General features: G+C 39.5%; 94 protein-coding genes and 4 tRNA genes (2 of these 98 cut by a window edge). 53 read left to right on the top strand and 45 right to left on the bottom strand.

What is annotated here, in order from left to right; all coding sequences use genetic code 11:
- Together J8L86_RS01915 and J8L86_RS01910 are read left to right on the top strand one after the other, a co-directional pair.
- Positions 1 to 397, top strand: the end of a protein-coding gene (locus J8L86_RS01915) for a DUF5009 domain-containing protein (protein WP_247663162.1). It extends 716 nt beyond the left edge of the window; the window shows 397 of its 1,113 coding nt (coding positions 717-1,113); the start codon falls outside the window, past its left edge; it ends in the stop codon at positions 395 to 397.
- Between the two features lie 252 nt (positions 398 to 649).
- Positions 650 to 1,951 (top strand): sugar MFS transporter, encoded by a 1,302-nt coding sequence (locus J8L86_RS01910; RefSeq protein ID WP_065109069.1) that lies wholly within the window; start codon positions 650 to 652, stop codon positions 1,949 to 1,951.
- A gap of 182 nt (positions 1,952 to 2,133) precedes the next feature.
- Here J8L86_RS01910 and J8L86_RS01905 read toward each other — a convergent pair whose 3' ends face one another.
- From J8L86_RS01905 to J8L86_RS01885, 5 genes are all read right to left on the bottom strand, one after another.
- Entirely contained in the window at positions 2,134 to 3,675 is a 1,542-nt protein-coding gene (locus J8L86_RS01905; protein ID WP_211028460.1) for an arylsulfatase, read from the bottom strand.
- Positions 3,676 to 3,967: 292 nt separating this feature from the next.
- Positions 3,968 to 4,043, bottom strand: a tRNA-Thr gene (locus J8L86_RS01900).
- 7 nt (positions 4,044 to 4,050) lie between these two features.
- Positions 4,051 to 4,126: transfer RNA gene (locus J8L86_RS01895), tRNA-Phe, on the bottom strand.
- Between the two features lie 406 nt (positions 4,127 to 4,532).
- Positions 4,533 to 4,608 (bottom strand) — tRNA-Thr (locus J8L86_RS01890).
- Between the two features lie 7 nt (positions 4,609 to 4,615).
- Positions 4,616 to 4,691: transfer RNA gene (locus tag J8L86_RS01885), tRNA-Phe, on the bottom strand.
- Positions 4,692 to 5,019: 328 nt separating this feature from the next.
- On the opposite strand from J8L86_RS01885, the gene J8L86_RS01880 reads away from it, so the two are divergent.
- Together J8L86_RS01880 and J8L86_RS01875 are read left to right on the top strand one after the other, a co-directional pair.
- Positions 5,020 to 5,574, top strand: coding sequence for a cytochrome b (locus J8L86_RS01880; RefSeq protein ID WP_065109071.1), 555 nt, complete (start codon positions 5,020 to 5,022; stop codon positions 5,572 to 5,574).
- Between the two features lie 88 nt (positions 5,575 to 5,662).
- Entirely contained in the window at positions 5,663 to 6,238 is a 576-nt protein-coding gene (locus J8L86_RS01875) for a YceI family protein (RefSeq protein WP_211028458.1), read from the top strand.
- Between the two features lie 114 nt (positions 6,239 to 6,352).
- Here the strand turns inward: J8L86_RS01875 and J8L86_RS01870 are convergent, their stop codons facing one another.
- From J8L86_RS01870 to mutY, 6 genes are all read right to left on the bottom strand, one after another.
- Positions 6,353 to 7,213, bottom strand: coding sequence for a CBM9 family sugar-binding protein (locus J8L86_RS01870; protein ID WP_247663135.1), 861 nt, complete (start codon positions 7,211 to 7,213; stop codon positions 6,353 to 6,355).
- Positions 7,214 to 7,366: 153 nt separating this feature from the next.
- Positions 7,367 to 9,745: a hypothetical protein gene (locus J8L86_RS01865; RefSeq protein ID WP_211028454.1), complete on the bottom strand. Its 2,379-nt coding sequence runs from the start codon at positions 9,743 to 9,745 to the stop codon at positions 7,367 to 7,369.
- Between the two features lie 3 nt (positions 9,746 to 9,748).
- Positions 9,749 to 11,188 carry an MFS transporter gene (locus tag J8L86_RS01860; protein ID WP_247663134.1) on the bottom strand — a complete coding sequence of 480 codons (1,440 nt, stop codon included), beginning with the start codon at positions 11,186 to 11,188 and terminating at the stop codon, positions 9,749 to 9,751.
- Between the two features lie 553 nt (positions 11,189 to 11,741).
- Positions 11,742 to 13,544: an aryl-sulfate sulfotransferase gene (locus tag J8L86_RS01855; RefSeq protein ID WP_211028450.1), complete on the bottom strand. Its 1,803-nt coding sequence runs from the start codon at positions 13,542 to 13,544 to the stop codon at positions 11,742 to 11,744.
- Between the two features lie 310 nt (positions 13,545 to 13,854).
- The gene (locus tag J8L86_RS01850) at positions 13,855 to 14,133 is read right to left on the bottom strand and encodes an oxidative damage protection protein (protein ID WP_055026356.1); all 279 of its coding nucleotides are present in this window, start codon (positions 14,131 to 14,133) and stop codon (positions 13,855 to 13,857) included.
- Between the two features lie 9 nt (positions 14,134 to 14,142).
- The gene (gene mutY / locus J8L86_RS01845; RefSeq protein WP_211028448.1) at positions 14,143 to 15,252 is read right to left on the bottom strand and encodes an A/G-specific adenine glycosylase; all 1,110 of its coding nucleotides are present in this window, start codon (positions 15,250 to 15,252) and stop codon (positions 14,143 to 14,145) included.
- 268 nt (positions 15,253 to 15,520) lie between these two features.
- On the opposite strand from mutY, the gene trmB reads away from it, so the two are divergent.
- From trmB to J8L86_RS01820, 5 genes are all read left to right on the top strand, one after another.
- On the top strand, positions 15,521 to 16,237 hold the full coding sequence (gene trmB, locus J8L86_RS01840; RefSeq protein ID WP_055026354.1) for a tRNA (guanosine(46)-N7)-methyltransferase TrmB: 717 nt from the start codon (positions 15,521 to 15,523) through the stop codon (positions 16,235 to 16,237).
- Positions 16,238 to 16,295: 58 nt separating this feature from the next.
- Complete coding sequence (locus J8L86_RS01835; RefSeq protein ID WP_055026353.1) at positions 16,296 to 16,622, top strand: 50S ribosome-binding protein YggL; 327 nt, start codon at positions 16,296 to 16,298, stop codon at positions 16,620 to 16,622.
- 8 nt (positions 16,623 to 16,630) lie between these two features.
- A complete protein-coding gene (gene glsB, locus J8L86_RS01830; RefSeq protein ID WP_055026352.1) occupies positions 16,631 to 17,545 on the top strand; it encodes a glutaminase B in 915 nt (304 codons plus the stop codon).
- A gap of 483 nt (positions 17,546 to 18,028) precedes the next feature.
- Positions 18,029 to 18,859, top strand: coding sequence for a YggN family protein (locus tag J8L86_RS01825; RefSeq protein ID WP_211028447.1), 831 nt, complete (start codon positions 18,029 to 18,031; stop codon positions 18,857 to 18,859).
- Between the two features lie 499 nt (positions 18,860 to 19,358).
- Positions 19,359 to 20,300 (top strand): LysR family transcriptional regulator, encoded by a 942-nt coding sequence (locus J8L86_RS01820; RefSeq protein ID WP_055026350.1) that lies wholly within the window; start codon positions 19,359 to 19,361, stop codon positions 20,298 to 20,300.
- A gap of 641 nt (positions 20,301 to 20,941) precedes the next feature.
- Here the strand turns inward: J8L86_RS01820 and J8L86_RS01815 are convergent.
- The 8 genes from J8L86_RS01815 to J8L86_RS01780 form a co-directional block, all read right to left on the bottom strand.
- A complete protein-coding gene (locus J8L86_RS01815) occupies positions 20,942 to 22,789 on the bottom strand; it encodes a DUF885 domain-containing protein (protein ID WP_211028446.1) in 1,848 nt (615 codons plus the stop codon).
- A 530-nt stretch (positions 22,790 to 23,319) separates the two neighbouring features.
- Complete coding sequence (hemW, locus tag J8L86_RS01810) at positions 23,320 to 24,459, bottom strand: radical SAM family heme chaperone HemW (protein WP_065109080.1); 1,140 nt, start codon at positions 24,457 to 24,459, stop codon at positions 23,320 to 23,322.
- 5 nt (positions 24,460 to 24,464) lie between these two features.
- Positions 24,465 to 25,061, bottom strand: a complete 597-nt coding sequence (gene rdgB, locus J8L86_RS01805) for an RdgB/HAM1 family non-canonical purine NTP pyrophosphatase (protein ID WP_211028445.1) — start codon at positions 25,059 to 25,061, stop codon at positions 24,465 to 24,467.
- A 180-nt stretch (positions 25,062 to 25,241) separates the two neighbouring features.
- Complete coding sequence (locus tag J8L86_RS01800) at positions 25,242 to 25,676, bottom strand: DUF4426 domain-containing protein (protein WP_055026346.1); 435 nt, start codon at positions 25,674 to 25,676, stop codon at positions 25,242 to 25,244.
- Positions 25,677 to 25,874: 198 nt separating this feature from the next.
- The gene (gene yggU / locus J8L86_RS01795) at positions 25,875 to 26,168 is read right to left on the bottom strand and encodes a DUF167 family protein YggU (RefSeq protein WP_211028631.1); all 294 of its coding nucleotides are present in this window, start codon (positions 26,166 to 26,168) and stop codon (positions 25,875 to 25,877) included.
- A gap of 104 nt (positions 26,169 to 26,272) precedes the next feature.
- The gene (locus J8L86_RS01790) at positions 26,273 to 26,821 is read right to left on the bottom strand and encodes a YggT family protein (protein WP_065109082.1); all 549 of its coding nucleotides are present in this window, start codon (positions 26,819 to 26,821) and stop codon (positions 26,273 to 26,275) included.
- Positions 26,822 to 26,996: 175 nt separating this feature from the next.
- Positions 26,997 to 27,815 carry a pyrroline-5-carboxylate reductase gene (gene proC / locus J8L86_RS01785; RefSeq protein ID WP_055026343.1) on the bottom strand — a complete coding sequence of 273 codons (819 nt, stop codon included), beginning with the start codon at positions 27,813 to 27,815 and terminating at the stop codon, positions 26,997 to 26,999.
- 210 nt (positions 27,816 to 28,025) lie between these two features.
- The gene (locus J8L86_RS01780) at positions 28,026 to 28,715 is read right to left on the bottom strand and encodes a YggS family pyridoxal phosphate-dependent enzyme (RefSeq protein ID WP_211028441.1); all 690 of its coding nucleotides are present in this window, start codon (positions 28,713 to 28,715) and stop codon (positions 28,026 to 28,028) included.
- A gap of 35 nt (positions 28,716 to 28,750) precedes the next feature.
- On the opposite strand from J8L86_RS01780, the gene J8L86_RS01775 reads away from it, so the two are divergent.
- The 4 genes from J8L86_RS01775 to hemH all read left to right on the top strand — a co-directional run bounded on the left by J8L86_RS01775 (position 28,751) and on the right by hemH (position 32,831).
- Positions 28,751 to 29,788, top strand: a complete 1,038-nt coding sequence (locus J8L86_RS01775) for a type IV pilus twitching motility protein PilT (RefSeq protein WP_055026341.1) — start codon at positions 28,751 to 28,753, stop codon at positions 29,786 to 29,788.
- Positions 29,789 to 29,800: 12 nt separating this feature from the next.
- Positions 29,801 to 30,913 carry a PilT/PilU family type 4a pilus ATPase gene (locus tag J8L86_RS01770; RefSeq protein WP_055026340.1) on the top strand — a complete coding sequence of 371 codons (1,113 nt, stop codon included), beginning with the start codon at positions 29,801 to 29,803 and terminating at the stop codon, positions 30,911 to 30,913.
- A 212-nt stretch (positions 30,914 to 31,125) separates the two neighbouring features.
- A complete protein-coding gene (locus J8L86_RS01765; protein WP_055026339.1) occupies positions 31,126 to 31,668 on the top strand; it encodes a glutathione peroxidase in 543 nt (180 codons plus the stop codon).
- A 149-nt stretch (positions 31,669 to 31,817) separates the two neighbouring features.
- A complete protein-coding gene (gene hemH / locus J8L86_RS01760; protein WP_211028434.1) occupies positions 31,818 to 32,831 on the top strand; it encodes a ferrochelatase in 1,014 nt (337 codons plus the stop codon).
- 145 nt (positions 32,832 to 32,976) lie between these two features.
- Here the strand turns inward: hemH and ruvX are convergent, their stop codons facing one another.
- The 3 genes from ruvX to yciH all read right to left on the bottom strand — a co-directional run bounded on the left by ruvX (position 32,977) and on the right by yciH (position 34,458).
- Positions 32,977 to 33,405, bottom strand: a complete 429-nt coding sequence (ruvX, locus tag J8L86_RS01755; protein ID WP_055026337.1) for a Holliday junction resolvase RuvX — start codon at positions 33,403 to 33,405, stop codon at positions 32,977 to 32,979.
- Positions 33,406 to 33,472: 67 nt separating this feature from the next.
- Positions 33,473 to 34,033 (bottom strand): YqgE/AlgH family protein, encoded by a 561-nt coding sequence (locus J8L86_RS01750; protein WP_055026336.1) that lies wholly within the window; start codon positions 34,031 to 34,033, stop codon positions 33,473 to 33,475.
- A 95-nt stretch (positions 34,034 to 34,128) separates the two neighbouring features.
- The gene (yciH, locus tag J8L86_RS01745; protein WP_065109088.1) at positions 34,129 to 34,458 is read right to left on the bottom strand and encodes a stress response translation initiation inhibitor YciH; all 330 of its coding nucleotides are present in this window, start codon (positions 34,456 to 34,458) and stop codon (positions 34,129 to 34,131) included.
- A 284-nt stretch (positions 34,459 to 34,742) separates the two neighbouring features.
- Here yciH and J8L86_RS01740 point away from each other — a divergent pair, with 284 nt between their 5' ends.
- The 23 genes from J8L86_RS01740 to rfbD all read left to right on the top strand — a co-directional run bounded on the left by J8L86_RS01740 (position 34,743) and on the right by rfbD (position 61,451).
- Positions 34,743 to 35,303 (top strand): DUF4136 domain-containing protein, encoded by a 561-nt coding sequence (locus tag J8L86_RS01740; RefSeq protein ID WP_055026334.1) that lies wholly within the window; start codon positions 34,743 to 34,745, stop codon positions 35,301 to 35,303.
- Positions 35,304 to 35,610: 307 nt separating this feature from the next.
- The gene (gene rfaH / locus J8L86_RS01735) at positions 35,611 to 36,105 is read left to right on the top strand and encodes a transcription/translation regulatory transformer protein RfaH (protein ID WP_065109089.1); all 495 of its coding nucleotides are present in this window, start codon (positions 35,611 to 35,613) and stop codon (positions 36,103 to 36,105) included.
- Positions 36,106 to 36,633: 528 nt separating this feature from the next.
- Positions 36,634 to 39,375, top strand: a complete 2,742-nt coding sequence (locus J8L86_RS01730) for an SLBB domain-containing protein (RefSeq protein WP_211028432.1) — start codon at positions 36,634 to 36,636, stop codon at positions 39,373 to 39,375.
- Between the two features lie 144 nt (positions 39,376 to 39,519).
- The gene (locus tag J8L86_RS01725) at positions 39,520 to 40,494 is read left to right on the top strand and encodes a Wzz/FepE/Etk N-terminal domain-containing protein (protein WP_211028430.1); all 975 of its coding nucleotides are present in this window, start codon (positions 39,520 to 39,522) and stop codon (positions 40,492 to 40,494) included.
- Positions 40,495 to 40,698: 204 nt separating this feature from the next.
- Positions 40,699 to 41,820 (top strand): UDP-N-acetylglucosamine 2-epimerase (non-hydrolyzing), encoded by a 1,122-nt coding sequence (wecB, locus tag J8L86_RS01720; protein ID WP_211028629.1) that lies wholly within the window; start codon positions 40,699 to 40,701, stop codon positions 41,818 to 41,820.
- A gap of 5 nt (positions 41,821 to 41,825) precedes the next feature.
- Positions 41,826 to 43,028 (top strand): hypothetical protein, encoded by a 1,203-nt coding sequence (locus J8L86_RS01715; protein ID WP_211028429.1) that lies wholly within the window; start codon positions 41,826 to 41,828, stop codon positions 43,026 to 43,028.
- A complete protein-coding gene (locus J8L86_RS01710) occupies positions 43,025 to 44,209 on the top strand; it encodes a glycosyltransferase (RefSeq protein ID WP_211028428.1) in 1,185 nt (394 codons plus the stop codon). Before J8L86_RS01715 ends, J8L86_RS01710 begins: the two co-directional genes overlap by 4 nt.
- Positions 44,199 to 45,188 carry a CapA family protein gene (locus J8L86_RS01705; RefSeq protein WP_211028427.1) on the top strand — a complete coding sequence of 330 codons (990 nt, stop codon included), beginning with the start codon at positions 44,199 to 44,201 and terminating at the stop codon, positions 45,186 to 45,188. Before J8L86_RS01710 ends, J8L86_RS01705 begins: the two co-directional genes overlap by 11 nt.
- Entirely contained in the window at positions 45,188 to 46,543 is a 1,356-nt protein-coding gene (locus J8L86_RS01700; protein WP_211028426.1) for an AMP-binding protein, read from the top strand. Before J8L86_RS01705 ends, J8L86_RS01700 begins: the two co-directional genes overlap by 1 nt.
- Positions 46,530 to 47,582, top strand: a complete 1,053-nt coding sequence (locus J8L86_RS01695) for a glycosyltransferase (protein ID WP_211028425.1) — start codon at positions 46,530 to 46,532, stop codon at positions 47,580 to 47,582. The genes J8L86_RS01700 and J8L86_RS01695 overlap by 14 nt, the downstream gene beginning before the upstream one ends.
- Positions 47,560 to 49,014: an O-antigen polymerase gene (locus J8L86_RS01690; protein WP_211028424.1), complete on the top strand. Its 1,455-nt coding sequence runs from the start codon at positions 47,560 to 47,562 to the stop codon at positions 49,012 to 49,014. Before J8L86_RS01695 ends, J8L86_RS01690 begins: the two co-directional genes overlap by 23 nt.
- Positions 49,011 to 50,201 carry a glycosyltransferase family 4 protein gene (locus tag J8L86_RS01685; protein ID WP_211028417.1) on the top strand — a complete coding sequence of 397 codons (1,191 nt, stop codon included), beginning with the start codon at positions 49,011 to 49,013 and terminating at the stop codon, positions 50,199 to 50,201. The genes J8L86_RS01690 and J8L86_RS01685 overlap by 4 nt, the downstream gene beginning before the upstream one ends.
- Before the next feature lie 29 nt (positions 50,202 to 50,230).
- Complete coding sequence (locus J8L86_RS01680) at positions 50,231 to 50,980, top strand: glycosyltransferase family 2 protein (RefSeq protein ID WP_211028416.1); 750 nt, start codon at positions 50,231 to 50,233, stop codon at positions 50,978 to 50,980.
- A 48-nt stretch (positions 50,981 to 51,028) separates the two neighbouring features.
- Positions 51,029 to 51,994, top strand: a complete 966-nt coding sequence (locus J8L86_RS01675; RefSeq protein WP_211028414.1) for a sugar transferase — start codon at positions 51,029 to 51,031, stop codon at positions 51,992 to 51,994.
- Positions 51,995 to 52,071: 77 nt separating this feature from the next.
- Complete coding sequence (locus tag J8L86_RS01670) at positions 52,072 to 53,238, top strand: nucleotide sugar dehydrogenase (protein ID WP_211028411.1); 1,167 nt, start codon at positions 52,072 to 52,074, stop codon at positions 53,236 to 53,238.
- Positions 53,239 to 53,265: 27 nt separating this feature from the next.
- Entirely contained in the window at positions 53,266 to 54,273 is a 1,008-nt protein-coding gene (locus J8L86_RS01665) for an NAD-dependent epimerase (RefSeq protein ID WP_211028408.1), read from the top strand.
- Positions 54,274 to 54,287: 14 nt separating this feature from the next.
- Complete coding sequence (gene galU / locus J8L86_RS01660; RefSeq protein WP_211028406.1) at positions 54,288 to 55,178, top strand: UTP--glucose-1-phosphate uridylyltransferase GalU; 891 nt, start codon at positions 54,288 to 54,290, stop codon at positions 55,176 to 55,178.
- Positions 55,178 to 56,191 carry a UDP-glucose 4-epimerase GalE gene (gene galE / locus J8L86_RS01655; protein WP_211028403.1) on the top strand — a complete coding sequence of 338 codons (1,014 nt, stop codon included), beginning with the start codon at positions 55,178 to 55,180 and terminating at the stop codon, positions 56,189 to 56,191. Before galU ends, galE begins: the two co-directional genes overlap by 1 nt.
- Before the next feature lie 309 nt (positions 56,192 to 56,500).
- A complete protein-coding gene (gene glmM, locus J8L86_RS01650) occupies positions 56,501 to 57,856 on the top strand; it encodes a phosphoglucosamine mutase (RefSeq protein WP_211028402.1) in 1,356 nt (451 codons plus the stop codon).
- 212 nt (positions 57,857 to 58,068) lie between these two features.
- On the top strand, positions 58,069 to 59,136 hold the full coding sequence (gene rfbB / locus J8L86_RS01645) for a dTDP-glucose 4,6-dehydratase (protein WP_211028400.1): 1,068 nt from the start codon (positions 58,069 to 58,071) through the stop codon (positions 59,134 to 59,136).
- Positions 59,133 to 60,041: a glucose-1-phosphate thymidylyltransferase RfbA gene (rfbA, locus tag J8L86_RS01640; RefSeq protein ID WP_211028398.1), complete on the top strand. Its 909-nt coding sequence runs from the start codon at positions 59,133 to 59,135 to the stop codon at positions 60,039 to 60,041. Before rfbB ends, rfbA begins: the two co-directional genes overlap by 4 nt.
- Positions 60,025 to 60,564: a dTDP-4-dehydrorhamnose 3,5-epimerase gene (gene rfbC / locus J8L86_RS01635; RefSeq protein ID WP_348772638.1), complete on the top strand. Its 540-nt coding sequence runs from the start codon at positions 60,025 to 60,027 to the stop codon at positions 60,562 to 60,564. The genes rfbA and rfbC overlap by 17 nt, the downstream gene beginning before the upstream one ends.
- Positions 60,561 to 61,451 carry a dTDP-4-dehydrorhamnose reductase gene (gene rfbD, locus J8L86_RS01630; RefSeq protein ID WP_211028396.1) on the top strand — a complete coding sequence of 297 codons (891 nt, stop codon included), beginning with the start codon at positions 60,561 to 60,563 and terminating at the stop codon, positions 61,449 to 61,451. Before rfbC ends, rfbD begins: the two co-directional genes overlap by 4 nt.
- 83 nt (positions 61,452 to 61,534) lie before the next feature.
- On the opposite strand, the gene J8L86_RS01625 is transcribed toward rfbD, so the two are convergent.
- From J8L86_RS01625 to J8L86_RS01615, 3 genes are all read right to left on the bottom strand, one after another.
- Positions 61,535 to 62,899: an RsmB/NOP family class I SAM-dependent RNA methyltransferase gene (locus tag J8L86_RS01625; protein ID WP_211028395.1), complete on the bottom strand. Its 1,365-nt coding sequence runs from the start codon at positions 62,897 to 62,899 to the stop codon at positions 61,535 to 61,537.
- A 181-nt stretch (positions 62,900 to 63,080) separates the two neighbouring features.
- Positions 63,081 to 64,454, bottom strand: a complete 1,374-nt coding sequence (locus J8L86_RS01620) for a BamA/TamA family outer membrane protein (protein WP_231919071.1) — start codon at positions 64,452 to 64,454, stop codon at positions 63,081 to 63,083.
- A 262-nt stretch (positions 64,455 to 64,716) separates the two neighbouring features.
- The gene (locus J8L86_RS01615) at positions 64,717 to 65,388 is read right to left on the bottom strand and encodes a DUF2461 domain-containing protein (RefSeq protein ID WP_211028393.1); all 672 of its coding nucleotides are present in this window, start codon (positions 65,386 to 65,388) and stop codon (positions 64,717 to 64,719) included.
- Positions 65,389 to 65,923: 535 nt separating this feature from the next.
- On the opposite strand from J8L86_RS01615, the gene J8L86_RS01610 reads away from it, so the two are divergent.
- The 5 genes from J8L86_RS01610 (at position 65,924) to J8L86_RS01590 (ending at position 70,308) form a co-directional block, all read left to right on the top strand.
- Positions 65,924 to 66,355: a RimK/LysX family protein gene (locus tag J8L86_RS01610; protein ID WP_065109246.1), complete on the top strand. Its 432-nt coding sequence runs from the start codon at positions 65,924 to 65,926 to the stop codon at positions 66,353 to 66,355.
- Positions 66,356 to 66,359: 4 nt separating this feature from the next.
- The gene (gene rimK, locus J8L86_RS01605) at positions 66,360 to 67,265 is read left to right on the top strand and encodes a 30S ribosomal protein S6--L-glutamate ligase (protein ID WP_065109116.1); all 906 of its coding nucleotides are present in this window, start codon (positions 66,360 to 66,362) and stop codon (positions 67,263 to 67,265) included.
- Positions 67,265 to 68,275, top strand: coding sequence for a succinylglutamate desuccinylase/aspartoacylase family protein (locus tag J8L86_RS01600; RefSeq protein WP_080915288.1), 1,011 nt, complete (start codon positions 67,265 to 67,267; stop codon positions 68,273 to 68,275). The genes rimK and J8L86_RS01600 overlap by 1 nt, the downstream gene beginning before the upstream one ends.
- 204 nt (positions 68,276 to 68,479) lie before the next feature.
- Positions 68,480 to 69,157 carry a fumarylacetoacetate hydrolase family protein gene (locus tag J8L86_RS01595; protein WP_211028391.1) on the top strand — a complete coding sequence of 226 codons (678 nt, stop codon included), beginning with the start codon at positions 68,480 to 68,482 and terminating at the stop codon, positions 69,155 to 69,157.
- Positions 69,158 to 69,318: 161 nt separating this feature from the next.
- Entirely contained in the window at positions 69,319 to 70,308 is a 990-nt protein-coding gene (locus tag J8L86_RS01590; RefSeq protein ID WP_211028389.1) for a diguanylate cyclase, read from the top strand.
- Positions 70,309 to 70,397: 89 nt separating this feature from the next.
- On the opposite strand, the gene J8L86_RS01585 is transcribed toward J8L86_RS01590, so the two are convergent.
- Positions 70,398 to 70,958 carry a CBS domain-containing protein gene (locus J8L86_RS01585; protein ID WP_055023124.1) on the bottom strand — a complete coding sequence of 187 codons (561 nt, stop codon included), beginning with the start codon at positions 70,956 to 70,958 and terminating at the stop codon, positions 70,398 to 70,400.
- A gap of 248 nt (positions 70,959 to 71,206) precedes the next feature.
- Here J8L86_RS01585 and J8L86_RS01580 point away from each other — a divergent pair, with 248 nt between their 5' ends.
- Complete coding sequence (locus J8L86_RS01580; protein ID WP_065109121.1) at positions 71,207 to 71,881, top strand: PilZ domain-containing protein; 675 nt, start codon at positions 71,207 to 71,209, stop codon at positions 71,879 to 71,881.
- 37 nt (positions 71,882 to 71,918) lie between these two features.
- Here the strand turns inward: J8L86_RS01580 and J8L86_RS01575 are convergent, their stop codons facing one another.
- Entirely contained in the window at positions 71,919 to 72,308 is a 390-nt protein-coding gene (locus tag J8L86_RS01575; RefSeq protein ID WP_065109122.1) for an MmcQ/YjbR family DNA-binding protein, read from the bottom strand.
- A gap of 5 nt (positions 72,309 to 72,313) precedes the next feature.
- The gene (locus J8L86_RS21065) at positions 72,314 to 72,961 is read right to left on the bottom strand and encodes a hypothetical protein (RefSeq protein WP_247663132.1); all 648 of its coding nucleotides are present in this window, start codon (positions 72,959 to 72,961) and stop codon (positions 72,314 to 72,316) included.
- Positions 72,962 to 73,236: 275 nt separating this feature from the next.
- Between J8L86_RS21065 and J8L86_RS01565 the strand changes: the two genes are divergently transcribed.
- Positions 73,237 to 73,656, top strand: coding sequence for a hypothetical protein (locus J8L86_RS01565; RefSeq protein WP_211028387.1), 420 nt, complete (start codon positions 73,237 to 73,239; stop codon positions 73,654 to 73,656).
- Entirely contained in the window at positions 73,643 to 74,074 is a 432-nt protein-coding gene (locus tag J8L86_RS01560; RefSeq protein WP_211028385.1) for a hypothetical protein, read from the top strand. The genes J8L86_RS01565 and J8L86_RS01560 overlap by 14 nt, the downstream gene beginning before the upstream one ends.
- 295 nt (positions 74,075 to 74,369) lie before the next feature.
- Here J8L86_RS01560 and yghU read toward each other — a convergent pair whose 3' ends face one another.
- The 9 genes from yghU to J8L86_RS01515 all read right to left on the bottom strand — a co-directional run bounded on the left by yghU (position 74,370) and on the right by J8L86_RS01515 (position 98,573).
- Complete coding sequence (gene yghU, locus J8L86_RS01555; RefSeq protein WP_211028383.1) at positions 74,370 to 75,227, bottom strand: glutathione-dependent disulfide-bond oxidoreductase; 858 nt, start codon at positions 75,225 to 75,227, stop codon at positions 74,370 to 74,372.
- Positions 75,228 to 75,502: 275 nt separating this feature from the next.
- Positions 75,503 to 77,077: a PAS domain-containing methyl-accepting chemotaxis protein gene (locus J8L86_RS01550; RefSeq protein WP_192022400.1), complete on the bottom strand. Its 1,575-nt coding sequence runs from the start codon at positions 77,075 to 77,077 to the stop codon at positions 75,503 to 75,505.
- A 212-nt stretch (positions 77,078 to 77,289) separates the two neighbouring features.
- Complete coding sequence (locus J8L86_RS01545; RefSeq protein WP_211028381.1) at positions 77,290 to 78,777, bottom strand: CotH kinase family protein; 1,488 nt, start codon at positions 78,775 to 78,777, stop codon at positions 77,290 to 77,292.
- Positions 78,778 to 79,091: 314 nt separating this feature from the next.
- On the bottom strand, positions 79,092 to 79,349 hold the full coding sequence (locus tag J8L86_RS01540; RefSeq protein WP_211028379.1) for a hypothetical protein: 258 nt from the start codon (positions 79,347 to 79,349) through the stop codon (positions 79,092 to 79,094).
- A gap of 47 nt (positions 79,350 to 79,396) precedes the next feature.
- Positions 79,397 to 81,025, bottom strand: a complete 1,629-nt coding sequence (pfaD, locus tag J8L86_RS01535; protein WP_211028377.1) for an eicosapentaenoate synthase subunit PfaD — start codon at positions 81,023 to 81,025, stop codon at positions 79,397 to 79,399.
- Between the two features lie 10 nt (positions 81,026 to 81,035).
- Positions 81,036 to 87,071, bottom strand: a complete 6,036-nt coding sequence (locus J8L86_RS01530; protein ID WP_211028375.1) for a beta-ketoacyl synthase N-terminal-like domain-containing protein — start codon at positions 87,069 to 87,071, stop codon at positions 81,036 to 81,038.
- Positions 87,068 to 89,332, bottom strand: coding sequence for a PfaB family protein (locus J8L86_RS01525; RefSeq protein ID WP_211028373.1), 2,265 nt, complete (start codon positions 89,330 to 89,332; stop codon positions 87,068 to 87,070). Before J8L86_RS01525 ends, J8L86_RS01530 begins: the two co-directional genes overlap by 4 nt.
- Positions 89,329 to 97,779 carry a type I polyketide synthase gene (locus tag J8L86_RS01520; RefSeq protein ID WP_211028371.1) on the bottom strand — a complete coding sequence of 2,817 codons (8,451 nt, stop codon included), beginning with the start codon at positions 97,777 to 97,779 and terminating at the stop codon, positions 89,329 to 89,331. Before J8L86_RS01520 ends, J8L86_RS01525 begins: the two co-directional genes overlap by 4 nt.
- Entirely contained in the window at positions 97,776 to 98,573 is a 798-nt protein-coding gene (locus J8L86_RS01515) for a helix-turn-helix domain-containing protein (RefSeq protein ID WP_119968831.1), read from the bottom strand. The genes J8L86_RS01520 and J8L86_RS01515 overlap by 4 nt, the downstream gene beginning before the upstream one ends.
- 447 nt (positions 98,574 to 99,020) lie before the next feature.
- Here J8L86_RS01515 and fusA point away from each other — a divergent pair, with 447 nt between their 5' ends.
- Both fusA and J8L86_RS21255 read left to right on the top strand, forming a co-directional pair.
- Positions 99,021 to 101,048, top strand: coding sequence for an elongation factor G (gene fusA, locus J8L86_RS01510; protein WP_211028369.1), 2,028 nt, complete (start codon positions 99,021 to 99,023; stop codon positions 101,046 to 101,048).
- Positions 101,049 to 101,409: 361 nt separating this feature from the next.
- Positions 101,410 to 102,132 (top strand): 4'-phosphopantetheinyl transferase superfamily protein, encoded by a 723-nt coding sequence (locus J8L86_RS21255; protein WP_211028626.1) that lies wholly within the window; start codon positions 101,410 to 101,412, stop codon positions 102,130 to 102,132.
- 192 nt (positions 102,133 to 102,324) lie between these two features.
- Here J8L86_RS21255 and J8L86_RS01500 read toward each other — a convergent pair whose 3' ends face one another.
- Positions 102,325 to 104,319 (bottom strand): alkyl sulfatase dimerization domain-containing protein, encoded by a 1,995-nt coding sequence (locus J8L86_RS01500; RefSeq protein WP_211028364.1) that lies wholly within the window; start codon positions 104,317 to 104,319, stop codon positions 102,325 to 102,327.
- Positions 104,320 to 104,448: 129 nt separating this feature from the next.
- Between J8L86_RS01500 and J8L86_RS01495 the strand changes: the two genes are divergently transcribed.
- Positions 104,449 to 105,408, top strand: a complete 960-nt coding sequence (locus J8L86_RS01495) for a LysR family transcriptional regulator (protein ID WP_211028363.1) — start codon at positions 104,449 to 104,451, stop codon at positions 105,406 to 105,408.
- A 38-nt stretch (positions 105,409 to 105,446) separates the two neighbouring features.
- Here the strand turns inward: J8L86_RS01495 and J8L86_RS01490 are convergent, their stop codons facing one another.
- Together J8L86_RS01490 and queF are read right to left on the bottom strand one after the other, a co-directional pair.
- Positions 105,447 to 106,085, bottom strand: coding sequence for a pseudouridine synthase (locus J8L86_RS01490; RefSeq protein WP_211028362.1), 639 nt, complete (start codon positions 106,083 to 106,085; stop codon positions 105,447 to 105,449).
- 86 nt (positions 106,086 to 106,171) lie between these two features.
- The gene (queF, locus tag J8L86_RS01485) at positions 106,172 to 107,026 is read right to left on the bottom strand and encodes an NADPH-dependent 7-cyano-7-deazaguanine reductase QueF (protein ID WP_055023106.1); all 855 of its coding nucleotides are present in this window, start codon (positions 107,024 to 107,026) and stop codon (positions 106,172 to 106,174) included.
- A 59-nt stretch (positions 107,027 to 107,085) separates the two neighbouring features.
- Here queF and syd point away from each other — a divergent pair, with 59 nt between their 5' ends.
- The gene (gene syd, locus J8L86_RS01480) at positions 107,086 to 107,733 is read left to right on the top strand and encodes a SecY-interacting protein (protein WP_211028361.1); all 648 of its coding nucleotides are present in this window, start codon (positions 107,086 to 107,088) and stop codon (positions 107,731 to 107,733) included.
- Between the two features lie 125 nt (positions 107,734 to 107,858).
- Here syd and J8L86_RS01475 read toward each other — a convergent pair whose 3' ends face one another.
- The gene (locus J8L86_RS01475; protein ID WP_211028360.1) at positions 107,859 to 108,632 is read right to left on the bottom strand and encodes a Zn-ribbon-containing protein; all 774 of its coding nucleotides are present in this window, start codon (positions 108,630 to 108,632) and stop codon (positions 107,859 to 107,861) included.
- Between the two features lie 79 nt (positions 108,633 to 108,711).
- On the bottom strand, positions 108,712 to 109,047 hold the full coding sequence (locus J8L86_RS01470) for a hypothetical protein (RefSeq protein ID WP_055023103.1): 336 nt from the start codon (positions 109,045 to 109,047) through the stop codon (positions 108,712 to 108,714).
- A 194-nt stretch (positions 109,048 to 109,241) separates the two neighbouring features.
- On the opposite strand from J8L86_RS01470, the gene J8L86_RS01465 reads away from it, so the two are divergent.
- The gene (locus tag J8L86_RS01465; RefSeq protein ID WP_119968756.1) at positions 109,242 to 109,628 is read left to right on the top strand and encodes a DUF3192 domain-containing protein; all 387 of its coding nucleotides are present in this window, start codon (positions 109,242 to 109,244) and stop codon (positions 109,626 to 109,628) included.
- A 13-nt stretch (positions 109,629 to 109,641) separates the two neighbouring features.
- On the opposite strand, the gene J8L86_RS01460 is transcribed toward J8L86_RS01465, so the two are convergent.
- Positions 109,642 to 109,872, bottom strand: a complete 231-nt coding sequence (locus tag J8L86_RS01460) for a DUF2789 domain-containing protein (protein ID WP_211028359.1) — start codon at positions 109,870 to 109,872, stop codon at positions 109,642 to 109,644.
- A gap of 127 nt (positions 109,873 to 109,999) precedes the next feature.
- On the opposite strand from J8L86_RS01460, the gene J8L86_RS01455 reads away from it, so the two are divergent.
- Complete coding sequence (locus tag J8L86_RS01455; protein WP_065109137.1) at positions 110,000 to 110,629, top strand: GNAT family N-acetyltransferase; 630 nt, start codon at positions 110,000 to 110,002, stop codon at positions 110,627 to 110,629.
- A 57-nt stretch (positions 110,630 to 110,686) separates the two neighbouring features.
- On the top strand, positions 110,687 to 111,010 hold the full coding sequence (locus tag J8L86_RS01450; RefSeq protein WP_211028357.1) for a DUF962 domain-containing protein: 324 nt from the start codon (positions 110,687 to 110,689) through the stop codon (positions 111,008 to 111,010).
- Between the two features lie 1,659 nt (positions 111,011 to 112,669).
- Here the strand turns inward: J8L86_RS01450 and J8L86_RS01445 are convergent.
- Both J8L86_RS01445 and J8L86_RS01440 read right to left on the bottom strand, forming a co-directional pair.
- On the bottom strand, positions 112,670 to 113,056 hold the full coding sequence (locus tag J8L86_RS01445; RefSeq protein ID WP_055023098.1) for a DUF3301 domain-containing protein: 387 nt from the start codon (positions 113,054 to 113,056) through the stop codon (positions 112,670 to 112,672).
- Positions 113,053 to 114,078 carry a DUF3549 family protein gene (locus J8L86_RS01440; RefSeq protein WP_065109139.1) on the bottom strand — a complete coding sequence of 342 codons (1,026 nt, stop codon included), beginning with the start codon at positions 114,076 to 114,078 and terminating at the stop codon, positions 113,053 to 113,055. The genes J8L86_RS01445 and J8L86_RS01440 overlap by 4 nt, the downstream gene beginning before the upstream one ends.
- 120 nt (positions 114,079 to 114,198) lie before the next feature.
- Here J8L86_RS01440 and J8L86_RS01435 point away from each other — a divergent pair, with 120 nt between their 5' ends.
- Complete coding sequence (locus tag J8L86_RS01435; protein ID WP_211028355.1) at positions 114,199 to 114,516, top strand: YqcC family protein; 318 nt, start codon at positions 114,199 to 114,201, stop codon at positions 114,514 to 114,516.
- Positions 114,517 to 114,526: 10 nt separating this feature from the next.
- Positions 114,527 to 115,343: the 5' portion of a tRNA pseudouridine(65) synthase TruC gene (gene truC / locus J8L86_RS01430; RefSeq protein ID WP_055023095.1), read on the top strand. It continues 32 nt past the right edge of the window; only the first 817 of its 849 coding nucleotides appear in the window; it begins with the start codon at positions 114,527 to 114,529; the stop codon falls past the right edge of the window.

Genomic DNA, 115,343 nt, shown 5'->3' with positions numbered 1-115,343 from the left:
AGTGTTGTTACTAATGATTGCGGGTTGCTTGCTGATTTCACTAGCTTGGTTAGTTGATTTTGTCATACCGATTAATAAAGACCTTTGGACAAGCAGTTTTGTATTGGTGACGTCTGGTTGGAGTATCGTATTTTTAGCCATTTTTTATGCGCTTATTGATGTGCTCAAATGGCAGAAGTGGTCGTTATTTTTTGTGGTGATTGGCACGAACGCTATCATCATTTATTTAGCTTCAAGCTTAATGAACTGGCAGTATTTTTCTCAAAGTTTATTGGGTGGAGTCATCACAGCATTACCTCAAAACTGGCAGCAATTAATGTCAGTGGTCAGTTTGTTGCTGGTGCAATGGTTAGTATTGTTATGGTTATATCGACGGAAAATTTTCATCCGAATCTAACTTAAACAGATAAGTGCTTGGCTAGTAGGATAAATTCCTGAGCTTGATTTTCACTTGTTATGGTTCTACCAGTTAAAGGAATGACAGCGTTGTCTTTGTGGTGTGGATGTTTTAACATGAAATGCGCAATGACTATGAAATGAATTAACAATTCGTCATCATAGTGGTGCTAAAACCTCAATAACAATAAGACTCATATGGGGCAGTGATGGATATTGCTGCTGAAAATTAATGACAATAAGAAGCAGGTTTATGGAAACTACAATGAATAACAGTCAGCAAAAAAGCAGTGTGTTGCCGATGGCTATCGTTGCAATTCTCTTTTTCGTATTGGGATTTGCCACTTGGCTAAATGGCTCTTTGATGCCTTATCTGAAGCAAATCCTTCAACTTAGCCCATTTCAAGCATCTCTAATCTTATTCTCTTTTTATATCGCTGTGACATTTACTGCCCTGCCTTCTGCTTGGGTTATTCGTAAAGTCGGCTATAAAAGTGGTATGGCATTAGGGATGGGGATAATGATGATCGCGGGTTTATTGTTTATACCTGCGGCTAAAACCCAAATATTTCCTTTATTCTTATTAGCGCAATTAGTGATGGGTACTGGCCAAACGTTACTACAAACCGCTGTGAATCCTTATGTTGTTCGTTTAGGCCCTGAAGAATCAGCTGCTGCCCGTGTAAGTGTAATGGGCATTCTCAATAAAGGGGCGGGTGTGATTGCGCCTATGGTATTTACAGCACTGATTTTAGATAGTTTTAAAGATCGTGTTGGAACAACATTAACCCAAATTCAAATCGATGAAATGGCGAATAGTCTAATACTTCCTTACTTAGGTATGGCGGTGTTTATTGGTATTTTAGCGTTTGCTGTTAAAAAATCTCCTTTACCAGAACTCGAGCAAGAAGAAGACGAGTCTTCTGAAAAAGGACAGATTAAAGAAGCCCTGGCTAAACCCAACCTTGCACTAGGTGTTGTCGCATTATTTGTTTATGTGGCCGTTGAAGTCATAGCAGGGGATACCATTGGTACTTACGCATTAACCTTGGGTGTCGAAAACTATGGCGTGATGACATCCTATACAATGGTTTGTATGGTTATCGGTTATAGCTTGGGTATTATTTGTATTCCTCGCTTTATTTCGCAACCTAACGCGTTATTAATCAGTGCTATTTTAGGCGTAGTATTATCTTTTGGTATCGTATTTGGTGATAGTGACTCATATACCATTGCTAATATGATATTGGTACCATTTGGTGGAGCTGAGCTGCCAGATACCTTATTACTCATTGCATTTCTAGGGTTGGCTAATGCGATTGTGTGGCCTGCAGTATGGCCGTTAGCATTATCAGGAATGGGTCGATTAACCAGCACTGGCTCTGCTTTGTTAATCATGGGGATTGCTGGTGGCGCGTTTGGGCCGGTATTTTGGGGACTAACAAGCTCTGCGACGTCTTTAGGTATGCAAGGCGGTTATATGGTGATGATCCCTTGTTATCTGTTCATTTTATTTTATGCGGTTAAAGGCTATAAAATGACAAGCTGGAAATAGCTGAGATAAACGTTTTCAATGCAGTGTATGCGTTACCGACAGCCTTATAATACTGTCATGAAAAGGCTTTAAGCCGTAATCCCTTCACAAGAAAGCCACTCTATTGAGTGGCTTTTTTATTACACTAATAAATTTTGGCTCTTACTACATTTGGTTCTTACTACAATTTGCCAATAAACTGATTAATGGTTAGTTGGCTTTTCTAGTTTCTCCATGACTTGCTTCAAACTAAAGCTCGCTGCTTTTTGTCTTGGAGGATATTCTTTAAATGTTTCTAAAAATTGAGCCACATAAGCTTGCGCAGGCACTAATAAAAATGCTCTGTCTATTAACCAGTCATAATAGGTATTAGACGTGCGGTCAGCAGTCTCGTATGGATCCATACGTAGGTTAAATATCTTAGGTAAGCGCAGTTCAACAAAAGGCTCTGCCCATATTTGTAATGTACCTGTCACACGCTGTTCTAAAAATACCGCTTTCCAGTTTTTATAACGCAGAGCGGCTAAATCACCATCATCAGTGAAGTAAAAGATTTCTTCACGAGGCCCGGTATCTGCCTTGCCTGTTAGGTAAGGTAAGAAGTTGTAGCCATCAAGATGATTTTTAAACTTTTTGCCATTTGCGCTATAGCCTTTAAGTAGCTTCTCTTTTACTTTGCTATCGCCAGCCGCTGCAGCGAAGGTAGGTAGCCAATCCATATGGTGCATAATCTCATTGGAAACGCTACCAGCTTCAATCTTACCGGGCCATCTCACCATCGCAGGAACACGGAATGCGCCTTCCCAGCTGGTATTTTTCTCACTTCTAAACGGAGTTAAACCCGCATCTGGCCATGTGTTCATGTGTGGGCCGTTATCGGTTGAGTAAAATACGATCGTGTTATCTTTGATACCTAGTTTATCAACAGTCTTAAGCAGTTGACCAACATGGTTATCATGCTCAATCATACCGTCAGCATAATTACTGACGCCACTTGAGCCTTGTAGTTCAGGTTTAACATGGGTACGGAAATGCATACGTGTTCCGTTCCACCATACAAAGAATGGTTTTTTCGATTTTACACTTTTTTCCATGAAGTCAATTGCCGCCGAAACGGTTTCATCATCAATGGTTTCCATTCGTTTTTTCGTTAATGGCCCAGTATCTTCAATCTTGCCATCAGCTGATGATTTGATAACGCCTCGAGGGCCAAACTTTTTCAAAAATTCAGGATCTTTTGGGTAATCAACGTTTTCAGGTTCTTCTTCTGCATTAAGATGGTACAGGTTTCCTAAAAATTCATCAAAACCATGGGCAGTAGGTAAGAACTCATCTTTGTCACCTAAATGGTTTTTCCCAAATTGACCCGTGGCATAACCCATAGGCTTTAAGATTTCCGCTATCGTGGCATCTTCTGCTTGTAAGCCAATATCAGCGCCAGGCAAACCAACTTTACTTAATCCAGTACGGAACACGCTTTGACCTGTAATAAAGGTAGAACGGCCCGCAGTACAAGACTGTTCGCCATAATAGTCAGTGAACATTAACCCTTCTTTGGCGATACTATCAATATTTGGCGTTTGATAACCCATCAAACCAAAGGTATAAGCACTGACATTTGCTTGCCCAATGTCATCGCCCCATATGACGAGAATATTGGGTTTACTAGCAGCGGTAGCACTGGCTGATAGCATTCCTAATGTTATCGCAGCAGTGACTCCGAGGAGTTTTTTCATTCTTACCATTTTTATTTCCCTATATGATTGAAGAGCTGTGTAGATTTTTTGAACACCAATTATAAGTTAACAGCTAAATTAGCGATTAAACAAGTAACTACGAGATTGTTTACATAAAGATGAGGAAATATCAGTATATGCACTGATAGAAATTTTGCTTAATAAGCCGGCAAATTAGTCAGACAAATAAATGATGAGGTGAATGGTTACTTTATTAAATGATAAAAGGGCAGTTCGGGATGGGTGAAATAGTAAAAATTAGATACAAAAAAGCCACTCATTTGAGTGGCTATTCTGTATATGGTGCCGGCACCAAGAGTCGAACTCGGGACCTACTGATTACAAGTCAGTTGCTCTACCAACTGAGCTATGCCGGCTAAATTGTGGTGCCCGAACCCGGAATCGAACCAGGGACACGAGGATTTTCAATCCTCTGCTCTACCGACTGAGCTATTCGGGCAACTAAACTAAGCGTTAGTTAACTACTTCAAACAAGAAACTAACTTGGTCATTAGTGTCTGTGCCGTTTGGAGTGCGCACATACTATAGTCATGGTGATTTTCGTGCAAGTGCTTTTTACGCTTTTATATTCGATCAATCAATAAAACAGCAATTTTGTGTTTTATTGGATTAAATTTGAACTAAACACACTACGAAATCGTTGTTTGGTACTGTAGGAGTAAGAGTAGGCATAGAAGTAATAGTAAGAATATAAGACTAGGGGAAGCTGGTGCTGTAATTTTGATGAATTCTATTGTTCTCTAGTCGTTAGCGAAATAAATACAACTTTACGATGGGAAATGGGACAAGTTAGCATCAAATTTTAGACACAAAAAAGCCACTCATTTGAGTGGCTATTCTGTATATGGTGCCGGCACCAAGAGTCGAACTCGGGACCTACTGATTACAAGTCAGTTGCTCTACCAACTGAGCTATGCCGGCTAAATTGTGGTGCCCGAACCCGGAATCGAACCAGGGACACGAGGATTTTCAATCCTCTGCTCTACCGACTGAGCTATTCGGGCAACTAAACTAAGCGTTAGTTAACTACTTCAAATAAGAAACTAACTTGGTCATTAGTGTCTGTGCCGTTTGGAGTGCGCACATATTATAGGGATGGTTTTATTGACGCAAGTGCTTTTTACAAGTTTTTTATTGTTCGGCTAGTAAATGTTCAAAATGCATGTTTTTTGTCAATATAAAACTCGGCATTGTTAGAAATAACCAGCTTACTTGGTATTCGGTATTTTATAAATGTTCTAAAAAATCGAATGATTGTAGCGAAATTTAGCCATTTTATTTTATATTTTTATCTATAAACTCATTTCTATCAAATATGAGGGATGACGAAACATGTTGGTCAATACACGAGATGGATATGGCTTATTCACAATATTACTTCACTGGGTTAGCGCATTATCCATTTTAGGTTTGTTTGGTTTAGGTTTTTGGATGGTGGATTTAACGTATTACAGCAGCTGGTATCAAACTGCGCCTAATATCCATAAAAGTGTCGGAGTACTGCTACTTGGTTTAACACTTATACGCATCCTATGGCGTTTTATCTCTGTCACAACACAGGCTAACTCATCACACAAACATTGGGAAAAACAGGCCGCCAAATGGACTCATAGGGCTTTTTATTTATTGATGCTACTGATAATGACAAGTGGCATTTTGATTTCCACAGCCGACGGTAGGGGAATAATGGTATTTGATTGGTTTGAATTACCTAGTTTGGGTAGCTTTATCACTAATCAAGAAGACATTGCAGGTGTTATTCACCAATATCTTGCATACGGGTTAATTGCTTTAGTTGTGATTCATGCCGCTGGAGCGATTAAACATCAACTTATTGATAAAGATAGCACCCTGACAAGAATGATAAAACCCGTAAAACCGAAGTAGCCTATCGAGTACTTATTTCACTCAAGCGTCGGAAAATTATACTTCATCACTTTTAATCACATGATTAATTTATATAAAGGAATACATAATGAAAAAGCAACTGATTAGCACGGTATTTGGCGCCATTTTGTTAGTACCTGCGATGGCCAATGCTGCAGACTACAAAATTGATACCCAAGGAGCGCATGCATCAATTCAATTTAAGGTCAATCATTTAGGCTATAGCTTTGTGACAGGCCGCTTTAACGATTTTAGTGGTGACTTTAGCTACGATGCTAATAAGATCAACGACACTAAGGTTAAAGTAACCATTAATACAACCAGTGTTGATTCAAATCATGCAGAGCGTGATAAGCATTTACGTGGAAGTGATTTTTTAAATACGGGTGAATTTCCTAAGGCCGAGTTTGTATCAACGACAGTTGAAGATAAAGGCAATGGGAAAGTGGTCGTAAATGGTAACTTAACGCTAAACGGCGTGACCAAACCTGTGGCAATCGATGCGACAGTCATTGGTGAAGGTAAAGATCCATGGGGTGGTTATCGAGCAGGTTTTGCAGGTACGACAGAATTTGCAATGAAAGATTTTGGGATAAAAATGGACCTAGGCCCAGCTTCAGCAAATGTGAGCTTAGCTCTCGTCATTGAAGGGATTAAACAATAACGAAACTGCGCAATCGAATATTTAATCGACTGAAAAAAGATTAGTCCGGTTATTCACAAAAGCGCCACTCAGTTATTGAGCGGCGTTTTTTGTATGTCAGTGTAGGTGGATTGGCTAATTTTGCTTGTTAGTTAATATAATATGGCCAAATACATTGGCATCTTTATACCCTCGATTCATATCGCCATTCACGGCTTTGATGGGGTGAGAGCCAATAAAGTTTTCCCTCGTTTTACTGCCGTCGTTATCACAATAAGCCAGCATAAATCCGAGTTTTTTATTACTGCTAAGGGTGACTGGCGATACTTGATGGTCATCAGATGCTGTTAATGAATCATTATAATTGTCAGGGAATACCTTAATTGCCATTTCCCAATATACTTTTTGTGGGTTAGCCTCATCGCGAGACCAAACAGTTGTAATATGTTCATTGAATGTCATTGCTTGTTTTTGAGTTGAAAAATCGGCAACTTGTCTGTCCAAAGCAACATGATAAGCAAAGGCGTTGTGGCTAAATTGATGTTCACCACCCGAGGCATCTTCATCTAAAAACACTTCAACGGTATCGTCATCCCAATACAGTACAGTTGGATCCGCGGTTTGATCAAATAACACATCATCAATGACTTCAGTGAGTAGATAGAGCGTGTCTTCACGCCAAAGCAACTTGTAGCGACCACTAAAATCATTTTTATCTATTGCAGCACCAATGATCATGTTATCAATTGGGTGCCAGTTTGCATGTTGCCAATCCGCGTCATTCTGGACTCCATCAATGTTAATTTCTTCATTGGCATAATTGACCATAATAGGTTGATGGACATACTCAGTGAACCTGTCTTCAGTAGTGGCTTGCACACTGTACGATGAAAAAAACGCTGGGAGTACGAGCAGTGATATCGCTGCTTGTGTCATATGCTTTTGGGTGAATGTCAGTCTTGTTATGAAGGAGACATGTTTGTTGAACCATTCCATAGTGTTAATCCGTGTTAGTTTAACCGCAGACGAGAATTGATATGTTACCGCGGTTGATGTCGATGTTATCAACCGGTAGCTTACCTATATTGAATAGCGTAAAGCTATCAATTCAATCATCTAATTTTTCATATTGGCGAGTCATTTTTGAATCTAGCTTATAGGCAGCAATACTTTTAATCGGTATGTTTGCTTAGGTAAAACATCAAAATTAAACTCGCCTTTGGCATCGCTTTCTAGTGGCACATCATCAACCCAAACTTGTTGTGTAGTAACAGTGGTTGTGTGACTTACCTGCATCGTTATTTGGGCTTGTCTGAATCGTCGACTGACATGTAGCTCTGGCCATGATTTAGGTAACTGAGGCTTTATCTTTATCCCCTTTGAAGTGCCTTTAAGGCCAACGAGTTGCTCAATAACAATGCGATAGATCCATGCAACGGTACCAGTATTGAATAATTGACTCGATTTACCAGCATCTTCAGGGAACTGAAAATACGCTCCACGAAAGTAATTAGGGATAAAGACGGGAAGTTGCCCACGAGAGAGGGCATTTGCTTCTGATTCTGCACAAATCATTGTATGCAGTAATTCAAATGCAGCTTCGGTTTCACCTCGCTCAAATAGGGCGAAAATATAGAAAGCACCAGCATGGTTGTAAACTGAACCGTTTTCACCAGTACCAGGAAATTTCTGAGTTAAGCGACCAACTTCTTCATTCATATGGGTGTAGCTAGGCGCAAGCATCATCATGCCAAACGGCGTTTGAAGTTGTTGTTTTATCTGCAACTTCATTTTCTGCCATTGGTTGTTATCGATAGCACCTGATAGCATTGCAAAACTTTGCGGGTTGAGATAAATCCTACCTTCTTGATTTTGACTCACACCGAAGCAGTTTCCGGCATCGGTAATGCCTCTAGCAAACCATTCACCGTCCCAGCAATGCTGATTCACATCTTGGTTTAATGTACTCGCTTGCTGTGATAATGATTCGGCAAGGCTAGCATTACCTGTTGATTTAGCAACGTTAGACCATAACCTCATGGCGTAAGCACTGGCTAAGCTTAACCAGCTCGATACGCCTTTGCCTTGATATCCCACCATATTCATCGGATCGCACCAATCACCTTGATTGATGTAATTCAGACCACGATGATCTCGTTGAGACCATAAAAATGTCAATGCCAATTCAATATGCTCGAAAACTGTTTTAGGCGCTATGTCATCTGCAAAGGGAATAGGCTGGTGTAAGAATTCATAATCTGCTGTTTCGTCAAGATAGGCGGTAATACAAATAACTAACCAAACACAATGATCCGTATGTGGGATTTGGTTGATATATTTAAGTTCAGACTCTGGGTTTAATAAAATACCATCAGGCATTTTACCGCTACTATTTTGCTGCGATAACGCCTTAACGAATGCGGCTTTTGTTTCATCAGGCTTGAGGTAAACCATTCCCATTGCATCTTGAAGGTAGTTTCTTGTTTGCGGATCTGTACTTAACCGATTGACATCACCATGGTAAAAAACTTGCCTTGGTAACCAGTGATTAATAAAGTTATCAAACTCCATATTAGGGCTAGTTATACTCAGTTGTAGGTCAGCTTGAGCGATGTACTCTTGGTATTGTTTGTTAATTTTTTCTCGTTTCTCAGGAGAGCCCAAATAGTGTTGCTGTAATTGCTTGGCTTCAAACTTATCTTTTACAGGGGCAAAAACAAAGTTGGCTTGAAAGTGCTGCTTCGTCTGCAAAGGTAAATCATAATGCATCACAGCAACCGGTGTTTGGTAATGAGCAGGTTTAGATGCTAATGCTCGATTGATGATAGCATCAGGGTTATTAAGCCCTCCTTCACCTTCAAATACTGCTTGGCGAGTTTCGTAACTTGTCGGGGCAATATCACTCATTAATACCGTTGTGTCTTTAAAATTTTGATGGGCAAAGTATTGTTCTATTTTTTGATACGGTGTTACTGACTCACACAAAATGGCATTTAACTCGGCATCAAAATGTGCAGATTGGTTCATCCATGACATATAACCTACTGGGAAGTAACTGTAGATACTCAAGTCACGTGAGCGACCACTATTGTTTGTGATATTAAGTTGCCAAAGTTCAGCGCAATCAGTGGTAGTTAATGTAAGTGATAACTCACAAACGATATCAAGGTGAGTGATGTGCCAGCTGATTTTTTCTTTTTCGACAATAAACTTAAAAGAGTCAGTAGCTTGCTTGACGGGGGCATAAGGAATAGAAAACAACTCACCAGATTGATTATCTTTTATATAAAAGAATCTTCCTGGGTGATGGCTAAAATATGGATGCTCAGGCTGCATAAAAGTTTTAGCTTCAAGAGCAGGGCCGTGAGCATATTTTGCAGGCTCGGGTTGCATAAATTGGGCAACGGCATAACCACGACAATTCATTTGAATCATCATTTTTTTATTCCATAAAAAGCCACAAGCATTTGGCATACTTGTTGGGCTGTTTAGGCTGACAGCACCGTTTGCCTGATGGTAAGTGATCACTATTTATTCCTGAGCTGTTGTTTGAGTATGAAGGTTTGGCTGGCTTGTTTTTGCCTTAGGCTTATTTTGGTTACTGGCGTTTTCATTTGCATATAATTGCTGAGAAATCTCAGCCATTTTGGCTTCGTTTAAGCTGTAATGTTTAACAACCCAAACCGCTAATAATGCAAATATGGCTGGAATTAATGTGTTCAGTAGTAAAATTCCCATCAGAGAGTCTGGTGATTGCTGCTGATTGGCCACATAGCCCATTGAAGATAAGAGCCAACCAATCATGGCGCCTGCAAATGCTCCCCCCAATTTTTGAGAAAAAGCAGCGGCAGAGAAAATCATTGCTGTTGCTCGGCGTCCATTTTTATATTGAGAGTAATCTGCAGTATCTGCATACATGGAAAACACCAGCGGTGATTTGGGGCCAAGACAGAAACCAATTAAGGCTTGCATGATAAACATTAGAGTAATGTTGTTGGGTGGAATCAGGTAAAAACCAGCTGAAAAGACAGCAACTAAACTCATCAAACCAATCAATAAACTGCGTTTATCAAAATAGCGGCTAAGTATTGGTGTAGATGCTGCCCCAATCGCTAATGAAATCATATATACAGCCGTGAATGTTCCAATTAAGTCTTCTCGACCGACGTAATATTTAAAATAAAATGTCCCGGTGCTGGCGCGCAAAGTGATGGTGAACATAATAATCAGTGCTAGTGAGAATAATATTAACCAAGGTTTATTATTCGATAGATCAATCAGGTCTTGTTTGATACTGGTTTGCTGATTAACGGGTGGTGAAATTCGTTCTTTGGTCGCGAAAAACGTGAGCGTAAACAAAACTGCAGAGATTAAGCCATAACACCCCATTGTCAGTTGCCAGCCTAGAGCTTGGTCTCCATTACCTAGCAAGGTCACAAGCTCAGGAGTCAGGTAAGCGACGAGTGTGCCACCAGAAAAAGCACCGATGAATCGAAAACTGGTCAAAGTAGTACGTTCTTGACTGTCAGCGGTGACTACACCTAAAAGGGCGCCATAAGGCACATTAATAAACGTGTATGCCAACATCATGAAAATATATGTGCCATACGCCCATATAATCTTGCCATCATCGCCTAGATCTGGAACAGTAAAAGTGAGTATACCTGCCGCGGCGATAGGGATAATGCCCAGTAATAAATAGGGCCTAAACTTACCAAAGTGAGTGGAAGTTCTATCGGCTAATGCTCCCATCAACGGATCCGAGAAAGCATCAATAAGGCGAGTAACCAACATCATAGTGCCGACTGCAGCAGCTGAAATACCAAATACATCGGTATAAAAAATAAAGAGGAATACATCAAATACACGCCAATAAAAGTTAGATGCCACATCCCCAAGGGCGTATCCAATTTTTTCTCTTAGCGATAATTTTTCAGAGACGGTATTAGTCTGTTCGATATTTTGAGCCATTGTTATGGTTACCTTGGTTGATTCCATCCAATTTGCTTTTAAAGCCCACTTTCAGCTATCTGATTTTTATTGATATTTATTTTTAACAATTAGTGTAAGCGCTTACATTGTTGTTAGAATGTAAATGATTAATCAAATTTTGACCAGTGTTAATTTGGGCTAAACTGAGTTTTTTATGGCTGTGGCATCAAAATTGTGCGGTTTTTTTAAGTATAAATACTGAAAGTTAGCGATGAGTTTTAATCGCGATAGCTAAAGGTTTACGGATTACTTTAGAGGATTTACAACATAACGATATAGGGAAGGGAAATTTGGGTTTCTTGTTATCAAAGTCTAACCAATATCAAGTTAAAGCATGATTTAGTAGGGCATTGTTTGGTAAGGCATTGTTTGGTAGGCATTGTTTAGTAGGCATTGTTTAGTAAGGTATTGTTTAGTAAAAATAGCGCTTGAGGGAAAAGTAAAACGCCCTTCTAGATTCTAGAAAGGCGTTTAAGAAATAATGATTATAAATAGAGATGATTAAACCGAGTTGCTTATTTAATCAAGCATCTTATTTAAGCATGTCTTGTACTTTAATGACTTGTGCACGATAGCCCGTAGCAAATAAATCATGGCTGCCAATATTGATTCTAACGGCAGGTTTCGTCTCGCCGTAACGATGCTCTACTAATATCGACTGAACTTTACCTGTGGTGTCATCCATTTTAAGGTTGCCATAACCGCCACCTAAACCAAATAACCCTGCAGATGCAAAGTAGCTCATCATGCTGTCTTTATCTTGTTGGTATTTTACGATTGAGGTCACTGGTGAGTAGCCATCGTAACCTAACTCATCTTTACCGTATTCCCATACTTGTTGAACCGTGAGATTCTGTTCATCAATTTTGTATTCAACTGAGCGAGAGTATTTTTCAGTGGCAAACATAGGCTGGCCAAGATGACGTCCATCACCATTATCAAATACCGTTAGTGTGCCTTTTTCTGGTACTAAATAAGCAGTATGTGAGGTGTAAGAGAAGTCAAAATTAGTGCCGCGACATAAACCTTTTTCGTTACAGTTAAGCTTATTACCTTGTTCATCCACAGGAGTAAGCAGTTTACTGGCAAACTTTTCAGACCAGCCTTTAGCTGGACTTAATATCCATTTCACTTGCTTATCTCTGCCTATCTTTATGACAGCGGATTGATGACGAGAACTGATAATAATGCTGTCGTCACTGCTATCGTAGTCGATAGAATTGACATGAATCCAATTTCGACCCGTTTCAACGCCGTGGATATCACCATAGGGGGCATTTTTTAAATCTTCTAATGTAGTTTGGTGTCCCGCTTGACTTGCATTGATGTTTAAACACACTGCGCCAGCATCTAATGATAATAAAGCATCATCTCGCATAGGATCTAAAATACTGTTTAGATCCCAGTAATCAATTAGTTTTCCGGTATTATCGACCTCGATGATTTGATCTCTAATCGTGTTAACTAGCATACCATCAGGACGACGATAATCTTTGGCGGCGGCTCTGATAAAGATATTGCCGTTGCTAGCTTCAATACCTTCATGGGATGCATCAATAAAGTTACCAGGCAAGCTGTGCTCTGAAATCATTCTGCCCATTAAGGACATTTTCTTCCAGCCTTGACCCTGTACCCAAACCATATTGCCATCGACGGTTATGTTCATTCCCATAGCGTAACCTGCATTTTCAAAACTCTTTGAATCATGAGTGGTATACGGGTTTAAATACCAGCGAATATCGCCCGCGGTATCAATAATAAAAAAGCCTGGTTTACCGTCCCAAGAAAAAGCACCTGGTGCGTCGGGATTATTGTGCGCTAATTGACCTGTTTTACCGTCAGGGTTGGTCCAATTTACAAAATATAAGCGGTCTTTAAAATCTGCATCGACATGTTCAACTTCAACGATAGGGGCTTTGGCCCATTGACTCTCGGAAAAGCCCATATCAATATCAGGGGTAAGCATTTGGTAATCATGACTATGTTGTTGGCCATTTTCGGTCCATTTCACGGTAAAGTGATTCATTAGCGCAGGGTATAAACCAAAAATGGGCACACCGCCTTCATTCATGACGCGCATGTCATCGACTTGATAGTTAATCGCAACTCCCGTGTCATCCTTAGCATGAACTGTCACTTCCACATTGGAGATCTTATGACCATTAAGCGTCACTAATGCTGTTAACGGTGCATTTTCATATGGGTTATGAACGAGATAACCTAAAGGCGCATCCGGTAGCGGAATGGGTTTCATACCTAGTGGATCAGCGGCTAAGTTAGGAGCTGATAAGCAAAGGCTTAGTGCTAAAATTGAATGAACGAGAGGCTTAAACATACAAAATCTCTTTAAGGTAATATGCTGAATATTATAGAGAGAAATAGCCATTTTTAATGTTGCCTACCTGACATATTGTTGAGTTTATTTAATTATTAATAACGAGGTCACGGTTTTAACATTTGATGAAGAACAATTGAAAATAAAGGGAACTTTTAGCAATGAGAGAAATAGTGAGATAGTAATAGCAACCAAATGAGAAAATTGATCGAATAGGAGGTTAGCGGTTATGACTATTAAAACAGTTATATTAAGAAAACTTGTATCAGCGCAGGTTGAACTGATACAAGCAATAAACCAGCGTTAACAATTACTCATCTTCAGCTGGTGGTACATAACCTTCAATTTCAACGTCTTTACCTTCAAATAAAAAGTTAACCATTTGCTCTTCGAGGAACTTGCGGTCATCAACATTCATCATGTTCAATTTATTTTCGTTAATTAGCATCGTTTGCTTTTTTTGCCACAAACCCCAAGCTTCTTTACTAATTGAATCAAAAATACGTTTGCCGACTTCACCTGGATAAAGTTGAAAATCGAGTCCTGCTGCTTCTTTGTTTAAATATGCGCAATTAACATTACGAGCCATGATGTTTCCTTAACGGGATCCTGATGTTGGATCTGCTGCTGAAAGTGCGACTAAGTGAGATAAAATCCGCTCTGTTGCTGCGGCTAATCCGACTTTAGCTGGATGATGTATGTTATACCAGAGTGTCTGGTTTTGTTCCATTGTCGTGTTTTCAAGTGGGCGATTATTTTGCTCTGTTTCAATCTTTACTAAAACGGGTTGAATATCTAAATGAAAATGACTAAATGTGTGTCTAAACCCAGCAAGCCACTCAGGTTCGCAATGGTCAATGTTTTTATCGCTAAATTCTTTAGAAACATAATCTTGCAAAGCTTGTTGTGACTCAAATTGAGGGAAACACCATAACCCTCCCCAAATACCCGCTGGTGGCCTTTTAAAAAGTATAACTTCGCCTTGATGCTGTTGCACCAACATAAGTGCTGACTTGGTCGGTATCGTCTTTTTAGGTTTTTTCCCTGGGAATTCGGTTTGTCTGCCAGATAGCTGCGCTTGGCAATCAATAGCGACAGGGCAGCGTTCACATTGAGGTTTACTGCGAGTACAAACCGCAGAACCTATATCCATCATTGCCTGATTAAATTTTCGTATCTCTTTTTTGGGTGTCAGTTTATCGGTAAGCGTCCAAAGCTGTTGTTCTACAGACTTTTTACCAGGCCATCCTTCTATGGCTCCATGTCTTGCTAGAACGCGCTTTACGTTACCGTCTAAAATGGAATGATGTTGCCCAAGGGAAAGTGACAAAATTGCTCCAGCGGTAGAGCGACCAATACCGGGAAGTGCGATGACATCGTCTATGTTTTCGGGAAACTTACCTTGGAACTGTTCACAGACTGTTTTAGCCGCTTTGTGAAGGTTTCTTGCTCGTGCGTAATAGCCAAGGCCTGTCCAATGGTGAAGCACATCATCTTCACTTGCTGCAGCCAAGTCAGCGATAGTTGGAAAACTAGACATGAACTTTTCGTAATACGGGATCACGGTAGCAACTTGAGTTTGCTGCAACATGATCTCTGAAATCCATACTCTATATGGGGTTTTATTCAATTGCCATGGCAAGGATTTACGGCCATTGATATCGTACCAAGCGATGATACGCTCGGAAAAAGAGTTAACATTTTTCATCGAGGCAGTGTATATGGCAAGGTTAGCTTAAACAAGTCAGCATTTAATTTGCTGAAACAAAATACTCGTTAAAATGGAGGATTGAAGCATTAAAGTGATTTTTAGTGGTTCAATATATGTAAATTGCCAAAATAACGATAAGAATCTTGCTATCAAAGTGGCTTAAGTAGTTTAGTCATACTCATTTTACGATATACTTACTGACTATTTTATGATTTGAAGTGACACATTGGGCCACTTTATATAGCACCCAATTGATGAGGCAATAATGAGCGACGTTACTACCGCTGAATATAACGAAGATGGTAAATATCTTCGTAAGATTAGAAGTTTTGTATTAAGAGAAGGGCGCCTGACTAAAGGTCAAGCACAAGCCATTGAGTCATATTGGCCAACGATGGGCTTAGATTATACCCCTGAACCTATCAATCTTACTGAGATTTTTAATCGTGACGCGGATACAGTGTTAGAAATTGGTTTTGGTATGGGGGCATCACTTGTTGAGATGGCTAACGCTGCGCCAGAACTAAACTATATTGGTATCGAAGTGCATAAACCGGGTGTTGGTGCTTGTTTAGTCGATGCTGGTAAAGCTGGGGTAACTAACTTACGTGTTTATCATCATGATGCGATGGAAGTATTAGAAAATAGTATTGCTGATGGTTCGTTAGCGAGAGTCCAACTATTTTTCCCTGATCCATGGCACAAAAAACGTCACCATAAGCGCCGTATCGTACAAGCTGAGTTCGCTCAACTAATCCGTCGTAAGCTTAAAATTGGTGGTGTCTTCCACATGGCGACAGATTGGGAAAATTACAGTGAACATATGCTAGAAGTGATGTCTGCTGCTGATGGTTATAAAAACCAGTCAGCAACTAATACTGTCGTTGAGCGTCCTGAACATCGCCCATTAACTAAATTTGAAGCTCGAGGCCATCGCTTAGGTCATGGTGTTTGGGACTTGATGTTTGAGCGAGTAAGCTAAGCTTATTCCTCAACTTGTTATAACAATATCTTCATTTAATACTAACTAGGATAAAAACATGGCTAAGAATCGTACTCGCCGTTTACGTAAAAAGTTACGCGTTGATGAGTTCCAAGAACTTGGTTTTGATGTCAACTGGACGTTCGAAGAATCAATTTCTGAAGAGGATATTGATAAAGCTGTTGACGAGTTTATCGATCAAGTTATCGAGCCTCGTAAATTAGGCTTCCATGGCGGCGGTCATAAAATGTGGGAAGGTATTATTGCAACGCAGCAAATCGGTAAATGTACTGAAGAAGACGTTGCTGCTGTGAAAGCATTTTGGGAATCGAAAAAAGTGCCTCAACTTGAAGTTAGTGCACTTTATGATATCTGGTGGGGCTAATATAGCCGATGCCTGAGCAAATATTGCTAGAACAAGTGGTCGACAAAGTTCGGCCACTTATTGGTTCTGGGAAGGTCGCAAACTACATACCAGCATTGGGTAATGTCGATCCGAATAAAATTGCCATAGCAGTCACCACAGCTGATGGTCAAACTGTGGGCGCTGGCGACTATCTTGAGCCATTTTCAATTCAAAGTATCTCCAAAGTATTTAGTTTAACTCTGGCGTTGAGTTTGTATTCTGAAGATGAAATTTGGTGTCGAGTAGGTAAAGAACCTTCGGGTCAGTCCTTTAATTCGCTTGTACAAGTTGAATTAGAACGCGGGATCCCGCGAAATCCCTTTATTAATGCCGGTGCTTTAGTGATTGCCGATTTGATTCAAGCAAGACAAAGCGCCCCTAAGCATCGTATGTTGGAAGAAGTACGAAAGCTTAGTGGTAACTCACATATTTGTTTTGACAAGAATGTGGCTAACTCTGAGTTCAAATTCAGCGCTAGAAATGCCTCTATTGCTTACTTAATGAAGTCTTTTGGAAATTTCGAAGGTAATGTTGATACGGTATTAAAAAGTTACTTTCATTACTGTTCATTAAAAATGAACTGCGCGGATTTATCAAAAGCGATGTTCTATTTAGCTAATCGAGGGAAAACCTTACAAGGTCATCAGTTGATTACACCTGTACAAACTCGCCAGCTGAATGCTTTGCTTGCTACATCAGGTTTATATGATGGTGCAGGGGAGTTTGCCTATCGAGTTGGTATGCCGGGTAAAAGTGGCGTAGGCGGTGGCATCATTGCTGTAATTCCTGGAGACATGTCCATTTGTGTTTGGTCACCTGAACTTGATCAAAATGGCAACTCACTCGCTGGCACACACATGCTAGAACACCTTTCGCAATCTCTAGGCCGCTCGATATTTTAAAAGCGGCTTAATGCTTTTTACTTCAATACGTCGTATTTCAAGTCTTTCCTCTTCAATACTTTCAGTCTCAATACTTTCAGTTTCAAAACTTTAGGTTTCAAAATCTTACGGTTCAAAATTTTCAGCCCCAAGACGGCTGAATTATAACCTGCTCTAATTAGGCGATCTTTATTCTGCTATCGGCGCAGAAAAGCGCTGATGAACTTATATTATTAATGTGTGAAATAAACCACTTTATGGTTAATCTCACGCAAACTGAGTAAACTTTTTTAGTAATCCCGCCTAATTCGTTGCTAGAATGTTTTCTTAATTGTTTGAAATATAATGATTTATCTATTTTGGCACGCTGTGTGCTTTATATGGATTAAGTAAAGCGTTCTTTAACTGGCGCTAAGTCACTTAATAGAGTTTTGGTTCACTTATTATTAAAAATACAGTCTAGTCGTGAAAGATTGTATTTGTTTAACAGCAAGGAAATGGCTAATGAAAACGTTAAATTATACCAACACAGGGTTACTTAAAGGCATTGCATTATCAGGATTAATTTTTACAGCTGGCGCCTTCAACCCTGCAATGGCTAAACTGTCAATTGAAGATCAGCAATGCAATGTAACCTTAAATTATGATGTGACGGTAGAACCGCAAAAACTACTCGTTAGTGAAAAAGGCCAAGAGTTATATCGTGTCGAAATGGGCGAATTATTTGTTGAAGGTAATAAAATTAAACTTAACGCTAAGCAACAAAACTTAGTGTCAGATTATTCTGAAGGCTTATCTAAGCAAGTTCCAGAAATTATCGATCTCGTTAATGAAGTCGTCGTACTTGCCACCGACGCTGTGAGTTTAGCGCTTACGCCAATTTTTGGTGATGCGACAGGGGCTAAGCTTGATGAAATGTTAGCAGGCATTCAAAGCCGCTTGGATGAAGCTGCTTATCAGCAAGGCGATAAATTCTATCTAAGAGCGACTGAATCATCAATTGAGCAAGCATTCAATGAAGACTTCCAGAAAGAAATGGAAGCGATGATAGAAAATTCTATGGGCAGTTTTATGATGGCCCTTGGTGCTGAAATGATGTCTTCAGAAGGTGGTAGCTTCGAAGAGAAAATGGACTCGTTCGGAAAGAAAATGGAAAAAATGGGCGAGGATATTGAGTTACAAGTTGCTGAGCAATCAGAAGCTATCGAAGCGAAAGCTGAAAAGATTTGTGAAGACTTTGAAGAACTTATGATTATAGAAGGTGAGATGCGCCAGTCTATCCCTCAGTTGTCTGATTACCAATTAGCAACATTAGATCACGAGTTATATGAGTAATTTATCTTGAGTGACTCTTTAAGCTTGAGTGAAGCTTAAGGTAATAACAATTACCTATTCTTTAGCGGTAATTATTCATTATCTTGATTGTTCAATTTATAGCATTGTTAAAATGTACCTGACCTTCCCCTGCAACCTTTTGCAGGGGCTTTTTCGTTATTAATCCGCTTAATCCCCTTATTCAACGACATTTCTAAGAAACTAATTATTTGTTCTGATAAAAAAATTGTATATTATAAATATAGAGCCATTTATAGTTTTTTTGGTATACTCCTAAAATTATAAAACTGAATTGCTAACCTATTAACTTATTGTTTTAGTTTTGGTTGGTTATTCAAGATAACGGATTATCTGTATTTAATTTCTTTTTTGGTGTTCTGTGTATTATTTTTACACTGCATTCCTGACTGATTTTTGCTCAGTTTTGTTTCGGGCAAGTTACAGTTATTTGCATACCAAAAACTATTTTTAATGTCGTAAACAGCGTAAGGCGACTCCAATGTTAGAACTGTTAGAACCTATTGCTATTTTTACTCATGTTGCCCGTGCTGGTAGTTTCAGCGCTGCAGCGAGAAGACTGAGTATATCTAAATCCAAAGTAAGTACTCAGGTTGCTGATCTTGAACATAAACTTGGGGTTCAACTTATTCAACGTACTACACGTAGTTTGAGTCTTACTGAGGCCGGGAACTTACTTTATATCCAAGGTGAAGAGCTGCTAAGAGATGCAGAGCAAGCCGTGGCGAGTGTGCACAATCTTAATGATGCTACTCGTGGTGTATTGAAAGTAGGTATTTCGCAGTCGTTCGGTACTATGCATATTATCCCTGCATTACCTGAGTTTATGGCTAAACACCCTGAGTTAGAGCTACAGGTTAGCTTATTGGATCATAAGGTTGACGTGGTCAGCGAAGGGTTAGATTTACTATTAACTATGTCTGAGCAATTACCTTTGGGCATGGTGGCACGTCCTTTAATGAAGTGTCAGTTCCTTTTAGCTGCATCACCTGAGTATATTGCTCAACATGGCACAATTTCTCGCCCAGAACAGTTAGTTGATCATAACTGTCTTGTATATCAAGGTGAGTGGCATGAACACAGTATGTGGCAGTTCAAGAAAGGTGAAGATTACTGTGAGATCGGTGTTTCTGGTAACTTCCGTGTTGATAATGCACCTGCACTTAAATCCGCCGCTGTCAGCGGCTTAGGCATTGCGTATCTTGCAAGTTACCTCATGGAAGACGAAATTGAGCAAGGGACTTTAGTTCCTTTACTACCTGATTGGCAGTTAACCAATAACTTACCACTTCAAGCGGTTTACCCTCGTCGTAAACATCTTGCACCAAAAGTCAGCGCATTCATTGACTTTATTAAGGGGCACATTGGTAGCACGCCATACTGGGATGCTAAATTTGATCACTTATACAAATTACGTAAATAAATACGCATATAAGGGTTAAATTACGTAAGAATATATGGAAACATTGTTCGAAATTTAAAATAAAGCCGCTCATTATTGTGCGGCTTTTTTATTTTTCATTAAAAAACAGGTGGTTAATTGTTTGTGTTTGAAAAATGTACAGTGTATTTTTTGTTTTGTAGCTAAAACAATTTAAACGGTACGACTTGAACTATGTTCTTAAATCAATACAATAGATTTCAGTTGATTCGGAATGGTTTGAGTCACGCATCTTGTTGAGAAATGACCCCTTTTCATCAAAATGTGCAAACCAGCAACTTCGCAAGTTTTGAATCACTGCTGGCAACGGTTTTAAAATTAGAACAATGCCGGCTTTGAAACCATCATCCTAGTTTATATTGGTTTACCCCAGACTTTGTGCTGGGGTTATTTTTATCTAAAATAACCTAGCTACAGTGTTAGGGTGTTGATTTCAAATAGTCTTACTTTGTTACATTAGCTGCTAATGTGAGATTGAGTGACTAGATTCTTCCTATATTCCTAACCCAGAATATAAAGCTATCTATTTATTCAGCCAACGGCTTGAATGTGAATTAGATAATATAAAAAAGCCACTGATATCAGTGGCTTTTTTGTCTTGAAAGAAAGCAGTCAGCGAGTTGTTACTTACTGGCATTTACCCAGTCAGTTACTTTCGCTTCTAATACATCTAGCGGTACAGGGCCATTTTCTAGGATCAGTGTGTGGAATTGGCGAATATCAAATTTATCACCCAATTGCTTTTTAGCATCTTCACGTAGTTCTAGAATTTTTATCATACCAACTTTGTATGCCGTTGCTTGTCCAGGCATTACAATATGGCGTTCTACCATTTTGATAGCGTCAGATTCCGCATTAGGTGTATTGTCCACATAGTATTGAATACCTTGTTCACGCGTCCACTTTTTAGAGTGAATACCCGTATCAACGACTAAACGACAAGCTCGCCATAATTCCATTGCTAAGCGACCAAAGTCAGAGTAAGGGTCGGCATACAAGCCCATTTCTTTAGGGAAGTACTCAGTGTATAAGCCCCAACCTTCGATATATGCAGTATAGCCACCGTATTTTCTGAACTTCGGAATGCCTTCTAGTTCTTGAGCAATAGCAATTTGCATATGGTGACCAGGAATACCTTCATGGTAAGCCAATGCTTCCATTTGATAAGTCGGCATGGCCTTCATATCGTATAAGTTAGCGTAGTAGGTACCAGGGCGAGAGCCATCAGGTGCAGGTGCATCATAAAACGCTTTACCTGCTGATTTCTCACGGAAGGCTTCGACTTGTTTTACGATTAGTTTAGCTTTTGGTTTGATGTTAAAGACTTCATCAAGACGTGACTCCATATTGTCGATAAGATCTTTAGCTTCAGTCATGTAGCGAGTTTTACCTTCTGCTGTATCAGGGTAGTAAAACTGATCATCATCACGCATGAAGGCCATAAACTCTTGCAAGTTACCGTCAAATTTCACCTTTTTCATAATTGCACGCATTTCGTCATGAATACGAGCGACTTCCGCTAAGCCTAGCTTGTGGATAGTTTCTGAGGTCATATCAGTGGTAGTCACACGACTTAAACGCATATTAAAAAAGTCATCACCTTCAGGTAGCTTCCAGACACCATCACGTGTATCAGCTTTTTTCTCAAGCTCATTAAGATAGGCGATAAGGTTGGTATATGCTGGTTGAACACTGGTCAGTAATGCTTGTTTAGCATCTGCAAGTAGCTCATCTTTTTTCGCTTGTGGTGCATCTAATGCGGCAACCTTTTTATTAATATCAGCCCATAGCGTGCTTTTTTCTTCAGTATCGCTAAAAGGAGCACCAGTAATGATATTTTGGCTGTCAGATATGACATAAGGGAATACAAACTTAGGTGCGATAATCCCTTTATCAGCACGAAGTTTTAAACCTTCGACGAGTTGCTCACTGGCAAGCTTAACGCCGTTTAAACGACTGATGTAGGCTTCTGCATCGCTTACACTGGCAACTTGGTGTTGATTGATTAAGAAGGTCGCAATGAAGGTATGGCTACCGTACATTTGATTGACTGGGTAAGTATGGTGGCGCCATTTATCATCAGCGATATCTTGCTCTAAACCCTGCTTCATTAGCTTGTAGCTTAGTGCAGTTTGTTCATCGAGTTTGCTAACATCTATGCTATCTAGCTGTGCTAAGTGCTTTTTGGCACGAGCTAAGTCTTCGTCTTGCGCCTTTTCACTAAAATCACCCCATTTGTCGTAATCTTTTTTAATACGCATATAGGTTTGAGAGATAGGGCTAGACATGACATTTTCCATGAAAATGTTTTCAAATAGCTCATTGGCTTTTTCTGATTCAGTGGTCGCTTTTTTAGTTGATTCAGTTGGGCTCATTACCGTTTGTCCGTGAGTTCCATGAGCGATAACTGAAGTCGATAAAAGGCTTGATAGGGCTACGGCTATAAGTGTCGTTTTTGTTTTTAGTCGCATAAAATGTCCGTTAACTTAGTGAAATAGAGTCAATATTAGGGCCTGTTGATCTTTGCTGGTTAACTTTTGTTCGAAATAAAAGCGTTTTAATTGAGGCGGATGGATTGATGCCTAGTCATCTAAGCAAAATTCATCCAACAAAGAGTAAAACGCTTTTACTCGACCCCTTTGGGCAGCGTTTGTTGGCCATTTTTACTGCGTTATTGACTTTTTATGTAGAATAACTACACCACAAAGTCTCTTCCTTGCATAAATGGTCAACAATTCGCTGCAAAAACAACCTTGAAAGATCAACAGGCCCTAGCAATATTGATAGTTATCCTAATAGAGCAGGATAAAAAAGGGTAAAGTGAAATGTTAGCAATTGTGTATTAATTGTTGCTGAATACGATCAAGAGGGATTTAGCGTGCTTTCGTCATGATCTATAAAAGTAATAATGGAATAAAAAAGCCACTAATTGTAGTTGTAGTGGCTTTAATATGTGCAGCTTTGAGAACAGCTGTATTGTTACAGGAATAGGTAAGTGAAGTTAGTCGATAAATTGCGACAAAAGATCATTCACGAACATATGCCCTTTGGTGGTTAATTGCCAATGCGTACTAGAGTCAGTTAATAAACCACGTTCGATAGACTTTTTCATTCCATCATTAAGCACTGTATGAGATAACCCTGTTCGCTGTTCAAACTCTGCTTTTGGAATAGGGGTCATTAAACGGAGCCTATTCATTAAGTATTCCAGAGCCCTATCTTCATGCTCGACAACGCTAGTCTCAAAGGTAAAGTTATCAGTAGCTAAATACCCTTTAGGGTGTTTAATCTTTACGGTGCGGATAATCGTATCTTGTTGGACTTGGGTGATTTTACCGTGTGCGCCACAACCGATACCCAGATAATCCCCGAATTGCCAATAGTTAAGATTATGTCTGCACTGAAAACCTGGTTTGGCGTAAGCTGAAATCTCATATTGCTCGTAACCTAACTGTGCTAATTTCTTTTGCCCTTGCTCATAGATATGCCAAAGGTTTTCGTCATCAGGAAGTTGTGGTGGCTTCGAGTGAAATAGCGTATTGGGCTCAATAGTTAATTGATACCAAGAAAGATGAGGCGGCATTAAGTTGGCCGCCGTATCAATGTCTGCCATAGCTTCATCAAAACTTTGATTGGGTAAGCCGTGCATAAGATCTAAATTAAAGCTTTGATAACCTGCATTTGACGCCGTATTTGCAGCAGTAACGGCTTCATTTTCATCATGAATACGGCCAAGTAAATTGAGTTTATCTTTTGAAAAGCTTTGAACACCTATGGATAAACGAGTCACTCCAGCTGCTTGATATGCGGCAAAGTCATCATGTTCTAAGGTGCCAGGATTCGCTTCCATTGTGATTTCAATATCGTCTTCAAACCCTATTTGAGATTTAGCGCCCTCAAGAATACGTTTGATTTGCGAAGCCTCAAATAATGATGGCGTGCCACCGCCGATAAAAATGCTATGAAGCTTACGGCCCTGTACGTAATGTAAGTCTAAAGATAAATCGGCTAATAGCGCATCGACATATTGCTGCTGCGGTAACTCACCATGTTGCCCATGGGAATTAAAATCACAATAAGGACATTTTTGTACACACCAAGGGATGTGAATATAAAGACTTAACGGAGGAAGCGTCAGCATACTAATTAAATAATTCCTTTCGCTTTTAATGCATCTACTAGCAAATCCAAGGCTAAGCCACGGTGGCTTAATTGATTTTTTTGCTCGCTAGTCAGTTCTGCTGCTGAACAGTCAAAACCATGCGGAATAAATACAGGATCGTAGCCATGACCTTGTTCGCCTTGTGGCGCAATACTAATTTGTCCTTCCCATGCAGCTTGACAAACGATAGGGGTTGGATCTTTTGCATGACGCATATAAACCAGTACACATTGAAAACGTGCATTGCGGTTTGATTGACCCTCAAGAGCAATGAGTAATTTTAAGTATCTGTCTTTTTCTGTAGCGTTTTCACCGCCATATCTTGCTGAGTATATTCCAGGTGCACCTTGCAATGCATCCACCTCAAGACCAGAGTCATCAGCAATGGCTGGCTTGCCAGTCACTTCGGCGGCATGCCTTGCTTTGATAATGGCGTTTTCGATGAAAGTTGTTCCTGTTTCTGCCACTTCTGGTACGTTAAATTGGTTCTGCGGTAAAACTTGAATGTTGAATTTAGCCAACATTTGATCGAACTCTTTAAGCTTACCTTTGTTGCCACTGGCTAAGACAATCTGTTGCATGAAAAGACCTTGATAAGAAAAATTTTGCTAATGATACCTAAGGGCACAAATGATAGATAGTTTGAATCAAGAGAGTAACGCTTTGGGAAGATTATTTATCCATTGACCAAATGAATTAAAGCCAATACTGAAGGTTATTGGCTTTAATTCATATCAGACTGTTATTGGGGCTCCGCCTAACTATTCAACATAGAATTTTTGTTTGAACTTGACTGAAGTATTGAGTTTATTGCCATATTTTATGGCTATGTTGAAATTAATTTCTTGATCGTCACGGTAAGGAACTTGCGCAATGTAATAAATGGCTTTGCCTTCTTTTATTTCTTTAAAATCAAGCGTGATTCTTGCATCAAGTAAATTGTTAGCTATCCCTGATATCTCAACTGCAACAGGTGGGTTGCCTTCTTGGCTGGTATCTAACACTGCAATATTAACAATGCCATTGTAATTGCTTCGTTCAATACCATAGGTTTTGGCAATACTAGGCGTGATAAAGGTGCTGCTTAACGCCATGTAGTGAATATCAAAATTTCCGACTTGCTGTTTTTGCTCAGCAAAAGCATGACTTATTACGGTAAGGCTGAGTAACAAGCTCAATAAAATTGTTCGCAACATAATTAACGTCCTCAATTAACTTATGTGTTTACTGACTGAACAGCTTGCAAGCACATAAGCTTAACAATAATCTTTATTTTATAAGTATAGAGAATTTTCCCTTCGCCGACCTTATTTTAATCGTTTCGAAATGTAAGGTGCTGATTATATTGTGCATGTTGTAGATACAAAATGATTAGTACAAAAGCTGAAATGAGCTTAACTCAAAAGGGCGGATATTGCCTCTGGTAGCTGTTTTGGTTGGATTATTTTGACTCGTTTGTGGCGCCCTTGAAGTCCTTTTAGCAGCATTACATCCGATTTACTGACTTTAAAGGATTTAGCGAGATACTTGATTAAATGTTGATTGGCTTTACCGTCAACAGGTGGCGCCGTAATTGCGATTTTTAACTCATGGCCATGCAAGCCAACGATAGTATCTCTGCTAGCTTTTGGTTGAACATAAAGGTTCAGCAGCAAACCATCTTGCTGCTGAGTAATGGCCTTATTAATGCTATAGCCCTTTAATTATTAACTGATAAGTCGTTACAAACATTGCTTAAGTATTGCTGACTATATTAAGCAAAGGTGCTAAGTACATATAAGCATGAGTGCCTTTACACTATGTTCCAATATGGAATGTATTGCGCAAATAAGATATTGATAAAGTTCATTGCAATCAGAACAATCATGACTGATAAATCAAGACCACCCATTGGAGGCAATATTTTACGTACCGGGCGTAAAAATGGCTCTGTAAGTTGATCCATTACCATCACAATAGGGTTATGGCCTTGATTGAACCAGCTTAACAATGCACGAATAATCAATACCCAGAAAAGCAGCATTCCAGCTTCTTTTATTACCGATACTGCTGACAAGATGATGAGTGAAACGGCATCGATTTTAAAATCGACCAATAGGCCTAGTGTGACAAATTTGAGCACAACCACTAAAAATGCCAGTGCAATTGAAGCAGTGTCAATACTACCAATTGAAGGTAAAACGCGGCGCATTGGAGCAATAATAGGTTGTGTCGCTTTAACTACAAACTGGCTAAAAGGATTGTAGAAGTCTGCTCTGGCGAGTTGTAACCAAAAGCGTAAAATGACCACCATTAAATAGAGGTCAAAGATGGTGGTGACCAGAAATTGCATTGCATTCATTTTGTTGAGCCCTGTTGTTACAATTTTTAAATAGCTGATATAACTCGTTTAGCAGTAAATCACGTTAATAAGTCATCAATTAATAAAGCCTATTATCGGATTTCTTACTGAATATTGCCTTAATACGTTACCAAACGTAATGGAATATCATCAGTTTGGCTGAAACAGCATTAATTTAAAACGTTTTTGCCATTTCTTCTGCGCGTTTTTTGCAGTTTGTCATAGCTTGGTCGACTAAACCCCGTAAGTTTCCTTGCTCAAAAGTGTCAACTGCTTGAGCGGTTGTCCCACCTTTTGAAGTGACATTAGTGCGTAACTCTTCAAGTGATAGCTGTGGGTTTTGAACCACCATTTGAGCAGCCCCTAAAGCAGCTTGCTGGGCAAGCTCGCGCGCAGTGACTTCATCTAGACCCGTTTTAACGCCGTGCTGAATCATAGACTCAATAAATAAGAAGAAGTAAGCGGGTGAACTACCAGCAAGTGCGATGACCTGATTTAACTCATCTTCTTGTTTTACCCAAACTGTTTTACCACCGCTTTGCATTAAGGTTTCACATATTTGTTTGTTAGCAGCTGAAATCGATTCATCTGCAAAGAGTCCTGTCATGCCAGCACCAATTTGAGTTGGGGTATTTGGCATGGTGCGTACGAGTTTAATGGGTTGTTTAAAGTAATCTTGGTAGCGAGATGCTGGAATACCTGCCGCGATAGTAATCATTAACTTACTTGATAAATCTAGGTGGCTCATTTGCTCACAAACCATTTGCATTAATTGCGGTTTCACACTGAGCACAATCACATCAGCAGCTTGAGCTGCAACAATATTGTCATGAGACACTTGGATGCCAAAATCAGCTTTTAACGCATCGAGCTTTCCCACACTTGGGTTAGTTGCATGCACAAGCTCTGCAGGATATCCATTTGAAATCAGTCCGCTAATAATTGAACGAGGCATATTTCCTGCGCCAATAAAACAGATTTTTGCTTGAGTCATAAATTAAGATCGCTTTTATTGTAGGGTGAGTCGTGGTTAATGTGTTTACAGATAATGCGTTATTGGTATTCATACGACATTTCTAAATACGGTTAAATAATATATTTGGGTGCAAGTGACTTTTTACAAGTCACTAGAGGTTAAAAAATATTCATAACTTATATGCATTTAATCGTACTAAAGGAGCCTAGGATGAAACGGCAACCTTATTTATTTTCTAGAGCCAAAAATGGCGGTTCCAATTCTTACCATGGTAGAACCATGAGCGATGGCTACGGCTAAGTCATTGCTCATTCCCATCGACAGTGTATCGACCGTTGGATAATCATTTTGCAGTTGATGGTAAAGCGCTTGAAGCTTGGTAAATTCCGCTTTTTGCACATTAATGTCATCTGTAGCCGTTGGAATTGCCATCAAGCCACGCAAAGTTAGGTTTGGAAGTTGACTGATGGCATTTGCTAATGCGTTTATTTCACTGGCTTGCAGTCCAGACTTAGTGTCTTCATTACTGATATTGACTTGAATACATATTTGCAAAGGTGCTTTGGTTGCTGGCCGCTGCTCATTTAATCGTTTAGCGATTTTTTCTCGACTCACAGTGTGCATCCAATCAAAGTGTTCAGCAACAATCCGTGATTTATTTGATTGAAGCGGGCCAATAAAATGCCACACTATATCTGCGTAGTCTTGCTTAAGTGCAATGACTTTTTCTTCACCTTCTTGGACGTAGTTTTCACCAAAACAACGCTGGCCAGCTTCATAGGCGGCAATAATATCTGAAATAGGTTTTGTCTTACTTACTGCAAGCAAAGTGACTTCTTCACTGTTACGTGAACAATTTTGCGCCGCTTGAGCAATTTGGCTCTGGGCGATTGATATTCGGTCTGCTATTGTTGTCATATTGTTTTTATTTGTTTAAATGGATGTCATTGACCATGGAAATAACTGAGTTACTTGCCTTTAGTGTAAAACACAATGCCTCGGATCTACACCTTTCAGCAGGTGTTTCACCGATGATTCGAGTTGATGGTGAAGTCAGAAAGATTAATCTACCTGCCTTAGACCACCAAGCAGTTCATGGTCTGGTGTATGACATCATGAATGATAAGCAACGTAAGGACTATGAAGAACATCTAGAAATCGATTTCTCATTTGAAGTGCCTAACTTAGCTCGTTTTCGTGTGAATGCTTATAACCAATCTCGTGGTGCTGGTGCGGTATTTCGTACCATTCCAAGTGATATTTTATCATTAGAGCAATTAGGCGCACCTGAAATCTTTAAGAAGATTTCGAGTTTTCCTCGTGGGCTTGTTTTGGTTACAGGGCCTACTGGTTCGGGTAAATCAACCACATTGGCTGCGATGGTCGATTATATTAATAATGAACGTCATGATCACATATTAACTATTGAAGACCCAATAGAATTCGTTCACCAAAACAAACAATGTTTGGTCAACCAACGTGAAGTACACAAGCATACCCATAGTTTTGAAGCGGCGCTTCGAAGTGCACTTCGTGAAGATCCTGATGTCATTCTGGTTGGTGAGATGCGTGACCTTGAAACCATTCGCTTAGCAATGACAGCAGCAGAAACCGGTCATTTAGTATTTGGTACCTTGCATACAACTTCTGCGGCTAAAACCGTTGACCGTATTGTGGATGTATTCCCAGCGGGTGAGAAAGACATGGTACGTACTATGTTATCTGAATCATTACAGGCGGTAATTTCGCAAACCTTGATTAAGAAAGTCGGTGGTGGCCGAGTCGCTGCCCATGAAATTATGATGGGCACACCTGCGATTAGAAACCTAATTCGTGAAGATAAAGTCGCGCAAATGTACTCAGCTATTCAAACCGGTATGGCGCACGGAATGCAAACACTTGAGCAATGCTTACAAAACTTAGTTAACCGTGGCTTAATTAGCCGTGATGATGCGATGTCTAAAAGCTCAAATAAACAAGCTAACTTTTAAGGGATAAAGCAGATGGATGTTCGTCCTTTTTTAAAGGTCATGGTAGACCGTAAAGCATCAGATTTATTTGTTACCGCGGGATTTCCGCCAAGTGCAAAAATTGATGGTGAATTAAGACCGTTATCAGAAAGCAGTTTTACGCCTGAGCAGTCGTTAGATTTCGTAGAGTCTTTAATGACTGATGTGCAAAAACAAGAGTTTCATGAATCTCGCGAATGTAACTTTGCTTTTGCGGCTAAAGAATTAGGCCGTTTTCGTGTTAGTGCTTTTTGGCAACGTGAATCACCTGGTTGTGTGATGCGCCGTATTGAAACAAAAATCCCAGAAGTTGAAGATTTAAAGCTACCGCCCATTTTAAAAGATTTGGTCATGAGTAAACGTGGTCTGATTATTATGGTCGGTGGTACCGGTACTGGTAAATCAACCTCGTTGGCTTCGCTTGTTGGTTATCGTAATTCACATGCTCGAGGTCATATTTTAACGATTGAAGACCCAGTGGAATTTGTGCATGACCATCGTAAAAGCATTATTACTCAGCGAGAAGTCGGTATAGACACTGACTCTTTTGATGCTGCGCTTAAAAGCTCACTTCGTCAGGCGCCAGATGTTATTTTGATTGGTGAAATTCGAACTCAAGAAACCATGGAGTTTGCGCTGTCATTTGCTGAAACGGGTCACTTATGTATGGCAACACTCCATGCTAACAATGCTAACCAAGCGTTAGACCGTATTATGCATTTAGTGCCTGAAAACAAGCATAACCAACTCTTGTTCGATTTGTCGCTAAACTTACGTGGCATTGTTGCTCAGCAGCTTGTGCCTAAATCAGATGGCTCTGGGCGACGCGCTGCTATTGAAGTGTTAATCAACACGCCTCGTGTGGCGAGTTTGATTGCAAAAAATGAGCTGCATTTACTCAAAGAAACCATGAGTAAGTCACGAGAGCAGGGCATGCAGACTTTTGACCAAGCGTTATTGGATTTATACTTGGAAAAAGAAATCAGCTATGCAGATGCGCTGCATCATGCTGATTCTCCAAACGATTTACGCCTAATGATAAAACTGCAAAATAATGAGAGTAGCAGTTCTGGCATTATGGATGGTGTCACGTTAGACATGGATTAGTTGAATGCTGAATACCTGTCAGTGATTCACAATATAAAACCAAGGTAAGCTATCGTTTACTTTGGTTTTTTTGTTTTTAATTTAGCTAAAATTGTTTTCAACAAATGTTGAACTTTCAGCAGATTTATACCGTATTGGCATAACAAGATTCATGCTAACTTTCTTACCATCAAGGTATTGTAAAAAATTAAAGAATTTCAAAAGGGAATATTATGAAAAACAAATTATTAATAACAAGCCTGCTTGCCTCTACTACATTACTTAGCGGCGTTACTTTTGCTAATTCTTGCCCAGACTATCTAAATGTAGAAGCGCGCAAGCTGCACTCTGAAGAGACAGTTGATTTATGTGAATTAACTCAAGGAAAGCCGGTGCTTATTGTGAACACGGCCAGTAATTGTGGTTTTACCCCTCAATTTGAAGCATTAGAGGCGGTTCACAAACAATATCAGGATGATCTCGTTGTGATTGGCTTTCCATCAGATGACTTTTTTCAAGAAGAAGATGATGAAGCAAAAACTGCAGATGTATGCTTTTTAAACTATGGCGTGACTTTTACTATGGTGTCGACATCGGCAGTTAGAGGTAATGATGTTAATTCTGTGTTTGCCTATTTAGGTGACAAAACCGCAGCACCTAAATGGAATTTTTACAAATACTTAGTCAGTGCAGATGGTGAAAGTGTGCAGCAATTCAACTCTCGAGTAAAACCGGATAGCGAAGAGATGAAAAAAGCGATAGAGTCTGTTTTATAAATTTTCATTGCTATTGAAACTATTTGTTTACAGTTTGATTACGCTGCTAAGAAATCAATAACTGTGTTAGTTAATAGCCTCTAAAGTTCATCATATTGTTGTTTGAACCTCAGCAACAAAGTGGTGAATGACTTTGTTCGGAGATAGTTTTGTATAAATTTTCTGGTTTAAGTAAAGAAGACGGTCACAAGTCTCGTGGTAAGACTGGCGTATTATTAATGAACTTGGGGACGCCAGATGAACCAACCCCTTCTGCAGTAAGACGCTATCTTGCTGAGTTTTTATCAGATCCACGTGTTGTCGAAATTCCGAAATTAGTATGGATGATCATCTTACACGGGATTATTTTACGTGTTCGCCCTGCTAAGTCAGCGGCGCTTTACAAAGAAGTTTGGACAGATGAGGGCTCGCCGCTAATGGACATTAGTGTGCGCCAGCAACAAAAACTAGCCAAATTATTTGAAGATAACGAGGTTGATGCCTCAGTTCATTTAGCGATGCGATATGGTAACCCCTCAACGCCATCTGTACTGCAAAAAATGCACAAGGATGGAATTGATAGAGTGATTGTATTGCCGCTATATCCTCAATATGCAGCACCAACAACCGCTTCAGCATTTGATGCTATTGCAAAAGAGTTATGCAAATGGCGCTACATTCCTGCACTGCATTTCATTAATACATACCATGACGATCCGACTTTTATTGATGCATTAGCTGAATCGATTCAAGCTGATTTCGATGCTAACGGTAAGCCTGAAAAATTAGTATTGTCATATCATGGAATGCCAGAGCGTAATTTACATTTAGGCGATCCATATTATTGCTTTTGTGTAAAAACAACGCGATTAGTGGTAGAAAAGCTAGGCTTAGACGAGAAAGAATACGTTATGACTTTCCAGTCTCGTTTCGGTAAAGCGAAATGGCTACAGCCTTATACTGACGCAACAATGGAAGCGTTACCTAAAGACGGAGTTAATGATATCGCCGTCGTGTGCCCAGCGTTTAGTGCTGATTGCTTAGAAACCTTAGAAGAAATTAAAGGCGAAAATCGTGAAGTCTTCGAAGAGGCGGGAGGTAAGAAGTTCCGCTATATCGAGTGTTTGAATGACAATGATGCCCATATTAATATGATGGCGAACTTGGTTAAGCCATACCTATAATTGGCCGTTATAAGTAAATTAAAGGAGCCGTGTGGCTCCTTTATTGTTTCTGTTGCTATTGCATTGTTTTGCTATTTTGCCGGTCTTTTAAAGCAGACAGTATTAATCAGAGTCCTGATTTTCAAATTATTAGTTTTCAGCAATATTAGTTTTCGAGAAACTGGTTTTCAAAATAGCTTTCGATGATTAACACGGCCGATACCGCATCAACTTGGCCTTTTGTTAGCTTTTTATAACCACCGAGTTCGAACAAACGAGCTTTGGCATCGGTAGTGGTTAAGCGCTCATCCTGGGTGACGACTTTAATACCAAAACGGCCACTGACTCTGTTAGCAAATTTCCGTGCCCGTTGAGTCATTTCCTGCTCAGTTCCGTCCATGTTTAACGGTAACCCGACAACAATAAAGTCAGGTTTCCATTCTTTGATAACTGCTTCTATTTCATCCCAATTAGGAATACCGTCGTTAGCTTTTATGGCTGACACGGGGGCGGCGCTTGCTGTGACTTCTTGTCCGACAGCAACACCGATACTTTTGGTACCAAAGTCAAAACCTAAAACGGTTTTTGATTGCATAGAAATCAATGCCTTATATTAGTCTTAAAATAATGTTCAACATTTAGCTAAACAATTGTGGCGAGTATTATGAATGACCGACTTGAGAAGATATTTGCCAAATATCAAATCCGAGCTTTTTAGTTGCCTCTGCCCATAATGCTTCATGATCTTGGCAAAATAGTAACTCTGATGTGGCGGGTATCGTCAACCAGGTGTTTTCAGCAAGTTCTTGTTCAAGCTGATCTTTACTCCAACCAGAGTAACCTAATGCCACAACAAATTGTGATGGTGATTCATTAGTGCCGAGGGCATTGAGTACGTCACGTGAAGTGGTAAGCATACAAAAGTCGCTTATCGCCTCACTATTAACCCATTGTTCTTGTGGCGTATGTAATACAAAGCCTCTGTCTGTATCGACAGGGCCACCTAACAACACTGGTCCTTCTAAATCCAAACTCAGTTCGGACTCTTTGGTTAGCCCTATTTGGTCGAGTAACTCATCAATCACGATATTAGTAGGGCGGTTAATCATCACGCCCATTGCACCTTTATCGTTATGTTCACAAATATAGATAACAGAACGTTCAAAGAAGGTATCTTCTAATGACGGCATAGCAATTAAAAGGTGACCTTGTAAGCTATCCATAAGTTTTCCTTTCACAAATTAAAATAGAATGCGGCAAACGTTTTAAAAAATAAAAGCTATACCTTAAAATTTGTAAATTAAGGTTATTGAGGTCTTTAACCTCCAGCAAGCTTCACGGTGTAATTTTGTTTCTCTAGCAGTAACTTGATTTTTTCTCTATCGTCAGTTTGTACTTCGATATCGAATCCTTTTACTGTTCCGCCACAGCCACATTGCTTTTTTAGCTTCTGAGCTAGCGCTTTAAGCGCTTTAGCATCAAGCCCTAAGCCTTTAATTACACTTACGCCTTTTCCTTTACGTCCTTTACTGTCTTTATGTATGCGGACAATCCCATCACCTTGAGGAATTACTTCTTCTTGTTTGGGCTGGTCTATTTTGCCGCCATCAGTGCTATAAACTAATGATATGTTTGGATCGATTCTCATAATAAACAGAAGTCATTGGGTGTTAATACCAGTTTAGCAAACTAAATCAGGACGCTAAAGCTCCTTCGTTTGCCGCTTTAGGATAAATTGACTTGATACTAGCTAAATTGTTTATCAGTAAAACGATGGAAAGCCTAAGCGTTGCATTTAGCTTGTGTAGACACATTTTGTTTATATTATCGGTTGATGATTAAGACTTACCTAGGTAAGCTAAATATTAATCATGAATCCATCTTACATCGTAAATGAAACAAGCCTTTAGCTCGTTATCGTTTGGAGACACTATGAAAAAGCTTTTCGTTGCCGCAGCTGTTTTAGCATTAAGTGCATGTAGTACATTAAAAACGAACTCTGATTATGATCCAGCAGTTTCGTTCGACCAATACAAAAGTTTTGCTTGGGTAGAAAAGAAAACTGAAGACAGCACATACCATCTTGATGGTTTGATGGATCAACGTGTTAGAGATGCAGTGAATAACCAGCTGACTCAAAAAGGCTTATCTAAGGTAGACGTTGAAAACGCCGATATACTTGTTAACTACCTTACCAAAGTGGATAAAAAGATTAACGTTGACACATTCAACACCAGTTATGGCTATTACCCATATTATGGGCGTCGTGGCTGGGGCGGTGCAGGTATCAATACGCAAACAACAGTTCGCGAATATGAAGTTGGCACGTTAATTATCGATTTTGTTGATAAAGAAACTGGCAAGCTGGTTTGGCGTGGCAGTGTTGCAGATACGATTCGCGATCAAAATACGCCTGAAGAACGCGTAGAAATTATCAATCATGCGATAGGGCAAGTGATGTTGAATTTTCCGCCAAAGCCAGAGAGTAACTAATTTTAACGGTATTTAGTTTAGCATTTTATCTCTGCTAGATTTTGATAGAAATCTAGTAAGACATTGTATTAGTGATTGTTAAGCCACCTGGTATTTGAGGTGGCTTTTTTGTTTGTATTTCTTTTTATTTAAAATTGAATGCAATTTGGAATGTGCGTTTACATAGCGGCAAAGTATTTTTTTGTATCAAAACTCGCCAAATAGGAGCATAAAAGCCAAAAGACATTTCTTTACATTACCAGCTTTGCTAAAATCTGCAGCTTGGTGATAAAGGAAGTCACCACTGGATGAATGAAGAGTAATTAAGATGAAGTCATGGTATTTGTTATATTGTAAACCACGTAATGAGAGACGTGCGCAACAAAATTTAGCCATGCAACAAATTGAAAGTTATTTACCTGTCATTCAAGAAGAGAAAACATCTCAAGGAAAAACCAAGCTTGTTGAAGTGCCGCTATTCCCTTGTTATTTATTTATCTATTTTGATCCTACAGAAGTGAGCGTTAGCCGCATTCACTCAACTCGTGGTGCGTCAAGGATAATTGGTTGTCGTGAAGATATGACAGCAATTGATGACAGGATCATTCAAGGTATTAAAAATAGAGTAAAACAACACAAGCCGGATATCGATAAAGGTTTGCAACACGGCGATAAAGTTAAGTTTACTGACGGGCCGTTTGTGGATTTAGAAGCGATTTTTGAAGAGAAAAATGCCGAAAAGCGCTGTTTCGTTTTATTTAATATTATGGGGCAGCAAAAGCGCATGTCAGTAGAAGAAGCGAGTATTAAAAAAGTGCTTTAGAGGCTGTTTATGTGAATGAGTGAGCAAATAGATTTTAAAGCTTTAGCCGGGTGAGATATTGATAATTTTTCTTGTAAGATATTCGCTATTGTTTTGGCCTGCATTTTAACGATGTAAGATATTGGTTGGTGTTTTGTTTGTTATTTTGAATGAGTGTGATTAGCAGAAAGGTAGCGACATCCGATTTAGTGGATGATGGTATCAATAAGTCCACTAGAGTCATTTGAATTTTTCAACTAGCAAACAACATAGAATAAGATATAGTACATTTCGAAATTGAGACGACTTACTAAAAAGAACTAGTACAAAATGGTTGTTTTAGTCAGTTGTTTTTTACAAATATGAATATCGAATTTTCGATGGGCACTATAGAAGCCGTAATCTATGGGCGGTAGCGTGTCCGAAGGACATCGAATGAATAATTTCATTCGTTTAGCGAAAGCCGAAGGCCGCCACGCCAGAGGTAGCATGTCTTAAATACAATATGTTTGAAGATAAATTGTTCGTCTTAACTTGGAGATTTATAAGGTGTTTCAAAAAGCTAAAAGTTTAGCCATTGCCGCAGTGAGCGCTGTAATACTATTCAGTTTACCTACACAAGCGGTGACTCCGTCTCCACAAATGATTGAACAATTTAAATCATTACCTGCATCAGAACAGCAACGACTGGCAAAACAATATGGTATAGATACTTCTGTATTAAATGGAAGTGCTGGCCAAAGCACTGGCATTTCTGCTCCGTCACAGGTTCCAAGCAGGGATGTTGCAAAGCCTACTAAAGAAAAAGACGTTGAGTTAGATTTTGAGCAGGATAGTAAAAAGACTGAGCTCGCTTTTTTTGGTTATGACATGTTTGCCGGCGAGCCAATGACTTTTTCTCCTGTGTCTGATGTTCCTGTTCCGAGTGATTATTTAGTCGGTCCTGGAGATACAGTTAATGTTCAACTCTACGGAAAAGATAACCGTGAATATACACTGACTATTGGGCGTGATGGGACGATCCAATTTCCTGAGTTAGGTCCTATATCAGTGGTCGGATTAACCTTTATCGAATTACGCGAGTATTTAAGTGAGCGTATTAGCAAGCAGATGATTGGTATTGAATCTAACATTACCATGGGCGAGCTTCGTTCAATTCGTATCTTTATTGCTGGTGATGCATACAAACCTGGAGCATATACGGTATCAAGTTTGTCGACTATTACTCAGGCTCTGTTCGTTGCAGGCGGTGTCAATGAAATTGGTAGTTTAAGAAATATCCAAGTTAAGCGTAAAGGTAAACTGATTGCCACATTTGACTTATATGACTTACTGCTAAATGGCGATGCATCAAAAGATATTAACCTTCGTTCTGGTGACGTGGTATTTATACCTTCTGTTGGCGGTCGCGTAAGCGTTACTGGCGAGATAAGAAGACCTGCTGTATACGAAATTAAGTCAAATGAAACCATTAATGACGTTATCAAAATGGCTGCTGGAGTTAACCCTGGTGCATACCCTAGAAGAAGCAGTATTGAACGTTATAATCAAAATGGATTAAAAACTATCGTTAATGTTGATTTAACGTCAGAAAAAGCAAAGCAAAAACAAGCTAAACCGGGCGACTTTATAAGAGTTAAAAGTGCATCTACCCAGTATGAAGATGCCATTACTTTAGTTGGTGCTGTGGTAAGGCCTGGAAAGTATCAATGGTTCCAAGGACAAAAGATTAATGATTTAATTCCAACCATTTGGGGAGATTTAGCGATCTCAGCAGATTTGAACTATGGACTTGTAATTCGCGAAGTGGATAAATTTGGCAAAATCGAAGTTCACCAGTTCTCCCCAGGTAAAGCAATTGCTCAACAAGATGTAACACAAAACATCACCTTAAATGCTAGAGATAAAGTGATTGTGTTCAATCATGATGACTCTTCTGTTAATCGATATGAATTGAATAAATTGGTATTGAATCGCGCAAAAAAAATCAAACAATTAAGTAGTGACTCCTTAATTGGAACTGATTTATTTAAAGCGGGCTTCAAATCTATGAATGTGAATAAGCAATCTTCAGTGTTAGGTAAAACTGACATCGGTGGTGTGGTTATGCCGGGAGCGGTTGCTGAATTAGACGAGGAAGAGAAGCTTGTTGGAGACGAAGTCTCAAAAATGTTATCGAATTTATTTGAAGACAGAGACCTTATTAAACTCAGCTCGTCTTTAAGTCGCCAAGAGTTATTATTCCCAATAATTACCAAGTTATCTTTGCAAAGTGGTGTATCAGAAAAAGTTAACGTTATTGCTGTTACTGGTAAGGTTAAACACTCTGGTATTTATCCATTAAGTGTTGGTGCAAGAGTCAGTGATTTAATTACTTCTGCAGGGGGGTTAGTTGAAGGGGCATATACGGCTCGTGCGGAATTAACCCGTACTGAAACGGATACTAGCATTTCTGATATACAGCATTTACATATTAATGTTGGCAACGCTATTAATGGAGTCGCTGAAGATAACTTAGCACTTGAAGGTAGAGATATGCTGGTTGTGCTAACAACACCTGAATGGCAAGAGCGTAAGTCTGTTGAAATTCGAGGTGAAGTAAGATTTCCCGGTGTGTACAACATTCGCCGTGGCGAAACATTAGCTGATGTAATGAAACGTGCCGGAGGCTTTACTGATTATGCATTCCCGCAAGCTTCAGTTTTTGTGCGTGAATCGGTTAGAAAGCAAGAACAGCTAGAAATAAAGAAGTTAGCTGATCAGCTACGTCGTGATATTGCAACTCGTGGTGTTTCAAAAGATGGCACTGTCGTAAATTATTCAGAAGCGCAGTTGATGCTAACTGATCTTGAAAACATCCAAGCTCTGGGTCGTTTAGTGGTTGATTTAAATGCTATTCAAGTCGGTATTGAGCAAGCAGATTTACAATTAGAAGATAAAGATGTGCTTTATGTACCGACAGTGAAACAGATTGTCTCTGTTATGGGGGAAGTGCAGCACCCGGCAACTCATCGATTTAAAGAAGGTATGACATTAAATCAGTACTTAGCTATGTCAGGTGGTGCACGTGAGCGCGGAGATGACGATAGAACTTATATCATTAAAGCTGATGGTTCCGTTATGTTACCTGAACAAAACTTCTGGTTTAGTAAAACCGCTGCTATTTCAGCTGGCGATACCATTATTGTTCCACTCGATACCGAATACAAAGATAATCTGACGCTTTGGACTCAAGTCACTCAGATTATTTACAACACTGCTGTCGCTGTGGCCACAATATCTGGTTTATAACAGCCGAATACTTTTGGAAATGTAATAATATATGCAGCCCAAATAAGGTAACTATTTTACTACTTTATTTGGGTTTTAACTTTTAATAAAAGTAAGTTGAGGGAAAGGTAATATAAGTAGGATCTACTTTATTATTTAGACAAAATGACAAAACAAATTCCGCAGAATTATACAGATGCAAATTTCGATGTTAATCAACAAAATATCAATGATGATGAAATTGATTTAAGAGAGCTTTTTAGCGTAATTTGGCAAGGCAAGTGGCTGATTGTTGCCGTTACAAGTGTATTCGCTATTGGTTCTGTTTTATTCGCGTTGAGTCAACCAAATACTTATAAGTCTGAAGCGTTATTATCCCCTGCTGATTCTGAACAAGGTGGTGGCGGACTAGCCGCACTTGCTGGTCAATTTGGTGGCCTTGCAAGTATGGCTGGCATAAACCTTGGTGGCGGTGGCGGTGTTGATAAAACTCAAATGGCTATCGAAGTTGCTAAGTCACGTAAATTTACTAGCGAGTTTATTCAAAAACATAAGATCCTGCCTGACTTAATGGCTGCAGAAAAATGGAATATGGAAGAGGATATGCTTGTATATGACTCAGAACTTTTTGATGTAGAAAATAAAAAATGGATTAGAGAAGTAAAAGCGCCATTTAAACCTGAACCTTCAATGCAAGAAGCATATAAAGAATTTAGTCAAATAATCTCTATCAATACTGACAAAGAAACAGGAATGGTGAAAGTATCTGTAGAGCATTTATCTCCTTCAATAGCCCAGCAATGGGTAAATTGGTTAGTTGAAGATATCAATTTAGAAATGAAGCAACGAGATGTTGCCGAAGCTCAGCGAAGTACAGCGTTCTTAGAGAATCAAATCGCGCAGACAAATGTTGCTGATATTCGCACTATTTTATATCAGTTAATCGAAGAGCAAACCAAAACCATCATGTTTGCTGAAGTGCGCGAAGAATATGTATTTAAAACCATAGATCCTGCTTTAGTGCCTGAAGAAAAAGCAGGTCCTAAACGAGCATTAATTTGTGTATTGGGAACAATGCTCGGTGGAATGCTAGCGGTAATTATTGTTTTAATCAGACATTTTGTAAGAAAAGAAGATTAAAAAGATACATAAAATAAAAGAGAAGAGCCTATTGGGACTGTTTTAAGAAAAACAGTGAAACCTAGGGTTTATAGGAGGTAGCGGCAATGTCGCTGACTCAAAATGGAAAGAAAGTGTCTCAGCTTGGTTTTAAAGGCTGAGGTGTAAATGTGTAGTAAATCAATTTCTAGTTCTAGAAAATGTTCAATATTAGGTCAAAAGGTAATGACAAAAAAGAAAGTTCTTACTGTTTTTGGTACCAGACCAGAAGCAATTAAAATGGCACCTTTGGTTCACGCTTTAGCATCTGATGAACGATTTGAAGCAAAGTGTTGTGTCACAGCGCAGCACAGGGAAATGCTTGACCAAGTATTAGAGTTATTTGAGATAACACCTGATTACGATTTGAATTTAATGAAGGCAGGTCAAACATTAAATGACGTAACAGCAAGAATTGTACAAGAGTTGAAACCCGTTTTACAAGACTTCAAACCTGATGTAGTACTAGTTCATGGTGATACAGCCACGACTTTTGCAGCAAGCCTAGCTGCATATTACGAACAAATTGAAGTAGGGCATGTCGAAGCGGGGCTTCGTACAGGTAATATTTACTCTCCTTGGCCTGAAGAAGCAAATCGTCGTCTGACAGGTGTACTCTCTAAATATCACTTCGCACCAACAGAAACATCAAAAGAAAATCTTCTTAAGGAAAACTTTGACCCAGAAAATATAATTGTAACGGGCAATACCGTTATCGATGCTTTATTGATGGTTAAAAATAAAATTGAAAATGATGAAGACTTAAACGCGACATTAAAAAATCAATTTCCAATTTTAGATGAATCTAAAAAATTGATTCTAGTAACAGGGCATAGACGTGAAAGTTTTGGTGGTGGTTTTGAACGAATCTGTGAAGCTCTTGCAATTACAGCGAGAGCACACCCTGAATCACAAATAGTATACCCAATGCATTTAAACCCTAATGTACGTGAGCCTGTAAATCGTATATTAGGTGATGTTTCAAATATTCATTTGATTGAGCCACAACAGTATTTACCGTTTATTTATCTGATGAGTCGCGCTCATATCATTTTAACAGATTCTGGTGGGATACAAGAAGAGGCTCCTTCCCTTGGTAAACCGGTATTAGTTATGCGTGACACAACAGAGCGTCCAGAAGCTGTAGATGCTGGCACGGTAAAGTTAGTTGGAACTGATATAGAAACAATTGTATCTAGCCTTGATGAATTATTGACGAGTGAAACAGCATATAAATTAATGAGCTTTGCGCATAATCCATACGGTGATGGACTATCTTCCAAAAGAATTTTAAATTCTATTTGGTGAATGAAGTGTCAATTAGCAAAAAAATTGGATTAGAAGTTCTTCTAACAACATTTTATAATCTGTTGTCTTTAGTCTTGAAAAAAATATCTGGATTAATAATTACCATTTTTTTGGTAAGAATTATATCGATAGAAAGTTTTGGTGACTTTATGGAGGTGATTTTATCATCTTCATTTGCAATGAGTTTTAGTACTGCATATCTAGGTATTTCATTAATAAAAATTATATCAAAAGAGCCTGAGAATACCTTAAAGGCGAATGAATTGTTTACTGAATCTTTAATTCACTGGTTTTTTTGGTGTGTTTTTTATGCTGTTATTGTTGTATGTTTTAGCTTAAATTATTTTACTGTTTTCCTCTTACCAATAATATCTTTAGAATTTATGCTAGAAAGCTACTTTTTAGCTAGAAAAAAAAGTAACTTACTACCTAAATTGGCACTAGTAAAAATTTTCTTTGTTATGCTATTAGTGTTTTGGGTTAAATTTATTGATGATAATAATTTAATCGAAAAATATATCTTCTGCATGTTTTCTTATTTAATTGTATTTTTATTATACGCTAAATATTCTTTAGGCTTAGGGTTTAATTATCGGCATAAGTTGCAGTTTGATTATAGAAAGTTAATACTTCCAGCATTTATATCAAGAGTTCCTGTTGCTTCTGTTAATTACATAGTGGTAACCAAAATTGTTGCTGGCTTAGGTTCTACTTCGATGGCTATTTTTGCTGTAGCTATGCAATCAAGAATTATTATTGACTCAATTGCTGTTGTAATAGGGAAAACTGCTTTACCAATGTTATCGAACAAAATAAATGGAGATGTAAAAGAGTATCATTCTGTTTTGAAATATGTGATTTTGATGAATGTAGTTTCCTCAGTAATTATACTTTTAATATTATTAAGTTTTGGTAGTTTCTTACCTCACCTATTTAACATGGGGGGGGATGAGTTGGCTTACAAGACTATTTTATATTTTTGTTTTGGTAGTGTTATATCTATTTTAACTAGTACTGCTGGTAGTTATTTAGCTTCATCTAATCAAATGTGGGTGGGTGCAGCGCTTAATATATTGTGGAGTGTTATTTATATATCATTTGTATTGTATGCTGCAAAGTCAGTTGATGAAATTGCTATGTGTTGGTTCTATTCATATCTTGTTTATTTGTTCGTCATTTTAATTTGGCTTTATAGGAGAAAGTTTTGATTCAAATAGTGTATGGAGATATATCAAAAAGTACTGGTTTTAGTCAAAGAATAAGAAGACAAAAAAAATATGTATTTGATGAGATCGGACTGGAATATATTACTATAAATATTCCAAATAAAATGAACTCAGAAAGTTTAAAGGAATATAAAGCTGAAATAGATAAGCAATATCAGAATGTTATAGTTTTCTCAAATATCAACGAAGGAAAATTTAAAAAAGCTTTTAAAATTTTCAAACTCATATCGAAAATCAGAAGAGAAAGGTTAACTAATATTTTATATTGTGAATCTTTTATGGCATCATTTTTAGGTTCTCTTTATAAATTAATAAATCCTAAAGTTAAATTGATTATTGATATTCATGGTGTTGCACCAGAGGAACGATTTTATTACTCAAAGATGAGCAGTGTTAGCTTTAAGTTTCTGAAATTTATCGAATTTGCTTATATTAAATTAGCTTATCACGTGATTTGTGTTAGTCCAAAACTTAAAGCTCATTATGAATCAAATTACTTTAAAGATAGCTCTAGGATATCAGTAGTACCTAATTGTATTTTTGGCAATGAAAAAGATGTTAAACCTGAAATGTCTACTCAGGAAGAACTAACATTGAATAGAAAAGCTAAATCTTGGAGTGAAGAAGATATAGTTATTACTTATGCTGGTGGCATCGGTGTATATCATTGCTTGAATGAAATTGTAGAATTTTATATAAATGCAAGGAAAAACAATAATAATTTAAAATTACAGTTACTTATTCCACAAAACTATGATCTACAGGACGTGATTAGTTTTTCGGACCGTGAAAAGCATTCAATAAAGGTTTTGCAGGTCCCTCACAACAAGGTAAGTGAATATCTTAAAATTTCTGATTATCTTATAATTTTAAGGGAGAACTTATTATTAAATATTGTGGCTGATCCAACAAAAGTCCCAGAGTATTTGAGTGTAGGAGTGCCCTTAATTTATACATCTTCGGTAAGTACAGTTGCAGAAAATAAATTTAATATTTCTTTTAATTTTGATGATAGAGAATTAGTTTCAAAACAGCAACGTTTCGAAAGGGTTAGTTACCAAAATCGTACCAATTTATTCAAGCATAACAATGATTACCTCGTCAAGAATTACTCGTGGTCTAATTATATTGAAACATATAAAGAGGTTTTTAATGAGTCATAAGATCGAAGTTTTCGGTGATTTTTATTCAAAAGAAAAAGTTAACTTCGGATTTGATTTTGAAAATAATTCGTTTGTAAACTTAGAATGTCCTATCATTGATGTTATGGATGAATTTAAGCCTGAAAGTGGTAAGGTAAATTTATCAGCAGATTTTGAAGTACTAAGTTCATTTTCTAATATTAGTACAACTTTCACAGTAGCTAATAATCATATGTTAGATTTTGGGGGCAGAGGATTATCATCAACATTAAGAAAACTGGATTCACTAGGCTTTAACTATTTAGGCACTAAAGAAATAGAATTTGTTGTTGTAGAAGGAACTAATGTTGCAGTTATTAATGCGGTTTCTGAAAGCAGCGGTATAAAAAGAAATGGGGAATTGCTATTTGTTGACTCTGAAAGATTGAAGTTAATAGTTTCTGAACTTAAAAATAACTATAGGATTTTATTAATAGCTCATTGGGGGGATGAAGAGTGCAAGCTACCTAGGCCTGATGAAGTTGCTCTTGCTCATGAACTAATTGATATTGGTGTCTCATGTATAATAGGGCATCATGCTCACGTGATTCAATGTGCAGAAATTTATCAAGGTAAGTATATTTTTTATGGCATTGGAAACTTATTTTTTCCCGATATCGATCAACCATCTCATTTCGAAGATGGTATATATAAAAGAACCTTTAAAAAGAAACAAGGAACTCAAAATAAAAAATCAATTTCTATTGTTTTAAATGAATATTTGGAGCTGGTTCAGATAAAAAAATATTCATTTAAATCAAATCTAGTTAGCTATTGTGGAGACTTAAAGTTTAAGTCTATTGATAAAACAAATTTAATAAACTCGCCATCTTATTTCAATAAATATAAAAGCTCAAAAATAAACGGCCAAAGGAAATCAATGATATCTAGGTTTTTGATGGAGCCAAAACTATCCAAGTTTGTAAATATATTGAAATTCGTTAAACCAAGGGGGGAGTAATGAAAACAATACTAAAAAAAATTTTACTAAAGAATAAATATGGTAATGGTCATCATAAACTATTATGTGAACAATCTTTACCTCTCAAGGAATTACAGGGTTTACAACTTAAAAAATTAAATCTTCTTTTGCAACATGCATACGAGAAAGTGCCAGAATACCGAAAACGAATAAGGCTTGCTGGTTTAGTTGAAAACGAAATTGTTAATTTAACTAGTGTAAAGCAATTGTCAGAAATGAAAATACTAAGCAAAAAAGATATTATTGAATGCGGTAGTATGATGACTTCTTCTGATATATCAACAAGACAAGCTTATTTAAACTCTACTGGTGGATCTACGGGCACTCCTTTAAGCTTTTATCAAGACAATCAATTCAAGCAAGCTAAAGCTCAAACATTTAATCAAGTATTAGATTGGAGGAAGGTTAGCCCGTACGATGATCGAGTTGATTTATGGGGGGCTGAACGTGACACTTTCATCGGAAAAAAAGGGTTTATACAAAAATTAAAGGAATTTTCAACAAATAGAATAATACATAATAGCTTCAATATGAAAGAAAGCGATATTATTGATTTCCTCCAAGATATTAAGAAAAGAAACCCATCTTTGTTAGTTGCTTATTCAAATGCACTGCATCAAGTAGCAGTTTATGCTAAGCAGAATGAAATAAAAATGCCCAAGTTGTCAGCTATACATTGCGCAGCTGGACCATTGCATGAATTTATGCGCAAAGATATAGAGGCTGTTTTTGGTAATAATATCTACAACCATTATGGAACACGTGAAGTTTCATCTATAGCATCGGAATGTGATGCACATAGCGGCATGCATATTTTAATGATGGATAATATAGTTGAGATTGTTGATGACAATGGTTTAGCTGTAGAACAAGGTTTAGTTGGGAAAGTTTTAATCACAAATCTTAATAATTTTTCAATGCCTTTAATCCGCTATGATATAGGTGATTTAGGTTATATCATGAAATCAACTATTTGCTCATGTGGTTGTAGCTACCCTAAGTTAGGTGATGTGCAAGGTAGAACCGGTGATGTCTTTATTAGTAGTTCAGGAAATAGAGTACTTCCTGAGTTTTTTATACATTTAGTCGGTGTAGTTAACAAAAACGATTCTATTTCAAAGTTTCAATTTATACAAAATGACTTAGATAAATTAGAATTACTTTTAGTGTGTAAAGCTAAATTAGATAATGAATACTTTGTAAAAATGAAGTCGAATATAGAGTCAGCAATGGGGGTGGAAATTGAATTGGATTTATTATATGTCGATGATATACCACAAATGAAGAATGGTAAGCACCAATATACACGGAGCTTAAGTCATGCTTCCAACTAAAATTAAACTGCTAGTCTTAACTCCATCATTAGTCGGTGGAGGAGCAGAGAAAATAGTTTTCAATATTCTAAATAAACTCGATAAATCAAAATTTGCAATCACACTTTTAATTCCTTTAGGGAGTGAAAGTGTGATTATCCCAGATGTTAACGTAATTAGACTTAAAAATAAAAGAATTAGCCGCTCTATATTTGAAATTATTACTTTAATGCGCGAGGGAAAGTTTGATTATATTTTTACTACTCATTTTCATTATTCTATTGTTGCATTTTTAGCTAAAACCTTGGCATTTAGTGGGGCTAAAAATTTTGTTAGGGAAAGTAATTATCGTTCAGAAATTGTTAAGTCATTGTCAGGGAAACTCTTTTATTCTTTTTTTTACAACTTTTGTTGTCATAAATTGATTTTACAGTCGCCAAATATGGAAACTGTTTATCATAATTATTTTAAAGTTAAAAAAAATAAAACTTTAGTGATACCTAATTTTTTAGATGGTGACTCAATTATTGATAAATCTAAAGAAAAAATAAATTTTAGTAAGTCTAAAGGAAATATTAAAACTGTAATGTCCTTTGGCCGATTGGAAAAAGCAAAAGGTTTTGACTTACTAATTAAAGATATAGCTCTCAATATAAATGAATCTTCCAATTTGGTTTTTTATATTTTTGGGGATGGTTCTGAGTTTGATAATTTACAAAACTTAATAATTAATAACAAATTGTCAGATAAAATAAAACTTATGGGTTTTGTTAACAACCCTTACCCATTTATACTTCAAGCCGATATCATTGCTCTTCCCTCAAGATTAGAAGGTTTTCCAAACATTGTACTTGAATGTCTTAAGTTGAATAAAAGAGTTATTTCCTATGATATAAGTGGTGTTGTCGATATACCTTATATAGACAAAGTCCCTTGTCAACCAGGGTTGTTTATTGAACGCTTATTAGAGGTTTTAAATGAATCTGATAAAGATTATTCTGTAGATTTAAGCCATTTTGAAAGTAGTATTAAGAAATATGAATCAATTTTTAGCTTTTAATAAAACGCTAGTTGTTATAATCCTAGGAGTAGTTTCCTTTTTATTATTACAATTACCTTTTCTTTTTGATGAAAATTCAACATCTGGATTGATGTTTTTTTTGTTTTTCATAGTTATTACTTCAACTTTTCTAATACTAATGTACCTTGTTAATTACTGTTTGAAAAAATACGGTGTTAAAGTTACATTGGTTTCCTTGCTTACGCCCTTTTGTTTCGGTTTTATATGGACCTATGTTGTAAATCCTGTCCTTTTTTTTGTATACAGAGATTTTGATTTTGTATTTCGTATAGGAATAGACTACAGTCAAATTAAAGACCAAATACTTTTTTCTGTTTTTCATGTAAGTATATTATCTTTAATTGGTATGATTATGCTTACTGCAGGTTTTGTAATAGGTAAACCTTTTACTTTTTCTGTATTTAAACGTTTTTCTCATTTAAAATTAAATAACAAGTTCTTTATCTTATTGTTTTTTTGTATTAGCTCTTTTGGTGTATACCTTTATGTTCGTCAATTTGGAGGGTTAAATTTATTTTTGCAAAATGTAATGTCAATACGAACAGGTCAGTTCGAAGGTGATGTTTCTATTCCTATTCTTCGTTATGCGATATTAGCACTTCAATTAGCCAATTATCTTATTTTATTACATTGTCTTAAGAAATGTGAAAGCATGAAATTGGTTTTTATATTAACTATGTTTACAATGGCTTGCCTTATTCTAATGGGAGGGAGAGGTATATTAATTAATCATTTCCTTGTTATAGGTTTTATTTATAGTCAATATAAAAATATTAAATTCAGTCAGTTGTTTTCATTTTTGCTTGTTTCTTTATTTATTCTAATTTATTTTAGGAAAATACTCTTTTACCTTCAGGGTAACGACACATCATTTGTAGGTAATGATGTAGGTATTATTGAACAACTGAACAGTATTTTTTTGAAAAACTACAATTACGAACAAACTTTATTGATAGTAGGAGACTTCTTAAATAATGTACCATTGCTCTTATTATCTCCACTTGTCGATACCATTACTACTTTTTGGCCTGAAAGTATAATTCCAATTGGAAAATATGACGAGCCTAAATTTACTTATTTAATAACAGATTTATTAACTAATCGTAATGTTGAAGATACAATGACACCAGGGCTTATTGGCCTATTTTACTTAATGTTTAGAGATGTAGGGATAGTAATAGGTTTTTTTATAATTGGATATTTTATAAAAGTTTCAATGTTCATTCGACCATTCCTTATTAGAAATGATCTTGTTTTACTACTTTATTCTATCTTTTGGGTTAGCTTTTTATCATTATCGTCCAGTGGATCTATTGAAGCTGCCTTTAAAGGTTATATGATAAGAGTATTACCTTTATTTATCTTTTTACCATTTTTCTTTTTTAAGTTTGTCTGGAGACGAAAGTTTTGAAGTCTGTAGCAGTAGTATTAATGCAATTCCCACAACCATCTGAAACTTTTGCTTCAGGTGATATAAAGAGTCTATATAGTTCTGTAGATAGTTTAAGTGTACATCCCCTTAGATTAAAAACAAAAAAAACAGATGGCTTGATTAAGGAAAGAGAGTTAGATAATATTCCAATTTATAATTTGTCATATATTCAATTCTTTAAAAGTCTTTTATGTATGTTTTTTTCTTTTAAAAAGTTATTTTTTTTGTTGAATGTGATTTGCTTTGAAAATGGAGCTTGCTCTTTTAAGGAAAGAATTAAACAAGTAATTCTTTTACCCAGTGTTTTTTATCAATTTAACCATTTAAAAAAAATACAACCTGATATTATTCATTTGTTTTGGGGGCACTATCCAAGTCTTTTAGGGATTCTAGTTAAAAAATACATGGAAAACTGTAAATTATCAACTTTTTTAGGCGCGTATGATCTAGAGCTTGATTTACCTGTTACAAGAAAATGCTTATTAAGTTCTGATTTTGTTTTTACTCATACCAATGGTAATAGGAATATAATAAAGAACAAATATAATGTTGATGCCAAAGTGATTTATCGTGGTTTTGATTTTAATAAGTATAAGGCGTTTATTAGTTTAAATGTAAAAAAGGATCCATTTCTTATTTGTTCTGTCGGTCGTTTAATAAAAGAAAAAGGTTTTGATGATGTCATAAATGTTTTTTCCAAAATCTTTAAAAATGATAGTAGATATCGACTCTTAATTATTGGTGATGGTCCTTATAAAAACGAATTAGTTAAACTTTCTGTAAGCTCAAATTGTGATAAAAGTATAACTTTCCTTGGGCATTTAAGCCATGAAGATACAATGTTTTATATTGGTAGTTCTACTTTTTTCATTTTTATGTCTTATTATAAGGGAGAGCGTTTACCGAATGTCGTTAAAGAAGCTATGGCACTGTCTACGGTTTCAATAGTTTCCCAAACACAAGATATACAGGAATTAATTACTGATAAAACAGATGGTTTTATTGTAAATCAACGTGATGTAAATGCTGCCGTTGATGTTTTTGATGCTTTATCTAATTATAGGGCTATTGACTTTTTAGAGCTTCAACGTAAAGGTGTAGTCAAAATATCATCTAAGTTTTCACTTGATAATTCGGTGCGCACCTTACTTAACACATGGTTTTAACTAATTTGAATTATAGTCGGAGTGAGATTTTGAAAGGTAAACATCTAATTTCAATAGTTATGCCTTGTTACAATTCAGAAGCATATATCGAGTCAGCCATAAAATCTGTATTATGTCAAACTTATGAGAATTTTGAGCTACTTATTACAGATGATTGTTCTAGTGATTCAACTTGTTTAATAGTAGAAAGGCTTTCCAGTAAAGATTCACGTATTAAATTCCATAAACTTGATAAAAATTGTGGAGCAGGTCGAGCACGTAATAATTGCATAAATCTTGCCGAAGGACGATTTATTGCCTTTTTAGATGCTGATGATTTGTGGGTAAATAATAAATTAGAATTGCAGTTAGCTTTTATGTTGGAAAATAAATATGAGTTTACTTATACCTTTTACCAAAAGTTTACTTCTGAGAAATGTTTATCTGTTGTCACAGCTCCCTTAGTTACAAGCTATAATAAATTACTTTATAGTAACGTTATTGGTTGTTTGACAGTAATTTATGATACGGAGCGAATAGGTAAACTTTATATGCCGCTTATCCGGAAACGTCAAGATTTAGGTTTGTGGTTAGAAATACTTAATATTTTGCCTCATGCTTATTGTTTACCTTTAAATTTGGCTAGATATCGTATCGATAGTGGTATGACTTCCAACAAGTTTACAGTGTTATCTTATCAATGGCGTTTTTATCGTAATGTAATAGGTTTAAGCCTTAGTAAATCATTATTTGCTTTTTGTGTTTACTCAGTAAAGGGGCTGCTGAAGTCAATTAAGTAATTCAGGGTGTAGTTTACTCATATTTATTTGTTATCACGGGTGTAATCAATGAAAGGTAGAAAAGGTTTCAGATTTAATTCAGCGCTAAGTAAATTAAAATCTAATAGGGAAGCAAGGCAGTTACAAGTTATTTATGTTTACTGCCCGAAAGATTGTGAAATAGAAGTAGGTAAAATTATAAGTGATTTTTCTTTTGACATCGTTCTCAATGATTATTCTATTTCTAATATAAGTAATAAAGTTATTTGTCATTTTGAAAGTGTAAGGTTAAGTGATAAAGAAAAGGACTTTTTAATAAATGCGACTGAACTAGGTGCTTGGGTTGAACCTTTAGTTACTTATTTAGATTCTCGTTTAGGTTACACAGAAGTTAAGTTGTTGCATAGTGGTTATTTCTTACATCAGAAAGCTTTTTCAATTTTATCTAATAAAAGAATTCAATATACTAAAAGATTTGTAGATCTAACTGCAGCAATTACTTTATTTTTCCTTACTTTACCCATTGGTATATTAACCGCGATAGCAATTAAACTTGAAAGCTCTGGTCCTATTTTTTATCGGCAGAAAAGAACTGGTGAATATAATGTTGAATTCGAAGTGATTAAATTTAGGTCAATGACAATTGATGCGGAAAGTGGCGGTGCCCAGTGGGCTACTAAAAATGATGTTCGTGTTACATCAGTTGGGAAATTTATTCGTAAAACAAGAATTGACGAGTTACCTCAGATATTTAATATTTTTAAAAATGAAATGTCTATAGTCGGTCCAAGACCGGAAAGGGAGGTTTTTATTGAAAGTTTGGAGCAAGAAATCCCTTATTATCGTTTTAGACATGCAGTTAAACCTGGAATAACAGGGCTAGCTCAGGTTAGTTATCCATATGGCGCTTCTTTAGAAGATGCTGTATGGAAGCATAAGTATGATATCTTTTATATAAAGCATCATACGACTCTTTTGGATTTGAAAATTTTATTGTCTACTATTCGTGTAGTGTGTTTCGGGATGGGCCGATGAGTATTGGTTGGGGAAATACAACTAATTTAATATTGCTTATTCTCTATAAGGTTAAAGTTTTAAACTAAGGAAAAATAATGAAAATTGCCGTAGCAGGTACTGGCTATGTTGGCATGTCTAATGCTGTCTTACTGTCTCAGAATCATAATGTTGTAGCTGTCGATATAATAGAAGATAAAGTTAATCTAATTAATGAAGGAAAATCACCTATCGTAGATGTTGAATTAGAAGATTATCTTACTAATAAGAATCTCCACTTGACTGCTACTACTGACAAAGAATTAGCTTATAAGAATGCTAAGTACGTGATTATTGCGACGCCAACGGACTATGATGTGGAAACAAATTATTTCAATACCTCGTCTGTAGAAACGGTAATAAAAGATGTAATGTCTATAAATCCTAATGCGATAATGGTCATAAAATCCACTGTCCCTGTTGGTTATACGGCACGAATCAGAGAAGAGTTAGGTTGTGATAAAATAATTTTTTCGCCAGAGTTTTTGCGAGAGGGTCGTGCTCTTTATGATAACCTGCATCCATCAAGGATTATTGTTGGTGAACGTAGTGAACGGGCTCAAGTATTCGCAAGCCTTCTAGTAGAAGGCGCTGTAAAAAATAATATAGAAGTGTTGTTTACTGATTCTACGGAAGCGGAAGCTGTAAAGTTATTCTCAAATACGTACCTTGCTTTGCGGGTTGCCTATTTTAATGAGTTAGATACATATGCCGAAAGTCATGGCTTGGATGCACGTCAGATTATTGAGGGTGTTGGTTTAGACCCGCGTATAGGTTCTCATTACAATAATCCTTCATTCGGTTACGGCGGTTACTGTTTACCTAAAGATACTAAACAACTACGTGCCAATTATGCTGATGTACCAAATAGTATTATTAGTGCAATTGTTGATGCCAATACAACACGTAAAGACTTTATTGCTAACAGTATCTTAAAGCGAAACCCTAAGCGAGTGGGTATTTATCGTTTGATTATGAAGTCAGGTTCTGACAACTTTCGAGCATCAAGTATTCAGGGTATTATGAAGCGATTGAAGGCTAAAGGTATTGAAGTCGTTGTTTATGAGCCTGTTTTGAAAGATGATGAGTTTTTCCACTCTAAAGTGATTAAATCACTTGAAGAATTTAAAACGAGTTGTGATGTAATTGTGTCAAATCGAATGGTTGAGGAAATACGCGATGTAAGCACAAAAGTGTATACTCGCGATCTTTTTGGTTCAGATTAGAACTTTAAATTAAGTCTTGAGAAGTTTATGAAATATTTAGTCACTGGTGTAGCAGGTTTCATTGGTAGCGCTGTAGTTGAAAAGTTAACTGCAGCAGGTCATGTAATTATTGGAGTTGACAATCTCAATGATTATTATGATGTTAATTTAAAACTTGCGCGTTTAAAGCGTATTGAAAATGAAAAATTTCGTTTAATCGAGTTGGATATCGCTGATAGATATGCAGTTAAACAGTTATTCGAAACTGAGAAATTTGATCGAGTGATTCATCTAGCGGCACAAGCAGGTGTTAGGTATTCGATTGAGAACCCTCATGCCTATGCAGATTCTAATTTAGTTGGGCATTTAAACATTCTAGAAGGATGCCGTACCACTAATGTAAAGCATTTAGTCTATGCATCTTCTAGCTCAGTTTATGGATTGAATGCTAAAACTCCATTTTCGACTGCTGACAGTGTTGATCATCCAGTTTCTCTATACGCTGCTACAAAAAAGTCTAATGAGTTAATGGCACACAGTTATTCTCACTTATACGATATTCCTACTACAGGCCTTCGTTTTTTCACGGTATATGGCAGTTGGGGGCGACCTGATATGGCGCCGTTTATCTTTACTAAAAAGATTTTAGATGGTGAAATAATAGACATTAATAACAATGGAGATATGTGGCGTGATTTTACCCATGTAGATGATATTGTAGAAGGTGTTGTCCGTATTGCTGATGTGATACCAAGTCGAGATAAATTATGGACTGTTGAGAATGGCTCACCTGCGACAAGTTCAGCCCCATACTCTGTTTATAATATTGGTCATGGTTCACCTATTAATTTGATGGATTTTGTTAAAGCTATTGAAGATGAGTTGGGTATTGAAGCCAAGAAACATTTTAGAGAAATGCAACCAGGTGATGTTTATCAAACTTATGCGGAAGTAGCAGACTTATTTGAATCTACCGGCTATAAACCTTCTATAGGGATAAAAGAAGGTGTTAAAGAATTCGTACAATGGTATAAAAGTTTCTATAAAGTTAATTAGATGAGAAATATTTTATGAAAGTAGTTATTCCCGTTGCAGGCCTTGGCACACGAATGCTTCCTGCCACTAAAGCTATCCCAAAAGAGATGCTTCCTATTGTTGATAAGCCTCTGATTCAGTACATCGTAAATGAATGTGTTGCAGCTGGTGTTAAAGAGATTGTATTGGTTACTCATGCCAGTAAAAATGCCATTGAAAACCACTTTGATAAATCTTATGAACTCGAGTCAACGCTTGAAAAGCGCGTTAAACGTCAGCTGTTAGAAGAAGTCCAATCTATCTGTCCTAAAGATGTTTCAGTTATCAGTGTCCGTCAAGGTGAAGCTAAAGGGTTAGGGCATGCAGTGTTGTGCGCTAAGCCTTGTATTGGTAATGAACCTTTTGCAGTGGTATTACCTGACGTTATTTTAGATGAATATACCGCAAATCAAAAAACTGAAAACTTAGCTGCGATGATGTCACGTTACCATACAAGTTTTGCAAGTCAGATTATGGTTGCGTCAGTACCAGATAATGAAGTCAATAAATACGGTATTGCGGACTGTAATGGTGACAAAATTGCACCAGGTGATTCAGCTAAAATTAAAGCGATGGTTGAAAAGCCTGCTATTGGTAGCGCGCCTTCAAATTTAGCGGTTGTTGGCCGTTATGTGTTATCTGAAAAAATCTGGCCTTTATTAGCTAAGACACCAGCGGGTGCAGGTGATGAAATTCAGTTAACTGATGCTATTGATATGCTCATCGAGCAAGATACGGTTGAGGCATTCAACATGACCGGTAAATCACACGATTGTGGTGATAAACTGGGTTACATGAAAGCGTTTGTTGAGTATGGACTAAGGGACAAAAAACTCGGGAAAGAGTTTTTAACTGAAGTAAAAAGCTTGATTAAGGATTGTAAGTAATGTCTGTTCTTATAACGGGTGGAGCTGGTTATATTGGTAGCCATACGATTGTAGAGTTACTAAATATCGGTACAGATGTTGTTGTTATTGATAATTTATCTAATTCCAGTTTAGAAAGCTTATCCCGTGTTAAAAGTATTACAGCACAGCAAGTTACTTTTTACGAAGGTGATATTTTAGATAAAGCCTTATTACGAAAAATTTTTAGTGAAAATAACATCGAAGCAGCTATTCATTTTGCAGGGCTTAAAGCTGTAGGTGAATCTGTTGAACAGCCATTAAAGTATTATACCAACAACGTCACTGGTACTATCGTTTTATGCGAAGTCATGGCTGAGTTTGGTATAAAGAATTTAGTGTTTAGTTCTTCTGCAACGGTTTATGGTGATCCTGCGAGTTTGCCTATTTTAGAGTCTTTTCCGGCTTCAGCAACTAATCCTTATGGCCAATCTAAATTAGTCGTTGAGTATATTCTTGCTGATTTGCATCATTCAGATCCTAGTTGGAATATTGCATGTTTACGATATTTTAACCCAGTTGGTGCACATGACAGTGGTTTAATTGGTGAAGATCCAAATGATATACCAAATAACTTAATGCCATTTATCTCTCAAGTTGCTATAGGTAAAAGAGAAAAACTAATGGTGTTTGGTGATGACTATGCAACACCGGACGGTACAGGCGTTAGGGATTATATTCATGTTGTCGATTTAGCTGTTGGGCATTTAAAAGCATTAGATAAGTTAAAAACTAATTGTGGTCTGGTAACCTATAATTTAGGAACTGGTCAAGGTTATAGTGTTTTAGAAATGGTAAAAGCTTTTGAAAAAGCTTCAAATAAAAAAATTAAATATGATATTGTTGCTCGTCGTCCTGGTGATATAGGTGCTTGCTATGCAGATCCAAAAAAAGCCAAAATAGAGCTAAATTGGGCTGCGACTCATAATCTCGACGATATGGTTAACAGCAGTTGGAAGTGGCAATCACAAAACCCTAAAGGATATAGTGATTAAAGTTTAGCATTAATTTCTATTCGTTTTATATCTAGTTAAAGAAGGTTTTGAGTTCATTCTCAAAACCTTTTTTAATTCATATGTATTACGAATCATTTCTAAATGAGTTAATTAAGATCTAAATTACGATAAACCTACCACTTTTGTATTTGAATTATTATATCAATTTACTATTGTTTGATTGGTTCTCTTATACTCTTAGAATAACTTGATGCACATTTTTCTTTCAGTTTGGTATATAATTCTTTCAATTAATCGAGTATTTATTTTTTGTTGTCACCAAAAAGGATTTTTGTTTTCGGAGTGGTTATGTCTCGTAAGTATTTTGGCACCGACGGGGTGCGTGGCAAAGTTGGTGAGTTTCCGATTAACCCATCATTTGCAATGAAGTTAGGTTGGGCTGCTGGGACGGTTTTAGCGTCAGCAGGCACCAAAGAAGTGATTATCGGTAAAGATACTCGTATCAGTGGTTATATGATTGAAACTGCCATGCAAGCAGGTTTTTCTGCCGCGGGTATTAATTGTGCCTTAGTTGGGCCTATGCCGACTCCAGCTATTGCGTATTTAACCTCAACCTTCCGAGCTGATGCTGGTGTAGTAATTAGTGCATCGCACAATCCGTATTATGATAATGGCATTAAGCTTTTTTCGAATTCGGGAACCAAACTGAATGATGCCCAAGAACTAGAAATTGAACACTTATTAGATCAAGCGATTAACCATGGCGCTATGACGTGTGTCGATTCAGCTAAACTTGGCAAAGTTCGCCGTATTGGCGATGCTGCTGGTCGTTATATTGAGTTTTGTAAAGGTACATTCGATAAAAATAAGTCATTAACCGGTTTAAAAATCGTTGTAGATTCAGCCAACGGCGCGGCATATCACATTGCTAAAGAAGTCTATGCTGAGCTAGGTGCTGAAGTCATTAGTATCAACGATAAGCCTGATGGTCTTAATATTAATGAGCGTTGTGGTGCGACACATTTAGATAGCTTACAAACTGCTGTAATGGTACATGAAGCTGATTTAGGGATTGCGCTTGATGGTGATGCTGACCGAGTAATGTTTGTCGATCACAACGGACATATCATTGATGGTGATGAAATTATTTTTATACTTGCACAAGCCTTTAAACATTCAGGAGAGCTTGAAGGTGGTGTTGTTGGCACATTAATGTCAAATCTTGGTTTAGAGATCGCGCTTAAAGAAATGGATATTCCATTTGTACGTGCCAAGGTTGGCGATCGTTATGTTGTTGAACAGTTAAAAGAAACTGGCTGGCAACTTGGTGGCGAAGGTTCAGGGCATATTTTAAGTCTTAAACATACCACCACGGGAGATGGCATTGTTGCTTCTCTTCAGGTTCTTGATGCCATTATTGAGTCAGGGAAAAGTTTAGCTGAAGTTAAGTCTGGTATGACCAAGCTACCTCAAGTATTGATAAATGTTAAATTGCAGGCTGATAATGCTGATGAAATCATTGCATCAGATGCTGTTCAAGCTTCTGTGTCAGCCGCTGAGTCTTTCATGGGCGAACGTGGCAGAGTGTTATTACGTAAATCTGGCACTGAACCGCTAATTCGTGTGATGGTTGAATCTACTTGTGCAGAAATGACGCAAACTCAAGCTCAAACTATTGCAGATGCTGTGAAGCTAGCGGGTTAAAACTTGCTGTTGTGAATGACTTTTACATCATTTTTGGTGATTTAGCGCTGTAGCGATAACATGATTAAACTTTACAATGCCAGCGTAATTAACGCTGGCATTTTTGTTTTATTTGATACAATCCAATTTTAATTAGTGACTACAGCGTAGTTATCACAGACATATTTAATGTGATTCGTTAGTTACTTCATTATTGCTTGAACAGGGTAAATATGATTTTAGTCACAGGTGGTGCCGGATTTATTGGCGTCAATTTAATTCGTTATATTTTAGATTCAGCTAATGAATCTGTGGTTAATGTAGATGCCTTATCTTATTCTGGCAATTCAGCCTCTTTAAAGAGTGTAGAGCTCAATTCTTGTTATCACTTCGTTCACGCTAATATTTGTGATGAGATAGCCCTTAAGCAAATCTTTAATAAATATAAACCTACAGCCGTGATGCATTTGGCGGCTGAGAGTCATGTTGATCGTTCAATAGATGGTCCTTCAGAGTTTATTGAAACAAATATTGTAGGTACGTTTAAATTACTTGAGGCTAGTAAAAGTTATTGGCTGTCGTTAAGTAAGCAAGATAGAGATGACTTTCGATTTATTCACGTTTCAACTGACGAAGTCTATGGTGATTTAGAACAAGATGTTCAAGCTTTTAATGAAATAACCGCTTACAAGCCTAGCTCTCCTTATTCCGCGTCAAAGGCGGCTGCTGATCACTTAGTAATGGCATGGCATCGGACATATGGTTTACCGGTTATTATTACTCATTGTTCAAATAACTATGGTCAGTTTCAATATCCTGAAAAGCTTATTCCTCATATGATTTTAAATGCATTAGCAATGAAGTCATTGCCGGTTTATGGAGACGGTTCCCAAATCAGAGATTGGTTACATGTCGATGACCATGTTTGTGCTCTGTACGAAATATTAAAAAAAGGGCGAGTAGGTGAGACATACAATATCGGTGGCCAAAATCAAATGACGAATTTGGATGTCGTTAGTCAAATCTGTGAACTGTTGGATGAACTAAAACCGTGTTCAGCTAATATTGGTTCATATGCTAACTTAATTAATTTTGTTGCTGACAGACCTGGACATGATATTCGGTATGCTATTGATATTACAAAAATACAAACTGAATTGGGTTGGTATCCACAAGAGTCATTTAGGGCAGGTTTACGCAAAACGGTGGAGTGGTATCTAGCCCATTTGTCTTGGTGTCAAAATATTATAGATAAAGATTACCAATGTGCGCCTAGTGAAAGAGGTGTAATAATTAAATGAAGCTAATAAAGTCGTCTAATTATAAAGGGATTATTCTTGCTGGTGGCAGCGGGAGTAGACTTTACCCTATTACTTTTGGTACTTCAAAGCAGCTACTCCCTGTTTATGATAAACCAATGATTTATTACCCTTTATCTGTACTTATGTTGGCAGGTATTCGAGATGTATTAATCATTTCCAGTGCAGATGATTTGGGTAATTTTAAGCGTTTACTTGGCAATGGTGAACAATTTGGCATTAGCATTAGCTATGAAGTACAAGCCTCACCTGATGGGCTTGCACAAGCTTTTTTAATTGGTGAATCATTTATTGGCGACAGTAATGTGGCTCTTGTACTCGGCGATAATGTCTTTTATGGACAAAGCTTTAGCGAGCAGCTGAGTCGAGCGGTTTCTCAATCATCTGGTGCGACAATATTTGGCTATAGAGTGAGCGAGCCACAGCGTTTTGGTGTGATTGGTTTTGATCTCGATGGCAAAGTTATCAGCATAGAAGAAAAGCCTCTCAAGCCAAAGTCTAATCATGTTGTTACAGGCCTGTATTTTTATGATAACGAGGTCATCTCCATTGCTAAATCGATTAAGCCTTCCAAACGAGGAGAGCTGGAAATTACCGATGTAAATACTGCTTATCTGAGTCGTAACCAATTGAATGTTGAAATATTAGGCCGAGGGTTTGCCTGGCTAGATACAGGCACTTATGACTCATTATTAGAGGCGAGCCATTTTGTTCAAACTGTTGAAAAGCGACAAGGGTTGAAAGTTGCTTGCTTAGAAGAAATTGCTTTTATCAATAATTGGATAGATACATCAGTGTTGAAGCAACAAGCACAAAGGCATCAACAGACTGCTTATGGTGATTACCTTTTTCAACTTGCAAAGGAAAACGATGATGAAGGTTATTGAAACCCGTTTGCCTGATGTAAAAGTAATCGAGCCGAGAGTATTCAATGATGACCGAGGGTTCTTTTATGAAAGTTTTCAATCATCCCGGTATATGCAAATACTCGAAATGACTAAACCCTTTGTTCAATCTAATATTTCACAATCAAAGTATGGGGTATTAAGAGGGCTTCACTTCCAGCACCCCAAACCTCAAGGTAAACTCATTAGCGTGACACGAGGGCATATTTTTGATGTTGCAGTGGACTTACGGCTTGACTCAGAAAACTATGGTCAATGGGTTGGCGTTGAATTGTCAGAAGAAAATAAACGTCAAATATGGATACCAGAGGGCTTTGCTCATGGTTTTCTTACTTTATCTAGCATTGCGGATGTAGAGTATAAGTGCACAGATTATTACTCGCCGCAGCATGAAGCCAGCTTACAATGGAATGATCCTGAAATCGGCATAATTTGGCCGATAAATGATCCCATTTTATCAATGAAAGATCAGTGCGGGGTTCAGTTAAAGGATTTAACTTTGTGAAAGTGTGGTTAGTTGGCGCAGAAGGCCAGTTAGGCAAGAGCATTATTGCTCACGTCAATGAGCATTGTGCGGTTTATAAGGCATCACTGCATTTAGTTTGCACTTCAAAAAATGACGTTGATATTTGTCATTTCCCGTCTATATCAGAGTTTGTCACTGAGCATTCTCCCGATATTATCGTTAATGCCGCTGCTTACACAGATGTAGAATCAGCTGAGAATAATTTAATACGCTGTCAACAAGTCAACGTCAATGGCGTAGCTAATCTAACTAATGCAGCTAAAGCATTAGCGATTCCAATAATTCATATTTCAACGGATTATGTTTTTGATGGGAATAGTTCAGTGCCTTATATTGAAACTGACTCAACACACGCGCTTAATGTGTATGGGCAATCGAAATGTGAGAGTGAAGCGCTAGTTCAGCAAATATCCGACAAGTATATTATTCTTCGTACAGCTTGGTTAGTAAGCTCTTTTGGGCGTAACTTCGCTAAGACTGTCATGTCTTTATCAAAGCAACATTCACAGTTAAGTATGATTTCAGATCAACTAGGTTGTCCCACTTATGCCGACGATTTGGCAACAACCATTTGTCATATAATACTGGCAATCGAAAAGGGTAAATCTGATTGGGGCATATTTCATTATTGTGGCGATACAGCAATGAGCTGGTATGAGTTAACTGAGAATATCTTAGATGAAGCCGTGATTCAGCAAAAGATAACATCTAGACCAGACGTATTTGCGATAACCTCTGATGAATATTCAACCGAAGCAATTAGGCCAAAATATTCTGTCATGAACTGTCAAAAAATACATGATATCTGGGGCATAGTTACCCCAGAATGGAAGGACTCTCTTAAACGATTGGTTCAAAATTTATAGAAGATGTATAAACTCATTGTTTGAATCGCGTATATATAATTCAATTAATCTTTTTATAATTTTGCATCTTTAGATCAAAAGCACTACTTCTTAACCATCTTCGCGACATACATTCCATCGCTGTTTGCTTCATATGGCCATACGGTAATATGCTCACTTTGCTGCCCTGTAAAAGGGTGAGTGCTTACGACTAAACTGAAGTCTTTATTGTTAGATAAAAATGCGTCTACAACGGCTTCATTTTCTAAAGGTGATAATGAACAAGTAGCGTAAACAAGATGAGAGCCTGTTTTTACGGCTTTAGCACTACGACTCAATATGTCTAATTGCAAGGCAGGTTTATCATCCACACAACTTCTGTCATCAATCCAGCGCATGTCTGGATTTCTGCGCCAAGTGCCTGTGCAGCTACAAGGTGCATCGACTAATACACCATCAAAGTAGTTCTCTGAGACAGGTAAATTGTCAGACTTCCATTTAGCGATTGTAATGCTATCAAAACCTGCTCGTTTAGCGCGCTTGTTTAATTCTTCTAGTGCTTTTGTACGAATGTCTGATGAGGTAATCGACCCTGTTGAATCATTTTCAACGTCTTGCAGCATAAGTGAACGAAGTTGTAAGGTTTTACCACCTGCGCCACTGCACGTGTCCCACCATTGCTCATTTGCTTTGGGCTTACACACATTGCCAATAACTTGAGATGCAAGATCTTGAATTTCAACTTGGCCATTTTTATACAGTTTTACGTCATTTAAGTTAATACTTTTACTGCCTAAACTAATGGCATCACCAAAGTATTCGCATAAGCTTGCATCTATGCCATCTTGTTGTAATTGGGATACTGCTTTTTCTGTCGCTAATTTTTGCACCCTTGCCCAAATAGGCGGTCGAGAGCTCATTGCCTCAACGAGTTTAAGTTGTTGCTCAGCTGACTCAATTGGGCAAACCTCCCAATACCAGTCTGGTAATAGTTGACTTGGCTTAACGGTTTTCCCAGTAAATATAGTATTGAGTAACAGGCTCTTTTCAATAACAGTGTAAGTATTCGCTTCGCCTCTGGCTTCGACATGTCCATCTATCACCGTTAGTTGCTCTGGTGATAGCTGAGCAAAATGTTGCCAAGCTTCCGCAAAATTACGCCACATGTGTTGCTCTAACAGTGCACAGCTACTGAGCATTGCGAACCAAGTTTGCTCATCGTGTTGTGAGCCTATTTGTTTAAGCCAGCCCCACCAACGAAATAGGCCGAATAAGGTTTCGCGAATGACTCTGCGATCTTTTGAACCATGCTTTTTGTGTTCACGAAAGTAATTAGCCACGATTCGGTCAGCGGGCATTTTAGTATCTAACACTTCATCAAATAACATTTTGATGGTGGTTGAATAGCTCAAAGCACGTTTTTGTGCTGGAGTGGTGGCGATAAGGTTTGATTGTGGTGCTACTGGCATGGCTGACTCAAGAGTGGCAAAGGTGACAAAGCATGTTTGTCACTTAAAAGTAATGGCATATTTTAGCATGTCTTTAAAATCGGTTGAATATCTATCCTACAGAGTATTCAACCGAGTTGTTAATGACAATGATATCGAAGGGTAAGGCTTTTAAAGATAGACGCTATCTCGAGTCACAAGGCTAAAATGGATGATCCACCATAACCCAAGCATTGGTACTCTCATCTGATTGCGCGACATCAAGCCTCACTACAATGCCTGCTGTGAGGGCTCTTAATGACACTCCATAGTCATATTTGATGTCGGTGAGTAATTCGCTGGCAGTATAAGATTCACCCACTCTGCCAGCTTCAACAAATCCAACGAGCTGAAACCAGTCTAAACGTAAAAATTTAAGCCAATTCACATCTTCTATTGGATTGTACTTTAAGGTGTAACGATACTCCGCTGTCGCATAAATAGAGGCTTTATCGTGAAAGCGATTATTATCAAATCCACGCATGCGATAAAATCCGCCTAATGAGGCGCCTTCACTATAAGGGGCGTTATTATTTACCTTTCTGGCACCGGCTTCATTGTATTCAAGCTCCCAAGAAGGTGAATAGCCTGTCCAAAAGTTCATAGCGAGTATTCGTTGTGATGCGTAATCAGATCCGCCAAAAGAAAAGTATTTACTGGCTTCAAACTCAATAAAAGTCCAAGAGTCAACGGATTCTAACCAACCTGAATCGTGAGATATTGCCACATATTGCTTGCTGCCATAACTTGGGTTGATTGAAAAATCGGTATTGTCATATAGTAGCCCAAGCTCAAGCGCATGAATGGTACCATCGAGCTCTTCATCCTCAAATTCGTAGCTCTCATAACGATTAAATTGTCTGAGTACGGCGACAGTTGCACCTGATTCAAATGGGTTCCATTTATCTCCGCCGGAAGGCTTTGACGTCAGTAAGCCATTCGTTAACTCGTAAGTGACTTGGCCTTTATCACGTGTAGCGCCTATTGGTAGGGCGTATTCAAGTTTAATTTCCCACCAGTTTGATGAACCATCTGCTTGTAAAAACTGCTCATTCGACGAGTCATTACTACCAGGTAAAGGTGTATCAGCCGGGATAAAATTACTTGCGCCACCAGCGTAAGCCTTTTGTTGTGGGTAATAGCCTAAAAAGCCGTATACACTTAAAAAGAACCGCTCAGTTTTAGGAATTTTGTAATTCCAGACTCCGCCCCCCGCGCCATAACTGACATCCCCGCCGTACACAGTACCGCCAATTGTCATTTGCTCTTGGTGGTAACCACTGACCATAGCACCTAAGCCAATGTTTAAGCCCATAGAGTCCGTACTAAATACATAGGGAAGTAATAACTTTTCAGTACCAGTATTAGGCGTTTCTGAGCGATTGACTGCTGACTTTACATTGGCTGAGGCAGCAAAAGTTGACGGGATACATAGTAAGAATAAAGCGGAAGCGAATATGGTTAATACTCTTGTTTGATTCGTTAGGGTTATTAACCCGTCATAGCGGCGTTTTTTCATCATTAGCAGCCCTGCCATTACTTCATGCCCAAGAGGAGGTGTTGAATAATTGTAGCTATTTTATTGAATAATATAGGTTGTTGCGTGCTAAAGGTACAGTGACTTAATGATTAAATTGCGATTTATCACTATTGAGTATGAGGCGTAAAATAACCCTATTGATCACTACAGTACGAGAGTTCGCACTGTTTGTTGGTTTTACTCCACTATGCGCTTAAAAAGATTAATGATAGGAAGTCATTTTATTCAATGTAAAACGACCTCCTGCAGCTTCATGGATCTAGAAATCTAATGAAAGGGCAAAGCAAAGGTAATGCATTAATTTGAGCGTATGTTCAAATTCTTGAGTGCAAAAGTTAACAAAGTCTTCGCTGCACACTTGTTCAATAGAAACGGGTTTAATGGCGATAAAGTCTTTTCGCTTTAATTCATCAATGAGTGGATGATCTTTATTAAAACCTCTTGGTGGTCTGACTAAGCTATCCCCTGATAGTTCAAAACCTGCTTGTTTTAGTTCTACTAAGGCTTTTTTATAGCCATTAGGGTTTTCATCAATGCACTGCCTTATAGCGTTTAAGGGTTTAGATTCGGGATGCCAAATACCTGCAGCGATAAAACAGCCATCATTTGCTAGGTGCAGGTAAAGACCTGGAGCATGTACATCCTTCCCTTGAAAGTGCCTAAATTGAATTCCTACATTAAGTTTGTAGGGACTTTTATCTTTACTAAAGCGACTGTCTCGTTGTGGTCGCATCATACTGCCGCCCACTTTTTTAGCCACAGCGGTTAATCGTGGTGAAAAGTTAAGGATAGGCCCCTGCATGGCTTCAATAAATTGTAATGTAGGTGTGCGGACGGTTTCTTCATAGCGTAACTGATTCGTTTTAAACCATTCTCTATTATTGTTATCGGCAAGCTGAGTTAAAAAGTCAAAGCTGTGTTGAGTAAACATGAGGAATCCTAAAATGTTAGCGCTAAAAAGTATAAAAGCTTTGCTAATTTATCAGGTTGAATAGTCATTTTCGATGTTTTTCATACTGGGAGTTAGCGCTGTGTTTTTTGTTTAACGGTAAATAATAGCTGCAAAAACATCTGGTTGATTTATACTCGATTTAATAAGGCGAACTTTGTTTGATAAATCAACATATCTCAATTAACTTGTGATAAATAGTATTATATTGCTTTGTTTTCTTATTGTTTTGGCTGTTTCATATAATTGAAAAAGTTATCTTATTTGCTGTTACCTATAATTTTTTTATTTTTTAGTGTTTTTTTTAGTAGCAATTATCAACTTTAGGAGTATTATGCGCTTCCAAATTGATACAGGGTCATTTTTGTAATGGCTTTTTACCTTGTCGCTAGGCTGTTTTCGTTTAATCTGACTGGTTAAAGTCGTTTAAAACAGCTAATTGAAGCCGTGTTATCGCTCTTTGAGGCTGTAATATGGCATGTGACGAATGATTAAATTCTTTATGCAAGGGTTAAACATGACAAAAAATGCATTAGATATTCTTGGCTGGTGTGAATGGGCGACGTTTCCTGAAATTGGCAATGAACGGGTTAATATGAAAATTGATACCGGTGCCAAGACGTCATGTTTACATGCGTTTAGAATTAAACCATTTATTAAAAATGAACAAGACTGGATTAAGGTGTGGATACACCCAGAACAGGATTCAAATAGAGAAGTCATACATGAGTTCGCGGTATTTGATCGTCGACACGTGAAAGATTCTGGTGGGCATATCACCAATCGATATGTCATTAAAACGCCAATTATTATTGGCGAGCAACAATTTGATATTGAACTCACGTTAACACAGCGTGACAACATGCAATTTAGAATGCTTTTGGGTCGAAGAGCGCTTGCTGGGCGTTACTTAGTTGACTCTTCGGCAACGTATTTACTTGGAGCTTAAGCCCATGCGCATTGCAATTATGTCTCGGAATGAGAACTTATACTCAACTCGCCGTATTAAAGAAGCGGCGGTTGCACGAGGTCACGAAGTACAAATCGTAGACCCATTAGCCTGTTACATGAACATCAATATGATGGCGCCTAGCATTCATATGCGCGGTGAAGAATTACCTAAATTTGACGCGGTGGTTCCACGTATCGGTGCTTCGGTTACTTTTTATGGAACGGCAGTATTACGTCAATTTGAAATGATGGGCGTGTCTCCATTGAATGAATCGGTGGCAATTTCACGTTCAAGGGATAAATTACGCTCATTGCAGTTGTTATCTCGCAAAAGCATTGGCTTACCTGTGACAGGTTTTGCGAACAAGCCTGCAGATGTGCCTGATTTACTCGATATGGTTGGCGGCGCACCGTGCGTGATTAAACTACTTGAGGGGACTCAAGGGATTGGCGTGGTACTGGCTGAAACCCGTAAAGCGGCAGAGAGTGTTATTGAAGCCTTTATGGGCTTAAAAGCCAATATTATGGTGCAAGAGTATATAGAAGAAGCGGGTGGAGCCGACATTCGTTGTTTTGTGATTGGCGATAAAGTCATTGCGGCAATGAAGCGTCAGGGGGCAGAAGGCGAGTTTCGTTCTAATTTGCATCGTGGCGGCTCAGCCACTGTTGTTAAGTTAAGCCCAGAAGAGCGCTCAACAGCGGTTCGTGCAGCTAAAACGATGGGGCTAAATGTAGCGGGTGTTGATATTTTACGCTCAAAGCATGGGCCCTTAGTGATGGAGGTGAACTCATCGCCTGGTCTTGAAGGAATTGAAACGTCAACGGGTATTGATGTCGCAGATAAAATTATTCAATTTATTGAAAAAAATGCCAAAGCCAAAAGCACCAAAACCAAAGGAATGGGTTGATGGCGCCTAAGCGTGAAGCGTTCACAATTGGTGAGTTTAGTATTGATGCTGGCACCCGTGCCAGTATCAAACTGCCCGCAGCAAAATTGTATAACGACACGCCTTTAGAGCTGCATGTTGAGGTGTTCCATAGTAAGAAACCTGGGCCAGTGTTATTAGTATGCGCTGCTATTCATGGTGATGAACTGAATGGCATAGAAATTTGTCGACGCTTAATCGATAAAATCAGCATCAGAACACTGACAGGAACCTTGATGGTTGTACCCATTGTTAATGTGTTTGGCTTTATTCATCAATCGCGTTATTTACCAGATAGGCGTGATTTAAACCGCTGCTTTCCTGGGAGTGCAAAAGGCGCATTAGCGAGCCGTTTAGCGCATTTGTTTTCAAGCGAGTTGATGTCTAAAGCAACGCATATTGTTGATTTGCATACTGGTGCTATTCATCGTGATAACTTCCCGCAGATCCGTTGTGATACTGATGATGAAGTTATGATGGCAATGGCTACGGCTTTCGGTGCTCCGGTGATTATGGATTCAAAGTCCGTAAAAGGCTCGATGCGTGGCTACGCTAATGAAAAAGGCATCGCATGTATTTTATATGAAGCAGGTGAAGCCCTAAGGTTTAGTGAGCTGTCGATAAAGTCTGGTGTCACTGGTGTACTGAATGTGATGCGCTATTTGGGGATGTTGAATAGTAAACTAAAACCAACAGCATCTATTAATGCGAGCCGCAGTTATTGGTTACGCAGTGAAGCAGATGGATTGGTGAATGTGAAACGCAAAATAGGGGCTCGTGTGAGCAAAGGATGCTTACTTGCCAATGTGGTCAATCCACTGGGGGGAGAAGTTACCGAGTTACGTTCTCCTACCGATGGCATTATTATTGGCTTAACCAATATTCCAGTCGCTAACGAAGGCGAAGCGTTATTTCATATTGCTCAGTTCGTTGGCGATGATATTGAAATTGCCAATGAGCATTTAGACGAGTTTATCTCAACATATGCTTAAACCTTAGTTTGACTTTCAAACACTGCAGTATCTTCCGGTATTGCAGTGTTTTATGTCTATGTTAATGCTTTACTCAATTCAGAATCACCATTATTCCTCAGCTTAATAAAACAATTTTTCTTCCTTCTCAATTACTTTACATGTTTGATTCGATTTAACTAAATCAATATGCTGATAGGAATTGATATCTAGAGGCTTAAGCAAATGTTAAACACAATTCAATATGACTCAAATAGTGAAGCGACGTCACCGTCTAAAATTATCTGTATTGGTCGTAATTATGTGGATCATATCCATGAGCTGGGTAATGAGGTGCCTTCAGATATGGTGGTTTTTTTAAAACCTAACTCTGCTATTTCCACGCAGCTGACCTCATTTCATCAAGAGCCGATTCATTTTGAAACAGAGCTCTGTTTTTCAGTGCGTAATGGGATGTTTCATGGGGTAGGGGTGGGATTAGACCTAACCAAGAGAGAATTGCAGTCCAAACTTAAATCACAGCAGCTACCATGGGAGCGAGCTAAGGCATTTGATGGCTCGGCTCTATTTAGTGATTTTGTCAGTTTATCTTCATTGTCGTTAACTGCCGGAGCTACATTTTGCTTTCAATTGACAATCGATGGTGAAGTCAGGCAACTCGGTCATAGCGATTTAATGATGTACAGTGCTGACGATATTCTAGCTTCGGTGAATGAGTTTATGACGTTAGTGGATGGCGATATTGTGATGACAGGTACACCTAAAGGCGTAGGCCAGGTTGCTTTAGGGTCGGTGTTTGAGGTTAAGCTTTGGGCTAATGTCGATTATTCATCACATGAGCAGTTAGCTGAGCAAGTATCCCAAATTAAGCCGTGTATCGAACATAGATGGACAGCGGTTTAATGCATTTATTAGCGACATTGTTTTGAGCTAAATGAGAGGCAAACAGGCAATTACGTAAACAGGGTCTATAATCATAGTAGTTTTGCTGATTCATTTTGCTAAAGGGAAAGTTAGTTACGTAAGTGACTAATGGTTAGCTTGAACAAAGTGGCTAATCAATTATGACATTTCCAAATAAGCGAATTGAAAAATATTATACGCTTTATCAAGAGCTATTAAGCTTTTCAGGTGTTTCCTGGTGGCTAATAGACTTAGAAGATAATAGTAATGTTTTTTACTGCAACAGTAACATGCGTGACATGTTCTCTTTAGACTCAAATACCCTTCAACATTCTGTTAGTAAGACTTGTCCTATCGCTGGGGATTACAATAAAAATATTGCGGTAAAAGATGCCCATAAAGCTAAGCGAATTTTTGAAGATTACTGTGACTTGCGCTTAGGACGTATCGATGAATACCATAATCGTTTTCCTTATTATGACGCTAACCAAGGTGAGATCCTTTACTTTACGAGTAAAGCGAGAGCAATACTTCGAGACGATTGCGGAAATGCACAATTACTTTTTGGGATTATTGAGCGTGAACGTACGAGTGCTAAATTGTTTAAGCTTTCAAAGCTTGATGCATTAACAGGGCTGAACAATCGCAGAGAGTTCGATTCTCAATTGGACTTTATTATCAATCTAGCACGAAGAGAGCGACAATTAGTGTCATTAATCATGTGTGATATTGATTGTTTTAAAGCTTATAACGACTTCTTAGGCCACTACCAAGGAGATCAATGCTTAATACAAGTATCGCAAGCAATAGCTGACGTATGTGTGCGTTCAACCGATGTGGTATGCCGTTATGGCGGTGAAGAGTTTGCTATTATTTGTTACGGACAGCAAGAAAGTGTGTCGCAACTCGCTGAAGATATTCGTTTGAAAATTGCCGAACTCGGCATCCCGCACCCAAGATCTAAAAGTAAAATCGTCACCTTGAGCTTAGGCTTTGTTTCTTGCATACCTAGCAACTTCACCTCAGCGAAAGAGATTATTCAAAAAGCGGATTTGGCCCTATATCAAGCTAAGACTTATGGTAAAAATCAGTGTGTTGCTTTCGATAATCAGATTGCTGAACAAGAAAGCCAACTAACACAGCAAGGCTAGTTTCTGCGTATATTCAATCAGGTTTATCGTCACTTACCTGAGATTTTCAGGTAAGTGGCTCCGTGATTTATATCGTTTAGGCAAAATCATTAATGGGCATTAGAGAAAATTTGACTGAAAGAAGGCCGTTGATGTATTTCTATTGGCATATTGAGTTTTCTGGCTAAGTCACTCGCTGCAATCAGCCCTCGGATATGATGCAATTCATGATCGATGACTAGCATGTGGTGCAAATTATTTTGTTGCAAAAGCCTGACTATATCACTGACTTTGGCTGTTGAAATTTGTTGATAGTCAAACGCTTGTAGCTCTTCTCTTGGCACCATCACTTCTGTGACTAAAAGCTCATCTACAGTAAGGTCTAGCTTTTTCGCGGTAACAAATAAATTATGGTCAGACAATTCTTGCAGCGTTATCACCCCTAAAAATTTATTGTTCTTATCAACAACTAATCTCATAAATGCATGGGTTTGTTCCATGATTATTGCTGTGCCCACTGCGCTGGTGGATGCGTCAACGACAATAGGACGTGCTACATCAAAATCAGTAAATACATCTAATGCTGGAGAGTCTAAACTGGGTGAGTCAGTGCTGGTAGACCAAAGTAAGTGATCGATAGATGCTGTGCTGAATAATTCTAGATTTCTCATATGTTAACTCCGTTACCTTATGTCAACGGCTGAGGCGACTGAATCTGACGACCGTCAATATTCAGGTTTGGTGCAATGTCTTTTATGTTTTACATCAAAAACCTTAACCTTGTGATATTTACCATAGACCTCTAGATACAAGAGGTGCAAGCACATGAATAACATTTAATTAAGGTTAACTCACTGTTGTGTATGTTAAATCTTGTGCTAATCTTTGATTGGGAAATAAAAGGTTCAGGGAAGGTAAAATGACCACAAAACAAATCAATACTAAAGAGGGGTTGTCTAAAGAATTTAAATACTTATTGGCTGGTACGCCTGTCAATATTGATATTGTGACTCCTGCAGGTAAAAAAGGGCGTTTTCGTACCATTTTTATCGGTTATCTACCTGAACAATTCATACTAATTCAATTTCCAGATGCAAATAAATTGGGAGGCTACAGCCAGTACATTACTCAGGGCTCACAAGTGACTGTTCGTGGTTTAGTGGAAGGTCATGAGGCATCTGTAATCGCATTTATTTCAACAATCAAACAAACCTTGAGTCAGCCATCTCGTATTATGGTATTGAATTTCCCAGATAATATGGTTATTCACAATTTACGTTCGACCAAACGTGTGTTGACAGATTTAACCGCCAATATCGCTTTAGGTGATAACCAATGGCAAGTTAAAATCACCGATGTTTCACTTTCAGGTTGTCATATTGAAGTTAGTGAAGGTGGAAAAGATGAGTTAACAGAGGGAGAGCAGATTGAAATCGTGATAGAGGCTACAGAACAAGAAAACCTCACCATTAAAGCCAGAGTGTGTAATGTTAAATTATTCGAAAATGGCGTGGAGTTTGGTTGTCAGTTCTTGGGTGAGCAAGACAATACTATCGAAAAAATAGTGCACACAGCTCTGCTTTCTGAAAAATAGTCTTACTCAAATCCTATAAAAGGCTTTGATTTGTTCGTTATAAATGCAGTTTGATGGCTGTTTGATGCTTCTTAGGAAGTTTGTCGACGACTAATAGGTATGAATTATCAATAATGCGCAATACCTCGCCATCTGGAATTAATCGAGATTCTTTAGATTTATCACTCCCAGTTGACTGTAAATAGATAGAAATCCAATGTTTCTTGTCCATATGATATCCCGTCGTAATATTGCTAAATATCTCTCTTAGGGCGAATGAGTCTTCAGGATCGCACTTTACATTAACCATCAAAGCATCATTACGCCATGACATTAGTGCAAACATCTTCGAGTGAACTTTAAAAACGTGAGTAGATTCTCCGAATGGAAAGTCTTCTGTAGCAAAAGGTTTAGTCAGTAAATAATCTCTTATTGTGTCAAATTCCATGTGAGCTATTTCCATTTAAGTGAGATATCACCACTGGTGACATTGAGCAGCTTGCCATCAATTGTGACAAGTTTCGCCTCTATATGCATCGACATTGGAAAGTTGATGTCAGGTTGCTTAATTATTACTTGGGCATAAGTACGGTACTGATTAGATAATACATAAAAATCATTATCAATTTGACAGTCAAAGAAGAAATATTTTTCACTTAAATTAATGTTTTCCAGTAAATTTTTGGATTGCATTAAATGCTCTTCTGTTGTGGTTATATGGCAAACATGCTGACTATTTCTCTGACCGAACTTAAACGAAAGTGCGGCTTTGTTAGCTAAATTTGTACTATGTCCGCCTAAATAGGTCTCCAAATGCAAAGCGGTTTTAAGCGGGGAAATCGTTTGAAGATGCCTTGTACTGTCAAGATGTTCATCCGTTGCATGTACGCTAAAAACAATGCCGTTAAATAAGTAACAAATGATGATGCTTGCTGTTTTGATTTTAGCGTTAGCTGAACTTTTGCTGTTAAAGCATGCAGCGATGAGGCGATTCGCTGTCGCTAACAAGTTTAGTTGGCTGGTATTAAAGTGGGGGCTTTTGCAGAGGCTGAAGGTGTCATAAATCCCCGTCACTGCTCTAAGTATTAATAGCTTGTTCATATTTACCTCATATGAAGGTGCTGATAGTACTGGCGCAATTTTGCTTTTATCTGTGTTACCAGTGTGCGCTTTTTACTCTTTAAGCGTTCTAATTAGCTGGTTTACATAGTTAACTTTGCGCCTAAAATTCAATGAAATCAATATAAAGTCGTTATGATTAGTGTTAATTGAATATGATCTATATTGCAATGAATAATAAAGGTACTTGGTACGGTTTACTTTGTGGGGAAACTTAATTAGTATATACACATGTGTATTAAGTGCCTTTGTTCATTATGCGAAAATTTCTTGTATCAAATATTGCTGATCGTCCACACCGAAAAATATATGCATCGCTTGGTAACAATGCTTTTTTCGATTTAGCACCTGGTCAACATGGCTGGGATGACTTTTGTTCAATCTCAAAAGGAGATTGGGTTTATGTCATCAATGCAAACCGTAAAATTCCAGTGGCTTATCAAGTTGAGGCCATATTAGATGAGATAGAAACTGAAGAACATCAGATACTAGGTAGTCGACTGGTATCTGCTATCGGAGGAAATACTCGAGTGCTATTTGGTAAGCCTGTTAAAAGAGTAGATACAATTTATACCAAGTTTGTTAGTGATAATGCTGTAACAAGTTCGAAGTTGAGGCCTGATGGCCAGATGTACCAGGGGTTTAACTGCGCTGAGGTCGTCGATGAATACCTTTAAAATGGGCAGTATTACATTTACTCATATCGCTAATATCAGTTTATCTCAAGCATGGCTTGTTAATCGTAATAGCGAAACTTATGGCTTATATGACTTTGAGGGTAATGAGTACGCAACAAGAAAGCATTGGTTTTCTCTGTTACCAAGAGACATTTCGGGGGTGTATTTTTTCAAGAAAGGAGATCAGGTTTTATATGTCGGCGAGAGTGGTCTACTTGGAAAACGTATTTGGACACATGGTACGGCTGGCAGGTTAGTTAAAGAGGAGTTAATACGTGATATGGAGCTATGGATTGCGACTAACGTAACTGTACCTAGTCCGCTAAATGGTGAGCCTGTTTGTGTAAGGGGCGCTGTAGAAGCACAGTTAATGGCGATGTATTCACCTCAATATAATCGAAAAGAAGAGCGATGCTGATGTATAAGCAAACACAATCTTATGTCCGTTTAAATATTGGGGATTTTTGCCCGCATTGTGGTTTTATCATTACTTTACCGCCAGACGTACAGCCGACGTGCTTATGTTGTTGGAAAAAGCTTGAAAGTGATTAATCGGTAAAGTGGTTGTTGGTTAGCAATAATGCGATAAGCACTTGATGGTGTGCCTACCGCTTTATCAAACTTCATTTCCAATGGGAGTGAATCATATCAAAGGTATAGGCTCACATTATCAAAATTGAGTGGTCTACCAATGGATTGAGAAATTGTGGGTGTTATGGCTGACGTTTAAGCACATTATCAATATCTTCGGCGCTATGACGGTTAGCTAGTTGTTCCCACTCTTCTCCCCAGGTTCTATTAATGATTCTGCCTCGCGTGACAGCTGGACGTTGTTCAATGTCTTTTGCCCAGCGCATTAGGTTAGGGTAGCTTTCAACATCTAAAAACTCTGCTGCTTCATATAGGTTTCCAAGCACCAAATTTCCGTACCAAGGCCATGTCGCAATATCGGCAATACTATACTCATCACCCCCCAAGAAGCGGTGTTTAGCTAATTGCTTGTCAAGTACATCAAGTTGACGCTTGGCCTCCATAGAGAACCTGTCGATAGGGTATTTAAACTTTTCAGGGGCGTAAGCATAAAAGTGACCAAAACCGCCACCTAAATAAGGAGCCGAGCCCTGCAGCCAAAACAACCAATTCATGACTTGGGTTTTAGCTGCTAAATCTGTTGGTAAGAAGCGGCCAAACTTTTCAGCGAGGTAAAGTAAAATAGCGCCAGACTCAAATACATTAATAGGCGTTGAGGTACTGTTATCTAATAACGCCGGTATTTTTGAATTTGGATTAACGCTAACAAAACCTGATGAGAATTGATCGCTATCACCAATACTAATCAAGTGAGCATCATATTCTGCGTCAGTGATCCCTGCGGCTAACAGCTCTTCCAACATAATCGTGACTTTTTGGCCGTTAGGGGTGCCCATAGAGTAAAGCTGTAGTGCATGCTTCCCAACCGGTAAATCTTTATCATAGCGCGCACCAGAGTCAGGACGGTTTATACTGGCAAACTTGCCACCATTTTCTTCTTCCATTACCCATTTTTTAGGTGGAATAAATTCGTTTGTCATTGTGTATCCTCACTTTGAATCGCTTTAAACGGCTTTATAAGCATGGCTTAACGTTAACTGTATATATGATATTAGGGCATTTTTAAAATTAAAAAGTCTTATCAAAAAATAAACTGTCACAACAGGAAAAAATGACAACCAGAAAGAGGCTGCAATACTCAATCAGCCGCTAAATCTCTCGTCATCTGCATACATAGGGAAGTTAATCAGTGTTGAGCAAGATTGCGTCATAATCAACATGTAGGTTATGACGCTTTGGGTAATATTGGAGGTAATTATTTGGTGCGCTCGATTGTTTGCGTCCAAAATTGTCTCGATAAATGACGCGTTTTATTGGCTAATCGACTCATTTGTTCACACTTGTTTTGGGTGTCATCGGTTTGAATTAAGGTCAGGTTTGAAATCTCATCTATCTGTAAAATAGATTGGCTAATTTCTTCTGCGACCGCTGTTTGTTGGTTCATGGCTGAAGAGTTAAGCTCAGCCATTTCGTGTATGCGATTAATTGAGTTAAGGAGCTGAGCAAAAGTGTCATCCGCTTCTTCTGCTAAGGATACTGATAAATCGGCTTGCAATTGACCTGACTCCATTGCTTGAGTCGCTTCCTTTGTGGTTTTTTGAAAGTTCGTGACTATGTGTTCAATTTCTGATGTGGAATCACTGGTGCGAATTGATAATTGCCTTACTTCGTCCGCCACAACGGCAAACCCACGACCAGACTCACCTGCTCGAGCCGCTTCAATGGCAGCATTTAACGCTAATAAATTCGTTTGTTCTGCGATGCCTTTAATCTCTCCTAGGACCGATGCGATTGATTGGCTGTCTTTTTCAATTGTATTGACCACCGTTGAGAAATGAACCACTTCTTTTCTAAGCTCGCCAATGGCATTGACCACTTTGTCCATACTATCGTGACCTTTACTAGCAGCCTCTTGGCTGGTGGTAATTTCTTGTGCTGTATTACGGGTATTTTGATTAACTTCAGTGAAGCTTGCCGTCATTTGCTCCATTGCTGTTGCGGCCTGACGGGTTTGGTGTGTTTGTTCTTTAACCCGTTCACGAGTGGTCGATATAGTTTGATTAAGCTGCTGGCTTTCTTCGCTAATGGAGGTGGCTGAATCTGCCATCCTGCCGACAACACCACCCATTTCAGTGACTAAGTAGTTTAATGCTAATTCAATTTTTCCCAACTCATGCTGACTTGATGAAAAAATCCCGCAAGCAATTGGGTCGTCGATAATTTTTGTGGCCTTATTTTCAAGTTCTTTTAACGGCCTCGTTAAGTAATACATGACAAATCCAGCCATTAATGGAATGAAAAAAGCGGCGACCAAAGTTGGCATGAAGAGCGAAGATACTACCCCTATCAAAGAAATAACGGTTGCCCAAAGACAAAGTGAACCCGTAAAGCTAAGCAGTGGTGCTGTGGTTTCTCTGGGGGCTTTACCTTGATTTAACTGTTTATAAATTTTTTCAGCAGAATTGATGTGTTCACGACAAGGTTTACGTCGAACAGACTGTAGTTCATGCATTTTGCCGTTTTCAAAGACTGGCGATATATAGGCATTAACCCAATAATACTTACCTGTTTTGCTTTTATTTTTAACGATACCAAACCAAGGTTTTCCGTCTTTGACCCGTTGCCACAAGGATTCAAAAGCCGCTTTAGGCATATCAGGGTGACGAACAATATTGTGTGGTTTTCCGTGGAGTTCATCTGTCGTGAACTCAGAGATATCTGCAAAGGCTTGATTGGCGTATTTGATATTGCCATTCAAATCAGTGGTAGAAAGTAAAATGCACTCGTCCGTCAGCGGTTGCTCTATATTGTTTGCCTTGATATCACTCATTGGAAATAACCAAACTTAAAAATAAAAAGGCATAGTGCCTCAGCTTTGTCACAATATGTTTGATTTAGGTCAATGACTTGTTAAGGTGTTATTTTTTAATAAGAAAGTGTGCGCTAGTAAACGGTTTTGCATTGAAAGGTACAAAAACGAAAGTAGCCAGTGCTGCTTTCGTTTTCATTGTATCGGTAAAAATGACAGAAAAAATCTACAACCTATTGCGTGTTTAAGTAATCGATTACGGCGTCTGTTCGACTTTCAGCATGTTCAGATAAATCATCAACTGCTTGATAAAAGTCATTTGCAGACTCTAAAAATGAGTAACCTGTTAACTCTGTTGTGGCATAAGGCTCTATTAATGCTGAGTAACTGTCATAAATTGCCTGCATCTTATTGGTTTCATAGCTATTGCTAATAACGTCAGATAAATACTGGTTATAGCGTTCCCGGTATGTGTCATCAGCATAGATTTTGGCTATTAATGGCCAAGAATTTGAGTCTAAATCAGAGAAATCAAGTTCTAGTGCGCCGCCCATTTTACCCGTCTGTAATGCCTCATTATTATCCCATGGGATCCAAGTTAGTTTGTTTGTGTCTGGATCGTTGTAAAGATAATAATTATGGGGCATTAATCCGTAAGTATCCCAGTTTTGAATTACGCCATTCACTGCGAGATATTTCAAGAACACATCAACATCAAATATAGCTTCAAGGTTTTCACGCCAAGTAACAGGATCGGAAGTTGCAGTATCATCATGTAATGCGTCGAATAAAGCTAAAATATCTGACCAATCTTCATCATCTTCATTGGTTTTCTTTTCAAAACTGTCTTCACTGAAAGATCCTTCAATAAAGGTCGCACCATCATCCTCAGGCTTATATAAGTTACCATCATCACTACTAAATTGAGTATCAATTACCGTGTCATCGACTTCTTCCACAAGGGTATATAAGCCAAAGTATTCAGGGCCATCACCATGGTCGATATATAAAGTATAAAAAGCAGTGTGAGAGATGGCTAAACCTGCATCTTTAAATACATCGGCGGCGACCTTTTCACGTAACTGTGATTCATCATCGTAATTATTTTTAAGACTTAACTTTTTAAAGCCATAAAATCGTTGATTGTCTATTTGCGGGTAGTCGTCTTCAAACTCATCAAAATCTAACTTAAAAGACAACTTGAGTACGCCTTGTTGCCAACTGGTTTGTAGTGATGAGTTGCCCTTAAAACGGATACCAACTCGATACCACTGTTTGCCTTCGTAATAAATATCAGCTGGTACCATAATGGGGTTGTCATCTGTATCTACAAGGTTGTTTGAATTCGTCGTTGTACCAAAAGTGCCATAAGTATCAGTCATATCGTTAAGCATGATGGTCCAGCGATTTTTAGTGACCACCACATCAAGGCGCTTTACTTCATTGTCAGCAAACACTTCATCAAAGTTGGCATCTGCACTTTTGCTATGGGTATCATCGGTCCAATCGCTTGCTTCAAAATCTGTATCACTATACTCCTCAACCGGTGTTTCAATTTCAATTTCAGTGTCAGGTACTGTTATTACAGTCTCTTCGCTACTGGTTTCATCAGAACTATCACAAGCAGTTAATAGGCATAAGCTAGTAAGCGGTATAATTAATAGTTGCCGAAATGGTTTACATCCCGTTTTAAAAAGTGAATAGAAAAGGGGACTGAACATAAGTAAACTCCTAAGTTAACCCGTAGTTGATAATGGCTAATATGAGTTTTTAATGTTATGTGGTTAAAATGCAGAAACCGTGCAGGAACCGTGAAGCAATGAAGTATATTTTAATTACCTAATTTGAACCGTATCAGTAACAGCATTCCCTAAACTCTCAATTCTAAATTCACTATTCTGAATAACTTATTTTGGTGAGTGATTAGGTAAGTCGCCACTTGATAAAGTGGTCAATTAATTGTAATAAAAAAGGCATCTTTCGATGCCTTTTTTAAATGGTAATGATGAAATAATCTATGGGTTATTTCATCGTATTATTTTAAAAGTGCCACAGCTTCCATATCCAGTTCAATATCTGTGCAGCCTTTTGCGCAGTATATCCCAGGTGCTTTTTCGGCAGGTTTGGCATTTTTAGTATTGGGCGGTAATTGCAGCGTTAGTGGCTTGTTACATTCAGCACATATTGCGCTATTGCCCTTTAGCATGCGTTTAATCAGATTTTTTTGTTGATTGAACGACTCAAGTGTTGTGCCATTAACCACTGAAAAATCAAGTTTTTGTGTTTCGCTCATTACCGCTACCTATATCCAAATGACTTAGCTTGTGACGCTTGGCAGGCTTACTTAACCTGATCAAGCGGGCTCCAACGCTGTAATTCTACAGGCAGTGCCACCCCTTGAGCGGTAAGTAAGTTTACACGCGCTTGATAAGCTGCGCCGTGCATCAAGTGTTTTGCTAAGTCTACCGCATTTCGCTGGGTATAATCATCTAAATAGCTGCCTTTTGCCCATTCGTTGAACGCGCCCAGTGCAGGACCTGCCCAAATTTGATAATCCATTTCACGGCCGACTTCTCCAGAGTTTGACCAACGGCTTGATAAACCTAAATACCAACGGAAGATAAGCGCCATTTTACGCTTAGGGTTACCTTCTGCGCGCTCGATTTGTTTTGGATCGCGTTCATTAAAATGCGCCACTGTGCCAGCCCAAATATCATCAAGGGTCGAGCGGAAGACTTGTTTTTCAAGTTTTTCACGTTCTTCGGCAGGGATGGCTTCAATCGACTCATAACGGGTATAAATCTCATAAAGTTTATTAGCACGCATTGGGAATAAGGTGCCACGTTTTACCACTTGTAGCTTAACGCCCATCTCGAACATATCAGCAGCAGGTGCCATGGTGACATCGGCCATTTCAGTCGTAGCAAGTAGTTTACGCGTGTGTTCACTGGCTCCCGCTTCAACACAAGCTTGGTTAATTGAGCCTGTCACAATATAAGCTGCGCCCATATTAAAGGTTGCAAGTGCTGCATCAGGGGTGCCGACACCGCCGCCACAACCGACACGAATAGGGGTTTTGTATTGGTACTCGGCTTGGATTTTATCTTTAAGCGCCAAAATTGTTGGTAATAGCGTCACTAATGGACGGTTATCAGTATGGCCGCCAGAATCGGCTTCTGCTGTCACGTCATCAGCCATTGGCACTAATTGGGCGAGCGCCATTTGCTCTGGGGTGATTAAGCCTTCATCAACCAGTTTTTGCAGCATTTTAGCGGGAGCTGGTTGCATAAACTTACTCGCCACTTCTGTGCGACTTACTTTAGCGATAACCTTGTTGGCGATAACGATTTCACCTTGGCTATCAAGACTTAAACCTGCTGCGCGGTAATAGACAATTTGCGGGGTTAAACCCAAAAATGCTGATGCTTCAACTGTGCGCACTTTATGTTTTAAAAACAGCTCAACACTGCCACGCTCAAGCGCAGGTTCACTTGGGCTGTGAATTAAGTTAAACATGTATGGGCCATTTGGCAATGCGGCCTGAATGCGATTAATGGCTTGTTCAACACGAGATGGAATGAGTCCGGCTGCGCCGAACGAGCATAAAATGCCCGCTTGACCCAGTGCGATAACGAGCTCTTCTGATGAAATACCGTTAGCCATGGCACCAGCATAATAAGCGTATTTAACACCATGAACACGGCGGAAGTTACTGTCACCTAAACTTTGGGTACCTAATGCTGGGGCAAATGCACTAACAGGCAGATCTTGGCTACTGCTAATACTTTCTGTAACCACTTGGGCATTTTGAGAAATACCTAAGCCTTTTTCTGGGTGACTCACTAAATAACAAGCTTGGGTGAGTTCTTTTAATTTATTACCGATAGTGGCAGTGTCAAAGCTGGCATCACTTGGCGCAACTTGCCAAGGCCATGGAGAAAGCTTTTCGTTTTGAGTGCTAATAGTCATTATTATTCCTTTATGCCTCTTCGATACAGATAGCGATATCTTTTACTTCGTAAATGCGTAACCCGTCTTTGCTGAGGTTTGCGTCGCCTACGATGATGCGTTTGCCGTTTTCATCTTTGACTGCACTGATGTGCACATCCAGCGACATTTGTTTATTCAATGGGTTAATTTGGCCACGGTACTTCCATTTGATGTCAGATAAAATCTGGCCAAATTTCGGGTTAGTGAAACCTTTACCTAAGTCTTTGCTGATGGCATAAGTCTGCATTAACTCGATAATGGCTTCAACGCCTAATGAACCTGGCATGACAGGATCTTGATGGAAGTGGAATTGGAAGAACCAATCACTTGGGTCAATGGTGCGAGATGCCGACAAGTAACCTAAACCATTTTTACCACCTTTATCAACGATTTCAGCTTTGTCGATAAAGTTAAGTTGACCGCCAGCTAAGCGATAATGTGGTTGATTAGCGGGAGCATGGAACACGCGAGATTGCTTATCAAGTAAATCAACAGTGATATCAGCAGGGACGTTATTTTCAACATGCCATGGTTGAGTGATACGGCCGTTATCAATACCTAACTGGTTTTTAAGCGCATCGCCTTTAAAGTAGCCAAATACCGCGCTGCCTTTGTAGAAGGGCTCACCGTCAACACTTAAGTCAAATGTGAAGCTTTGAATGATGTTGCTACCAGCAATAACGGTTGATAATAGCTTTGAATCATTAACAATGGTTTTGCCACGTAAATCAACATCACGTAATAGTTCACCACTACCGTCTAAGTTACGGAAGAATAATTCTTCACCTGGGAAGCCTAATGTGGTGCCCATGTAGCCTGAAATAAAGCCGTTTGGTTGCAGTGAAATTTCCATCAACACTGAATAAGGCATGACAGAGGCGTGGCTGTTTTTAGCGAAATACCATGCATCAGTTGGCACTTCATATTCTGCGATACACGATGACGGCTTTTTCAATTCGCCACGTTTACCTTGAATATCAACGATACGAGTCGTTAGCTGTAAATCGCCACATGGTGTGCGCGGTGGAATGAAACCACGGTAAATACTAAAGTCCGGCCCAAAGCAGTTTTCAATATTGCCAGTGGCAAACTCAAACATATGGTACGCAGTGAATGGCAGGGTATCAGGAGTACGATTTGGATAATCAGGCAACACAGGTGCTTCAACATGTTGCAGTGGGATAACACCTTTATTGGTTGGTGCGCTTAAGTCTGGTAATTGCGCCATTAACGGTGCATTTAATGATGCTGGCGTGTTGTGGCTATTGTTCTTTTGGACTGCGCCAGAGGTTGAATGTGTTTCAGAAGAGTCGGCAGTGTAACGGGTACATTCACTTTCTTCTTTAATCATCACCCCAAGGTTTTGGAAGTCTACAACCGCTTTACCATTGAGCAATATTTCAATATTAGCTTTAGCATATGGGCGAGGGTGAGTGCCAATTTCAGTGACTTCCATGCGGTAAGTCAGCTCACCGTGCTGCGGCAGAACTTGACCACGACAACGTACTTTTTGTGAAGCATTCTCTAAAGGCTGGAAGCGACCATTTTCAACCAAGGTGTGCATACCAATGTGCAGCATAAAGAACTGCAATAATTGGCCACAACCTTCAGCCATTAATGAACCAGCCATCACTTGATCGCCCTTAAAGTGACAAGGGAAATACCAATGATTAGGTGCTAATTGTTTATGGCCTTCAATAAAGCCTAAGCCCCAAGCGCCGCCATGGACGTCTAAATTGCCTACTTGCTCAATCATCAAGAATTTTTCAGAGGCAAAACATAACGAGTCTTGCTTACCTGATGCTTGCTGGTGGTTATGGTGTTCGCCAGCAAAACAGCTGCCAATATCGCCATTGAGTAAGTGATGAATTTGACCATAGTCAAACTGGGTCTGAGCACAATGTAATAGTGGTTCAAAACGTGGTTTGTTCGGTGTATTTAACGCCGCTTCACGAGTTTTAATTTCATCTTCGGTGTAAATAACCCCTTTACCGTCATCTAACTCTTGATCGGTAAAGAAGCCAGCACAGCCGCCATCCATTTTTAAAACCATCTTATCGCCGACGAAACATTCGTAAGAGAAGAAGAATAATAATGTCTCGCCATTCTTTGCGAAGTTGTTGATTTTAATGTCGTAGCGCAGTGTGTCACCGCCACGAGGTAAATCGCCTAAGAAAGTCAGCGTACAATCAAGCAAACGGTAAACACGCTCACCTTTGTTTTCAAAATCAATGCCTAAATAACTGATCAACATTAAATCACACTGGCCTGACTCAACAGCAACCGCCCAAGGAATTTGAGCATCGACTAAGTAAGGAGCATCTTCAGGGATGTCATACTCGGTGGTCATGCTACAAGGCTTATATTGGTTCATCGTTGCATCTAACTTAGTGACACGAGATACCAATAAGTAATCAGTTGTCGGTAGGCGAACACGGCGAGAGTAGTTATCAATCACGGCATAATCTGGGCCAAATACTTTGGCAATATCACCTTCGGCATATTCTACTAAATCAGCGTAGTTCCAAATACATGGCTTTTCCGCTGGAATAGGCGCTGTGTACGGCGGCACATTTGCATGATCCGGACGCAAGATTGGCGCAGAGGCTACTGGCTGAGCTAATACATTTTCAGCTTGGACGGGCGCTACAGCTTGTGCAGTCGATTGGGCAATATAAGGCTGACCATTTGCTTGTGCTACCTGCTGTTTTAAAAGCGCATCAGCGACTTTTAAGCCTTGCTCACGGCTCTTTAAAAATGCTAGTTGCGCTTGATGTGCTAACCATTGGTTTTGCTCGAAAGCCGATAAATGTGCTGGTGGCACTTGGCTAACGGTTGCAGCAGAGCTCGTCACTAAAGACGTTTGAGCTGACTGAGCTGCTTGAGCAGTAGGCGTAGCCACCTTGGGTGTAGGGTTAAACTGGGTTGAACGATCAGAAAACGGCATAGAAGTCTCTGTAGTCATTGAATTATTGTTAGCGGACATAGGCGCTGAATTGGCATGAGCTGGGGCGATAAATTGGCCACGGTCATGTAGGTTCATTACAGTAGTAGGTGCAACAGGGTTAAGCTTGGCAACTTTCGCTCGAATACTGTCAATGTTATCCAGTGGCGCATCAACAATATGCTGGTAGATGTCACGACCACCTAAACTGACTTGCTTAACTAGGCTCAATTTCTTGGCCGTTTGCGCTTGTATATCAGTGTTCATACGAGTGCTCATCGCACTTGCTTGTTCAGCATTTTGGCTGATAAGAAGTTGTGAACACTGGTTTTCGCTCAAGGTAGCGATAATGACCTTTTGGTTAGGCTTATTGCTCAGTTTGCTATCCGAGTAAGCGTTCTGCACAGAAGTATTCAATCGAGTTTTCAATAAGCCATGCAATAAGCTGGCAATACCTGAAGCGGCAAAAGTATGTCCGATACAAGATTGCGCTTTGCTGGTGGTCGATTGGCTAAATAGCTGCGATAGCATTTGCGCATTATCAATATTAACCAAATCAGGTGCTTGGTTTAGCTCTAATAAATCAATATCAGTTGCGGCTAATCCAACAGGAGTTAACACGTCATCGCTAATGGTTGAAAGCTGGTCTGTATGACCAAACGCCAAACTGTCGATGGTGCCATAACTATGGGTGCTTGCTGAATCTAGCGTATCTAACGCCCCTAAACCTTGATGGATTAGGTCGCAGTGCTCGCTATCAATAGCGGCTGCTTGCAATACTATTGCGCCAGCGCCTTCACCAATATTGAGTGCTTGATTTGAGCCTGTTTTATCAATGCTTGCCGTTTTCAGTACGATATTTTCAATACTGCCTGACAAGTCAACTGCAGCAATGATGACTGCATCTAAAGGCTCTTGACGAGACTCCATTGCTAGTAAGTTTTGCGCCACATCAATACAGCGGTTAACCGATTGCTCACCGGCTGAAATCGTAAAGGCAGGGCCATTAAAATCCCATAATGATGAGATGCGCGACGCCATAATATTACCGATGAAGCTGGTATATTGATTTAACTTAGCGGCATCTAACACACTGTCCATCGCAATGGTTTCTAATGCTTGATATTCGCTATCAGATAAGCTCACGCCATGAGCTGTTAAGCTGGTTGCAATTTGGGTATGTAAGTTAACGCGGCCGCGGAACTGATGTAGTTCAAGTTCTGTTTCCATTGCAACCAGAACCGCCACTTTGCTACCTGACTCAAGCTTGGCATCATGAATGGCTTCATCTGCTACTTTCATTAATAAAAGTTGCTGTGAGATTAAGCGGTCATCTTCATTAGGTGGCACTTTAAAGCGTAAGAAGTCGAAATCAAATTGATCAATATAAGCGCCCATTGGTGCACTTTGTGCTAAACCAAATTGCTGCAACAACTCAGGGTGTTTGTCTAAGCCTTTCCAGCGTTTAGCGGGCAAAGTCGTAAATGCACTTTGGTTGCTGTTTACCGCAGCGGCAAAGGCATTAACGGTCGACAATGAACCAAAGTGCGATGCCATACCGGTAATATGCATTGGCATTTGCGCATTGATGGTTGTTGCAGGCGTTACACTTGCATTATTGGGCGTGCTGAGCGCAGCATCAGGACTCTTTACAAAGTATGACTCAACCAATAAATGGGCATTACAACCACCAAAACCAAATACTGACACACCAGCATGACGAGCCGTATTACCTGTTTTATCAGGCCAAGGTAGAACATCATTTGGCAAGGTTGCAGGGCCAAACATTTCTGATGGTGATGCAATCGGTGCGCTGATGTTAATACTTGGCGGCAGAACACCTTGGCGCATTGCAAAAATCATTTTCATGATCCCTGGCATACCCGCAGCGGTGAGCAAGTGGCCTAAATTCGACTTAGCAGATCCAATCAGTGGCGTGTTACTGCCTTTGAGTTTGTCGCTAAAAAAGCGCTCCATTGAAGTCAACTCCACTTTATCTCCCAAAGGAGTGCCTGTGGCGTGACATTCAATCACCTCAATGTTATCTGGGCCAAAGTTTTCATCGTGCATGGCAGCATCGGCGTAAGCACGCTCGAACGCTTTAACTTGGCCATCGCTGTTTGGGCTTAATACAAATTGGCCTTTGCCGTCATTTGATAACCCGATACCGCTCACTAGGGCATAGATATGATCGCCATCGCGCTCAGCATCTTCAAGGCGTTTTAGCACTAAAACACCAGCGCCTTCACCGGCAAATAGCCCTTTTGAATTGCTATCAAAAGGCGCTGAAATACCATGGTCAGGGTAGGCATGGAAAATGGAAAAACCCATATTAATAAAGAATGGGTCAGCGCCAGAGACTGCACCAGCAAGCATCATGTCAGCTTTGCCTGTATGTAGGTAATCACAGGCAAGTTTTAATGAGTAAACCGAGCTTGCACAAGCAGCATCAAGGCTTAATTGCGCAGCACCTAAGCCTAGAGCGTCGGCCACTAGTTTTGATGCATTGTGAGCAATGGCGCCGTTAGACAAAGAGGCTGGCGTTTTTTGCTCGCTATATCCTTCACTATCAAATGGCTGCAATGTGAAACTGGGTTGTTGTAGCTTATCTTGCAACGCTTTCTCGACCGCGCTGTGATAAAGCGGCACAAACAACTCATTGGATTTAGCCGTTGGAAACGATAGGGTTCCCATGATAATGCCGGTGCGGTTTAATGCGCCATTGTTTTGTGGGTTTGTTATATCAACACCAGCATCATTCAATGCTTTACGTGCTGTGTCTGTTGCCCATAAAAAACTGTCGTCAAGACCGTTAAATTGCTCGGCAGGAATACGATAGCCATTGGCATCAAAACTGAAGTTTTGAATGTAGCCGCCTTTATCACAATAAAAACGGTCAGACTCACCTTGCACACCTTGATAGTCAGCTGGGTTTGCATTGAGCTTTTGGCTGCTAATTGTGCTTCGAGAGTCTTTTTTGTCTAATAAGTTTTGCCAAAATTTAGCGGGCGTATCCGCATCGGGATACTGAGTCGCTAAACCGACGATGGCAATTTTGGGAACGTTTGATTGAGAACTCAAGATTGTTCTCCTTCTAATTGTGGAGCTAACTGAGCGGCTTGGCTTTGGTGACGGTTTTCGCGAGCAATGCTAGCGGTCAACAAATGGGATAAATTCTCAGTTAGATATTGTAGAGATAAAGGCACTTTATGCGAAATAAGCTGAGCGATACATTTAAGCAGTGCTGTTTGATCATCACCTTTGGCATTGATTGCAATGGCTGACAGTGGCGCGTTTAAATGTGAATCGGTATTAGCTGCAGTGCGAGCAATTTTATCTATCAAGGTACTGGTTTGCCTATCTGCGCCAATTTCAACAAATAAACGTGCACCTAGATGACGAGCATTATTCACCAGTTTAGTGAAGTTCAGTGGCTGACAAAATGTATCTGCAATGGAATTGGCGATGTCCTGACTGGTCAATGAAATAGGCATTTGACTCGCAGCACTAATGAATTTGATGCTACTTGCTTGTGCATCAAGCACATCTTGGTCGTGCAAAGCTTGCTGATAAAACGCTTGAACATTATCACGAATAAGCATGGCGGGTTGCGTGTGCATGGCTGTGACACGATTTGCTGCAATGCCACGTTTACCGATTTGTTTCAATAAGGCTTTACAGCTTTGCTCACAACCCGCTAATACACAGGTATCACCTTGTATAATCGCTAAATAAGCGCGAGGGTAATCGGCAAGCACGGCTTCTATTTCAGTCGGCGCAGCACGCACAACAAAGCTATTCCAAACAATATCTTCACCCTGTTCGAGTTGCCATGCTTGACGGACGCAGTCGAGTCGGCCTGAAATATCAGAGGTGAAAATACTATTAGTTTGAGTGGCTTCAATCATATTGTGAGGCGTTTTCCAGACATCAAGACTGGCCCACATAGACGCTTCACCCATTGAGTAACCCATGGCAAAGTTAGGCTTAATGCCGAAATGCTCAGTGAGCACTTTGGTTAGGATGTAACTTGCGCCTACACCTGCAATAGCCAGTTCACCTAAGCTCATGTCGGCGGTTTTAGCATTTTCCGCATAAATGCTATCAGCTTGCAGCATGGCTTTGACATCACCATCGCGCTCTAGTTGTGCAAATAAAGCTGGAAAGTAGCGCGGCAGTTGAGCAAACATTTGCGGGTATACCGTGCCCACGCCAGGGTAAACAAAACACAGGCCATTATTGCCAAGTACTTTATCTGAAGTGAGATGAAAGCAGCTTCCTGACGGGGTTTTGTGCTCAATGCTTAAGTTGCTTTTAGCTTGAACTTTAACTTCACTTTTTGCAGTTGTCTCAGCTTTATCAATCGCGCTAAGCATGACATTGATTTCACTTACTGCATTAGTCACTGAATTTGCCATAACGACAGCCGATAAAGGCTGGGTCTGATCAAATTGCTTTAGCTGGCTAAGCATGAAGGAGATAGCTGTGCTGCTACTCTTGTCATTGTGATCAGGCAGCGCTGCCAATTGAGTGCTTAATTGTTGCAGCTGCTGTTTCATCGACCCAAGGTCATTGGCTGATACAGGCAAAAATAGTCGATTTTCATCTACCAATGAACTTGCTTGAGCAAGCTCAGTGCCTTGGACAAAGACTGCACAGTGTTGCTTAAAACCTTCACTAAAATTAAAGCTGACAACGCGATTTTGGTGCATTTCAGTAAACCAGTATTGAGCATCAGTTGGCTGATTTGCTGAAACTGCATTTGGCACACTGCGAGTTGCAATGCTGCCTATCAGCATAACCAACTGGGCAAACTTATCTTTATAACAAGTTAATTGAGTCGCATCGACCTGAGTAGGTTTAATGTGTGCACGCTTGGCTTGAGCTAAAGCCGCATTTATTGCACTTGGCATATCATCAGCTTCACCCATACCGGTTAAGTAGGCATGAGGATGACAACGATGTTTAGCCGCCACAATCGCTGGCATCATTAATAAACGATACGGTAATTCAGGGTGACTGAGTAAAACCGTATGTTGCTGTTCGATATGGATGATGGCTTGAGCAAAATAGTCATTAAAGCTAAGTGCTGTATTAACAGAACTTTCACTCACAACATGTTCACTCAAACTCGCATCTAAGCTTGATACATCGATATCAAGATCAATTGCTGAAGCGCCAATGACTTCAGCTAAAGAGCAAGGCTTAATCGCTACAAAGTTATTGGCACTAAAATCATTGCCTGAAGATGTTGCGAATGAGACTTGCTCATTCGCAACTAGCTTTAAAGCAATTCGCATGCTTTTAATGGCAGACGTTGAAGGAGACAGTTGATTACTCACACAGACTCCTGCAAGTCAGCAATAGCCTTAGCAGGGGCTAAAAATGCCTCATTTAAGCTTTTGCTGATGGTCGTTTTTGCGCTTAGCATAGTGCAGCTTAAGCGGCCATCTTGGTGATAAAGTGCAATATCAGCCGTTAACGAGCGGCTGGTACTTTTAAGCACATTCAACACTAAATAACCTTTATCGCCTGAGGCGAATGGGGCGTAAGTGGTTAATTCACCAATGGTTGACGGTAAGCTTGCAGCATCGTGTTTGATACGTGCCCACACTAACATGGCTTGTAAAAGTAAATCTTCAGCAAAAGCCTGACTACCACCTAACGCTATTTTCGGTGTAAAGCTTGCGCAATCTATAGCGTTAACTTGAGGCAACTCAACTGAACAAACCAATTGCTCATCGTTGGCAATTAACAACTGCTTTATTCCTTGCAGGCGAGGGCCGTGGAATAAACTGCCATTGCTATACAACTCACTATCAGTGCTAATGACTTTGCCTGAGCTTGCTAATTGCTGCGCATTTTTTGCCGCTGCAGGTAGCGTGGTTGAAACCGCTTCTTTAGCAACTTTCTCATTAATAACCTTCTCGTTAACAACCTTCTTGTTAACTACTAGGTTTGCTTGATACTGAGGTCTTAGCAAGCTATCAACGGCATCACTTTGCATACGGCTAGCAATCAGTGCTTTTAAGCCTGATTCAGTTTGCGTCAATGTCAGCGTTAATACTTGTGGTTCTTTAGTCTCGAAAATAATGCCTTTCAGCAATTTATAATCTTGAACCGTCACAGGCAGACCACACAATTGTTGCGCTGTTTCACGCATCCATTGTATGGCGCACACTGTCGGTAGTACTGGGTTACCCGCGATGCAATGATCTTCAAGGAAGGGCATTGCAACTGGGTTTAGTACACGTTCAACAGTAACCGCGTTGTTGACAACACGGTTAGCAGGAGTAGTAAAAGAAAGAATCAGCGAACCCTCGGCATTAAGCGAAGAGTCCGCATTAAGCTTTTTTACAGCTGCGCCTGTTTTATCTGCTGAGCTTGAGCCCTGCATGCTTGAACCAATTAATAACTGCACGCCCGACTCAGACAATAGACTGTGAGCAAACAAGTTTGCGCCTTTATCGAGTGGAATAACGTATACACCGCGCTCAACAAACATTTTCTTCAATGCTGAACTGACCATTCCGCCATCCCAAGGGCCCCAGTTAAAGCTCATTACTTTAGCTTGCGGGTAGTTAGCTGCAAGTTGAAGTGCTGTCTTGTTGAGGATCTCATTAGACATTGAGTAGTCACTTTGGCCAGTATTGCCATAGAAACCGGCTGCTGATGAGAACATAGCAACCAGTTTTAACTTGCTTGCATCAATCGCATTGATGATGCCTGCAAAGCCCGACACTTTAGTGCCATATACACGGCCTAACTCAGCTAAGGTTTTGTCTTGAATGTGTTTATCAGCGAGTACACCAGCACCATGAATGATGCCTGTAATCGGTTTAACACCTGCAAGAGATTGTTTGATGGCGGTATCTGAGCTGACATCCATGCTGATGTACTCAGCACTTGCACCGACAGCTTTAAATGCGGCTAATGAGCGATCAATTTCTAAACTGCTGGTAATCGGCCAAACTAAGGCATCAATTTGCTTAGGTGTTGGCTTGTTACCTTGAGATTGAATAAATCCGATAGCAGCAGCTTTTAACTGACTTGTGTTTACTTCACTAACGTTAGGCGCAGTCGCTATGACACTCTTTGCCCAAGTTGGTAAATCACCGGCTAAATGCTCACTGCGACCAGCAAGGATAAAGTGCGACTGAGTTTGTTTGGCAAGAGTAAGGGCACATTCAAATGTGACACCTTTAGCACCACCAGTGACCAATACAGTATCTTCACTGTTTAAAGATGTGGTTTGGTAACGGGTTTGAGCAGTTGTCGTTGCTGAGAGTGTATGACGACCTTGGTCGCTAATACCCACTTCAGCTGTTGCTGTATCAACATCAAATAACTCTGCAATAACGGCTTGTGCTAACTCGACAGCTTCAAAGCTTGGGGTAATATCCAATGCTCTACAGAACACAGTTGGCCACTCATGACCTAATGTTTTAGTTAAACCTGATAATGCAGCTTGGTTTAGCTCAGCCTTTGCAAGCTCGTTATTGTTTAAGTAACCGAATCCACCATCAATGCGGCTAACAGTCATAAAGCTTACGCGCTCAGTTTTAGCCAGTTCAGCAAATGATTGCTGAAGGTGTTTAGCCATCAAGAAAGCTTGCTCTACAGCTACAAAACCTGCATCACTTAATGGCAAAGCACCTTGTGCTGCTAGTTGAGGTTGCAGGTGAACAAAACCGGCAATCTTATGCTGCTTGCTAATTTGAGCAATGATATCGCTAATCGCGTCGTCATTGACCGCAGATAAAGTGAAGCTGGCAATATCACTGCTCAGCGGTGATTGCGAAGATGTCACTGACTCAGGACTACGAATAACGGCGACGGTTAGGCCTGTTGCTACTAATTTTTCAGCTAAAACACCTGCGTTATGGCCGTCATCATTGATAACGATACAGGCGTCTTTTGAAAAACCGTCAACTAACTTATCCGCCGCTGGTAGCTTTTTTAGCGCAACTTCCTGATGAGGAGGTAAGTCAGTTGCTAACTCAGCTGCGGGTGCAGATTGAGTTTCAACGCTCGCTTGCTTTTTGTTCATAGCGCCTGCGGCTGGCAGTTTAGCGCCCATATAAGATACGATTTCGCCTAGGGTGCGACACTCTGCTAAATCTTCAGGATTTAATTCAGGTAAGCCTGGTAGCTCGTCTTGAACCGTCCCTAAAATTTCAACACGCTTGATCGAATCGATGCCTAAATCCGCTTCCATATCCATGCTTAATTCAAGCATTTCAGTTGGGTAACCGGTTTTTTCAGCAACCACAGTCATCATTGTGCTTTGAACTTGCTCTGCTGTTAATGCTGACGAGGCGCTCAGGGCTGTTTCTGGGGTTGAGGCAGCTACTTGAGAAGCGCCTGCTGCGGCCTGTGTATTAGCGCCTGCGGCGGGTAGTTTACTCCCCATATAAGATACGATTTCACCTAGTGTACGACACTCAGCTAAATCTTCAGGGTTAAGCTCTGGTAGCGTAGGAAGTTCATCTTGAACTGTACCTAAGATCTCAACTCGCTTGATTGAATCGATGCCTAAATCCGCTTCCATATCCATGCTTAATTCAAGCATTTCAGTAGGGTAACCTGTTTTTTCAGCAACTACAGTCATCATCGTGCTTTGTACTTCTTGTGCGCTCAAGGCTGTTTCAATACTTAAACCTGATTCTGGTGTGACTGTGTGAGTCGCATCTGCAGTATTGCTGTTCATAGCGCCTGCGGCGGGTAGTTTACTCCCCATATAAGATACGATTTCGCCAAGAGTACGACACTCAGCTAAATCTTCAGGACTTAGCTCTGGCAGTGTTGGTAATTCGTCTTGAACTGTACCTAGAATTTCAACACGTTTGATTGAATCGATGCCTAAATCCGCTTCCATATCCATGCTTAATTCAAGCATTTCAGTCGGGTAACCAGTTTTTTCAGCAACCACAGTCATCATCGTGCTTTGAACTTCTTGTGCGCTTAAACCTGATGCTTGAGCAGCTACTTGAGAAGCGCCTGCTGCGGCCGGTGTATTAGCGCCTGCAGCTGAAGTTGTAGGAAGCTTAGAATTCATATAGTCAACAATTTCACCAAGTGTACGACACTCAGCTAAATCTTCAGGACTGAGTTCAGGCAGTGTTGGCAGTTCGTCTTGAACAGTACCTAAAATTTCAACACGCTTGATTGAATCGATGCCTAAATCCGCTTCCATATCCATGCTTAATTCAAGCATTTCAGTTGGGTAACCGGTTTTTTCAGCAACGACTGTCATCATAGTGCTTTGAACTTCTTGCGCACTTAACCCCGTTGCTACTTGAGCAACGCCTGCGGCGGTACTTGTAGGCAATTTAGAGCCTTCAGCTGGTAACTTAGAGTTCATATAAGATACGATTTCGCCAAGCGTGCGACATTCAGCTAAATCTTCAGGGCTTAGCTCTGGCAGTGTTGGCAGTTCGTCTTGAACTGTACCTAAGATCTCAACTCGTTTGATGGAATCGATGCCAAGGTCAGCTTCCATATCCATGCTTAATTCCAGCATTTCAGTTGGGTAACCTGTTTTTTCTGCAACGACTTCTAGCATGGTATTCAGAACTGTTTCAGCGCTAAGGCCTGGTGCTGAAGCCGAAGACTGAACTGGTGACGCAACTGGGGCAGAACCAGCAGCTGTTAGCTGAGAGCCTTCAGCGGCACTTGCAGGAAGTTTAGCGCCTTCAGCGGGTAGCTTGGAGTTCATGTAGTCAACGATTTCACCAAGAGTACGACACTCAGCTAAATCTTCAGGGCTTAGCTCTGGCAGTGTTGGTAGTTCGTCTTGAACAGTACCTAAGATTTCAACACGTTTAATTGAGTCGATGCCTAAGTCTGCTTCCATATCCATGCTCAATTCAAGCATTTCAGTTGGGTAACCGGTTTTTTCAGCAACCACTTCTAGCATAGTATCCAGAACAGTTTGTGTGCTCAGGGCTGTTTGTGAGCTCAGGGCTGTTTGTGAGCTCAGGGCTGTTTGCGCGCTCTGAACTGTTCCTGCGCTTAAGCCAGCAGGAGCAGTTACTGCAGAATCTGTTACTACAGGAGCGGCTACAGGAGCAGGTGCTTTAATTGGTTCAACACGTGGGGCTGGAGCGGCCATCGCTGCAGGTTTAGCTGCAGGTGTGGCCTTTACTACTGGCGTGTTTACGGCAGGAGTTTGTACAGGAGGTGCTACTTTCACCGCTTCAACTACTGGTGAATTAACGTCTGGCATATTAACAATTGGTGCGTTAACAACAGGAGCAGTAACAGGTGTTTGACCCGTTAGCATGTTTAATGCATTTTGGCTTGCCTGAGCTTGCTGCTCTAAAAACAGGGTGTGACTTTGCAGCGTTTGTGCTTGATGCTGATGGAATAACTCAATCGAGCGTTGCAAGCTTTCAGGAATAGCTTGGCCTGCAGCAACCATTTTACTTTGCTCTGCCATCAAGTGAGTAAAGGTGTCACCGTATTGTTGTGGAATGGCCAAGAATTGTTGATGCAGTTCAGCGGCTTGTTGCTGTGCATTAAAGAACGCTTCTAAACTGCCTGAAGCAGGAGTAGCCTGAGCTGATGCATGAGGTGCTATTGCTTGAGGCGCTGCGTTAGACACTGTTGTTGCGCCAGATGTGGCAACTTCAACATATTCAGTTTTAATGACTTCTTTTTCCACGATCTTCTCTACTACTTTTTCAACAGGTTTTTCGATAACTTTCTCAACAATTGTTTCGACAACTTGAGAGGTTACTTGGCCTGTTGCTAATGATTTTTCCATCTTGGCACGAGTAGGTGCACTGATGTGGTTGGTTGCATTGAGTTTAACGTTCATGCCTTTTGGTACCGCAGGAGCTGCGATTTCAGCTTGATAAGGGTCAATGCTTGAGAGTGGCGCACCTAAAACGCTAAGTTGCATAGCTGCAACACGAAGTTGCACATCACTGTTGCCCTTAGGGTTTGGATTGATACTGATAACGGATACCGCTTCAGCTTTATTACCTAGGGTCGCTTCAACCAGTTTTTGCAGAATGTTCTTAGGGCCGAACTCGACAAATACGCGCGCTCCCGCATCGTACATATTGTTCAGCTGATCAGTAAAACGAACTGATTGCAGCATATGTTGCTTGAAAGCGGCTTTAATTGATTTAGCGTCACTTGGGTGTTTGTCACCAGTGGCATTTGAGAACAGGTCGACTTTGCTCGCCGTGAACTTAGCTTTATCAATGGCTTTAGCAAATGGCTTTTGCGCATGCCCCACAAGTGGTGTGTGGAAGGCGCCAGAAACAGGTAGCGCGATAGCTTTAAAGCCTAAAGCAGCAATGGCTTTAGCTGCATCGGCGCAGCTTTGTGTTGGGCCTGCAATAACTAGCTGAGTGGCTGAGTTGTAGTTAGCCACCTTAACGCCTTCAAACTCGCTAATGCAGCTTTCTAATTTAGCGATGTTATCGCTATTTGCAGCATCATTTTCATTAGCTGACAAGATAATGGCGTACATCGTGCCTTTATCTAATTCATTGCCATCTTTATCAACTGCTGATGCGGCCATTGAAGCGCCGCGAGCATAGGATAATTGGTAGTAGTCGTCATTAGAAATAACGCCAGCAGCGCAAAGAGCTGAAAGCTCACCAAAGCTGTGACCTGCAAACATATCTGCGCTAAAACCTGATTGAGTAAACAGTTGGTATTGGCTCATGCTCATTACACCAATGGCGCTTTGCGCGTTATCAGTGCGGGTGAGTAAAGCTGCTTGCGCATCTTTATCTGCTTTTTCAAAGGCTGGAATTGGGAACATCACTTGCGATAATGGCGTTTTATCAAAGCTTGCAAATACCTTGTCGGCTTTGATTAATTGCTGGCGCATTTCAGGGAAGTGACAAGCAACATCAATCCCCATGTTGACGTACTGAGAACCTTGACCTGCAAATAATGCTGCTACTTTCGGTGTGTTAGCTGCTTTTTTACCTTTAGTCGTCTTTTGGTTGGCATTAATCGTGATGAGCGCAGATGAGCGATAGCTCGTACCTGATGGTAATTGCCATGCTTCAGCGTCGTTACTTAGCTGCTTTAACGCTAAACCAAGTTGAGTGGTTAATTCATTAAGGCTTGAGACCACAAGACCCAAACGGGCTGCTGAAGTATCTAAAGTGCGAACAGCATATAGTTTAGCAATGCGGGCAAGTTCAGCTTGTTCGGTGCTGCTGTTATCTGTGCCTTTAAGCGCGCTGATGTCAGCGTTAAGCTTGTTGATTTCTGCAATGAGCTCAGCTTTATTGTCAGCGCTAATCAATAAGCTTTGTGCTACTTGGCGCTGACGATATTTCTCATCACGGCTGTGCTCTGGGCTGTATTCTTCTAGTACTAAGTGGAAGTTTGTGCCACCAAAACCGAACGAACTTATACCAGCTCGGCGTGGTGTGCCATCAGGGCGAGGCATCCAAGGGCGAGTTTCAGTGTTAATGAAAAACGGTGAATCCTCAACATTAAGCTTAGGGTTAGGCTTAGAGACGTTGATGGTTGGCGGCAGCACTTTATGATGCAGTGCTAACGCCGCTTTAATCACACCCGCGGTTCCCGCAGTTGATTTAGTATGGCCCACTTGTGACTTAACTGAACCTAAAGCAATGTGTTGCTTGGTTGAGTCATTCTCACCAAATACAGATTTAAGACCATTAAATTCTGCCACATCACCCGCTGCAGTGCCTGTTCCGTGAGCTTCAATTAAGCCAACGGTTTCAGGTGCAAAGCCGGCGTCATCATAAGCACGCTTCAGCGCTTTAGCTTGGCCTTCAGGTCGAGGTGCATAAATTGATTTGAACTTACCATCAGATGAAGCGCCGACCCCTTTAATGACTGAGTAAATACGGTCACCGTCACGTTCAGCATCTTCAAGACGTTTTAATGCCACCATGCCAATGCCTTCACCAATCATCATGCCTTTTGAGTCGATATCAAATGGCTGAATCGTTTCATTGGTGGTAAACGCTGGGGTTTTTGAAAAACTCATGTACATCGATGGCGAGTTATCGGTACACACACCACCTGTGATCATCATTTCACTGCGGCCTTCAACCAGTTCGGTTAAAGCCATTCGCATTGCCGCAAGTGAACCTGCACATGCTGCATCAACCACACAGTTCATGCCGCCTAAGTCAAAGCGGTTAGCAATACGACCAGCAATAACATTACCAAGCGATCCTGGGAACGAGTTTTCTTCCCAGTGAATGTATTGGTCTTGGAACTTTTTGATCAACATATCGCTGTCGGCATCGCTTAGACCACTGCTTTTAAATACTTTTTTAAGCACAGGGTATTGCAGACGTGCTGTTAGGCTGGCATTAATTTTTTGGCCACCACCCACACCCAGCGTAATACCAATTTTATCGGTATCGTACTCAGAGGTAACGCCCGCATCTGCAAGCACTTCTTTGGCAATCACTAATGACAATAATTGCGAAGTATCGGTCAGTTCTAGGATATTTGGCGGCAGGCCAAATTCCATTGGGTTAAAGTCCACTTCAGGGATAAAACCACCGCGTTTACAGTAGCTCTTATCTGGGGTGCTCTTGTCAGCATCAAAGTAATCTTCAGCGCGCCAGTGGGTATCAGGTACTTCGGTAATAGCATCAATTTTTTCGCTGATTAAGTCCCAAAACTTATTCAGGTAACGAGAGTTGGCAAAGATACTGGCCATGCCGACAATGGCAATAGGCATGTCTTTAAGACGTTTATTCAGTCTTGTATCTTGCGACTCGTTATTATCTTGAGAGCTAGTCTCAGGATTTGTAGGGGCTTGGCTCATTTTGAGTCTCCAGTGTTCAGCTGATCCTTAGCTGATTTATTTTTTTGGTTTGCCGCTTCCGTGGATTGTAAAACTGTTGCGCCAGGAAAGCGGGCTAAAAAGGTGTGGTAATTTTTGACTAATAACTTACGTAAATGAAACGGGCCGTGCTTTAACACATAAGCGATATAACGATTTGTCGCTTGTGTGTGATTGTCTTGATATATGTCGAGATACACCCAGTCGGTTGCAAAGTCGACACCGAGCAAAATGGAATAACTGTCAGCTTGAGTGAGTTGAGGTGGAATCGTTAACGATACAACCTGTACAACGTTATCTGGTGTCGCCTCAGGTAATGCAAGGGTTTTAGCGAGCGTTTCAGGGTTCAGCGTATAAGTCGCTACATCTGTACCCTGAACAATAGGCAGCTGATTAAAATAACGCTCAGGCACATGAGGGCTTTCAAATTCATCTAGTTTTGATATGCCGTAGCGCTTTAAACATCGGGCTAAACCAGAGCGAGAGACGTTAGGGTTGATAAATTGTTGTGTGACGTGAAGCAATCTATCCAGTGACATTTTTAATTGATAACGAAGTCCCACAACCACGTATTCTTCCATTGGTGAAAGAGTGGTTTTCAAATGATGTGGAGTATTGGGCGTATCACTGATTGAGTCGCGCTTGCGCCACTTTCTGACAGTGGCTTCCGAGATATTAAGAATCTTAGCCAATTGACTAACACTGAAATCAGAAGTCTGAATAAATTGACGCATTTCAGGAGTCGTTGTTGCATTGCGATGGCGAACAGGGGCCATCGCAACATCGGTTTCTGATGTGGCTTTCTTAGCGGCTGTTTGAGTTACAGCGTGAGCTTTTCTATTTGCGGTCATTTAAGGACTGCCATAGTTCGATGAATACTCCGTACAATCTGTTGGGACTCGGTATAAAAACGTGAAGATTAACGTTTGTTCATCTTCAAAATTAGCGTTTTAGCACAATCGAGCATGCAGAGTACCTGAGGTTTCGGGTCGATACAATCACCCGAAACTAATTAATCACTGATACGACCAGAATTAGCTAACACTTGTAAGCCGAATGGGTGATTTTGTTATAAAAAACGTTGCCGATGTAAACACTGATCTAGGTCAATTCATCTGAGTTGTTAGCCCCGTATACTATTTTTATGCGCAATAAATAGCCAAACGTAAACAAAGTTAGACAAAAATATGGAAAGTTTAATAATGTGAAAACAGGAGGCCATTATGGCTGAGTTTACTACTGAGCAAACCCGTAATTTGGCTGTGCTCGGACATGTTGGAGCAGGCAAATCATCCTTGCTTGAAGCATTGCTGTATAGAGCTAAGGCAATATCGTTAAAAGGCAGGGTCGACAAGGGCACAAATCATGCTGATTTCACTGCCCAAGAAAAATCCCACCGTCACAGTTTAGAGCCTTCATTTTTACACCTTCAGTATCAACAGCATCATATCAACTTTATCGACACGCCTGGCTTACCTGACTTTTTCGGGCGAGCCTTATTACCTTTGCCTGCCGTTGAGTCAGTTTTGTTAGTTATTAATGCCGCCGTTGGCATAGAGTCTGTGACTAAACGTGCTTTTGAAGCTGCAAGAGCGCAAGGTAAAGCGGTGATTATTGCCATTAACCACCTCGACAGTAATCTCACGCGAGTGTCAGATGTGATGATCGACATTCAGCATCAATTTGGACACCGATGTTTACCGGTTAACTTACCCAGTGCCGATGGAAAAGCCGTTGTTGATTGTTATTTACATTGTGATGAAAGTGCAGAGACGTTATTTAGTCAACCTGCTAGTGCTAGAGATGAGCTAGTTGATACGGTACTTGAAGAAGATGAAGCGTTAATGACCTTGTATTTAGAGCAAGGTGAGTCGTTAACGCCTCAGCAGCTTCATGCTCCGCTAGAAAAAGCACTCAGAATGGGGCACTTAGTGCCAGTCTGCTTTACAAGTGCAGAACAAGATATTGGGATTAGCTCATTGTTAGAAATGCTGATCAAACTCATGCCAAGTCCACTTGAAGCTAATGCGCCACAATTTACGAAAGGATTTGGTGAACAGGCGACACCAGTAACAGTAACACAAAAGGCAACAGATCATGTTTTAGCCCATGTGTTTAGCGTTTCAATTGACCCATTTTTAGGAAGACTGGGCGTATTTAGGTTGTATCAAGGGACGCTGAATGTTGGCATGAAGCTGTTTATTGGTCAAGGCCGCAAACCTTTCAAAGTCTCTCACTTAATGAAGCTTCAAGGCGATAAACAAATTAATGTATCCCAAGCGTTTCCTGGCGATATTTGCGCTATTGCAAAATTGGATGCATTAAGTGTTGGTTCTGTACTACATGATAGCCATGATGAAGATGAATTTCATTTACCAGAACTGGAAGTGCCGCAACCTATTTTTGGCCTAGCTGTATCAGCCAAACGTCGTGGTGATGAACAAAAGATCTCCGATGTTCTCAATAAACTGGTCGCTGAAGATCCAAGTTTACACATCACTCGAAGTGAAGTTGAAGGGCAAACCGTATTGCAAGGTCAAGGGGATTTGCATTTAAAAATTGCGCTTGAAAAAGCGCAAAATATGTTCCACCTCGACATGGATACTGATACGCCGGCGGTGGCTTATCGAGAAACCATCACCGAGAAAGCACAATGCCGTTATCGCCATAAAAAACAATCAGGCGGATCTGGCCAATTTGGTGAAGTTGAATTAGCCATAGAGCCACTTGAGCGTGGTGAAGGTTTTGAGTTTATTTCGAAGGTGGTTGGTGGCTCGGTGCCAAGTCAATATATTCCAGCAGTAGAGAAAGGCGTGCGAGAAGCCATGCTAGCCGGTGAGTTAGGTGGCTATCCATTACAAGACATAAAAGTCACGTTATTGGATGGTAAACACCACAGTGTAGACTCTAAAGAAATTGCTTTTGTGATGGCGGGTAAAAAAGCTTTTATAGAAGCAGTATCGTTAGCAAAACCTGTAATGTTAGAACCATTAGTTGATATGAGCATTTTAGTTGGGCAAGAGCATGTCGGCGAAGTGACAGGTGACATTAGCGCATCTAGAGGCATTATTTGTGGAACGCAGGCCAATGCCAATGGACTTGTTGAAGTCAGCGTTGAAGTGCCACTTGCCAATGTCAGTAGCTACTCTTCAAAACTTAAATCTATGACAGGTGGAGAAGGTCAGTTTTCAATGCAGTTTAGCCGTTATGATGTTTTACCTAAAAAGGCGGTAAAAGCACTGGTAGATTGATTGGCAAATACTTATTGAAATAACAGATGATATGCAAAGGGTTAAGGATGGCTTAACCCTTTTTATTTGTCTGAACCTTCCATTATTGGTTTAAACCTTAGATGACATTTTCAATCAACATTGTTTATGTGTTGAATTTATGTGTTGAATTAGCGACCTAGAACAAGCGACAATGTCTTATTGCAATTATAAATGCGAGTTTAGTTTGAGCCCTTTACCCACGATTCAATTATTTTTTTGTCCTTTAGATACCAATTTATTAGATGAGAAAACCGTCTCTACAGTGCGTTCATGGTTATCTGATGCTGAGATAAATAAAGTGGATCGTTTTATTCAACGCACTGCTCAACAGCAAGGGTTAATGGTGCGTGGGTATTTGCGCAGCGTATTATCGAGCTTTGCAAATATCGAACCAGACGATTGGCAATTTGAGTATGGTGAGAAGGGCAAACCTAGGCTATCGGCTGTGCAATATAAACAAACAGGCTTACAGTTTAATTTAAGTCACAGTGGTAACTGGTTGCTTATTGGTGTCATTCACTCCAAAGAGGACGCTTCAATGCCCATTCAATTGGGGGTCGATATTGAACGCCGCCGAGAAAGCACGAATATCCATTCAATTTTACATCACTATTTTTCAAAACCAGAAGAAACTGCATTATTGGCGTTACCTGAAAGTCAGCAGCGTGAGCGATTTTTCGATTTATGGGCACTGAAAGAATCTTATATTAAAGCAAAGGGACTGGGACTGGCCTTGTCGCTTAAATCGTTTGCATTTGACTTATCTGCGCCGAGCTTAGCTAACCTAACATTAGATGATCAGTTGTTGCCAATTCAGCATGATATTTCACTTAGCTTATTGAAGCCTATAGACGTTGATGAGCTTGAACAGACTAATGATGTTGAGTCTTGTTATGAAGTCTCACCTTTATGGCAATGTTGTTTAGGTAAGCTTAATCATTCATACCGATTTGCTGTGAGTGTGGGCGAGTTCGCTTTTGGCGAAAAGCCATTAACACTTCAATTAAAGGCAAAAAAAATCAGCTGGCATGAACAAATAAAAATGTTCATAAAAACCAACTGATTTATCGAACTGTTAAGGTTTTTGGATGTTTAACTGCTAATCAAAAACGGCTTATCAGAACAATCTTCCCTCACTTGTCTTAGTCGGTCATTGTCGCTTTAAACTCTCATGCCATTACTCTTGGTAAAGTAGTGAATATCAGCATAGAAGCAGAGTGAAAAACTTTGCAGCCGAATTTCGTTAAGTTATGAGCTAATGAGTATGCTGTAGCGGTACGATTTCAAAATCAGGATTGAATTGCACCAATGTTGATGCAATTTTGGCAAATGCTAATTTATCACCTTGCATACTCGCAGCTCCTGATTGCATTAGCGCTTTCATATCTGCTTTACCTAATAATATTGCCACGACATCAGACTTATTAATTGTCAGTGTGGCATCGGCTTTTTTGGCCTTGTCTACTCTGATATTACTCAAGTTTCCGTTACTTAACTCTACAAAGAGCGTGTCAGTTTTATCGCCGCTTTGTGTCACTACATTTAAAGTGATATTACCAAGTTCAGCAGCTTTTATACTGTCAACTTTAACCGCAAGGAAATCGAACAAGGTCGACGTATCCATTTCGCTGATAACATCAGCGGATGCGGATTTAGGTGCGCCAGGTTTTATGCCAATACGTAACTCTTGCGCACCGGTTAAGTAAATATTTCGCCAACCAGCTCCTTCGGCTTGGTAGCCAAGTTGCTCATAGGTATCGGCAAGTAATTCTCGGGCTTGGGGGTGTTGTGGTTCGGCCATGACCACCTTATTTAATGCAGTGGCGACAAACCGATACTCGCCTTGATTGAAGTCTGCTTGCGCTTTTGATACTACATTGTTGGCGCCGCCCATATATTCTACAAACTTAATTGCTTCAGCCTTTGTAGGTAAGGGGTTTAAGTTGGCTGGGTTCATATCAAAATAGCCTAAATACATGTTGTACACAGCTTTAGCGTTATGGCTGTATGTACCGTGATAACCATTGGTGTACCATTCGTCTTGGACATTTTGTGGAATGGTTTCCATGATTGCATCACCAATATCTTGTATTACCACACCTTCATTGGCTAAACGTAAAGATTGATTATGAACGAGGCCATAATTATCTCGCTGCATGCGAAGGTAATGATTAATTTCTTTATTTCCCCATACCGGCGCAGAATGTGAAGCAAATAGTACCTGAACATTTTCGCCAAATGCATTAATCATCTCGTTAATGTCTTTGGACCATTTTAATGCGTCGCGAACTTTAGCGCCTCGTAAGGTATAAATATTGTGCATACCATCATATGTTAATTCGCCTGACCATAGCGCCTTCATAGACGGTATATAGGTGATCATTTCACTGGCAGCTTCAGTGCCAGATGCATCCATAAAGACCATTTCAAGACCATCAATGGTCAAGGTTTCCCATTTGCCTTGATGATGAAGTTCATAATCAGGTTTGACGTATGTGATTTCGCCTTTTGATAAACCTTTTGCTAACGCTGCATCGACAATTCCGTGATTGTGTTTATCGAGTGTAACGCCGTATTGGTAAGCCGCTCGACGGCTCATGACATTACCCGCGAGTACATTTTCATCCACTATCTCTTGGGTAATATTATATGAACCATACACTTTGACATCAGGGTAGCGTTCCTGAACGCCACGGGCACCGCCGAAATGATCTGCATGACTGTGAGAGTAAATCATTGCAACAACAGGTAAATCTTTGCCCTCAGGCAAGTGAGCAAAAGCAAATGTTAATGATTGCTGAACAGCTTCTTTAGTTAATAAAACGTCATATACAATCCAACCCGTTTTACCTCGAATAAGGGTTAAGTTAGATAAGTCAGTGCCTCGCACTTGGTAAATGCCATCAGTCACTTTATAAAGTCCGTCTGGTACCATATTAAGTTGAGCTTGGCGATATAACGAAGGGTTGACTGAATCAGGAAGCGTGTCACTGATAAAGTTAAATTCTGCACGCAGTATCTTGGCGGTGGCTTCATCAAAAGAGGCAATTTTATGTCGACTAAAGCGCTCAAAAGCGGATTTATCTTCGAACGGTAACTTTTGTGCTATGGCTTTGTTGTGCTCTGCGGTAATGGGCGTCGCAGGCTTACCCTGGTAGTCAAGACTGATGTGGTCATGTTCGTGCTGCGCAGCAGCCACTGCATTGGTAAATGATAAACTGATGACTAAAGCAACTCGTGTTTTTCTCATGTAAGCCTCGGGTACTTTTTATTGTTAAAGATAAGTTATCAATAAAAAGCCCAAATATAACTATAGCTAAAAATGGTTAATACATTTACTGTGTGAATGTATTTGGCGATATGTATTATGGGAGAAGTGATGAAGCAAGAGAACTTAGCGTCTGATGCGCTCATGCAACAACAATTACGTAAGTTGGATCTTAACCTTATTAGAGTGTTTTGCTGTGTATGTGATTATCAATCTATTACGCTTGCAGCGGAGCACCTTGCATTAACTCAGTCGTCAGTCAGTAATGCTATCAATCGGTTTAAAGCGGTTGTGGGTGTTGAACTATTTATTAGACAAGGAAGAGGGATCGCTCTCACTGCGATTGGTCAGCACTTGCACCGACAGTTAAGTTCGCCACTCATCGAAATCGAACAATGCATTAATAGCGTTAAAGCTTTTGACCCTTCGTTGTCAAAACGGGTATTTCATGTCAGCGCTAATGAATCAATTATTGATTTGATTGAAGCAGATATCGAAAAGTCACTGACGAATAAAGGCGTTGAAATCATTTTTACAGAAGCGATTTTAGATGAGGGTAATTTATATCAAGCCCTTAAAAATCAGCAAATTGATTTAGCGCTAGATATTGTTGCGCCAACTGAAGCGAGCTTTACCAGTAAGCAAATTGCCACCGAAAAGCTTGTTTGTGTTGCTAGGGCTGAGCACCCGCAATTTAAACATGGAATTGATGAAGTGTCTTACTTCGCGGCTAAGCATCTGTTTTATCGACTTCATCGTCATAACCAGCGAGTTGCAGAGATGATTTCAACAGACCATTTACCTGAACGATATATGTATGGTGAAAAATCCTCTTTACTGACGATGTTATCTGGCGTGAGTAAATCCGATGCCATTTGTATTGCGCCTTATACCTACGCGAAAAACTATCAATCTATTTTTAATTTAATTTTGATGGACTTGCCTTTTGAAAGCCAAGTGATTTCGATTTACAGTATTTGGCCAACACGTAATCATCAAGACCCTGCGATAAAGTGGTTACGAGAGCTGGTGGAGTCTGCGATGGAGAAAGTGTATTTAACCAAGAACTAGTAAGGTAAGCCGATAAATGAATAGCCCCGTTTTAAGGGTTATACGAGGTTAGGGTTTATTACTGAATCTAAGTTATTAAGTTCAATAACGTCGCCAGCACGCATATCATTAATTTGTATATCACCAATTCTGACCCTAACAAGCCTTAATGTGGCAAAGCCAACGGCAGCGGTCATTTTTCTGATTTGACGGTTTTTACCTTCAGTTAATGTGATTGAAACCCAGCTGGTGGGGCCATGTCTTGGATCGCGGATTTTTTTACCGCGTGAGGGAAGCATTGGCTCTGCGTTTAGCTTGAATGCTTTACAGGGCAGAGTGAGATATTTCGTGCCATTAATGCCAATTTCAACTCCGTTTTGTAGTAGTGACACCGCTTTGGTATCAATATCGCCATCCACTTGAACATAATATTCTTTTTCGATGCCTTTACTTCTCACTTTATGGCTCATCATGCCGTCAGTTGTTAGCAGTAATAAGCCTTCAGAATCATGGTCTAATCGACCAATTGCCATGGTTTTATCTGGAAACTGACATAACTCGCCCAATAAGTGTTTTTTCTTTCGAGTTTCAGGCACAAACTGACTTAAAAAACCAAAGGGTTTAAATATTTTGAAATGCTGATGGGACTGAATATCGTCAGTTGTTGGTGTTAAACAAGTAACATTGTCTGTAGGCATGAAGGGCTCGGTATTACGACAGAAAATAAATGAATAAAGCCTAGGGATTAGGCTTTATTCATTAAGCTGATTGATGAATAAGCAATTTATTGTCTTGCTAAACGGTGCGTCTCTGGAGGTTGCTCAAAGTCGCTTCTGAATGGGTTGATATCCAGTCCACCGCGGCGAGTATAACGTGCATAAACAGTGAGTTTAGTACAATGACAGTATCGTTTTAGGTCGGTAAAAATACGCTCTACACATTGCTCATGAAATTCATTATGTTGGCGGAATGAGATTAAATAGCGCAATAGCTTTTCATGATTAATCTTTGGGCCTTGATAACGGATCATCACACTTCCCCAATCAGGTTGTGAAGTGATTAAACAGTTAGATTTTAATAAGTTTGACGTGAGTGTTTCGACAACATTTTTCTCTTCAGTGCTGTCTTGCAAGTACTCAGGGTTAAATTCATAATCATTGACTTCAATATCTAGCTCATCGATACAATTGCCAGGTAGTTCAACAATACGTTGAGTATTGAAATGCTTAGGCTCAATCACTTTCACTGTTACCTTACCATTAGCGCATTGGCTTAAGTCAGTGGTTAAGGTTTGCTGAACGTGCTCTACACTGTCAAAACGTGTTTGGTTAAAGCTGTTTAAATACAACTTGAACGATTTTGATTCGATTAAATTATCACTTTCGATAGCAAGGTAAACTTCAATCATTGCGACCATAGGTTTACCTTTGGCGTTCAACCAAGATAACTCGTAGCCAGTCCAAATATCTGCCCCTTGAAATGGCAGAGTATCAGTTAATTCAATAGCGTCGCGATTAAGTTTACGAGGAACCCCTTGCAGCAGTGAAGCATCATATTCTGCTTGATATTGCGTCGATTGACCTAAAGTGAGTCCTTTAAGTGCATCTGCATCACTATAGGGGTCGTGATTGTGTGTCATCTAGTCTGTTTCCGTGTCAAAATAGACTTTTATTATAACCCAAAACTGGAGCATCTTAAGTGTCTTGTTCAACTTCATTGGAACATTTTTCTAGCCGTTATATACAAGCTTATCAGGATGTATTAGACGAGTTACCCCGTTATTTCCCACTTGGGCAAGGATCCGCTTGTATTGAAGGCAAGTATGATCTTGAATCTGACGATGCGGTTTTTTGGAAAGCGGTAAAACGAAAAAGTAATTCAGATTTCAGTAATGTAGAACATGCATTAGACATCAAGCTTCATCAAGATATTAATGCCTTTTATGGTGAGTTTTTTTCTGCGCCACTTTTTTTCGATTCTAAATGGGGAGAAGGGGAGTTACTGCAGGTTTGGAACCAGCAAGATTTTGAATCTTTGCAACAAAATGTGATTGGTCACTTAATGATGAAGAAAAAGCTTAAACAAGCACCAACTTGGTTTGTTGGCGTTTTAGGCGATGGCGAACAGATGATTACTGTCGATAATGAAGATGGCAGTGTGTGGATTGAAATTCCAGGTGATAGGCCCAAAGATAAATTAGCCGATAGTCTTGCGGAATTTATTGATGCGCTAACACCACGAATAACGCCGCCAGTTGAGCCGATTGTAGAGGAATATGTTGCTCACCCAGGTATTTGGCAGCGAATGAAAATGATGTGGAATGATTTGATTAAAGGTAAGAAATAATTGCTTATTCGGATATAAAATATAAAAGCCAGACTATAGATGCGGTCTGGCTTTTTTATTGAATGAACCGATAATGCGTAATCAGCTAACTCGTTGTATTAGTATCTATTGACGAGAAGATAATTTTACTGATGATCCCATGAGATATTCGATACGATTCGACATGGCTCGCACCTAAAGTGGAACATGTCTAATAATGGCTCATCTAAACGCCACGCTTTTGAGCCGCAACGTGGACAAGCTCGGTTTTTTTCACTGGCAAGGTTTTCGCCACCGACACGGTATAAATAATAATAAGTTGGGATTTTAGTTAAATATTCAACTCTGCCCCTGATATCCCAGCCCCGTCTAAATAAATCACTTTGATGACTGGTAATTTCTTCTAATGCTGCAAATTCAGCCTGAGTGGCCGCTGCCATTTGTAATTCATCACAGGCTTGCCATTCTGTCTGCCAGCGAATGACGCGTTTATGATCGCCGTTAAAGGTGGCAGGCAGCTGATACAGTGGAATGGGGAGCAAGTTATCGCCAGATCGGATAGGTGAACACATATGCACATAGCTGGTATATAACACTTGCCAGCTAGGCTTCTCTGTATTGCTGACTTCAGAGTTAATATCTTGGCCTATATATTTCTCGCGCGGTGCTAACAGTTTTGCGTCTGTTAATTGTTGTAAGGCTTGTTTAGTCCAAGGACTATTGTGACGAGTTGCTAAGCTGGTTTTTTCTGGCATCAACAATCGCACTTTAAACTTACCTTCGTTAAAGGCGACTGCAAATTCTCTTCCCAATATTTGACCGTTTGCTCGTAATGATTCGAGATAATGGTTGATGGCTTTTTCTGCCGCGGTGATGGTGGTATCCGCAAAACATTCAAATCTGAGCTCAGTGACAAACATGGGAGTTCCGTTAATGTGTTAAGTGTTTGGGTGTCGTTAAAAAGTCTTGTGGTCAATCTAATTTAAACTAATAACAGGGTTATGATTGATTTTCTAATTGGGTTATACGCTGTTCTAGTAATTCAATTTTTTTGTCAAAGTCAGCTTTCATTTGTTGGATTTGTGTTTGAAATAGTTGCTCAAGTTGTTGTCGCTCAGTATTGGCTGTTTGTTTGGTCGACTCTAGCGCATCGCCCAGATCTGGCAAGGTTTGCCACTGATCTTTTGGGATAGCTTTAAACTGTTGCAAGCCTTGGATTAACAAAGGCATTGGCACTTTACCACCCAGTTTTCCTTTTACTAATGCCATCGTCGGAGTGTGGCCATTCATTGCAATGGTTTTGGCCGCTGCGAGGACTTGTTCGATTGGACTCATAATTAGTGAAAATCCTCAATGTTGATTGGTGAAAATGATGATTTAATCAAATATTATTTTAAAAATATAATAAAATCAACAATATAACTTTTGGCATGCTTTTAGCTTAATCATAATGGACAACATTATAACGTATCTCAAAAACAGTTTGAGTAGAAATTACGTGAGAATCATTTTAATAATAAGGAAGTATCATGAAAGCAAAATTGGGTTTAGCATTGTTAATGGCTGTAAGCAGTCTTTCATTGAGTGGTTGTGTGTTGAATGTGGGTGATCACGAAGGTAATCGCAGCAGTTCTTATTGGGAAAAACAACAACAAACTAATCGTACTAATTTATCTAAGTTGACGATTGGTATGGCGCGAGATCAAGTAACGACTTTAATGGGTACTGCTGATTTCAGTGAGGCTTATGTTACTCAAGCTGACGCAGACAGTCCGAAAAAAGAAGTCCATGTATTCTTCTATCGTACTCAGTGGAGTAAAGGTGATGGTAAAACCACTAAGGATGAATGTACTCCTGTGGTGATCAGTGATAATAAATTAGTTGGTTGGGGCGATACGGCTTACCAAAAAATCTAGACTGTAGTTACTGTTATTGCCTTAATAAGACGTCCAGTTGGTCGACGAGTTCTGACCACTGGGCGTCTTGCGTTAAGGCCTCGGTAATAAATGCTTTTTGGGCCTCATTCCAAAAGCTAGCTTGGGTAATTGGTGTTTCGTTAGGAATGTTATGCGTAGTAATAAAGTGCTCAATTCCTGTCGGTGATGCATCCAGTCCTAGTTGTTCAAATAGGTGGTTTAACGTTATTGAGATGGTATCCATGATGACGACCTTATTAAGAAGTGAATGGACTTATCTTCACTAAGCCTAGGCGAGCGGATTAAAATTGCAATATGTTTCAAACTTGTTAACTTGTAACTATTCACTGAACTTCAATGAGACTGAAATTATGGAACAGACTACTATGGCGGAATATCGTGCAGTGTACCTGACAGCAGAAGATTTACGGGTGGCTGCGTCGATAATATACAACGCCTATCATGATGATCCGTTTTTCATTGAAGCCTTGTCCACGGCAAATAAAGCCAGTTACGAGCAAAAATTACGTGCCGCTATTAGGGAAGAATTAACTGAGTTATGGCAGCAAGAGCAACCTTTAATTGGCTGGTTTAATGGTGAAAGATTGATTGGTGTTGCGTGCGTGATTACTCATCAAGTGCCATTAGGTGAAAGCCGCTATTGGCATTGGCGTTTGAAAATGGTGCTGGGAACCGGTTGGAGCTCCACGCAAGCCTTAATCAACAAAGAGAATAGTATTTTAGAAAGCCTACCAAGTAATCAATATGGCATTCTGCAGTTTATAGCGTTATCGCCCATTGAACAGGGTAAAGGGAATGGCGCTAAATTGATTCACGCTGTGTTAAGTTGGTGTGATGACCAACCTGAACTCGATGGTATCGGCGTGTTTATTAATAATCCTAAACACGGTGAGTTATTTATCCGCGAGGGTTTTCAGCACCTTTCTCAACTGACGATCGGCACTGTAGATGGTGAAGTATTGATATATTCGAGTAAATAACTCGGTTCGTAGTTTATATAGTGAGCGTATTGATTTAATTGCTAGGTAGGATGGAAAATGAGCACGAAAAAATACCAAGACTTTAATTCTTTTTATCCTTTTTATTTATCTCAACATCAAGATGTAACATGCAGACGACTTCACTATATCGGTAGCGGAATTATTGTAGTCATGTTGATTATAGTGTTGTTATCAGAACAATGGTGGCTTTTATGGACATTGCCCGTAATTGGTTATGGCTTTGCTTGGGTTGGTCACTTCTTCTTTGAAAAGAATAAACCTGCCACCTTTGAGTACCCCTTTTATAGTTTGCTTGCTGACTGGGTCATGTTTGCACAAATGTTAAAAAGTAAACTCGGCCTCAAGAAAAACTCAGGTTAAGTGTTAATCAGGAATGTAAGAGATCTCTCACCTTACTGTAGGTTTTCATATTCTTTAATCGAGTTGATTTCTTTTATTTAATTTTTATATTCTTTTAAAACAATAGTTTAGTTGTTTTGGTTTGACGTTGGCTATTGTGAATATTTTGTTTCATCCACTTTTTCCATTTTTCTATTACATGATTTCAATACAATAAAGTCACTAAGCAATTAATTGAATGACTAAACAAATCGTTACAGGAAGTCACTTTTTAAAAAGTCAGTGAACAGTAATAGTAGTGCTTAGAAAGTATTTGGCGATTAACACTCAGGATGAGAGTTATTGATACGAATACATGTAATGATTTTCAGGATGAAAGTAGGACACGCTCAAGGAGTGGGCAAAAGCTCAGTTAAGGATTAACTGAAACATGGATGACCCCAAGTCAGGAAGATATGGGTAGCAGGAAGCAAATACCAGGAAGGTAATTTTAGGAGTTAGATTCGGTCAAAAGGATTGACTGTTCAAAGGATTGAGAACTCAAGTATGGCTTAAAAGGCATATACAAGGATATTGAGTAAAAAAGGAATAAGGGAGCAAGGAGCAAGACGATTCGCAAGGATGGAGCAGGGAGCACAACATAGCAGGATGGCTAACAAAGCGTAAAACTGGCGCAACCTTACATGTTAGGGTTGCGCTTTTTATTATATGAGATATTCATTTGTTAAATATGTGAACAGCTTAACTGCTTCAAAAGTGCATTTGTCTACCTGGTTTGTAAGAGATATCTCACAAGGGGTGTAAGAATAATCGCTTTTAAAATAGACTTACATCAAGTGTTTTTTTTAAGTTGCTGATAATTTTAACTTTATTATGTTTGTTTGAGATTTGCAGTGTTGTTTTTTTGTTAATCTGCTGTTTTGTGCATATTTATTTATTCGTACATCTCTTAAAATATACCCAAGCAGTAAATGCACGAGAGAGATAATTTGTTCATCAGGATGATGATTAAGAATTCACTTTCTCGACGACAGTAAAACAACCGTTATGGATAACGGCAGTGTCAAAGGATGATACTGACATCATTAAGATGAAGGGTTTTATTGTAGAAAAGGATTTTTAGGACATCAATAAAAGGATTTACGCTGTTATGGATAACAGTGATTGCATTGGATGCAAATGATTGAATCATGGATGTCATGGAAGAAAACCAAGGATGAATTAAAGGACACGCTTAAGGATTTGAGCAGGCTCGGTCAAGGGATAATCGAGTAAGAGGGACAGTACTTCAGTGTACAAGGAACATCAAGGATTGAATAAGGATAGCGCACGGAGCAAGTTAGACGCATGGATGGTGCAGGGAGCACAAAAATAGCAGGAAGGCTTAACAAGAGTACAAGAGGCCGCGGCAATTTATTGTCGCGGTCTTTCTTTTGGAATTTGTAAAGTTTGGACTCAAGTTTATTTTGGCAAGGTGAAGCGTTAATTACCGTTATTTTTTACTTTTTAAAGGCATGCATTGGTTTAGGCATTCTGGTGCAAGTGAAAACTCTACTTTACCTCTACTTTTACTATGACTTTTCACGCTTATTATCGTGTTTTTAAAAGTGTTAGCGACAGATATAAAAAACGCCATCAAAATGATAGCGTTAGTGATAATAAAGCGCATCAATGTTGTTATTATCGGCATTTACCCGAATTGCAGCTAGAAGCACCGCCGCAACCACCAAATTTGCCTTTAGCCATTGGTGCGTCCATCCATTCAGGCTCTGGAAAAATTGGCCAATTAATTTTTTCAATTTTTTTGCCGTGCATGTTGATATGGCCACGGTATTGGTTAATACCGTCGGTGCTGAACTCAAACATGAATTTAGCTCGCCAACATAACCCTGTAGTACCGCCAATGCTCGGTTTTGCCGACTCCATTGCGATAGCAAGCAGCTGAACCTTCTGACCAGCACAAGACTTTTCAGCATAACGGCGGCTGATCTCTGCCATTTGGCGCAATTGCCAAAAAAATGCAGCGACCACTACAACGGCAACGATTAATATAAAATCTGACATCATTGGCTTACGGCCCTAAATAATCCGCCAATGGCGGAAGAAAGTGTGGCGCTGCGGTCGGTACTTCTTAAGTCTAGTAATAGCGATTCTCGCAGGCTTGGTATTGCTACGATATCAGCAAATACTTGATTAAAGAAGTTTTGCGGTTGATTGGCTAAAACTTCTAGATAAAGTTTGCGAGTTGCATCATCTTTTAATGCTATCCAGCTTCTTGCTGCAATAGTGATCAATAAGTTTTCATCTAATTGCTGAAAATTAACCAACTGTTTAATGGCTTTTTGGGTTAATTCAGGCTGAGACGATAGTGCTCGCAGATAGATATGTTTGTGCTCAATGTCTGCTGCCGATAATTTATCAAAAATGGTTTCGGCCAATGAGTTTGAGATGGTGACATGTTCTAAACACTGACACACAGCAGCTTGTACTTCTAAAGGCGCGAATGAAAATGATGAATTGATGTGTTTGTCATGATCAAATTTGTCTAAACGAACACAGACATCAGCAATGCCCTGTAAACCCAATTGTTGCCAATTATCGCTTTGGGCTTGTGTTTCATCTAACTGTGCAAAATATTGAGCCGCATATTCATATTGTGCAGATGCTTGTTGGCTTAGCTGTTTTTTTACCAATGCGTTAAATAATGCTAACTTTTCTTGGCTTGGTTTAAAGCTAAATGGGTGATTGGCATAGCGTTCTTGTTCTTCATCAGTTAACGCTTTTGTTGGATCACGTCCAAGTGCTTCTAAAATCATTTTAATGAACTGACTACGCTGTGCTGGTGACAGTAATCCTCGCTCATCTAACGGGAGCTTTAAAAACCAGATAAAAGGTGGCTGGTCTTCACGCCAAAATACAATGGCAAATTGAGCGTGACCTTGAATTGGATATGGGTAAGGCGTGTTTAGTGCTTCAATTTGGCTAAATAGCACAGGGTCGATATTGGCTACTCTGCGGCCTAAATCATAAACCTGAAATTGGGTATTAGCAGTGTCGAGGAATTGGCTTAAGGTTTCGAGTTGTGTCATGAGAGCTTATTTTTCGCGATTAACTTGCCGCTATTATAGGGTTAACTGCCGCCTGATGATATGATTAGTCGCACAAACACCTGTGATATTTTCAAACCGTTTAAGCGATAATCTTCTGTTATGCCTTATATTCAAACTGTTCAATTACTAGAGTCGCTGGAACAGCAACTTAAAATCAATCATTTATGGTCAATCCAATCGCCATCTGATGCTGAGCTTGCCAGTGTTGCTCCATTTGCCTACGATACGTTACGTTTCGAGCAATGGCTGCAATTTATTTTTATTCCTAAGATGTCGATGTTGATCCAAACACAATCGCCGTTACCTAGCAAAATTTCACTGGCTCCGATGGCTGAGCATGTGTGGGGCAATCGAGCTGAACTCGCTGAGTTAACCAAGCTTTTAGCTGTATTAGATAATCTGTTAACGGGTCAATAAGGTGAAAATGATGACTGAAGAAAAATACATAAGCCCGTTTGCTGATGATGAATATATTGGCACCGATATTGATTTTGCTGAAGACGCTGAGAATGATGAAGTCGCGCCAGAATTGGAAATATTATTTCAAGATGAGCATATCGTTGCGATTCATAAGCCTGCAGGTTTATTAGTTCACCGCTCTTACTTGGCAAGAAAAGAGCGATTTTTTGCGATGCAACTTACTCGAGATCTCGTCGGTTGTCATGTTTTTCCGGTACATAGGCTCGATAGGCCGACATCTGGTGTGCTGTTGTTTGCCAAAAATAGTGAAGTAGCACGGGCCTTGTGTGAGCAATTTGAACAACATCATGTGAAGAAACAATATTTAGCATTAGTGCGTGGCAATATGCATGAAGCAGCGAGACTAGATTATGCCCTTAAGGTTGAGCTGGATGATGTCGCGGATAAAAAAGCCCGTAAAGATAAACCTGCCCAAGATGCTGTTACAGACTATGAGCCGTTATTAAATGCTGAGATCCCTTTTAGCTCTGGCCGCTATCCTACCAGCCGTTTTTGTTTGATTAAATTAACGCCTCAAACTGGTCGAAAGCATCAATTGCGCCGCCATATGGCTCATTTGCGTCACCCCATTATCGGTGATACGACTCATGGCGATGGCAAACAAAATAAGTTTTTTAGAAGCCACTTTGAAATTAACCGACTTTGGTTAATTGCTAAGTCGCTGCAGTTTACTCACCCGGTGACCAACGAGTTAATGCATATTGAAACAGAGCTTGAGCAGGAATGGTCAACTTTATTTGACCAATTTGGTTGGCAAGAACATT

It is taken from the genome of Shewanella sp. MMG014 (assembly GCF_018100775.1).
GTDB classification, from domain to species: Bacteria; Pseudomonadota; Gammaproteobacteria; order Enterobacterales; family Shewanellaceae; genus Shewanella; species Shewanella japonica.
This window is presented reverse-complemented; position numbering and strand designations above follow the sequence as displayed.

What these genes read in the sequence shown, in the direction of transcription:
- J8L86_RS01765 (WP_055026339.1), top strand. Translation starts at nt 31,126, where the DNA reads ATGAAAAACAAATTATTAATAACAAGCCTGCTTGCCTCTACTACATTA.
- J8L86_RS01600 (WP_080915288.1), top strand. Translation starts at nt 67,265, where the DNA reads ATGGCGCCTAAGCGTGAAGCGTTCACAATTGGTGAGTTTAGTATTGAT.
- J8L86_RS01670 (WP_211028411.1), top strand. Translation starts at nt 52,072, where the DNA reads ATGAAAATTGCCGTAGCAGGTACTGGCTATGTTGGCATGTCTAATGCT.
- J8L86_RS01550 (WP_192022400.1), bottom strand. Translation starts at nt 77,077, where the DNA reads ATGAGTGATATCAAGGCAAACAATATAGAGCAACCGCTGACGGACGAG.
- J8L86_RS01665 (WP_211028408.1), top strand. Translation starts at nt 53,266, where the DNA reads ATGAAATATTTAGTCACTGGTGTAGCAGGTTTCATTGGTAGCGCTGTA.
- J8L86_RS01575 (WP_065109122.1), bottom strand. Translation starts at nt 72,308, where the DNA reads ATGGAATTTGACACAATAAGAGATTATTTACTGACTAAACCTTTTGCT.
- J8L86_RS01780 (WP_211028441.1), bottom strand. Translation starts at nt 28,715, where the DNA reads ATGACAACAATAGCAGACCGAATATCAATCGCCCAGAGCCAAATTGCT.
- galE (WP_211028403.1), top strand. Translation starts at nt 55,178, where the DNA reads ATGTCTGTTCTTATAACGGGTGGAGCTGGTTATATTGGTAGCCATACG.
- glsB (WP_055026352.1), top strand. Translation starts at nt 16,631, where the DNA reads ATGCCTGAGCAAATATTGCTAGAACAAGTGGTCGACAAAGTTCGGCCA.
- J8L86_RS01820 (WP_055026350.1), top strand. Translation starts at nt 19,359, where the DNA reads ATGTTAGAACTGTTAGAACCTATTGCTATTTTTACTCATGTTGCCCGT.
- J8L86_RS01740 (WP_055026334.1), top strand. Translation starts at nt 34,743, where the DNA reads ATGAAAAAGCTTTTCGTTGCCGCAGCTGTTTTAGCATTAAGTGCATGT.
- J8L86_RS01725 (WP_211028430.1), top strand. Translation starts at nt 39,520, where the DNA reads ATGACAAAACAAATTCCGCAGAATTATACAGATGCAAATTTCGATGTT.
- J8L86_RS01675 (WP_211028414.1), top strand. Translation starts at nt 51,029, where the DNA reads ATGAAAGGTAGAAAAGGTTTCAGATTTAATTCAGCGCTAAGTAAATTA.
- fusA (WP_211028369.1), top strand. Translation starts at nt 99,021, where the DNA reads ATGGCTGAGTTTACTACTGAGCAAACCCGTAATTTGGCTGTGCTCGGA.
- J8L86_RS01440 (WP_065109139.1), bottom strand. Translation starts at nt 114,078, where the DNA reads ATGACACAACTCGAAACCTTAAGCCAATTCCTCGACACTGCTAATACC.
- J8L86_RS01520 (WP_211028371.1), bottom strand. Translation starts at nt 97,779, where the DNA reads ATGAGCCAAGCCCCTACAAATCCTGAGACTAGCTCTCAAGATAATAAC.
- J8L86_RS01465 (WP_119968756.1), top strand. Translation starts at nt 109,242, where the DNA reads ATGAAAGCAAAATTGGGTTTAGCATTGTTAATGGCTGTAAGCAGTCTT.
- J8L86_RS01585 (WP_055023124.1), bottom strand. Translation starts at nt 70,958, where the DNA reads ATGAGAAATCTAGAATTATTCAGCACAGCATCTATCGATCACTTACTT.
- yghU (WP_211028383.1), bottom strand. Translation starts at nt 75,227, where the DNA reads ATGACAAACGAATTTATTCCACCTAAAAAATGGGTAATGGAAGAAGAA.
- rfbB (WP_211028400.1), top strand. Translation starts at nt 58,069, where the DNA reads ATGATTTTAGTCACAGGTGGTGCCGGATTTATTGGCGTCAATTTAATT.
- pfaD (WP_211028377.1), bottom strand. Translation starts at nt 81,025, where the DNA reads ATGACTATTAGCACTCAAAACGAAAAGCTTTCTCCATGGCCTTGGCAA.
- J8L86_RS01455 (WP_065109137.1), top strand. Translation starts at nt 110,000, where the DNA reads ATGGAACAGACTACTATGGCGGAATATCGTGCAGTGTACCTGACAGCA.
- J8L86_RS01770 (WP_055026340.1), top strand. Translation starts at nt 29,801, where the DNA reads ATGGATGTTCGTCCTTTTTTAAAGGTCATGGTAGACCGTAAAGCATCA.
- J8L86_RS01905 (WP_211028460.1), bottom strand. Translation starts at nt 3,675, where the DNA reads ATGGTAAGAATGAAAAAACTCCTCGGAGTCACTGCTGCGATAACATTA.
- J8L86_RS01470 (WP_055023103.1), bottom strand. Translation starts at nt 109,047, where the DNA reads ATGAGTCCAATCGAACAAGTCCTCGCAGCGGCCAAAACCATTGCAATG.
- J8L86_RS01875 (WP_211028458.1), top strand. Translation starts at nt 5,663, where the DNA reads ATGAAAAAGCAACTGATTAGCACGGTATTTGGCGCCATTTTGTTAGTA.
- J8L86_RS01495 (WP_211028363.1), top strand. Translation starts at nt 104,449, where the DNA reads ATGAAGCAAGAGAACTTAGCGTCTGATGCGCTCATGCAACAACAATTA.
- J8L86_RS01450 (WP_211028357.1), top strand. Translation starts at nt 110,687, where the DNA reads ATGAGCACGAAAAAATACCAAGACTTTAATTCTTTTTATCCTTTTTAT.
- J8L86_RS01835 (WP_055026353.1), top strand. Translation starts at nt 16,296, where the DNA reads ATGGCTAAGAATCGTACTCGCCGTTTACGTAAAAAGTTACGCGTTGAT.
- J8L86_RS21065 (WP_247663132.1), bottom strand. Translation starts at nt 72,961, where the DNA reads ATGAACAAGCTATTAATACTTAGAGCAGTGACGGGGATTTATGACACC.
- J8L86_RS21255 (WP_211028626.1), top strand. Translation starts at nt 101,410, where the DNA reads ATGGTGCGTGGGTATTTGCGCAGCGTATTATCGAGCTTTGCAAATATC.
- J8L86_RS01445 (WP_055023098.1), bottom strand. Translation starts at nt 113,056, where the DNA reads ATGATGTCAGATTTTATATTAATCGTTGCCGTTGTAGTGGTCGCTGCA.
- rdgB (WP_211028445.1), bottom strand. Translation starts at nt 25,061, where the DNA reads ATGCAACAGATTGTCTTAGCCAGTGGCAACAAAGGTAAGCTTAAAGAG.
- J8L86_RS01775 (WP_055026341.1), top strand. Translation starts at nt 28,751, where the DNA reads ATGGAAATAACTGAGTTACTTGCCTTTAGTGTAAAACACAATGCCTCG.
- queF (WP_055023106.1), bottom strand. Translation starts at nt 107,026, where the DNA reads ATGACACACAATCACGACCCCTATAGTGATGCAGATGCACTTAAAGGA.
- J8L86_RS01610 (WP_065109246.1), top strand. Translation starts at nt 65,924, where the DNA reads ATGACAAAAAATGCATTAGATATTCTTGGCTGGTGTGAATGGGCGACG.
- mutY (WP_211028448.1), bottom strand. Translation starts at nt 15,252, where the DNA reads ATGAAAAATGTTAACTCTTTTTCCGAGCGTATCATCGCTTGGTACGAT.
- J8L86_RS01435 (WP_211028355.1), top strand. Translation starts at nt 114,199, where the DNA reads ATGCCTTATATTCAAACTGTTCAATTACTAGAGTCGCTGGAACAGCAA.
- J8L86_RS01870 (WP_247663135.1), bottom strand. Translation starts at nt 7,213, where the DNA reads ATGGAATGGTTCAACAAACATGTCTCCTTCATAACAAGACTGACATTC.
- galU (WP_211028406.1), top strand. Translation starts at nt 54,288, where the DNA reads ATGAAAGTAGTTATTCCCGTTGCAGGCCTTGGCACACGAATGCTTCCT.
- ruvX (WP_055026337.1), bottom strand. Translation starts at nt 33,405, where the DNA reads ATGCAATCAAAAACCGTTTTAGGTTTTGACTTTGGTACCAAAAGTATC.
- proC (WP_055026343.1), bottom strand. Translation starts at nt 27,815, where the DNA reads ATGACTCAAGCAAAAATCTGTTTTATTGGCGCAGGAAATATGCCTCGT.
- J8L86_RS01860 (WP_247663134.1), bottom strand. Translation starts at nt 11,188, where the DNA reads ATGGCTCAAAATATCGAACAGACTAATACCGTCTCTGAAAAATTATCG.
- J8L86_RS01620 (WP_231919071.1), bottom strand. Translation starts at nt 64,454, where the DNA reads ATGGCAGGGCTGCTAATGATGAAAAAACGCCGCTATGACGGGTTAATA.
- glmM (WP_211028402.1), top strand. Translation starts at nt 56,501, where the DNA reads ATGTCTCGTAAGTATTTTGGCACCGACGGGGTGCGTGGCAAAGTTGGT.
- J8L86_RS01815 (WP_211028446.1), bottom strand. Translation starts at nt 22,789, where the DNA reads ATGCGACTAAAAACAAAAACGACACTTATAGCCGTAGCCCTATCAAGC.
- J8L86_RS01580 (WP_065109121.1), top strand. Translation starts at nt 71,207, where the DNA reads ATGACCACAAAACAAATCAATACTAAAGAGGGGTTGTCTAAAGAATTT.
- J8L86_RS01700 (WP_211028426.1), top strand. Translation starts at nt 45,188, where the DNA reads ATGAAAACAATACTAAAAAAAATTTTACTAAAGAATAAATATGGTAAT.
- J8L86_RS01545 (WP_211028381.1), bottom strand. Translation starts at nt 78,777, where the DNA reads ATGTTCAGTCCCCTTTTCTATTCACTTTTTAAAACGGGATGTAAACCA.
- J8L86_RS01800 (WP_055026346.1), bottom strand. Translation starts at nt 25,676, where the DNA reads ATGTTGCGAACAATTTTATTGAGCTTGTTACTCAGCCTTACCGTAATA.
- J8L86_RS01910 (WP_065109069.1), top strand. Translation starts at nt 650, where the DNA reads ATGGAAACTACAATGAATAACAGTCAGCAAAAAAGCAGTGTGTTGCCG.
- J8L86_RS01880 (WP_065109071.1), top strand. Translation starts at nt 5,020, where the DNA reads ATGTTGGTCAATACACGAGATGGATATGGCTTATTCACAATATTACTT.
- wecB (WP_211028629.1), top strand. Translation starts at nt 40,699, where the DNA reads ATGACAAAAAAGAAAGTTCTTACTGTTTTTGGTACCAGACCAGAAGCA.
- rfbC (WP_348772638.1), top strand. Translation starts at nt 60,025, where the DNA reads ATGATGAAGGTTATTGAAACCCGTTTGCCTGATGTAAAAGTAATCGAG.
- J8L86_RS01705 (WP_211028427.1), top strand. Translation starts at nt 44,199, where the DNA reads ATGAGTCATAAGATCGAAGTTTTCGGTGATTTTTATTCAAAAGAAAAA.
- hemW (WP_065109080.1), bottom strand. Translation starts at nt 24,459, where the DNA reads ATGCTGACGCTTCCTCCGTTAAGTCTTTATATTCACATCCCTTGGTGT.
- rfaH (WP_065109089.1), top strand. Translation starts at nt 35,611, where the DNA reads ATGAAGTCATGGTATTTGTTATATTGTAAACCACGTAATGAGAGACGT.
- J8L86_RS01500 (WP_211028364.1), bottom strand. Translation starts at nt 104,319, where the DNA reads ATGAGAAAAACACGAGTTGCTTTAGTCATCAGTTTATCATTTACCAAT.
- J8L86_RS01540 (WP_211028379.1), bottom strand. Translation starts at nt 79,349, where the DNA reads ATGAGCGAAACACAAAAACTTGATTTTTCAGTGGTTAATGGCACAACA.
- J8L86_RS01560 (WP_211028385.1), top strand. Translation starts at nt 73,643, where the DNA reads ATGAATACCTTTAAAATGGGCAGTATTACATTTACTCATATCGCTAAT.
- J8L86_RS01825 (WP_211028447.1), top strand. Translation starts at nt 18,029, where the DNA reads ATGAAAACGTTAAATTATACCAACACAGGGTTACTTAAAGGCATTGCA.
- rfbA (WP_211028398.1), top strand. Translation starts at nt 59,133, where the DNA reads ATGAAGCTAATAAAGTCGTCTAATTATAAAGGGATTATTCTTGCTGGT.
- J8L86_RS01565 (WP_211028387.1), top strand. Translation starts at nt 73,237, where the DNA reads ATGCGAAAATTTCTTGTATCAAATATTGCTGATCGTCCACACCGAAAA.
- J8L86_RS01615 (WP_211028393.1), bottom strand. Translation starts at nt 65,388, where the DNA reads ATGTTTACTCAACACAGCTTTGACTTTTTAACTCAGCTTGCCGATAAC.
- yciH (WP_065109088.1), bottom strand. Translation starts at nt 34,458, where the DNA reads ATGAGAATCGATCCAAACATATCATTAGTTTATAGCACTGATGGCGGC.
- J8L86_RS01750 (WP_055026336.1), bottom strand. Translation starts at nt 34,033, where the DNA reads ATGGATAGCTTACAAGGTCACCTTTTAATTGCTATGCCGTCATTAGAA.
- J8L86_RS01790 (WP_065109082.1), bottom strand. Translation starts at nt 26,821, where the DNA reads ATGAATGCAATGCAATTTCTGGTCACCACCATCTTTGACCTCTATTTA.
- J8L86_RS01515 (WP_119968831.1), bottom strand. Translation starts at nt 98,573, where the DNA reads ATGGCCCCTGTTCGCCATCGCAATGCAACAACGACTCCTGAAATGCGT.
- J8L86_RS01475 (WP_211028360.1), bottom strand. Translation starts at nt 108,632, where the DNA reads ATGTTTGTCACTGAGCTCAGATTTGAATGTTTTGCGGATACCACCATC.
- J8L86_RS01490 (WP_211028362.1), bottom strand. Translation starts at nt 106,085, where the DNA reads ATGCCTACAGACAATGTTACTTGTTTAACACCAACAACTGACGATATT.
- J8L86_RS01850 (WP_055026356.1), bottom strand. Translation starts at nt 14,133, where the DNA reads ATGGCTCGTAATGTTAATTGCGCATATTTAAACAAAGAAGCAGCAGGA.
- trmB (WP_055026354.1), top strand. Translation starts at nt 15,521, where the DNA reads ATGAGCGACGTTACTACCGCTGAATATAACGAAGATGGTAAATATCTT.
- J8L86_RS01460 (WP_211028359.1), bottom strand. Translation starts at nt 109,872, where the DNA reads ATGGATACCATCTCAATAACGTTAAACCACCTATTTGAACAACTAGGA.
- J8L86_RS01625 (WP_211028395.1), bottom strand. Translation starts at nt 62,899, where the DNA reads ATGCCAGTAGCACCACAATCAAACCTTATCGCCACCACTCCAGCACAA.
- J8L86_RS01855 (WP_211028450.1), bottom strand. Translation starts at nt 13,544, where the DNA reads ATGTTTAAGCCTCTCGTTCATTCAATTTTAGCACTAAGCCTTTGCTTA.
- rimK (WP_065109116.1), top strand. Translation starts at nt 66,360, where the DNA reads ATGCGCATTGCAATTATGTCTCGGAATGAGAACTTATACTCAACTCGC.
- J8L86_RS01690 (WP_211028424.1), top strand. Translation starts at nt 47,560, where the DNA reads ATGAATCAATTTTTAGCTTTTAATAAAACGCTAGTTGTTATAATCCTA.
- J8L86_RS01595 (WP_211028391.1), top strand. Translation starts at nt 68,480, where the DNA reads ATGTTAAACACAATTCAATATGACTCAAATAGTGAAGCGACGTCACCG.
- J8L86_RS01590 (WP_211028389.1), top strand. Translation starts at nt 69,319, where the DNA reads ATGACATTTCCAAATAAGCGAATTGAAAAATATTATACGCTTTATCAA.
- J8L86_RS01695 (WP_211028425.1), top strand. Translation starts at nt 46,530, where the DNA reads ATGCTTCCAACTAAAATTAAACTGCTAGTCTTAACTCCATCATTAGTC.